Source organism: Paenibacillus sp. YN15 (assembly GCF_003285005.1).
Lineage (GTDB): Bacteria > Bacillota > Bacilli > Paenibacillales > NBRC-103111 > Paenibacillus_AR.
This window is the reverse complement of sequence record NZ_QMFA01000032.1, coordinates 1-83,000: the sequence shown is the minus strand read 5'-3', so window position 1 is coordinate 83,000 and position 83,000 is coordinate 1. Positions and strand designations below refer to the sequence as shown.

General features: G+C 55.8%; 52 protein-coding genes and 2 other annotated features. Of the genes, 12 read left to right on the top strand and 40 right to left on the bottom strand.

What is annotated here, in order from left to right:
- The first annotated feature begins 128 nt into the window (after positions 1-128).
- The 5 genes from DQG13_RS21815 (at position 129) to DQG13_RS21795 (ending at position 10,007) form a co-directional block, all read left to right on the top strand.
- Positions 129-2,018, top strand: a complete 1,890-nt coding sequence (locus tag DQG13_RS21815; protein WP_258525806.1) for a glycoside hydrolase family 97 protein — start codon at positions 129-131, stop codon at positions 2,016-2,018.
- Positions 2,019-2,139: 121 nt separating this feature from the next.
- Complete coding sequence (locus DQG13_RS21810) at positions 2,140-2,967, top strand: sugar phosphate isomerase/epimerase family protein (RefSeq protein WP_113022141.1); 828 nt, start codon at positions 2,140-2,142, stop codon at positions 2,965-2,967.
- Positions 2,968-2,991: 24 nt separating this feature from the next.
- Positions 2,992-4,056, top strand: coding sequence for an alpha/beta hydrolase (locus DQG13_RS21805; protein WP_181592911.1), 1,065 nt, complete (start codon positions 2,992-2,994; stop codon positions 4,054-4,056).
- A gap of 1,441 nt (positions 4,057-5,497) precedes the next feature.
- Positions 5,498-6,097 carry a golvesin C-terminal-like domain-containing protein gene (locus DQG13_RS30945; protein ID WP_181592910.1) on the top strand — a complete coding sequence of 200 codons (600 nt, stop codon included), beginning with the start codon at positions 5,498-5,500 and terminating at the stop codon, positions 6,095-6,097.
- Between the two features lie 4 nt (positions 6,098-6,101).
- Complete coding sequence (locus tag DQG13_RS21795; protein WP_181592909.1) at positions 6,102-10,007, top strand: cadherin-like beta sandwich domain-containing protein; 3,906 nt, start codon at positions 6,102-6,104, stop codon at positions 10,005-10,007.
- Between the two features lie 957 nt (positions 10,008-10,964).
- Here the strand turns inward: DQG13_RS21795 and DQG13_RS31575 are convergent.
- The 4 genes from DQG13_RS31575 to DQG13_RS21775 form a co-directional block, all read right to left on the bottom strand.
- Entirely contained in the window at positions 10,965-11,912 is a 948-nt protein-coding gene (locus DQG13_RS31575) for an RpnC/YadD family protein (RefSeq protein ID WP_113022133.1), read from the bottom strand.
- A 165-nt stretch (positions 11,913-12,077) separates the two neighbouring features.
- The gene (locus DQG13_RS21785) at positions 12,078-12,884 is read right to left on the bottom strand and encodes a DeoR/GlpR family DNA-binding transcription regulator (RefSeq protein ID WP_113022131.1); all 807 of its coding nucleotides are present in this window, start codon (positions 12,882-12,884) and stop codon (positions 12,078-12,080) included.
- 89 nt (positions 12,885-12,973) lie between these two features.
- The gene (locus DQG13_RS21780) at positions 12,974-13,516 is read right to left on the bottom strand and encodes a D-lyxose/D-mannose family sugar isomerase (RefSeq protein ID WP_113022129.1); all 543 of its coding nucleotides are present in this window, start codon (positions 13,514-13,516) and stop codon (positions 12,974-12,976) included.
- Positions 13,513-14,745 (bottom strand): carbohydrate kinase family protein, encoded by a 1,233-nt coding sequence (locus tag DQG13_RS21775; protein ID WP_258525805.1) that lies wholly within the window; start codon positions 14,743-14,745, stop codon positions 13,513-13,515. The genes DQG13_RS21780 and DQG13_RS21775 overlap by 4 nt, the downstream gene beginning before the upstream one ends.
- Positions 14,746-14,940: 195 nt before the next feature.
- On the opposite strand from DQG13_RS21775, the gene DQG13_RS21770 reads away from it, so the two are divergent.
- Positions 14,941-15,792, top strand: a complete 852-nt coding sequence (locus DQG13_RS21770; protein ID WP_113022127.1) for a class II fructose-bisphosphate aldolase — start codon at positions 14,941-14,943, stop codon at positions 15,790-15,792.
- A gap of 55 nt (positions 15,793-15,847) precedes the next feature.
- Here DQG13_RS21770 and DQG13_RS21765 read toward each other — a convergent pair whose 3' ends face one another.
- The 8 genes from DQG13_RS21765 to DQG13_RS21730 all read right to left on the bottom strand — a co-directional run bounded on the left by DQG13_RS21765 (position 15,848) and on the right by DQG13_RS21730 (position 27,823).
- The gene (locus DQG13_RS21765; protein WP_181592908.1) at positions 15,848-18,106 is read right to left on the bottom strand and encodes a glycoside hydrolase family 2 protein; all 2,259 of its coding nucleotides are present in this window, start codon (positions 18,104-18,106) and stop codon (positions 15,848-15,850) included.
- 13 nt (positions 18,107-18,119) lie between these two features.
- Positions 18,120-19,700, bottom strand: a complete 1,581-nt coding sequence (locus tag DQG13_RS21760) for a glycoside hydrolase family 3 protein (RefSeq protein ID WP_113022123.1) — start codon at positions 19,698-19,700, stop codon at positions 18,120-18,122.
- A gap of 24 nt (positions 19,701-19,724) precedes the next feature.
- Positions 19,725-21,056, bottom strand: coding sequence for an FAD-dependent oxidoreductase (locus DQG13_RS21755; RefSeq protein WP_113022121.1), 1,332 nt, complete (start codon positions 21,054-21,056; stop codon positions 19,725-19,727).
- 19 nt (positions 21,057-21,075) lie between these two features.
- Complete coding sequence (locus tag DQG13_RS21750; protein WP_113022119.1) at positions 21,076-22,617, bottom strand: extracellular solute-binding protein; 1,542 nt, start codon at positions 22,615-22,617, stop codon at positions 21,076-21,078.
- Positions 22,618-22,646: 29 nt separating this feature from the next.
- On the bottom strand, positions 22,647-23,507 hold the full coding sequence (locus DQG13_RS21745) for a carbohydrate ABC transporter permease (protein ID WP_113022117.1): 861 nt from the start codon (positions 23,505-23,507) through the stop codon (positions 22,647-22,649).
- Positions 23,501-24,415: an ABC transporter permease gene (locus tag DQG13_RS21740; protein ID WP_113022115.1), complete on the bottom strand. Its 915-nt coding sequence runs from the start codon at positions 24,413-24,415 to the stop codon at positions 23,501-23,503. The genes DQG13_RS21745 and DQG13_RS21740 overlap by 7 nt, the downstream gene beginning before the upstream one ends.
- Positions 24,416-24,498: 83 nt before the next feature.
- Complete coding sequence (locus tag DQG13_RS21735; RefSeq protein WP_113022113.1) at positions 24,499-26,265, bottom strand: sensor histidine kinase; 1,767 nt, start codon at positions 26,263-26,265, stop codon at positions 24,499-24,501.
- Positions 26,255-27,823: a response regulator gene (locus tag DQG13_RS21730; RefSeq protein ID WP_113022112.1), complete on the bottom strand. Its 1,569-nt coding sequence runs from the start codon at positions 27,821-27,823 to the stop codon at positions 26,255-26,257. The genes DQG13_RS21735 and DQG13_RS21730 overlap by 11 nt, the downstream gene beginning before the upstream one ends.
- A gap of 209 nt (positions 27,824-28,032) precedes the next feature.
- On the opposite strand from DQG13_RS21730, the gene DQG13_RS21725 reads away from it, so the two are divergent.
- The gene (locus DQG13_RS21725; RefSeq protein ID WP_220094432.1) at positions 28,033-31,215 is read left to right on the top strand and encodes a chitobiase/beta-hexosaminidase C-terminal domain-containing protein; all 3,183 of its coding nucleotides are present in this window, start codon (positions 28,033-28,035) and stop codon (positions 31,213-31,215) included.
- A gap of 309 nt (positions 31,216-31,524) precedes the next feature.
- Here the strand turns inward: DQG13_RS21725 and pgmB are convergent, their stop codons facing one another.
- The 6 genes from pgmB to DQG13_RS21695 form a co-directional block, all read right to left on the bottom strand.
- Positions 31,525-34,464, bottom strand: coding sequence for a beta-phosphoglucomutase (pgmB, locus tag DQG13_RS21720; protein ID WP_113022110.1), 2,940 nt, complete (start codon positions 34,462-34,464; stop codon positions 31,525-31,527).
- A gap of 170 nt (positions 34,465-34,634) precedes the next feature.
- A complete protein-coding gene (locus tag DQG13_RS21715) occupies positions 34,635-41,573 on the bottom strand; it encodes a cadherin-like beta sandwich domain-containing protein (RefSeq protein ID WP_113022108.1) in 6,939 nt (2,312 codons plus the stop codon).
- Positions 41,574-41,766: 193 nt separating this feature from the next.
- A complete protein-coding gene (locus DQG13_RS21710) occupies positions 41,767-43,143 on the bottom strand; it encodes a cadherin-like beta sandwich domain-containing protein (protein WP_113022106.1) in 1,377 nt (458 codons plus the stop codon).
- Between the two features lie 18 nt (positions 43,144-43,161).
- Entirely contained in the window at positions 43,162-46,563 is a 3,402-nt protein-coding gene (locus tag DQG13_RS21705; RefSeq protein WP_113022104.1) for a WG repeat-containing protein, read from the bottom strand.
- A 30-nt stretch (positions 46,564-46,593) separates the two neighbouring features.
- Positions 46,594-48,813: a hypothetical protein gene (locus tag DQG13_RS21700; protein ID WP_113022102.1), complete on the bottom strand. Its 2,220-nt coding sequence runs from the start codon at positions 48,811-48,813 to the stop codon at positions 46,594-46,596.
- A 235-nt stretch (positions 48,814-49,048) separates the two neighbouring features.
- A complete protein-coding gene (locus DQG13_RS21695) occupies positions 49,049-50,374 on the bottom strand; it encodes an FAD-dependent oxidoreductase (protein WP_113022101.1) in 1,326 nt (441 codons plus the stop codon).
- Between the two features lie 132 nt (positions 50,375-50,506).
- Here DQG13_RS21695 and DQG13_RS21690 point away from each other — a divergent pair, with 132 nt between their 5' ends.
- Positions 50,507-51,316, top strand: coding sequence for a helix-turn-helix domain-containing protein (locus DQG13_RS21690; RefSeq protein ID WP_113022099.1), 810 nt, complete (start codon positions 50,507-50,509; stop codon positions 51,314-51,316).
- A 310-nt stretch (positions 51,317-51,626) separates the two neighbouring features.
- Here the strand turns inward: DQG13_RS21690 and DQG13_RS21685 are convergent, their stop codons facing one another.
- From DQG13_RS21685 to DQG13_RS21660, 6 genes are all read right to left on the bottom strand, one after another.
- Positions 51,627-52,580, bottom strand: coding sequence for a mannonate dehydratase (locus DQG13_RS21685; protein WP_113022097.1), 954 nt, complete (start codon positions 52,578-52,580; stop codon positions 51,627-51,629).
- A gap of 19 nt (positions 52,581-52,599) precedes the next feature.
- Entirely contained in the window at positions 52,600-53,352 is a 753-nt protein-coding gene (locus tag DQG13_RS21680; protein ID WP_113022095.1) for an SDR family NAD(P)-dependent oxidoreductase, read from the bottom strand.
- A gap of 54 nt (positions 53,353-53,406) precedes the next feature.
- On the bottom strand, positions 53,407-54,303 hold the full coding sequence (locus DQG13_RS21675; protein ID WP_113022093.1) for an RraA family protein: 897 nt from the start codon (positions 54,301-54,303) through the stop codon (positions 53,407-53,409).
- 104 nt (positions 54,304-54,407) lie between these two features.
- Entirely contained in the window at positions 54,408-55,394 is a 987-nt protein-coding gene (locus DQG13_RS21670) for a LacI family DNA-binding transcriptional regulator (protein WP_181592907.1), read from the bottom strand.
- Between the two features lie 171 nt (positions 55,395-55,565).
- Positions 55,566-57,443: an FAD-dependent oxidoreductase gene (locus DQG13_RS21665; RefSeq protein WP_113022089.1), complete on the bottom strand. Its 1,878-nt coding sequence runs from the start codon at positions 57,441-57,443 to the stop codon at positions 55,566-55,568.
- A complete protein-coding gene (locus DQG13_RS21660) occupies positions 57,437-58,153 on the bottom strand; it encodes an immunoglobulin domain-containing protein (RefSeq protein WP_113022087.1) in 717 nt (238 codons plus the stop codon). Before DQG13_RS21660 ends, DQG13_RS21665 begins: the two co-directional genes overlap by 7 nt.
- Before the next feature lie 154 nt (positions 58,154-58,307).
- Here DQG13_RS21660 and DQG13_RS21655 point away from each other — a divergent pair, with 154 nt between their 5' ends.
- Entirely contained in the window at positions 58,308-59,114 is an 807-nt protein-coding gene (locus DQG13_RS21655; RefSeq protein ID WP_113022086.1) for a helix-turn-helix domain-containing protein, read from the top strand.
- 36 nt (positions 59,115-59,150) lie between these two features.
- Here DQG13_RS21655 and DQG13_RS21650 read toward each other — a convergent pair whose 3' ends face one another.
- From DQG13_RS21650 to DQG13_RS21610, 8 genes are all read right to left on the bottom strand, one after another.
- Positions 59,151-61,325: a hypothetical protein gene (locus tag DQG13_RS21650; RefSeq protein ID WP_113022084.1), complete on the bottom strand. Its 2,175-nt coding sequence runs from the start codon at positions 61,323-61,325 to the stop codon at positions 59,151-59,153.
- An 828-nt stretch (positions 61,326-62,153) separates the two neighbouring features.
- Positions 62,154-63,719 (bottom strand): diguanylate cyclase, encoded by a 1,566-nt coding sequence (locus tag DQG13_RS21640; RefSeq protein ID WP_113022080.1) that lies wholly within the window; start codon positions 63,717-63,719, stop codon positions 62,154-62,156.
- Between the two features lie 177 nt (positions 63,720-63,896).
- The gene (gene ilvA, locus DQG13_RS21635; RefSeq protein ID WP_113022078.1) at positions 63,897-65,186 is read right to left on the bottom strand and encodes a threonine ammonia-lyase IlvA; all 1,290 of its coding nucleotides are present in this window, start codon (positions 65,184-65,186) and stop codon (positions 63,897-63,899) included.
- Between the two features lie 144 nt (positions 65,187-65,330).
- Positions 65,331-65,642, bottom strand: a binding site (T-box leader).
- 48 nt (positions 65,643-65,690) lie between these two features.
- Positions 65,691-65,936, bottom strand: a complete 246-nt coding sequence (locus DQG13_RS21630; protein WP_113022076.1) for a YezD family protein — start codon at positions 65,934-65,936, stop codon at positions 65,691-65,693.
- A 59-nt stretch (positions 65,937-65,995) separates the two neighbouring features.
- On the bottom strand, positions 65,996-67,054 hold the full coding sequence (locus DQG13_RS21625) for a sulfate/molybdate ABC transporter ATP-binding protein (RefSeq protein WP_113022074.1): 1,059 nt from the start codon (positions 67,052-67,054) through the stop codon (positions 65,996-65,998).
- Positions 67,055-67,060: 6 nt separating this feature from the next.
- A complete protein-coding gene (gene cysW, locus DQG13_RS21620) occupies positions 67,061-67,942 on the bottom strand; it encodes a sulfate ABC transporter permease subunit CysW (RefSeq protein ID WP_113022072.1) in 882 nt (293 codons plus the stop codon).
- A 54-nt stretch (positions 67,943-67,996) separates the two neighbouring features.
- The gene (cysT, locus tag DQG13_RS21615; RefSeq protein ID WP_113022070.1) at positions 67,997-68,839 is read right to left on the bottom strand and encodes a sulfate ABC transporter permease subunit CysT; all 843 of its coding nucleotides are present in this window, start codon (positions 68,837-68,839) and stop codon (positions 67,997-67,999) included.
- 57 nt (positions 68,840-68,896) lie between these two features.
- Positions 68,897-70,000 (bottom strand): sulfate ABC transporter substrate-binding protein, encoded by a 1,104-nt coding sequence (locus DQG13_RS21610; RefSeq protein ID WP_113022068.1) that lies wholly within the window; start codon positions 69,998-70,000, stop codon positions 68,897-68,899.
- Between the two features lie 501 nt (positions 70,001-70,501).
- Here DQG13_RS21610 and DQG13_RS21605 point away from each other — a divergent pair.
- Positions 70,502-71,500, top strand: coding sequence for a glycoside hydrolase family 130 protein (locus tag DQG13_RS21605; RefSeq protein WP_113022066.1), 999 nt, complete (start codon positions 70,502-70,504; stop codon positions 71,498-71,500).
- Between the two features lie 222 nt (positions 71,501-71,722).
- Here DQG13_RS21605 and DQG13_RS21600 read toward each other — a convergent pair whose 3' ends face one another.
- The 3 genes from DQG13_RS21600 to DQG13_RS21590 all read right to left on the bottom strand — a co-directional run bounded on the left by DQG13_RS21600 (position 71,723) and on the right by DQG13_RS21590 (position 74,322).
- Entirely contained in the window at positions 71,723-72,217 is a 495-nt protein-coding gene (locus tag DQG13_RS21600; protein WP_113022064.1) for a hypothetical protein, read from the bottom strand.
- Between the two features lie 101 nt (positions 72,218-72,318).
- The gene (locus DQG13_RS21595; RefSeq protein WP_113022062.1) at positions 72,319-73,563 is read right to left on the bottom strand and encodes an ABC transporter permease; all 1,245 of its coding nucleotides are present in this window, start codon (positions 73,561-73,563) and stop codon (positions 72,319-72,321) included.
- Positions 73,564-73,623: 60 nt separating this feature from the next.
- Positions 73,624-74,322: an ABC transporter ATP-binding protein gene (locus tag DQG13_RS21590; RefSeq protein ID WP_113022060.1), complete on the bottom strand. Its 699-nt coding sequence runs from the start codon at positions 74,320-74,322 to the stop codon at positions 73,624-73,626.
- Between the two features lie 211 nt (positions 74,323-74,533).
- Here DQG13_RS21590 and DQG13_RS21585 point away from each other — a divergent pair, with 211 nt between their 5' ends.
- A complete protein-coding gene (locus DQG13_RS21585) occupies positions 74,534-74,731 on the top strand; it encodes a DUF4177 domain-containing protein (RefSeq protein ID WP_113022145.1) in 198 nt (65 codons plus the stop codon).
- A 178-nt stretch (positions 74,732-74,909) separates the two neighbouring features.
- Positions 74,910-75,707, top strand: coding sequence for a GNAT family N-acetyltransferase (locus DQG13_RS21580; RefSeq protein WP_113022058.1), 798 nt, complete (start codon positions 74,910-74,912; stop codon positions 75,705-75,707).
- A gap of 21 nt (positions 75,708-75,728) precedes the next feature.
- Here the strand turns inward: DQG13_RS21580 and DQG13_RS21575 are convergent, their stop codons facing one another.
- The 5 genes from DQG13_RS21575 to DQG13_RS21555 form a co-directional block, all read right to left on the bottom strand.
- Positions 75,729-76,835 carry a thioredoxin family protein gene (locus tag DQG13_RS21575; protein WP_181592906.1) on the bottom strand — a complete coding sequence of 369 codons (1,107 nt, stop codon included), beginning with the start codon at positions 76,833-76,835 and terminating at the stop codon, positions 75,729-75,731.
- Positions 76,836-77,032: 197 nt separating this feature from the next.
- Positions 77,033-78,031, bottom strand: a complete 999-nt coding sequence (locus DQG13_RS21570; protein WP_113022054.1) for an inorganic phosphate transporter — start codon at positions 78,029-78,031, stop codon at positions 77,033-77,035.
- Between the two features lie 284 nt (positions 78,032-78,315).
- Positions 78,316-79,182 carry a DegV family protein gene (locus DQG13_RS21565; protein WP_113022051.1) on the bottom strand — a complete coding sequence of 289 codons (867 nt, stop codon included), beginning with the start codon at positions 79,180-79,182 and terminating at the stop codon, positions 78,316-78,318.
- 184 nt (positions 79,183-79,366) lie between these two features.
- Positions 79,367-80,203, bottom strand: a complete 837-nt coding sequence (locus DQG13_RS21560; protein ID WP_113022049.1) for a ligand-binding sensor domain-containing protein — start codon at positions 80,201-80,203, stop codon at positions 79,367-79,369.
- A gap of 64 nt (positions 80,204-80,267) precedes the next feature.
- The gene (locus DQG13_RS21555) at positions 80,268-81,815 is read right to left on the bottom strand and encodes a 2-isopropylmalate synthase (protein WP_113022046.1); all 1,548 of its coding nucleotides are present in this window, start codon (positions 81,813-81,815) and stop codon (positions 80,268-80,270) included.
- A gap of 426 nt (positions 81,816-82,241) precedes the next feature.
- Positions 82,242-82,557 (bottom strand) — a binding site (T-box leader).
- Positions 82,558-83,000 lie beyond the last annotated feature (443 nt).

The window sequence follows — 83,000 nt, the reverse complement described above, 5'->3', positions numbered from 1 at the left end:
CTTTTCTGGGTTTTTACCCGAAAAAGACCATAACGCAACAGAGTGGTTTAATGGGGAACGAATTTACAAGACGTTGTACTAGGAGTTATCGTCACCACATTTTTCGACTGGAGGACATTATTGTGGACATGCAACAGATATTTTCCCCTGACAGGCATATTATTCTTACGTTTATTCTGGAAGGGGGCAGCCTGTTCTATCAGGTGGAGGCCTCCGGCTTGCCTGTGATCGGACGTTCGCCGCTGGGGCTGGAAACGGATAGGGCCGACTTCACTCAGGGCCTTGCTCCCAAGGAAACCGTTCAGAAAATCATCGATGAGGAATTCATCATCCCCGCCTTCAAAAAACCTGTCTGCCGCACCCATGCCAACCGCCTCCTCTGGACGCTGGAAAAAAGCGGCTTCCTGCTCCAGGCGGAGGCCTGGGTCAGCAATGACGGCGCGGCTGTCCGGCTGTCTCTGCCGGATGGCGGGGGGCGCGCGGAGAGCGCGCCGGCAATCGTGCGCCGGGAAGCAACCGGCTTCCGCGTTCCCCCGGACGCGGTGAATCTGTACGCCCAGAAGCTGCTGTTCTCCTACGAGGACTTCTACCATCCGGTGCCTCTCGAGGAGCTTCACCAGAATGGCTGGGGCTTCCCGCTGCTGGCCCAGCTTGGCGGCGGTGTCTGGGCCCTCTATGCGGAGGCGGGAGCCTATGGAAGCGGCTACGGCGGCTCCCATCTGGCCTCCGCCCGGGAGGACCCGGCCCTCCTGATGCTGCAGCGGGCTCCCGACCAGCTTGCCCCCACGGTTATGGAGCTTCCCTTCGCCACACCGTGGCGGACGGCGCTCATCGGCAGTCTGGAGGAGATCGTCAACTCCAACCTGCTGGAGAGTCTGAGCCCTCCTTCCATTGTGGAGGATGCCTCCTTCATTAAGCCCGGCCGCAGTCTCTGGAGCTGGATGTGCGACAAGGACGCCCACAAGGACCCGGCGAGAATGCGGGAATATATCGATGCAGCCGCCGCCATGGGCTATGAATATTCTCTGATTGACGGAGGCTGGTCCGGCAATATCGACATTCCCGCCATGGTGGAATACGGCCGGCCCAAGGGAGTGGGCATCTGGATTTGGGTTCACAGTCAGGATCTGCGCGATCCCGGGGCGGCAGCGGAGAAGCTGCGGCTGTGGGCCTCCTGGGGGGTGGCGGGACTGAAGGTGGACTTCTTCGAATCGGACTCCCAGGAGCGGATGGCCCAATACCGGATGCTGGCGGAGCTGGCGGCGGAATGCAGGCTGATGCTGAATTTCCACGGCTGCACCAAACCAAGCGGCGCCAGCCGGACCTGGCCCCATGTGCTGACCTACGAGGGTGTGATGGGCAGCGAATTTTATTTGGACTACAGCCGCTTCAATCCCGCCGGGCCGGATGCGGCGCATAACTGCACCCTTCCCTTTACCCGGAACGCTCTTGGGCCCATGGATTATACGCCTGTGGTTTATGATTCCCGCCCAACCGGCACCACCGACGCCCATCAAACGGCGCTTGCCGTCATCTTCACCAGCTATGTCCTTCATCTGGCGGAGAAGGCCTCCGTTCTGCTGGACCACCCGTGCCGCCCGTTCCTGGAGCATGTGCCGGCAGTGTGGGAGGAGACCCGCCTTCTGGAAGGAGCGCCCGCCTCCTATGTCACCATGGCCCGGCGGAGGGGCGCAAGCTGGTTTGTAGGCGGCATCTGCGCCCGCCGTCCGCGGAACGCCCGGCTCCGTCTGGATTTTCTGGCGGAAGGGGAATATGAGGCCGTGCTGTACAGCGACGATCTGTCGGATATGCAGGTATTCGACGCGGCGCTGGGGGCCCTACCGCCGCCGGATGAGGCCGTGATCCGGTTCCTGGACGGCAGGCGCGTCCGCCCTTCCCTGCACGAGCATAATATGCGCCTGTTGAAGGTATCCGCCTTCAAGGTGCGGGCCGGGGAGGAAATCAACGTTCCTATGGCTGCCAACGGCGGTTTTGCCCTGGAGCTGTCTCCGATTTAAGCCTGTTTTCCGCTGGCGGGTAAAGAGTTGACCATTCAGGTCAAGAGATAAGCATTGTCCCGGCAACGGCGCATTGGTAAGCTTATTTTGAAATATGGATTCCACAGACAGGAGTGTCGTTATGTTTACTCTTTCCGCTTTTGCCGATGAAATCGCCGATGATCCGGTCCTCCAGTTGAACCGGCTCCAGCAGGAGCATATCCGCTGGTTAGAGCTGCGCAGCATGTGGGGAGTGAATGTGCTGCAATTGGACCGTGAGCAGCTTGCGGAAGCCAAGAGGCTGCTGGACGCCGCAGGCGCGGGCGTTTCCTCCATCGGCTCGCCCATCGGCAAAATCCAGATTTCCGATCCCTTCGAGCCCCATTTGCAGATGGTCGAAACGGCCATAGCCGCCGCCCGGTTTTTCGGCGCCCCGTACATCCGCATTTTCTCCTTCTATACGCCCAAGGGAGAGAATCCCGATCTGTACCGGGAGCAGGTTCTGGAGCGGATGAAGGCCATATGCGCCATAGCCGAGGAAGCGAAGATTACGCTGCTGCATGAAAATGAAACCCATATTTATGGCGACACGCCGGAGCGCTGCCGGGACATTCTGGAGTCCTGCGCCTCTCCTTATCTGCGCTGCGCCTTCGATCCGGCCAACTTTATCCGGTGCGGCGCGCGTCCCATGACCGATGCGTATCCGCTGCTGGCGGAATATACGGATTATATTCATGTGAAGGATGCGCTGTTGGACACGGGCAAGGTGGTTCCCGCAGGCACAGGGGACGGACAGGTGCCGGAGCTGCTGGAGGCGCTACGGTCGCGGAGCTTCCAGGGCTTCCTCTCCCTGGAGCCCCATCTGCGGTGGACGCCGGACTACAAGGACAAGGACCCGGCAGAGGCCTTCTCCGTGGCCGCTGCGGCTCTCAAGGGGCTGCTGGACGGCATGGGAGCTTCATACCAATAGGGCTTGCTTAGGAGGAGAATGCAGATGGCGGTGATTGAACCGGGAGAAGCTGGGCGGGACCCTGGCTTCCATTGGATGGACGCTCTGAACAACGGCAAACGGCCGGCTGGGGCCGGGGGAGCCCGGTGGCCCGATGCGGTGGAGCATATGGCGGATGTGGTCTATGCGGAACGCGGCGGCCAACCGCTCCTGCTGGACCTGGTGCGGCCGCTGGACCGCGGCCGGGGCAGGCTGCCGGTTGTCCTCTATATCCACGGGGGAGGCTGGAGCTCCGGCAGCCGCAAATCCGTTCCCGACGCCTTCTGGCTCTTCCCCGGCTTTATCCGGATCAGCATCGATTACCGGCTCACCGGCGCTGCGCCATTTCCCGCCCAGCTGGAGGACTGCCAGGCCGCCATCCGCTGGGTGCGGGCCCATGCGGAGGAGCTGGGCGCAGACCCGGAGCGGATCGGCGTGTGGGGAAGCTCCGCGGGCGGCCACCTGGCCTGCCTGCTGGGCTTGGCGGGAGATTGCCCGCCTCGGGAGGGGGAGCCTTATCCCCTCCATTCCCACCGGGTTCAGGCGGTGGTCTCCTGCTCCGGCCCAACCAATCTCCCGGAGCTGCGGGAATGGCGGCAGAGCGTAACGAAGCTGATGGCCGGCAGGCTGGACAGATGGATCGGGCAGATGATGCAAAAAAGCCCGTTCCTTACGAAGCGGCTCATTGGCTTGATCTTGAACAAGCTGCGGGAAAGACTCGTGAAGGGATTGTCCGCCGACTCGCTGGAGGCTCTTGTCGGCTGCCATCCCGACCAAAACGGGGAAGCCTGGAGGCAGGCCAGCCCCTTGCACCGGTTGGGCCAATGGAGGGGTGGTTCCGCCGCCGAAAAGACCGGTTTGCCCTCCTTCCTTCTTATGCACGGCACCACCGATCCGCTTGTGCCGATCTATCAGTCTATCAGCTTCTATGAAGCGCTGAAATCCTCCAGCGCAGATGCGGTGTTCATCCCCTTGTCCGGATATGGACACAGCACCTATTGGGATCATGCCGGACGGTTTCGGAAGGAGAGTGTGGCCCATATCCTCCGCTTTTTGCAGAATGCGCTATAATCAATGCCGTTCGGTCAGCATCCCTCATGAGAAAAACCTGACGAAAGATCACCGTCAGGTTTTTTTGCGTTGTGGCGGGCCGCGTGTGCTGACCGAATCTGCTCCCCAGCCATCCCCGCACCGGATAACGGCCTGCCCTTCCGTCTCCCCCTGCACCCGGAAGAGAAGAGCGTAGCGGAACTGTGCGACTCTTACAAGCGGCATTTTGCCGCTTTTTCCCGCCTGTGCGGAACTAAGAAGCCCTTATTCCCCGCCCCCGCCTGATTTCCCGCCCATTTTCGCCAAATCAGGGATGCAACGGTTTCTTGGTTCCGTTAATTCTCCAAACTCCCGTTTTCACCCCTATAAGAGTCGCTGAGTTCCGCAACAGCAGTCTACCGGCCTGTCTCCAACACCCCAGGGCGCTGCCCAGAGCCGCTTCCTCCTCTGGCCACTCCCACGCAAACCATTCCGATGTATCTGGATTTTCCGGAAGCGCCGTGGCTCCGGCAACGAATAGTCCGGGCAGCAGCAGCTGAACCATTAAAAAGAGCAACCCTATCCGCTTTTCCTCAAACCCTTTTTTTCACCCACGATCCCTCATTTCATTGTCAACGCCTTATCCTGCGGCACAGGGCAATTGCATTAGAACGGTTCTTCTGCGGTACTGACCGCAAAGCCATGGGGGATTTATACGAAAATGTCGCGCCGGCGCTCCCCATTTTCATGACTGGCGATGGCCGCCAGGCTTGGGGGATTCTAACGGAAGTGAGAGCTCTTATTTGCTCCCAAACAGGGAAATCGAATTTCTAACGGAAGCAGGAGACGTTATTTGGGCCGGATCGAGCTTCTGACAGGCTACTCAGCTTAAATAACGGTTCTGGCCGCCGTTAGGATTCTGCACGCGGCGTATTTGCGAAAATAACGGCTTTCACCGCCGTTAGACTTCCATGACATGACGGGCTCTGGCTGTATCAAAAACAAAACAAACGTTTTGTCTCCTGTAACAGGACATGCCTCCTGGGTTGACCTGAGGCTGTGAAATCACTGCAACACTGCACTGACGGGTGGACATTACAAATTAGCCCGTTTTATTGGCGCAAATAATGGAAGCGCTCGGCTATGCTTTCAACTAAGCATACAGCGATTCTAACGCGGTTGCCCTGTTCTGTGGCACCGTCCCACTTTCACCGCCCCCTTTATTCATAATTTTGTAATCCCTTTCATTTATTGCATTGCGGAACTTTGACCATAAAGATATCTATACCCGCCTTAAAATATCTACTATGAATAAAACCGCTTGAGCCCGGCTGTATAAATCTGCCCGCACAGTGAACCGCAGGAAATCTCTTGACCCCTTCCAGTAGAAAATGAAAGGTTTGCATAGATATTTTTATGTTCAATCACCAGAGCAAACTGTATGATGTAACCGCTACCATTTAAAAGCAAAAGGAGGCTATTTATGTACAAACCTGGTTTTCGCTGGCTTCTATCCTTCCTTATTCTGACGCTGCTGGCCGTCTGTGTCCCGACTATTCCCGCCTTCGCCGCTTCGGCGGATAACCCGGATTATACCCTTCTGCCCGGGGATCGGGTCATTGACAACACCGATACCGCCCAGGTACAAAGAACGGGAACCTGGTCCACCAGCACCAGCGCCGGCTGCTACGGAGCCAATGCCCTCTACACCGCTCCCTCCGACAGCAAGGACAGAGCGGTAACTTACACCCCCTCCGCTCTGGCTGCCGGCTACTATGACGTATACATATCCTACACGTCCGCCAACAACCGGGCCAGCAATGTGCCGGTAGATATTTACCACGACGGAGAGCTTTCCACCGTTCTCGTGGACCAAAAGGTCAACGGCTATCAATGGATATCCGTGGGAACCTATTATTTTTCCGCCGATGGAACCGATTTTGTGCGGATCAGGAATGCGGGCACCCCTACCTCCGGAGACGGGTATGTCATTGCCGATGCCGTCCGTTTCTCGGCCAATGCCACTGTCAGTCAGCCAACCCACCGCCTCCAATCCCCAATACGGAATATTGAGCGGCGATAAGGTAATGGACAATTCCGACTCCTCGGGGGTTTCCCGGGTGGGCTTCTGGTCCACCAGCACAGCAGCGGGCCGGTACGGAGCCAACTCCTTGTACACCGCCCCCGGCGACAGCAAGGACCGGTACGTGGAATACAAGCCCCAAGGGCTTGCGGCAGGGAATTATAATGTATATATTTCCTATGTTTCCGGCACCAACCGGGCTGGCAATGTGCCGGTGGAGATCAGCCACAATGACGAGAGCCAGACGGTGCTTGTGGACCAGAAGGTCAACGGGTTCCGCTGGTTCCGGGTTTGCACCTATTATTTTACGGGCGACGGAAATGAGACGGTGCGCATCAAAAATGAAGGGACACCCTCCAGCGGCAACGGATATGTTATCGCCGACGCCGTCCGTTTTTCGCCCAACAGCGTGGTTCCGGTTCCGCCGCCCAAACCCGACTTGAAGCTCGGCAGCCTTACTGTCAACACAGGAGCGCTGGGGCCGGTGTTCGATCCGGGTACGGCGGCTTATACCCTGAACGTGCCCAACTCCGTCAGCAGTCTGAATCTGACGGCGGTCACGGCAAGCTCCGCCAGCGAGGTAAGCCTGACCATTAACGGAAGCCCGGCCACCTCGGGCACTCCCAAAACCATTGCTTTGACAGCAGGCCCGAATACGGTGACCATCGTCGTGACGGCGCTGAACCAGCCCGCCTCCAAAACGTATACGGTAACCATCAACCGCGCTTCCGCCGCCAGCGGGGATGCCACCCTTGCCAGCCTGACGCTGGGCAAAGGCAGCCTGTCTCCCGTTTTTCATCCGGATACCGCCAGCTATACCGTTGGGGCCGGGTATAGCATGTCTTCTGTCGCCATCACCCCCATTGCCAATTCCGCCAGCCACCAGAGCATCACCGTCAACGGCGCCGCGGTCATCTCCGGCTCCGCCAAAGTAGTCAGCCTGTCCCCAGGCGTCAACACAGTGACAATTGTGGTCAAAGCGGAGAATAACGCTACGAAGACCTACACCCTGACCATTACCCGGGCCGCTGCGGCAAGCAATGACTCGGCCCTGGGCAGACTGTCGCTAAGCGAAGGAGATCTGTCCTTTCAGCCTGGAATCACCAGCTATCAGGTGAAGGTGAGCAGCATTGCTGCCACCCTGCTTGTCACTCCGGAAGCCCGTTCTCCCTTCTATTCGTCCATGAAGGTGAATGGTACGGCAGTAGCCGCCGGAGCCGGCAGAGAGATTGCCCTTGCTGTCGGCGCCAATACGGTGACGATAGAAGCAACCGCGGAGAACGGCACCTCCAAAACCATCTATACCCTTCAGGTGGAGCGCGCTGCATCAGCCGGGGAAACGGTGGGCCATTCCGGCATTATCCGCGAGTCTATCGCCGCCCGGATCAGCCAGGCAGTAATGCTGTTCGCCGGGAACAGCCAGGGGTATGCCAACAATGTGCGCCGGGCCATTGACATGAACAACGAGGCTGTCAAGCCGTTTTTCCAGGGAAGCCTGATTTATGTTCCGCTGAAATATACGGCGGAGGGTCTGGGCGCCGTGTCCACAGCGGCCGATCCCGTCACCATGACGGTAACCCAGGGCAGCAAGGTGATTATTTTCACGGCAGGAAGCTCCCAGGTCAAGGTTAATGGGCAAAATGTTTCCATTCCCGCTCCCGTCATCGCCCGGTCCGGCCAGCTGTTCGTCTCCGCGGAGACGGTCACCCAGTTGTCCGGAAAACAGGCCTTCCAGCATAACAGCGGCCTTGTGGTTTTCAGCGATACCGCGAATCTGTTCCAGCTGCCTGCGGATCAGGAGCTGGTGCAATACATTGTTGACGGCTTCCGCTACCAATGGGGCAATGTGAAAATCTATCCCGGCGGCTTTGTCACCGGCATGGTGATCCATCCCACAGAGCCGGAGCTGAAATATGTGCGGACGGATGTGGGCGGCGCGTACCGCTGGAATCCCGTCAGCCAGGAATGGGTTCCACTGATGGAGAGCTTTGGACTGAATGAGCTGAATCTCCTGGGCATCGACGGCATTGCCGTATCCCGCACCAATCCGGACATTGTCTATGTGGCGGCGGGCATGTACGGCAACAAACCCTCGGAGCCCCATGATGTGCTGAAATCCACGGACCGGGGCCAGACTTGGCAGCGCACCAACCTGAACAAGCGCTTCTACGGCAACAGCACCGGCAGCGCAGGAGACCAGCGGCTGGACGGGGAGCGGATTCAGGTGGACCCGTACAATGCCGATACCGTCTACGTGGGCACACGGTATGACGGGCTGTGGCGCTCTCTCAACGGCGGAGCCAGCTGGCAGCAGGTAACGGCGATTCCCCTGGGCACAGCGCCTGCAGGCGTTACCAATGTGGAATTTGACTACAGCGCAGGCGCTGTGAACGGCAAAGCGAAGGTCATCTACATCGGTGTAGAGGGCAGCGGCGTGTACAAAAGCACCGACGGAGGAGCCACATGGAGCTCCACCATGCCCTCCCTGACAACAGGGCCGGTTTATCCCCGGCGCATGGCGGTTGCCGGTGACGGCAATCTGTACGTCACCTCCATTACCGGATTGAACCGGAACAATCTCAGTGTCGCCACTGCGCCGACCAATGGCGTCTTCAAGTATAACGGCTCCGCCTGGACCAATGTCACACCTTCAGCCGGCGCAGGCAAGCCCTTCGGCCCCATAGCGGTTATGCCGGGCGCTCCCGGCACTCTCGTCGCCGTGGAAGGCTACTATGAGATTTCCAAGGTCTACCTGTCCACCAATGGCGGGCAATCCTGGACATACAAGGGAGATTCCTACGGGGCCAGCTCCCAGTTCCTGTTTGATCCCCATCACCCGGAAGAGCTGTACGATCTGCATGGTGCGGGCATTCACAAAACCCTGAACATTACCAGCCAAGCCATCAGCTGGATCGCGGCGGGAGACGGCATTGAGGAGCTGTGCGCTCTCAAGATGCTGTCGCTGCCGAACGGCAGGCTGATCATGGGCACTCTGGACAGAGGAGGCTTCTCTACCACGGATATTTCCGTGCCCGCGGTGCGTTTGTCCGGCCCCACCACCAGCGAGAATACAGCCCTTGATTTCTCTGAGGCGGACCCCAACTATGTGTTCCGTCTGGCCAGCAGCCAGCTGGGGGAAACGCCCCGGGCCGCTTACTCCACCGATGGAGGCCAATCGTGGACGGAGGTCACCTATCCCTACGGCTTCGGAGGCAGCGTGGCGGTTTCCTCCAAAAAGCAGGCCAACGGCCTGCCTCTGGTGGTGATCTGGACCAACGGGCATACCCCCAAGCTGTCCCGGGACTTCGGCCAAACCTGGGAGGATACGGTGTTCTATGGAGTTCCCGCTCCCGTCTATACCGGCAATATCTACAATTCCCGGCGCTACGGCCTGGAGGCGGATAGAGCAGCGGGAGATACCTTCTACCTGTATGACACAGCGGCCGGCGGATTCTATATCAGCAAGGACGGCAAGAATTGGACCCGGCAAACCACGGTCCAGTTGCCCGCCAGCGGCTCATCCGATATTGCCGGGGTGCGGGCGGCCCCTGGTATGGCGGGGGAGGTCTGGGCCAGTGCCAACAAAGGCGGCCTGTTCCGTTCTTCGGATTCCGGACGCAACTTTACCAAGATCGCCGCTGTCCAGGAAGCGCTGCTTTTCTCCTTCGGGAAGAATGCTCCAGGCAGCAGCGTCCCTTCCGTCTATGTATACGGAAGAATCAACAACCAGGACGGCATCTTCCGCTCCGATGACCTGGGCGCCACCTGGACCCGCATCAGCCATGACGCCTACCAGATCGGGAATGATCCCAAATCGCTGGCAGGCGACCGAAGCCAATACGGCGTTGTGTACGTGGGCACCGGCGGCAGAGGCATTTATTACGGCCGCTTCCTGCCGGATAATCCTTAAGCCGCTCCCGGGTTGAAAAAAAGCGGAGAATGGAGGCCCAATGCCTTCGTTCTCCGCTTTTTCACGTAACTACTCAGCTATCTATTTGACAACAAGAGTCACCGAGTTCCGTAGTGGAAGGGGGAAACCTCCCCATTACCGCTTTGCCTCCTCGAGAGTGACTAAGTTCAGCAGCAGAAGAGCTTAAACGGAAATGAGAAGACCTATAACGTTGCCAGGTCTCCATTTCGTCCTATTTCCGCTGTTTATTCCTGTTTATTCCCGTTTATACCACAGTTAGAGCTGCTGGAGTTCCGTATAGACTGCGCGTGATCCATATTCTACCAATTTCATCATGCACAAGTGCAGTTATTTTTAGCCGCGAGCCCTCTTTTTCGCTCTCTTCATGCAAAAGTGCACTTATTTTCGCTTGAAACCGCCCCAAAAGCTGAAATCCGCGTGATTTAACTGTACTTTTGCATTATGACCCTCCGTTTCAGCGGCTGACCCATGAAATAATTGCACTTTTGCATGATGGACATACCATATGCTTCCATACACCCATCCATCTATTCCTGGCACTGAACTTTCGTGAAGACGAGCAACGGACTCAAGATGCTGACATAACTGCTCAGGGCATTCTGAAGGAAAGCCAGGATCGTAGGCATCAGCTAACGGGGAGTTGTTAGCATCCAAAAGGATACTCGTTTCCGCAACAGCTGAGTAGTTACTGTTTCACTCCATGCCCACCCTCGGCCGCTGCCGCGGTTAGGGCCTGTCTTCAAACCCGCTTGAGGGCATCTTTCGCCGCCTTTTCGCCCCTTGCTTCGTTACTTTCGCTTGACGTACCCCCGGTACGCCTTCGCAAAAGTGCCTTGCCTGGAACGAAAATTCGGCCAAATCTGCTCCCCTCGGAGTTTGGAGACAGCCCCTAGAAAAAGAAAAACCATCAGGAATTCCTGACGGCCTGAATAACTGCTATGCTTTGTCTCCAGTTTTTTCCTCAGCAGCTTCGGCCTCCAGCACTTTCAGCTCTTCCTCTGTCAAGCCCGTCGCCTTCCGAATAAACTCCAGAGGCATTCCCATAGCATGAAGACTTCTGGCTGTCTCCAGCTTCCCCTCTAGCTTGCCTTCCAATTTGCCTTCCAGCTTACCCTCCAGCTTACCCTCCAGCTTGCCCTCCAGCTTGCCTTCATCCCGAAGACGCCTGTCAATCTGAAACTTGGCCAGCACCTTCATAATCGCCTGCTCCTCGTCCGGCTTCAGCATCCTCGACATATCCATCACCTCCATCAATTGCTTCATATTCGTCTCCGCTATCATATCCAGCAGCATCTCATAACGGCTGTCCTTCCAATTGCGCCCGTACTCCTCCAGCAGGTAGCCGATTTCCTTCTTCACATTCGACCTTCGCGTCAACAGCCGGATGAAGCGGTTCTCTTCATGGCTTAGCTCCTCCACCACCACCCATTGGGTAGCGATATCACTACCTGCAAGCACATACACTCCCGGGTGGCGCTTCTCCAGCCGCAACCCATGCGTATCCTCCAGATGCCTGGCCAGCTTGACGGGAAACACACTGCACACACAACTGACAGTAATCTCCTCTATGGGCAAGGAATCCACTTCCCGACCCAGTATCTTGTACAGATACGCATACGCTTTTACTTTATAATAATCATCAATGCTGAAATAATCCTCCGGCGACTTATACTCTACAATATTATGCCCCCGAAACAACTCCGCGATATTCTTCATAATGGGAATATTCCGCTTCTTCCGGATGACCAGGACATCGATCTCCAGCGGCTTGCCGGTTAGCTGATATTCCTCCTGAATATCCAATGCGTCCTCATACTCCCTAAGCTCCAGACGCAACGCACTGGCAAATACGGGATGCCACTGCATCCGATCCTGCTTCTCCATCTCCCGCTCCCCTTTGGCTTAATTATAGCATGACGGAACAAAAGGGAACAAGATTCCCGCGGATCTCCAGTCAATTGATCTGTATGCCGGAGCGGTGATCGTGCAGGTGTATCCCCAACTTAACCGATACTGCACCCCCCGTTTGCTCCCTCGCTTGCACGGCTCTCAATCGGTCACGCTCCCACCATTCACATCACCGCTATGGGCGCTTGCAGAGCGGGCTACCAGTATATCCACCCGGGCCGCCCGGCAGGAAGCCGCCGCTTCCTCATCGGGCTCCTTGTCCACGACGATCCGGTGCACATCGGAGAGCGTAGCGAAGGAGAACAGGGCAGGCTGCCCGAACTTGCTGTGATCCAGCAAAACATTCACCTCGGAGCCGCAGCGGATAGCCTGCTTCTTGATCTCCGTTTCGTCCATGTTGCTGTTGCTGAAGCCGTGGCGCGAAGACATCCCGCTGGCTCCGAGAAATACCCTGGTGAAAGCCATCTTCCTCAAGTTGTCCAGCGCCACAGGCCCTACGGCGGAGCCGGTGGTCTCCACCAGACGGCCGCCGATGAGGATGGTGGGAACCTGCTTGCCCAAAAGCTCCAGCGCTACATTCAGGGCATTGGTCACCACCGTGACAGCGGAGCCGCCCGGGATGGCCTTGGCCAATTGGAGGTTGGTGGAGCCCCCGTCGATAAACACGGAGTCCCCTGGCCGGAGGAGCGCGGCAGCCGCTCTGCCAATCTGCATTTTCTCCTCCAGCATTAACGTATTCCGCTGATTCAGAGTCGTCTCCTTCATGACGGCAATGGCGCCGCCGAAGGTGCGGCGGGCCAGGCCCAACTGCTCCAGCTTCTCCAAATCCCGGCGAACGGTCATCTCCGTAACTTGAAATTTCTCCTTAAGGTCAGTTACCCTGACCTCATCCTGATGAAGAAGAATCTCCAGCACTTGCTCCTGGCGACTGTTCAATTCCATGGTCATGTCTTATCTCTGCTCCTATCCTAACTGAAGTGGCCGATTTCCTGTCATCAGAGGAATTCGACGGACAAGGACACTACTCCTTCCCCCAGTCAGCCAGCCGCCTTCGGCACCCGAACGATCCGGGGATCGCTGAAGATATCCGCCTCATCCCGGCTGGTGCTGGAAAATTCCGAAACAACCGCACCCTCCGGGCCGCTTTGGAACCAGTGAAGTGTGTTCGGCGGGATCGTAAACTGCTCGCCGGGATGCAGCTCAATTTCATGGAAAACCGTATAATACGCTTCGCTCCCCATCGGCACAACCGCCTGAATAGAGGGCGTCCGTTCTCCCTCTACATACAAATGAACAAGTCCGTAGCGGCAGCGGAAGGTTTCCATCTTGCCCGTACGGCCCTCCACCGAGGGATGACGGTGCTCCGGACAGGTTTGTCCCGGCAGAAGCACCAATTCCTTGGCGCAATACAAATCCGTATTAATATAAGTAATGAGTCCCAGCCCTTGCCGCTCAAAATCCTCCAATCCCAAATCGGCAACTTCGATGCACTGCCGCTCCTCGGCCGTCAGCACAATTCCTGCCTGTTCAAAATAACCGGCAATGCGTTCCTGCCAGCGGACCACTTCATTTTGCTTCATATAATGGGCTCCTCCCCTTCCTGATGGGTCCTCTTCATATCTCTGCCGCTATGATAGAGTCTGTCACTTTCCCTGTAGTTCCATCCGGTGAGCGTCCCCAGCGTTGGAAGCTGCATCCAGCCTGCCCCAGCCTCAAGACGGCGCTCCACCGCGCTCCAAGGGGGAATCCCCGAAACAGCGTCGGCCTGCTCCACATTGCAAGCCCCCACTGCCACTGCGCGAAGCAGCGCCGCCTCCGGCGGAAGCCCCTCCAGCAGACTGCCGAGAAAGCCGGCAATGGTGCAATCTCCCGCACCTGTGGTTCCTTGCACCTTCACTTGAAAGCAAGGCGCAAGCAGTTCTCTGCCCAGCCAGTTCTCCAGTCCGGCAGGAGCCGCGCCTCCCATCCCGACAAGCCGCTCCCGCTTTTCTGCCGTTCGCAGGTAAATGCCCTTATCTCCCAGCTTCAGACCGGCTATAGCCACACCCATTTCCAGCAATTCCCCGCTCAGATCCGCAAGCAGCTCTCCATCCGCGTGAGGCAGCAGATTATCCCCAACCTTCTCCCTCATCCGGTAAAAGGTTTCCCGCCGCAGCAGAAACAGGAGCTCCTCCAAGCTGGGCAGGAAAATATCCACATGGGGCAATACCCGGGCGAAAATTTCCCGCCAGTCCTGCCGCGCGGCTTCCGAGGCAGGGTCCGGCTCCGCCAGATCGAGAGATACGGTAATGCCCCGGGACTTGACACGGCGAAGCAGGCGCTCCAGACCTTCCCCCCCATTCCGGTACAGTCCGCTCATAAGCGTGGGATAGCCCAGATGGAAAAGCCGCAGCCCGTTTAACGCTTCTTCCGGAATATCTTCTTCTCCAAAAGAAGCATTGGTCCCTTCGTAATGCCAAAAACAGCGGTCCTGACCGGGAGGACTCACGACGATGGTGTAGGAGGTATGCTCCCCTGAAGCCACGATCATGCCGGCAGCCAATCCTTCTCCATATTCTCCTAGAATATCCAGAATGGTCCGTCCAATCCGATCATCCCCCACCTTCCCCAGCAGCCGCGGTCCGAACCCCAGCCGCTGGAGCGCCAATCCCGTGTTGGAAACTGTGCCGCCGGTGGAGAAAACAGCCGGCTCCAAGGCCAACAGCTTCCCCGGAATAATCCGGGCATCCCCGGGAAAAGCGGGAAGAATATCCAGACAGATATGGCCCGCTACGGCAATTTCCGGCATTTGTGAATGGTAATGCTTCATTATTGCACCTCACAAAAAAGATTCTGGAAAAAGAGCATTGACGATCAACCGAAACGTTGGTATGTTTGATATGAAATGTTTGAATACAACATATATAATATCTTTTCAAACATTATTTTGCAATCTTTTTCCCTTTCGGCTTAGCGCCATATTTGGCGAAGGACCGCAAGGAGAAACGCAGGAGGCGCTTCAATTATGGCATTGGCAACCTTAAAAGAACTGATGGCCGACGCTCTCCGGGGCAAATACGCCGTGGGGATGTTCAACACGCTTAATCTCGAAATGGTCAGGGGCGTTCTGAGCGCCGCCGAAGAGCTTCGCTCTCCGGTCATTATCGCAGTGGCAGAGGTGCATACTCCGTACAGTCCGTTGTCCGAGATTGGTCCGGTCCTTGTGCAGGCCGCAAAGCGCGCCAAGGTCCCCGTCGCCGTTCATCTGGATCACGGCCTAACGCCGGAGGCCATACGAACCGCTCTTCATATAGGCTTCAGCTCTGTCATGTACGACGGCTCTACCCTGGATTATGAAGCCAACATTGCCAATACCCGCGAGGTCGTTGCTTTGGCTCGCGGCACGGGAGCCTCCGTTGAGGCGGAGCTGGGCCATGTGGGTGGGGGAGAAGGGGGCGCAGAGGAAGAAGGCGGCCACGAGGCGTTCTATACAGAGGTGGAGCAGGCTGCCGATTTTGTCGCCCGTACAGGCTGCGATGCGCTGGCCGTGGCCATCGGTACGGTTCACGGGGTCTACCGCTCGGAGCCGAAGCTGGACTTGCAGCGGCTGGAGGATATCCGCCATAAGATTCAACTGCCCATTGTCCTCCACGGCGGATCGGGCCTCAGCGACAGCGATTTTCTGAATTGCATCCAGCGGGGCGTGGGGAAGATCAATATCTGCACGGACATGTTCATCAGCATCATGCAATCCATTAAATCCATCACCGATACCGGCTCCTTCCAGTACACGGAAGTCATCTCCGCCACAGAGAATGCCGTGAAGGAAACCGTGATGGAGAAGATGAAGCTGTTCCGCAGCGCCGGACGCGCCTGACAGCAGAAAACCGCCGAATGCCCTCAGGGGTTCGGCGGTTTTCGTATTTTCCGGGCTATGACGGGCTGCCGGTCTCCTGATTCAGCAGTTGTCCCAGTTTATTCGGCTCCTCCGCTGCGGTTCCCCGATGCAAAAGCGTGTACTCTGAATTACAAGCCGGAAGGTTCTGTACAGTGAGTTCAAGCTTCATCAGCTGTTTGGGTCCTGGCGGAAGCAGAAAGCGCGCCGTTGGCCCTCTCCGGTTTTTTTGAGGCGGGAGTTCTCCAAATTCCCACATCAACAACAAATGCCGTTCCCCGCTGATCAGGAGAGAGACCTCCATTCGGCCGCCTGGTACAGCCTGAAAGCTGTCATTCAGCATCCACAGCTCTCCCTCCAGCCATTCCCCCTCCAGCCATGCAAACTTCGGAACCCGTGCACTTGCCAAAACGGGACGGCAGGCTGCCTGAATCGCGTAATAGGCGGGCTTGGGTATGGCAGGCCAAGAAACGATGCTGTTGTTGGCTGCTGCGGGCCACGGCTCATTGTAGCACCAATTGAGCGCCATGGAGCATTTGGGCTTCTGCCGTCGGGCCTCCTCATATATGGACTTGTAGCCTGCGGATTGGAGCAATTGTCCACGCTCCACCAACTCCTCCAGGGCCTGGCTTTGGCCAAAATAATATTCCAATTGATCAGCCATCAGCCACATGTTTTCATTTCCGGCCCGCAAGCCATGATGGCTCTCCCAGGAGGTTCCAAGCCGTGGAGGGAACCACTCCTCCGGAGGCATGAAGCTCTTCAACACCTCCACCGGGGCCGGAGCGGGAATGCCGAATTCCGTATACGCGGTATTCTCCGCTCTGATCATCCCCTGAAAGACGTCTTCGCCTGTCTCCTCATACACGAACATGTAATGTCCGTGTCCCATGCCTTCCAGCGGCGATGTCATCATGAATGGGGTATCCGGATCAAGCTCCAGACAATTTCTGTTCAGCAGCCGCAACGGCAGGGACTGCTCGGTCATCTGCGACCAGGCGTTGAACAATTCATTGCCGCCGCACCACAGCACAAGGGAAGGATGCCGCCGTCCCCTGCGGATAATGGATGCGGATTCCTGATTCAGCACCTTCAGGTAAGCGGGCGAGTCCGGGTACAGGTTGCAAGCCAGCGGGAATTCCTGCCATACCATCAGGCCAAGTTCGTCGCAATGGGCAAAGAACGATTCTTTATTGACAATGCCTCCGCCCCAAACCCGAAGGATGTTCATATTCGCCTCTTTGGCCATCCCCAGCAGAAGGCGGTAATGGTCCGCATTTATTCTGCCCGGAAAAATATCGGGAGGCACCCAATTGGTCCCTTTGCAGAAGATTCTTCTTCCGTTGATCTCCATTGTGACGGGCGGCAGACTACGGCTCTTGGGAAAGGTGGACGGTTCCTTCCATGCACCCTCATGCATAACCAGCCGGACTCTGCGGAAGCCAATCCGCTGGACGCAGCAATCCGAAGCTTCATTGTTGGATTTTGGGAAAAAGCGGGCCTCGGACAGATAGAGGGGCTGCGGGCCTTGGTCATGCGGCCACCACAGCCGAGGGTGCTCCAGCTTGCCGGTTAAAGTTACAGTTTCCTCGGTGATTTCGCAGGAGGAATGATGCACCGGATAGCCCGCTGGGTCCAGGATAATCCATTCCAGCCTGCCCATGCCTACCGCGGCGTTTCCCAAAACCGCTTCCAGCCGCACCTCCACACTTTCCAGCATCGCATCCAATGTGTACAAAGTCTCGCAGGCTTCAAAGCCCATCCGGGGGGCAACCTCCAGATAGGTGTCATCCCAGATGCCCAGGGGAATGAGACGCGGATGCCAGTCCCAGCCATAGCCGACGGCGGGCTTGCAGGAATGATCTGCTTGAGACCTGCTCCTGGGAGCGCCTTCCCTCTTCGGTGCCGGATCAATCACGATTTCCAGAACGGACCCTTGCCGGCAAGCATCTGTGATATCCAACCTCACCGGAGTAAACATACCCTCCTGTCTCAGCAGCAGAACCCCATCCAAAATAAGGCTGAAGTGATAGTCGATTCCTTTGGACACAAACAATAGCCGCTGCTCCTTGGTCACAGCCGGAAAGTCAAGCACGGTCCGGTAGGTCCAGTATTTATCTTCCATCCATTCGAATTGGCGCCAGTTCTCTCCATAATAGGGATCGGGCCAGCCTTCCGCACGGCTCCAATCCAGTTGCACCGCTCCCGGCACTGCAGCCTCCACCATGCGGCTGGGTTTTTCCTCCGCGGCATTGCTCCAGCCAACCTGCCAGCTAATTGAATATGACTCTTTCATGACAGCACTCCTCTTAATCATGGGCGCGCAAAATGCGCCCGATGGGCAAATCTCCGGCAATCTTGGCAACCAACAATTCGGCGGAGCATTCAATATCGCCGTATGTGTTGATAATGGTGTCGATGGATGCCTCATATTCCTTGTGCACAAACGGATGAAAGTGGGCGACGAAAATAATCTTCGTTCCCAGCTTCGTCCAGCCGCCCATCATGTTGCGGGCCACCTCGTCATGCAGCCGCACCACATTCAATCCATAGCTCAATTGACTGCCGATGGAGCAGAGGATCAGATCGTATTTGCCCTCGACTGCCGCCTCGAACAGTCGGTCCGGGCCGGGATCAATCCATTGATCCACATGGTCGCTGCGCTTGCGCAGCTCGGAGTGCAGCCGCTCGAACAGTTCCCCGTATTGCCCATGGCCGTTCATGATTACGGTGTGCAGGATGCGGGTATTCCTCCCGATGGCCGCCGGAATGATTCCTTCCCGGTCGCGAACCACCGTCATGCAGGCATCGGCGACGCGGCGGGCGATCTTCCGGCTGTGGACGCGATCCATCGCCGGCACGACGGCTGGCAATCCGGACAGGAGGCCCATCTGCTCCTTCAGCGCCAGAACACGGGCCGCCCGGTCCCTCAGTGCAGCAAGCGTCAGCTTTCCGGAGGAAAGCCGCGCTTCCATCTCGCGGTAGAAGCGCTCGTCGATCCGCGGGAACAAGAGCACATCACATCCGTTCTCCAGGGTGGCGGCGCAGGCGTCGTAATAATTCATAAATCCTACCGCTCCGCCCATTTCGACGGCGTCGGAAACAATCAACCCCTCAAAGCCCAGCTCACCGCGCAGCAAATCCAGCAACAAACGCCTGGACAAGGTAGCCGGCGGGTACAGTCCCCGTTCGTCCGGATCATCAAAAGCGGGCAGTGCGATATGGCCCGGCATAACAGCCATTGCCCCTTCATCGATCATATAGCGGTAAATGCTGCCCGGGCCGGCAAACCATTCCGCCCGGCCAAGAGGGTTGACCGGCGTGGTCAGATGCTGGTCCCAGGAGGTAAAGCCGTCGCCCGGAAAATGCTTGATGGTCGCCATCATGCCGTTTTCCTGCAGCCCGTGCATATAGGCCGCGGCCATTCTGCCGGCATATTCCGGTGTATGGCCGGGACTGCGGGAGGAAACAACAGGGCCGTCCTGATCCTTGGCCAGATCGGTGACAGGCGCGAAGGTCCAGTTGTATCCCAGTTCACCCGCCTCAAGGGCCGCTATCCGGCCAACCTCGTATATAAGATCGGGGTCCCCCGTCTGGCTAACGCCCATAAAATGGGGAAAGCGGGCCGCGCCGAGAATCATGTCCCCCGGGCCGCTCTCCAGATCGCTGACGATAAGCGGCGGCACCTTGCAGGCGGCTTTAAACTTGGCAATCTGCGGCTCCAGCTTGTCCCGCTCCTGGGGATGAAAGAACATGGCGCCAAATTCCCGGATGCCCTCTTCTCCTACCCTTCCAAAGTTCGGACAGCACACTTGATTCAGCAATTTGCGAAAGTCCCAGCTTTCCACCGTTGTGCGGATTTGCCCGGTTATGACAATACGGTATTTCACCTTCTTCACTCCTCCGTAAACCGGTTATAATGGCTGCGAGGCAGGAAGCAGGGTTGACTTTCCCGGCACCAGAGCCCCGTGCTGCTCCAAAAGCGCAGACAGCTCATCCGAATTCAGCTTGCGCACGGAAACATCCCGTTTGGCGGCAAGCGCCGCAGCCGCCCCGGCCGCCTGCCCGGTAGCCATGCATGACGCCTGCACCCGGAAGGCGGAGCTTGCTTCCTGGTCGCCGGAGATGCAACGACCGGCCGCCAGCACATGGTCGTGGCCCTTGGGGATCAACGCGCCCAAAGGAATCGTCGGGAATACATCCCAGGACAGCGGACGGATATCCGTCGTGTTGCTGTCATGCTGGTGAACGTCAATGGGATAGAAGCTGTAGCAAACCGCGTCCTCCCACACATGACCGTCCGTATACTCCTTGCAGGTGACCCGCTTCTCCCCAACAATGCGGAAGGTTTCCCGGATGCCGCACTCGTTGGCAATGAAAGCCACCTTCAGGTTTTCGCAGCCCGGCACTTTGCGGAGGAATTGATAGATGCGCATGATCGCCTGCCGCCCCTTGATCTCTGCCGCAGAACGGGAGAAGGAGCTGGAACCGTCTATATCCGTTACATGCATATAATTTCCGCCGCCGGCCTCAAGCTCCCTGAGGAAGGGAACCTGAGCGGGGCAGTGATCGGTGATCAGCACATTTCCCTTGGCGGACTCTGCGCGGTACAGCTCTGCAAGCGCATTGCGGTCCACATCGGCAAACCGGTAGCCGTCGATAGCGTACATCAGGGTGCCGGGCTGCAGGTTACCGCTGCGCTCGCGCTCGCAGCCCAGCAGCCCGGCCACATTGGCGTCGCCGGTGGCATCAATGACCTTCTTGGCGCGAATCAGGCTGAGGCCGGTCTTGCCGGCTACCACCAAGTGCACTTGACCGTTTTCGAAATACGCTGCCGCCGGCATCTCGTGAAATCTTAACGCCACACCGGCTGCAAGACAAAATTCATCAAGCACCGTGCTGTAAACAAACTTGTTCACCAGAATTTGATGCTCCCAGTGCCGGTGCTCCCGATAGGGAACGGAAAAGTCCGGGAGAACAGCTCCGTTCCGGCGCGCGACCTCCTCGATGATCTGCCAGCCGATTCCCCTGATGATTTGCTTGCCCCAGGCATGGAACAAGCCCGGGAAATTGACGGCAGCCACGACCATGGTCCCTCCGAGAATGCCGTTCTTCTCGATCAATGCGGTTTTTGCGCCGCATCTTCCCGCTTGAATCGCCGCAATGGAACCGGAGGTGCCGCCTCCGACGACAACCACATCGTATTCCTCCGCCAGCGGCAGGCCATGCCAGCTTGCTGCTTCCATTTTTAAAGCCTCCCTTCCGTTATTTCAGAATCCCAAGATCCTTCACCGCTTTGGTGGTTTCATCAATATATTTGTCAAGCCCGTACGTGTTCCGCAGAGTCTTGATAAACGCATCCAGCTCGGACAAGGGCCGTCTTCCGTAGATGAACTTCACGAGCTCCTCTTCCTCATACTTGAGCTTATCCGCAGGGTTGACGCCTGAAGGAACGGTAGCGAAATTGCCATAAACACTGATGACCGGAAGCTCGTTGGTAAAATTGAAGTAGGGCGCAAGGTCGGGGAACTTGGTATTCAGGTAATCCAGTTCCACACGGCCTGTAGTTTGATGAATGCTGGCATGCCCCATTTCCGTCTGATTCTCCGGAACCAGAACAATTTTCCCGTTTTCCATCTTGTAGTTGCGCCCTTCAATACCGTAATTCACAAGAAGCTGCCCTTCACCACCGGATACATAGTCCAAATATTCCAGAACTTTCTTTACTTTTTCCGGCTGCTTCTCCAGTGATTTCGGGATGACCCAGCGCGCGTTGGCGGCGCCTTCATCATAGTAATCCGCAAATTTCTGTCCGTTGGGACCAATCATGGCATCCAGCTGGGTCCAGACCTGATTGGGGTTGATGGCGTTCATTTTTTCAACCATATCGCCCCTTTTGATATGCGCCCAGTGGGCATAGATGATGCCCGCCTTGCCTGTAAAGGCCTTTTCCTGATGCATGAGACTGTTATTGGTCAGGAATTCCGGGTCAATGAGATTTTCCGAGAGCATTCCATTGATGTAGGCAATGGCTTCCCTGGTTTCCGGCAGTTCTGTGGAATAGACCACCTTATTGTCGCGGATCATCATCTGTCCGGGCTCTGCCACGCCGAAGGCGGCGAAGACGGGGCTTAAGGTACCCTTGAAGCCATTGCCGGTAATGCCTATGGTATCCTTTTTGCCGTTGCCATCGGGGTCCTGCTCCACGAAGGCTTTCGCCACCGCTTTAAGCTCATCCAATGTCTTCGGAGCCTTCAGACCCAGCTTGTCAAGCCAATCCTGTCTGACCCAGAAGGTGGTTTGCACGGGAATCAGCGGACGGTAGGGGATAGCATACTGCTTGCCGTCTACAACTCCCTTCAGCATATGCATCTTCGTAAAGCCGTTCTCTTCTGTAAAATTCTTCGTGTCGCTCAAGTACGGAGCCAGGTCCAACAGCAGTCCTTGCTGCACAAACTGGTACATCTGCTCCTTGGTGACGGAGAACACATCGGGAGGGGTTCCTCCGGCAATCTGCACAGTCAGCTGCTGCTCGTATTCGGTGGGCGCCGTCTTGTAATTCAGCTTCATGTTGAGAGCTTCATTCAGCCGCGGCAGAATAATGTCCTGATCGGGAGCCGGAAGCCCTTGCCCGGACCGGAATAAATTGACGGTGATCGGCTCCTTGGAAGCGGCGGAGGGGCTGGCCTGACCGGTTCCGCCCGAAGGAGAAGGGGACTCCCCCGAGGATTTTGCCCCTGAGCAGGCGCTGAAGAGCATGGTGAAGGAAAGAGACACTGCGAGCATTCCCGTGAGCTTTGGTTTCATTTTTCATTCCCCCGATAGATGATTTTATGTTAGCCTTTTACCGATCCCAGCATGGCGCCCTGGGTGAAATACTTCTGGATAAAAGGGTAAACAATAAGGATAGGCAAGGTGGAGAGGATGACGGCGGCCATCTGCAGCGACTGGGTAGGCAAAACCTGTTCCACATCAAGCTCCGGCAGCTCCGTTTGCTTCAGGATTCCCCGGAGTGTAACCTGAAGCGGATGCAGGCTGCTGTCGGAGACATAGATAATGGCATTGAAAAATTCGTTCCAGTGGCCCACAGCGTAGAACAATCCCACTGTAGCCATAATCGGCATGGACAAGGGCAGCACAATTTGCCACAATATTCTGATTTCACTGGCTCCGTCAATTTTGGCGGCCTCATCCAGGCTTTCCGGCAGGTTCTCGAAAAAAGTTTTCATAATCAGCAGGTAGAAGGTGGCGACGCTTCCCGGGATAATCATGGCCCAGACGGAGTTGAGCAAGCCCGTACCCTTGACTACCAGATAAGTGGGAATCATGCCTCCGCCGAATAGCATTGTGAACAGGATCAGCAGCAACAGCAGGCTGCGGAACGGCAGATTTTTTTTGCTTAGCGGATAGGCCATCAAAGAGGTCAGAAGGAGATTGACGGCGGTTCCAACCACAGTCAGGAAAACGGTTACTTCATAAGCGCGGGGGATTTTGTGATCCCTCAAAAAAGCGCCGTAGGCTTCAAAATTGACGCTGCGGGGAATGATGGCGAAGCCGCCGTTCTTCAGCACCTCCGAATAGGGAGTCAAGGATACTGCGACCACATACAGGAGCGGAAAAACTACGCTGAGGGCGACTATACAGAGAAGTGTGTACACACTTGCGATATACGCCTTTTCTTTTTTGCCGATTACCATATTCCTCCACCCCATCTCTGCGCAATCTTGTTGGCTGTCAGCACCAGAAGCAATCCGAAGAAGGACTTGAACAAGCCGATGGCGGAAGCCAGACTGAAATTAAACTGCTCCAGACCCGTGCGGAATACATATGTGTCCAGGATATCAGCTACCGAATACACCTGCACGTTGTACATGATATAAATCTGGTCGAAGCCGGCCTCCAGAATGTGGCCGAGCTTGAGAATGAACAGCAGAATGATCACATTGCTGATTCCGGGAAGGGTAACATGCCAGATATTCCGTAGCCGTCCGGCGCCGTCCACCCTGGCAGCTTCGTACAAGGTCGGGTCGATTCCCGCAATCGCCGCCAAATAAATGATGGCGTTCCAACCGAATTCTTTCCAGATTTCCGAACCCACCAAAATACTTCGGAACCATCTGGTGGAGGTGAGAAACGGTATGTTGTTTCCGCCCAGATTCCGGATCAGGTCATTGACCAGACCTGTTGACTCGGACAGGAAGATGATGAGAATGCCATAAATGATGACCCATGAAAGAAAATGGGGCAAATACGTAATGGTCTGCACAATTCGTTTAAAGTACTTATTGCGTACTTCATTCAGCAGAATGGCAAAAATAATGCCGGGTGCGATTCCCCAGGCCATCTTGTATACGGAGATCAAAAGGGTATTCCTGAGAATGGTTGCAAAATAGGGCGAATCATAAAAGTACTTGAAGTGCTTATACCACGGATCCGCCCATGAACTGCCGAATATGCCCTTGCCCAGATTAAAATCCTTGAACGCGATAATGGTGCCGTACATGGGCGCGTATTTGTATATGGCGTAATACGCAATTCCGGGCAGCAGCATCAAGTACAAGTAGCGGTAATTCCACATGAGCCGCAATGTCTTCGATTTCGTCATCTTGTATACCTCCTATGGCACAAGAATACCCTGTTCACGGACTTTCATGAACAGGGTAGTGATATGGAGTTTACAAGGGATCCTTATGTTGCCGGGGGAAAAAGAGGCTGGCGCACAATGACGCGAAGCCCTGCGCTGCCGCTTCGCTCAAAGCTCAGGCTGCCGTCCGGGCCGAAGTGCGCCTTCAGCCGCCTGCTTACGTTGAGCAGGCCGATCCGGCCGCCTTTTTCTGCTTTGGGGTCCCAATGGAGACGGTTCAGCTCATCCAGCTCCGCTTCCGTGCAGCCGGGGCCATTGTCCTCCACCACGCAGACGAGCTCGTTTCGCTCCTCATACATGGAGATCATAATTTTGCCTGTTCCCGGCGGCAGCTTCTTCATTCCGTGCTTGACGCAGTTCTCCACAATCGGTTGCAGAGTCAGCTTCATATACGGGTTGTTCCACACCCTCGGATGAATATTGTACATGATCTGAAAGCCGCTGTTGCTGCGCAGCAATTCAATCTTCAGATAACATTTCACATGCTCAATTTCCCTTTCCACTGTGGTTAATTCTTCCCCCTCGTTAAGGCTGAAGCGCAGCAGATCGGCAAGCAGAGCGGTCATCTCGGCGATGGAGGATTCTCCGGCCAGCTCGGCTTTCCAGGTAATGGAGCTTAAGGTGTTGTACAGAAAATGCGGATTGATTTGATGCATCAGCATCTGGATCTCCAGCCTCCGCTTTTCCTGTTCTGTTGTTCTGGTGGTTTCAAGCAGATCACTCATGCTCTGGATCATTCTGTTATAGCCGAATGCCAGTTGGCCGATCTCATCCTTTCTTGACGAATATCCCGTACACCGCTCAAGAATGCCCAAGTCCAGCTTTTTCATATGGCCAACCACCACTTGAACCGGCGCCGTAAAGCTGTTGGATACGGCAGCCAGCAGAATGGAGATCAAGACGAGGCTGATGAGGATGATATACCAGGTGAATTGTTTCAGGTGCTGGATGGGGCCGTTCACATCAGAAACGGGGATAGTGGAAACCAGCTTCCAGCCGTAGCTGCCGATTGACAGTGAGGCTACATAAAGCTCCCGGCCGTTTTTCTCCACAACCCTGAATGCCTGATTCCGGGCGGCAGGCTCCTCCTTCAGCCAGGAGCCTTCCATTTCGGCGCCGGCGGATGCTGTCAGCATATCTTCGTTTTGGCTGTCATAGATGGTGATCCGATGGTTGGGATAGCGGTCCAGGAGCAGCAGCTGCTCTTGGATCTCTTTGGCCGGCACGCGGAAGGTCATGACTCCGATGTTCTCGAACTGGCGCGGAAGCTGCAGGGCCCGTATGGGCCGGATGTAATAAAAGCTGGAGGCCGGCCCCATAAAGCTGTTGCTGTGTTCATGTATCCAGAAGCCGTTTCCCTCCATCTCCAACGCGTGCTTGAACCAGTCGGTGCTCTTCACCGGAGAGTTGGCCCGCAGGCTGTTGTATTCCAGGTATGGGGCAGCGGCAATGGGGTATACGCTTAAATAATATGGACTTCCCAGTTCATGATGGAGTGTCGCAATGCTGTTGATATACTCAAATTCAATCATATTTCCTTGCCTGACATTTTCCAGGAGCGTCTGCAGCTTGGACGAGGAATATACCGCCACGGATTGGCTTTCCACCCGCCTGAAGGATTCTTCAATGCGGGTCTTGTTATACTCCAGATTATCGGACAGAAAAGCGGCTGTCATTTTTTCAATTTGCTCGCTTGATTTGGCATAGGTCAGATATCCGACCAGCAGCAATGGAATATACACGGTCAGAATGAGGGTGAAAAACAGCTTTTTGAATAGGGTAAGCCGGACAACGGCGGCGTTATTTTTCATGGCGGCTGCGGTACTCCTTCGGAGTCATGCCTGTCCTGGCTTTGAAAACCTGGCCAAAATGCTGCAGATCGCTGTATCCGGCCTGCTCGGCAATCTCATAAATCTTCAGATTGGATTCATCAAGCAGACGCTTGGCCTCCTCCATCCGGATCTCGGTCAGTTGTTGGGAAAAGGTGATTTTCGTCTCCCGTTTGAACAACTGGCTAAGCCAGACGGGATGCACCGACAGCTCCGACGCCAGACCCTGGAGAGTAATCGCTTCGGAATAGCGGCTGCGCATAATCGCCAATGCTTTTTCGATGATGGGATTCATGGGGATGGTGACGATATGGCCGGAGAGATTCGTAAAGTACTGAATCAAGTAATCCCGGATCTGTTCGTAGCTGCCGCACTGCTCCAGGTCAACCCATAGCTGGATGGAGATGGGCTTGGGCTTGACCAGCATCCTGTCCGCCATCACGGCATGCACCTGGACGACCCATTCCAGACAGCCCTGGACAAAGGCCTGCCGGTTGGCCGTTTCCCCCGTCAGGGTCAGTTCATGCACCTTCGCGGCAACCGCCCGATGGATTTTGTCCCTGTCCCCCAGATATACAAACTCCGCCATTCGCCCGAAATCGATCTTGTTTCCGTCTCCTTCCGCCATGGCGGCGATGTCCGGGTAACTGAGACAGGACGTCCCCTGTCCCGCCAGGGCCAGCTTCATGGCACGAACTGCCTGTGCATACGCTTCCGCTATGCCCATAAACGAATGGATCCGGCTGCTGATCCCCGCGCACACATCAATGCGCTGGTATTTTTTAACAGAGGTCATAATTGTGCGGGTCAATGCATCCGTGTTCTCTGCAGACGTAAGAATGATCCACTGGTGGTGAATATTCTGGACAATAACGGACGGGGGACCTTGCTGCAGGATTTCTTCCACAACATTGCCGACAGCAAACACCTTCAGCTCTATCTCCCTTTCCGTCAACGCGGCAGAACTGTGCTCCAGGCGGTCTACGGCGATGATGGTGCAGCCGCTGTCCGCAAGCCACTCCATATCGAAAAACTTCAGACGGTGAACCGTGTTCTCGTTAAGGGAAACAGGGTTGGTGCACAGTCCCATAATAAATTTATCTCTCAACAGCCGGGTTCCCAGAAGTGAGCGGGAATCCTGTTTATTCTGCAGCTTGGTCTCCTTTTCCTTATCCACCATGTCCATGACGCTTTGCACCTTCCGGATAAATTCCTCCCGGACAAAGGGCTTGAGCATGTAATCGACGGCTCCAAGCTTGATGCTGCGCTGGGCATAGGCAAAATCATTGTATCCGCTAACAACAATCACCTTCGGCTGGTAGTTTTCATCCATGATTTGCTCCAGCAGATCCAATCCGCTCATCTGCGGAAGCACGATATCGGTAACGATAATCTCGGGGTGATGCTCCGCAATAAGCTCTGCCGCTGCCTCTGCATCCCCGATGGCGAAGATTCGGCCGACTCGGCCGCCGAGAGACTGCACCGCGCTGTGCATGCCATTCAGGACAGCCAATTCGTCTTCAATGATCAGAATATCCATTCTCCCATTCCTCCATCCTAATCCGCTGTCGTTTTATTGTAAATCAATTTTGTCATCCGCGTCCAGATGGCGGGCATGACGGATAACATAACAATCCCATGTAAAATCCATATCGCTGCCCTGTTACATTCAGGTGCGGTACATATTATTCTTGATTATGCAAGCGGTTTCTTCTTGAAGGCAATCCATAAGGCGAAAGGGGAAATGAGATGACAGGGAAAAGCTTGAAAAAGAATGGCTATAGGAACAGCTCTGGGCTTCTGGCGCTGCTGCTGGCTCTCCAGGTGCTTGTGCTGCCGGCGCCGACGGCCAGGGCCGCCATTGGCGGCTACACAGTCGCCATCAATTCTTCCGAAATTGTCCAGGAGAATTTTTTGGGTGTCGGAGTTAACCTGATTCCGGTCAGTTTCATGGAAGGCACGTCCCAATTTGGCTATAGTGAAGCGCATTGGGAGATGGACCGCAAGCGGATCGCCATGATGCAGCCGAAGATTGCCCGGGTATGGTTCCAACTGGACTGGATGGAGCAGCAGAAGGGTGTCTACGACTGGAACAGCAGTAAGATGCAAAGCTTCTACAAATATTTGGATACCTTGCAGGCAGCGGGAACAGAGGTTGAATTTAATTTCGGCTGGAAAGTCGGGGCCGATACGCAAAGCTGGTTCAGCTTCAGCGAGGTGTCGGACAAGCGGATCAGCGCCCCCCGGGATCTGGATGCTTTTGCGGATGCGGCTTCCGCCGTATTGGATCAATTGATCAATGTCAAAGGGTACGCTAATATCAAATATCTGACGTTTTACAATGAGCCCAACGGCAACTGGGACTTTGAAGCGCCCGGCGACCAGAATGCGTATTATGCGCAAATGGTACGCAAGATCTCTGATCAATTGACGGCAGACAATCTCCGGGACCAGGTGGAAATCTGGGGGCCGGAGGAATCGGGGAGTCCGGCATGGACGCAGTATATGCACGACCATGCGGCCGATTATTTCGACGCCTACACCTTCCATGTGTACGGCCAGTCCTATGACGGATTAACCGCCTCCATTGCAGACCGGATGAATGTTACAGACGGCAAGCCCGTGATTATGACAGAGTTTGGCTTTGCCGAGGACAAATCCAAATGGGAGGCCGGTTTGGCCGGATCTGTAATCAAGGCTGCCAACCATGGCATCAAAGGCGCGCTGATCTGGCAGTTGAACGGTGTATGGCTGCCTGATCCCTATGTGGGATCGGATACCAATGGCAATTATACCATGTGGGATTCCCTGGTGCTGGGAACAAAACCGTACAAGCGCTATTATGAGGCCAGCCTGCTGACCCGGTACATCCCCGCCAACAGTACAGTCGTGACCTCGAATACAGATTCGGAAGATCTCCGCTCCGCCGTGTTCAAAACTGCCGACGGAGAGTATACCATTCTTCTGGAGGCGAAGGCAGGGACAGATAAGGAGGTAACCTTCGATTTTGGAGGGGAGCCGCCAGTTGGCAAAACGTTCTACAAGCATGTCTATCAGGCGGATGTGCAGTTGGAAGGAAACGCGGTTATTCCTTCGGCAAGCGGGTCTTTCAGCACCGGTGCAGGGTCCTCCTTCACCGATTCGGATATCGATGCGGAGCATAATGTGATTGTATATACGACCTTGCCGCCCCAGACCCAGGTGGAGGTGACCCCTCTGGAGCCAGTAGTGACAGCCGGTCAAGCGCAGCAGTTGGCTGCCTCTGTCATTGACAATACAGGGGGTGTCACATGGAGTGTGATCGGCAGCGGCAACGGGGCTGTTACTGCAGAGGGCCTTTATACCGCCCCGGCTGTTGATGAAGAGAAGCTGGTAGCCGTCAAGGCGTCCAGCGTTCAAGACCCCGACAGCTATGGCATTGCTTTGATCCGGGTACAGCCTGCGCCTGCAGCCGGCAGGGCGGATATACCGCAGTTCAGTCTGGAATACGGAAAGTACGCATTTACTGAGGCGTTAACCATCACAACCGCCACGGAAGGCGCGGAAATCCGCTATACAACGGATGGCAGTGCACCAACTTTGTCCTCTACTCTTTACACAGGACCTATCTTTTTAACAACAGGCACCAAGAAGATAACAGCGGCCGCTTTCAAGGGGGGGCTAGAGCCCTCCGCCAACGTATTCCGGTTGTACAAAATCGGCAATGTCAGCGCCGGACCGGACGGTTATGACTTCCTTGCTTATGACGGCGCAGAGGAGCTTTCTTTTACGGGGACGGCAAGTATTGCTTATGGAGCGGACGGATTATTTTTTTATAAAACACTTACAGGCCCCGTAAGCACGGCAGGGTTGTTCGAGGACCCGAATCCGGCTTCCGATGACAAGCGTTACTACATCAGTACGCTTATCCAGGATGAAGAGCCGGCGGTTACCATTTACAATGCCGGGTTTGAGATGCCCGTCACTTCGGCTTATTTGACCGGACCGATCACTAACGGCTGGGCATTTGATTACCGCTCCGGAGTGCAGAAGAATGGAAGCGCCTTTGCCGCAGCTGTTGCTCCGCAAGGGACGCAAACCGCTTTTATGATCAGCCGCAGCGGAATTACCGGCGAGCTGATCCAGGACATCAACTTCCGTGAAGGTGAGTACGAGCTATCCTTCCGAATGGCGTCACGGCCTTCATACGGCGACATCCTGCCCTTCCAGGTGTATTTCGATGACCAGCTCCTGGGCACATACCAACCGAACCCATCCGGCAGCTTTGCTCTCGTGACAACAGAAGGGTTCACCGCAAGCGCCGGGTACCATACTCTCCGATTCTCCGGAATTGAAACACCGCAGGAGAGCACTGTCTTCATCGACGATGTCCGCATCAGACCGAAGGGCTCCCCTCCGCTGCCGGAAAACCCGCAGCCTAATCCGTTGCCGGAAGAACCGGAGCTTGGGCCGCCCCTGGAGGAATTGAGCAACGAAGGGTTCGAAGCGCCCGTTCTGGCCGCCCACAGAAAGGGGCCCTTCACAGAATCGTGGTACTTTAACGGGTATGCAGGAGTTCATCCTAATGGAAGCGCCTTCCAGCCACCGCCCGCCCCCGAAGGCAACCAGACTGCGTTTCTGCAAAGTGTCAGCGGCGGTCAAGGGTTGATCAGGCAGCATTTAGAATTTAAGGAAGGAACATACAACCTAACTTTCCAAGCGGCCAAACGAAGCACTTCAGGCGGTCGTGACCATTCCTTCAAGGTTTTTGTTGACGATACTCAGATTGGATCATTTACAACTGCATCCACCGCTTTCCAGCCATTCGTCACAGAAAGCTTCACGGTCTCGGCAGGAGCCCATACCATCCGCTTTGTCGGAGCCGCAGCCACACAGGAAGCTACCTCCTTCATCGACGATGTGAACCTGAACCGGCTGGATGCCTCCGAGTGAACTGCTGGTGGTCTTGACGAGTCCGCCGCGAACGGCAGACGCTCAGGCCTCTTCTCTTCCGGACTATAAGCAAAGGCAACAGGATTCCCGGAAATTCAAAAGCCCCTTCCTTGCCGGAAGGGGCTTGCCGGGCTTTGATCCGGGACACATACTCACTGTACGCTTGGCTCCGTACCCGCTCTGTTGCATCCTTGCGGAGAGCGACAAACGGGAAACCTGCAGCCAGTTCGTCATCGTATCCTGCGTAATGCAAATTCTGGAAGGCTCCGGGGGATTGCCGGGACAACCGGTAAAATCGAAATCCTCCCTTTATCTCTCGGCAGCGGCGGTTTCGCCCTCAGCCAGCTCATAGAGCCGGTCGTAGAGCCGAAGGGAAAGGGCAGGCCCTTCCAGCAGCCGGAGCTTAGCGCCATCCGAATCCACGTCCACCAACAGCAAACGTCCCTGCCAGCGGAGCTTGAAGCGGTAGGCCGTCCACCCCTTGGGCAATACCGGCGCAAATTTAAGCCCTGCCGATTCATCCCGCATGCCCGCGAACCCGTTCACCACGCCCATCCACACGGCGCCGCTGCAGGCAAGATGAATGCCGCCGGCCACATTGCGGCGCAAATCCTTGAGATCCAGATACAAGGAATTGTAGAAGTAATCCTCCGCCTCCTGATGGTACCCGATTTCCGACGCCACAATGCTGTGTATGGCCGGCGACAGGGAGGAGCCGTGGGTGGTTTTCGGCTCATAGAAATCATAGTTGGCCTTCTTGACCCCGGTGTCGAACCACTCGCCCAGCACAAACATCAGCAGCACCACATCCGCTTGTTTGGTCAATTGCAGCCGCCAATTGTTCAGCGGATGATTCTTGCCGTGGATGCTCACATTCCGGGGAATTTTGGCCATATCCACCGGGTCCTTGTACAGGTAGCTGTCATCCTGCTCATGGATGCCCAGCTCCACGTTGAAATTAATGAACATCCGGGCGGCGGCGTTCCGCCAAAGCTGCAGCTCCTCATCCGTCAACGCGATGCGCTCCGCAAGGGAGGCCCATTCCTTCCGATGCTCCGCACGCAGGCGCTCTGCCAGGGACAGGGCATACTCCAGATGCGCCTTCACCATGGCGTTGGTATAGGTGTTATTATTGACGGCGCAGCCGTATTCATCCGGACCGCAAACCATGTTAATGCAGAATTGGTTGCCCCTCGCCGGAATGAACTTGCCCCTATGGGCCAGATACCGGGCAGTCTCGAACACCGTCTCCGCGCCCCCGCCGAGTATGAACTCCCGATCCCCGGTAGCCCGGTCATACTGCCGGATGGCATGGGCAATATCCGCATTGATGTGATATTGGGCCGTAGCACAGCCCCAGTCTCCATTGGGCTCCTCGCCGGAAATGGTCATCCACGGGAACAAGGCGCCCATGCCGTCCATTTCCTCGGCCCGCTTCCGGGCCCCATCCAGAATATGCACGCGGTACTGGAGCAGCGGGCGGACCAGAGCCGGGTCAGTGTACAGGAAGAACGGAACCATATACATCTCCGTATCCCAGAAAATATGGCCGCCATAGTTGTTGCCCGTTAACCCGGTAGCCGATATGGAGCGGATTCCGTCATCCGCATGATTTTGCCGAAGCTGGAAGAGATTGAACCGCAGCGCCTGCTGGGCTCCTGGATCGCCGTCGATTTCGATATCTGCCGTTTCCCAGAAGCGGCTCCAGAAGGCTGCCTGCTCCCGGACGAGTGCGTCGAAGCCATCCTCCATGGCCCGCTTCACCTCCTCCACAGCCAATTGGGTCACAAGCCCGCCGTCCGCCTCCAGAGAGGTATAGAAGCCGGCCAGCTTGGTGAGAACCGCAGACTCTCCCTGGGCAAGACGGCAGACTGTCCTCCAGCGGTAGGTTTGGAAATCGGCGCTTTCTGCACCGGTTCCGTCTTCCCCTGAAACGGCAAGCTGATGCCCCAGCGCCGCCCCCACCTGAAAACCGGTTGTGTCCGTCACATAATGGAATGCGGGAAGCTCCTTATGCCGCTGACACTCCGTCAGCTGCACCGGCCGTTCACCGAACTGCCGGTTGTAGACATGATGGTTCAGCAGAGACTCGATCTCCACCTCGCCGCCGCCCCGGACCAGCGTCACCTCCAGCCGGACCGCCGCCAGATGCTTCCGCACCATACTGACCACCCGCTCCGTCCGGATGCGCACCTGCTTGCCCGACGGACTCTCCCACAAGGTATTCCGCTCCAGAATCCCCCGCTTCATATCCAGCGTCCGGGTGTACTCCAGCAGATTTCCCGTGAGCATGTCAAAAACCTCGCCGTCCACTGCAATCGAAAACGGCATCCAGTCGAACAAATTCAGCATGGCATGCCAGCCCTTGGGAAAACCCTTGCGCCATATCAGATGATGATGGTCCTCATACCCGTAGATGCCGTTAATGTACATGCCCTGGGTGCTGTACGGAGCCATCTGCCGCTCCTCCAAAGTTCCTCTTACCCCCATATACCCGTTGCTCAGGGCAAACAGGGTATCCCAATTGGAACGTTTGGACAGAGTAATCTCCGTCTCGGTTATTTGCCAGGGATGGACAGGCAAGGGCCGTTTCCGGCCGGATACCAAAAGCTCATCCAGATCAATTTCCTCATAGGAGGAAATGCGCTCGAAGGCCGCGGGCAGCGGATTCTCAAATTCCACGCCGATATTGCGCATTCCTGCCGCAATGGCCGCCTGGATGCCGGAGGCTGCATCCTCGAAGACCAGGCATTGCACCGGGTAGACTCCCAGCCGTTTGGCTGCGGTAAGGAAGATTTCCGGATCGGGCTTCGTCTTCTCAATATCCTGTCCGCTGACAACCAAATCAAAATATCCCGTTAATCCTAATCGCTCCAAAATATAGACCGCATTTTTGCTGGAGGAGCAAATGGCGGTACAGGCTCCCCACTGGCGAATCCCTTCAATAAGCGGCAAAACCCCGGGAATAATCGCCTCCTCCGAAATATGCCCGAGCAAGTCCAGATAAACGCCGTTTTTCTCCTCCGCCCATTGCTGCTTTTGCACAGACGACGCCGTTATCTGATTTTCCGCGAGAATAATGTCCAGTGATTCCATTCTGGACACGCCCCGCAGCCGGCTGTTGATCTCCTCGCTGAACCTCCAGCCTTGTTTATCGCATAATACTTTCCATGCTTCATAGTGATATTTGTCCGTTCTGACCACCACGCCGTCAAGATCAAACAAAACGGCCTTAATCTGGTTTTTCATCCTGCTCCACCCTGCCTTCGGCTATATTTCTACATCCCTCTACCATTTATAGCAAATTGCCATAGGCAGATGAATAAACAAATCAACGATGACTTACGCAATTCTACTGACTTTGGCAAGCAACTGCGCCCCCGCGACTTGATAGTCGCAGGGGCGCAGCACGCCTTCGCTTACTTATTGTAAATCCGGTACAGCATTGCAGCCGCTTCGGCTCTTGACGCCGTATCCAGGGGATGGAGCTTGCCGTCGCTGCCTTGGATCACATTCCCGCGCACCATCGCCGCAATCTCATTGGCCGCATAGGAGGCAACCTCCGCAGCATCCTCGAAGTCCGCCAAATCCGCGGCAGTCCCTGCGTCCTCCAATTTGTCCGCCAGCTTCATGGCTCTGGCCGCCAGCGTCATCATCTCCTGCCGCGTGATCGAAGCCCCGGGAGCAAACCGGTCATTGCCGATGCCGGTGCTGATGCCCAGCGCCTTGGCAATACCTACCGCTTCGTAATAATAGGCGCCCTTGTCTACATCGGCGAAATTTCCTTTTACCTCGGCCTGCAGACCCAATGTGTGAATCAGCAGCAGAAGATAATCTGCACGGGTAATCTCCGCTTGCGGCGTAAAGGTCGTCTCTGTGGTCCCGTTGACAATGCCCTTGGAGGCCAGAACCTGGACTTCCCGCTGGGCCCACGAGTAGCCGCTCATGTCCGCGAAGGATTTTTCTACGAAAGACACCACATAGGAATCCCCTGCAAGACTTCCCGTTTCAAAGATTACCGTTCCTGTTGCCGCGTCATAGCGTCCGCTGGGTACCGGCGACAGCTTGCCCACGGCATCCTTCTTCAGGATCACCAGGTGCTCCGCCTTGGCTTTTTCCGCAGCTGCAGGCGTGTAGGGAATGGACACCTTCACTGCCGCTCCCAAGGGCTGCTTCACAGAAGCGCCGTTGGCCTGCAAATCCAGGGTCACTGCCGGCCGGCCCGCCTGCTCGCCCTTCCGGACAGCCAGCGCAAGCTCTTGGGCTGACGATAAACCGGCCAACGGACCGGCAGGCAGTTCTACCGTTGCGTATTCGGTTTTCACCGTCAGCTTATCCTTGGCGTCAAGCCCATCAAGGGCCTTGACCGGCAGCCCCACTTCATAAGAAGCGGCTCCCGCAGCAGGGTCAATAACCACCTCTACCCGTTGGACTCCCTTGGCATCCGGCTTGGCTTGCTCCAGCGCTTTCTTCAAAAGACTCTCTTCCAGCTTGGCCTTGGCTGTTCCCGTCTTCGCGTCCGTCTCAGGCTTCAGTTGGATGATGCCGTCCTTCAAGGTTCCCTGCGACGCCGGAGATGACGGGGCTGAAGATGAGGGAGACGGGACATAATCCGGCTCCGGTTCCGGCTCAGAAGCCCCTTGCCGCGTCACCGTCAGAGTGTAGGTTTTCACCGTCACACCGTCCTCTGCCGTCACGACAATGGGGATGGTGTTCTCGCCTACCACCAGATTTACTTGAACAGGTTCGCCGGACAGCACTGCCTGCCCGTTCACCGTCAGGCTCTTGTACACGCCGGAGGCTGCTGTAGCCTTTACATCCAGCGTTGCTGTGCCGTTGCCCACAGTCACGCTATACTCTGTCACTGCCGGATCGAAGCTAATAGTGCCTGCACTTAAGGAAATGGCGCTTAAAGTCGCGTCGTTGCTCAGCTCCGGTTCAGACTCACCGCCCGATGTCAGCTCCAGGCGGCCGAAGCCTTGCGGATTCCTGTAATTGTCCATGGTGCCGTTCCAGGCAATAATGGAGTCCCGGTTGCCGTTGATATTATTGCCGTCATTGTCGATATTGTCCACATCGAAGCCGATGATTTTCCCCAGTTCTGCCGTAGTATTCAGATTGGCCCAGGGAATCATAATTTCCATGGTATAGCCTTCATCCGTTTTTTGCCGGGCAAACTGGATACCCTCTCTGCTTTTGTTGCCGCCTACCATGACAATATCCCAGTCGATGCCGAACATCAGCTGCTTGTCAGAGGTGGCATAGGTATTGTCCCTGTTGTCCGTGGGGCTGACATAGACCTCCAGGCAATCTCCCTGATACACGGTGCTGGGGTGATTCACCAGTTGCTTGTCTTTGACTCTAAAGCCTACATACAGATTGGTTTCATCCCACATGGTTCCGAAGAAGGTAATGTTATTGGGTGTGTTCAGCAGTGGCTTACCCATGATATGAGAAATATCCCAATCTTCCTCGGACAGTGCTCCGTCAACTATGACAGTGTTTCCTGTATGGGCAGACTGAATCTTGGGAATAACCTGCTCATCCGGAAGCTCGTAAGTAATGGCTATATCCAGCGGAACAGCCGTGTTGCCCGCCTCATCCACCGCTTCCACAAGATAGTTATTGAGACCCGGCTGCAGGAACAACAGACGCTCAAAGGTCAAGTCCTCATTCTGCCAAGCTGCATCACCGCTCACAGTAACTGTCGCTTCCTTGCTGACAGAGCCCCGGAGCAGGTAATAGGCCCGATCCGTTGTAACCGTCTGGGCTGCTACCTGTATGGCCGGAGCCGCACTGTCCAGAACGATGGTAAATGCAGCCGGCTCCGCCGACTGGCCGAGAACATTGGCGGCAGTAACCTCCACCAGTTGGGCTACACCCTCCTGCAGCGCAATCTCCTTGCTGAAGGTCAGATTCTGGTCAACCGCCGCTTCTTGTCCGTTTACCCTGACAACCGCCGGAGTATTGATCCGGCCTGTCACCGTGTAGGAAGCCTGATTGGTGCGGGAAGGCGTCTTTTCCAGGGTAATGCCCACATAGGCGGGATCATACCGCACGGACAGCACCACGGGAACAGATTCATTGCCTGCGCTGTCCGTGGCTTTTATGCTGATGGTATTCAGGCCTTCCACAAGCTGCACCGACTTGCTGAAGGAGCCCTTGGCAATGCCGGAATAAGCAGTTCCGTTGATATACAGCGTCGCATCCTCGCTGAGGGTGCCGGACACTGCATACTGGGCGTCGCGCACGGCATAATCCGCATCCTTCACGGAAGAGGAGCCGATCTGCTCAACGGTTACCTTGGGAGGAATATCGTCGGTTGCCAACAACTGGCCATAATAAATGCCCCGTCCTCCTGTGCCTACATAAACCTTGCCATACACCTTGCGGTCGCCTACCATGGACTTGGGATCATCGGCAATCTGGTAAGCGTCATGGTTGATCCGCGTCCAGGTGGCGCCCATGTCATCGGAGCGGAATATGCCGGTAATGTTGTTAATGCGGCCATACACATATGCCGAAGGGTTGGTTTGGCCGGGTTTATTTTTACCGAAGGAGAACAGTCTTGCTTCCTGAACATTCTCCAGCTTGGTGAAGTTTTTGCCGTAATCAATGGAACGGTAGAGCCCGCCTTTATTGGCGCTGGCCCATACCTCTCCTGCCACATAAGGAGCAGCCCGGACTCCGGCAATAACCGAAGCTTCATTCGTGGGCAGGGTAGCCGCAGATTCTATTCTCCAATTTTTTCCGTTGGTACTGGTGTAGAATTTTCCATTTACAGTGTCGTACAGATAGAAGGTGTCTCCGGTTACACGGTCCGCTTCAAGGCCATACCGCCGGGAGGTAAAGTGAGTTCCCGTATAGATGGGTGCCGCTACTCCCTCAAAGACCGTATCCTCCCACGTCAGGCCAAAATCCCGGGACAGCTTAGGAGTGTGCCCGTTGGTCCAGATCACCACCAGAGGCAGGCCATTGGCTTGCTTCGTTGCCGAAACAGCCACACTTCCGCCGATTCCGTAAGGGAATGGTGTCGAACGCTCAATCCAGGTTTTTCCCCCATCGATGGAGTATGCCGCCCTGGCCGTCGTTCCGGCAGAGCTGCTCATCAGACGGAATACATAATTGGGATCGCCTTCGGAAAAATCAAATGCCGTATTCTCACTGGCTTCCGGAGTGAGCCGCACCGCCGGAACGGTAATATCCGTCGAAGTAAAGCCGCCACGGTCCAGAGTGCCCATAATCAGGGTGCCGTCCGGCAAGGACAGCATCTTGGTGGCGCACAGCTCTTCAATGCCGTCTCCTGCGGCAGCCCAGGCAATGGCTTGGCTGTCAATATTCAGAGTCTTATGAATGCCTGCTCCGTGCAGATCGTACAGCTCCTCCGGATGATGGGGATCAAATAGGAACTGGGAGCTTGCGCCATAGGAGTTGCCTCTAAGCACCCAGGTTAGTCCTGCGTCCGTTGACACATATACCTTGGAGGAACGGTAATAGCCTTCCACAGCCACCACCAGATCGGGATTGGCGGGATTGACGGCAATAGGGCCGAAGGGCTGATTCTTGCTGGCCGCCGGCGTTATATTGGTCCATGCGCCATCCTTGTACTTGAACACGCCGTTGGTGGGCGCAGTGGTAACACTAAGATCGTTGCGGTTCAATCCGGTAATGGAAGAGACGTACATGGTTCCGTCGGAGGATACGGCCATTCTTCTGGGATACTTGGGCCCCGCTTCCAGATCGGGCACAATAGGCTGCCATGACCCGCCTCCATCCCCGCTTTTGTACACGCCGCTGCCCTCTACACCGATGTAGATCACCTTCGCCCGTCCGTCAACTGCCCCTGCGCTGTAGTCAAATTCCACGTTGGTGACACCTGCAGGCGCTGTGCCCAGGGGAATCGCCGTTATCTGCTGCCAATTCTCCCCGCCGTCGAGGGAACGCCACAGCCCGTCATACCGTGTGCCCACATAGACGATATCGGCATTGTACGGGTCCACCTGAATCCGCTCCCCGTCCAGCCGCTGGTCCCCTGCGCTGCCGGTGCTGTTGCCGTAAAAGCGCTTGTTCAGGTTGGTGCGCTGCCAGGTCTGGCCCCGGTCCGTGGATTTCAGCACATCATGGGGGTCATTGGGTTTATTGCCGTACATGCCTGCCGCCACATAAACAATATCGGGTTCGGTGCGGGATACGGCAATGCCGTCAATGCCCATAAGATTCAATTCATTCAATCCGAAGCTTTCCATCAGCGGAACCCATTCCTGGCTGTCGGGATTCCAGCGGTACGCACCGCCTACATCCGTCCGCGCATATTTCAGCTCCGGCTCCGTGGGATGGATGACCATGCCGGTGACAAAGCCGCCGGGATAGATTTTCACATTGCCCCATTCATATGCAAAGCCATTTACAATCTCATCCACCAGCGCAGCATCCGCCGGCAGGGTGAACAGATCCGGGGTTCCGCTGAAGATGGTTAATCCCCTGGCGTCCTGGAACAGGGACTTCTGGAATACATCCGCTATTGTTTCTGCGGAGGCAAACAGCTGCCCCTCTCTGCTTAACACGGGAGCAGGTATCGCTCTGGGTTGACCGTTTGCTGTGATCTGTGCGCTGCCCTCGGTAAAGACAAAGGTCGTTCCTCCATAAACAGCCTCAAGGACTCCTCCTCCCTGTGTCCGGGATACCTGCGCTCCCAAACCCTGCGCCGTATAGGGAAGGGGGACATAGGTCAAGCTTCCTTGCTTGAAGGGCCTGATCTCCCTGTTATTCATATCAATCGCCGTGCGGATATTATCGGTATATGCCTCGTTATGGCCAACATACAGCATAACCGCTTGATTAATCCGGGAAGCGACAAGAGAGTTGACGATACCGGCATTGCCTACAATCTCTCCCGAGGTTGCCGGCTTTGTCACCCGAAGGGTGTAGGTTTTTTTCGTCAGTGTGTCCTCCGCCGTCACCCCAATGGTGATCAGGTTTTCTCCCTGAGCCAGAGCTACGGAGGACATGCTGCCGGAAGCCTTGGGCACCCCGTTGACCAGAAGGCTTGCATAAGAGGAGGAACGCGCCACAGGAGTTACCTCTAGTGCGTTTGTCATGCTGCTGACAGACACATCGTAATCCGTTACCTCAGGTGAAAAGGAGATGGTGCCTGCGTTGATCCAGAGGGCGCTTAACGCCGCATCGCTGCTGGCGGAAGCGGCCCGGGTCACGTGCAGGGTATAGGTAGTGGTGGAATCATTTTCCGCCGTCACCACAATGGGAATATCATTTACTCCCACCGCCAGGGGAACGGTATAGACACTGCCGGACACCGTGCTTGTGCCCGCCACCGTCAAATTTTTGTAAACAGATGAACTGACTGTCGGTGTAATATCGATTGCCTGCACAATATTGCCGACATTAACATTATACTCCGTCACATTGGCCTGAAAGACCGGGTCAAGGGTGCCCGGATTGACGGCAAGCGACAATAGCTTGCTGTTGCTGCTGACCTCCTCCGTCCGGGTCACCACAAGGGAATAGGTTCTGGTGTAAGACGGATCGGCCAAGGATGCGACCGTAACGGCAAGCTCGTTTTCTCCGGGATTCAGGGTCACAGGATAAGCCTGCCCCGATTGCACCGGAGCTCCGTTCAGCGACAAGGACACGCTGCCCGGATCGGCGGCCACCGGCGTGATGCTCACCTGATCGACACTGGAGCCTACGGTTCCCGTATAGCTCAGCACCGACGGTTGGAATACCGGCGTCAGCGGGCCGGAGGACAGCTGAAGATCGCTCAATTTCACATTCGGGGGAACAGGAATGCTGTCGTTCCGGGAAAAACGGATGGCATCCGCAATAGTATAGCCTGCTGCGGTCTCCTTCCGGATTCGGACATATTCCGTCCCATCCCCTGTAAAATAAAAGCTGCCTACCTTAAACCAGTTTTCGTTTCCATTTACTTGTTGATTAACAATTACAGTATGAGTTTCGTCATTATGAAAGATATCTACAGGCACGTTACTCGACCATGATGTTGACCGCTTATAGGACATGTACACATCATAGCCCCCCGGAGCCAATGCCTTGGTTCCTTTGGGCGTATACTGGACATAGATGCCGTCGGGACGACTGGCCGGAGCGTATAAGGAACTGCTGCCATATGCTCTATTGGCTTCACTGATGGAGTCCCAAGTTCCACTTCTGGTCACATAAGCAGCGCCTGCGTTGTCATCAATCACAATATCTCCCGGCAGCACCTGCGCATCCAAGTCAGTGTCATACTGACCGGCATAGGCAATTCCGGCTAGGGAAACATTGGTTATTGTCCCCACAAACAGCATTATCGCCATTAACCTGCATAGCCAAATTTTCATGTCATGAATCTCCCCCTTTGTCAAATATGCTTGTCAGCGTTTTCATTATAGTTCATCGCTTGTTTTTTGAAGATAAAGATATCTATACCGACATTAAAAATTCTAATGAACTTGCGGGCCCAAACCCCTTCACCGCTGTAGCAACCATTTCACCGCAAGGAAGCCGGAGGCAATTGCCCCCGGCTTCCGTACTTTATTCTTCGATCAGACCGGCTACAAACTGGATGTCATCATCGTCGATTATGCCATCCCCGTTAAAATCGGCCTTTTTCACATAATCCCAGTTGGAATCTGTGGCGGTTGTCCCGTAATGGAATGCCGTGAATCCCAAATCGGCGATGGTGAAATGCCCGTCGGGACGGTCGCCCGGCCCCGTGACATCCCCCTTTTTAATTTCACGGATGACATTGACCGTATAGGTCTTCTTGGTGGTTCCATCCTGAGCCGTTACCACAATGGGAATCACATTCAGGTCAAAACCCAGACTGACAATGACCGGTTGTCCGGAGACCGCTTCCGCACCTCCCACAGTCAGACTGTTATATTCCTGGGAATGGGCAGTGGCTGTAATGGCAATGCTGTGGTCAGCCAGCTCGGCATATACATTATAGGTCACTGTATCCTTGTCAAAGGCGGGAGCCAGCTCTCCGATGCTTACCGTCAATGCGCTGAGATCGGCATCCTTCTCAAAATCCCTTTTTACCAGGATGGAGTAGGTCTTATCCTTGCTTTGATCCCCATACACCGCGGAAACCACCACTGGAACTGTCGTAGTCCCCCGCCCAAGACCTGTCAGCAGAAACGGAGCGCCCGACACGGCAGGAGTGCCGTTAATCCTCAGACTGGCATATACAGCATCGTTTACAGTTGCGGTTACTGACACACTGTCGGCCTGACCAATCGGAAGCTCATAAGCAATCTTGCCGCGGTTAAATTCGGGGCTGAGCGCCCCTGTGTCCACCATAAGGCCGGATAAGGTAGCGTCCAGATTGGCCGGCGGCGGATCGGTTACTGCAGAGTTGGGAGAAAACAGCACGGCATCCGCAACCACGTAATCATTGCTCGTTGTGCCGGTTCCTTCGTTACCGATCCGAACATACTCCGTTTCATCCCCGCTGAAGTAATAGGTTCCAATAAATTTCCAGGAGCCTGCATCTGTCCGCATATTGGCAATCCGGATGTCATAATCCTTGCTGGCATGAATTTCCACAGGAATGACATTGGAAAGATTGTAAACGCCTCTGCTGGCTACCGATACATTGTAGTACCCCGGGGCTAATTTTTTCGCACCCGACGGCTTGAATTCCACATATTGATTCTTTGTCTTGGAAGGGGCAATGCTGTAATACTTGGCACTTCCCGTATATCCCGGCGGGCTATAGGCGTTGGTGCCGTTCCCGGTTGACCAATCCGGCCCAAAGACCGTCACATAAGCCGACTCTATATTGTCAATTACGATATCCTCCGGGGCAATGTCATATGCCGCTTCGGCCAACCTCGGCCAGGCTATGCCGGAGAACAACGCCGCAAACAATGCCACCGCCAATATCTTGCTTATCCATTGCTTCATCAATGCGCTTGACCTCCTTTACATTTGGCCGCTCTTGTCCATCAACCGATAGAAGACAGCCGCCGCTTCCGCTCTGCTTGCAGCATTCAGCGGAGCGAAGCTATTGCCCTGCTGCCCGTTCATAATCCCCAGGCTTTGGGTGGCTTTCACCGCGTCCTGGGCCCAGTCCGCAATTTGGCCTTGATCGGCATAGGCTGTGCCTGCGGCGGTTGAATGAATGCCGTAGGACTTCAGTATCCGTACAGCAATTACCGCCATTTCCTGGCGGGAAATGGAGTCGTTGGGCCGTATTCCGGTTCCGTCCCCTTGCAGAATTCCGGCTTGCACCGCCGCCGCAATTTCACCGGCATACCATGCTCCCTTGGCCACATCCGGGAAGGAAGCGGAACTGCCAGCGGCAGGAAGCTGCAGCATGCGTACAGCCATTGCCGCGAATTCGGCCCGGGTAACGGTTCCCGATGGTCCAAAGCTGCTTTCGCCGATACCGTCCACCACATGTCTGGCAGCCATTACTTCCACGTAATCCTTGGCCCAGTGGCCGCTAGCCACATCCGCAAAGGATTTGTTATAGATGAATGCGGCATAAACAGTATCCGATGCGGCAGAGGTCTGAACCACAAGCCGGTTCTCGCGAACAACTCCACCCAGATATTCCCATACGCCAGACTTGGCGTTCCAAGCATACATGCCGGCTTTCCGAAGATCCTGGCCACCGTCTGCCTTCAAATCCAACTCAATCCGGGCCGGCGCCTGCAGATTCAGATTTTTGCTCCCATCCGTAATGGCTACGGAGACAGCCTCCGTCAACGGCACAAGTCCGGGTTGGGAAACAGTTGCTTGCCCGTTGGCCCCGATGGAAATTTTAACCGTGCCTGTCACTCCGTCCAGCTTCAGAGCATTGGCAGGAAGAATAATGGAAGCTGCTCCCGTATTCACCTCTAGGCTTTTTCCCGATTTGGACAATGCGGCAAAAGAGGCTGCAGGTATATCCACAATCCGCGTTTTCTTGGCAATACTGCTAAGGTCAAGGATTACAGTGTCTCCCGCTTTCTTGGCCAGCTCCTCCAGCTTGGCTGCCGGGATGGTCAAAGTAGCGGAGTTGTCCGAAAGCTTCACCGTTCCCAATTCGTGGGAAATCGTATCACTTGAGGAACCGCCGCCACCGCTGCTGACGGGAGTAGAGCCGGAATGCCCGCTGATGGCAATGATCAGGCTGCCGCTCACGCCGGAGCCGTCCGCCGCTGTTGCCACTGCCTTCACTGCGCCGTCCTTCTTGGCGGTGACAAGGCCCTCAGCGCTGATCAACGCCTTGTCCGTTGCCGTACCGTCCTCGTTGTATACCGCCCAGGTAACGGCAGGATTATCCGCATTGGCCGGAAGCACGGCCGCGTTTAATTGCAATGAACCGCCCTTGGCCGTGATGGCTGTTGCCCCACCTGCTCCCGTTACAACAATCCCTTCCGCCGGAATAGCGTTCCAGACTGTATCCGCCGTCCACTCATTTCCCTTCTCATCTGCAAGCATGGCTGAGACGGAAGCCGCATAGGCTCCGGCGGGAATGGCCTGTTTGGCTTTAAAGTGGAACTTCAGCACATCCACATCACTCTGCAATTGGGTGGAACCCAGCACAGCCAATGTATACCGGACCACGCCCGGGCTAACCCCCGCTGTCTTGGCGATTACCGTATGGCCGGACAATACATCTGGAGCCCCTTGCAGCTCCAGCAGCGCCTCGTCATAGGCCAAAACAACCTTCTGGGCCGACACGTTTTTGGCCATCCGCAGCCCGTAGGCAAGCTCCACATCCGAGCCTGCCTCAGCCTGCAAATCTCCCTTCAGCACGGCCGTCCCTTCAACGGGACGCTTCAGCAGCGGATTTTCGATAAAGCCCAGCTTGCCGTCCTTGGTCACTGCCGCCGCCAAACCCTCGGAGAAGGCTTGCAGATAGAAGGAATTGCCGTCATAGGGGCTCTCATCCTTAATATTGGCACGTTTGGGCAGAACCAACTCACCGGTGCGAGTAATATAGGAGCGGGTAACCTTGTCCGTCACCTTATTATGGGATGCCACTGTTCCCAGCCCCTCGGAGAAGCCCTCCGCGTCATAAAACGGCTGGCTGCCAATCACCACATTACCGCTGGTATTGATGAAGGAATGGTTTCCTTCATAACCGGAATCGCCATGAGCTACGGACAAGCCATTGTGGAACCCGTAGATCAGTCCCCATTTGCCGAAGGGAATCTGGTAATTGCCGTTCTTGTCAATGACGCCGTACTGGTCACGGTTGAATACAATGGCGCGGCCATCCTCAAAATCAAACAGGTAGTCCAGATTGAGGGGAAGGGCCACCTGGCCTGTTTTGTCGATATAGTTATATTGGCCCTTGGAGCCGGTTCTGGCCAGCCCTTCGGAGAAGGATGATGCCCAGGGATACTGGAAGGGAATCACCGTATTGCCCAAAGGATCAATATAGCCGTAGAGACCATCCTCCCTGACCGGAGCCAGTCCTTCCTTGAAGCTGTAGGCATAATCGTATTGTATGGGGACTACGATGATGCCTGCTTCGTTGGCGAAGCCATACTTGCCGTCCAGCTTGAGCCAGACTCTTCCTTCGGAATAGCTGCCGCCGTCATCATAAGCAAGGGGAATGACAACCGTCCCCTGCTTGTTGATATAGCCTGCCTTGCCGCTCTTTTCCACCTTGGCCAAGCCCTCCGAGAAGTCATAGGCCATATCATATTGGAAAGGAACTGCAACCTTACCGGAGCGGTCGATATATCCGTACCTGCCATTCTGGCTGACTGCGGCAAGACCGCCGGAGAACCGGGTATTGGGCCCAAGCCCGTCATAAATCGGTTCAATATGCCACTCCCACTGGTCGGGAATATATGTCGACACATCAAATTTAGCGCCGGCGGTATAGATTTTGCGGACCATATTGACTGCTTGCTGCACAGTAAGGCTGTGCTGCGGGCTGATCCTGTAAGAACCGGGAATACCGGCAATCCCATAATGGTACAGATAGTTCACGGCAGGCCGGGCTTCCCCGGAAAGCTGCCAGTTGTCATCAAATGTCGTCTCGGTATACAAGCCCACATCCGCCTTGGGAAATGCAGCATCTATGGTTTGAACCAGTACAACAGCCGCTTCCTGCAGCGTAACGGGGTCCTGGAGAGTCCCTCCCTGCCAGCCCCAGGCAGGAACACCAAGCTTGACATTCAAGAGACTCACCAGATCGGCAAACTCTCCTCTGGTTATTTTATCCCCGGGGGCCTTGCCCAAGAGACTTCCGGGAATCAGCTGCTCATAGGCAGCCTGCCCGATTGCCCCTTCCCCAACCGGGGCCGCCGAAACCGATGCCAATGGCGCAGCCAGCAACAAGAATGCCAAACCTGCAGCGATTAATGGTTTTATCTTCATGCCCGCATTGCTCCCTCCCTCACTTGTAGATTACTTTGTGATTTCATAGTGCACAGCCTTATACTCCTTGCCGATGCTGAAGCTGGAATAGCCTTCCGCCGTTTTGGCTACCGGAACCTGTGCTTTGCGTTGCCCGGAGGAGTCCAGTGCGTACACGGTGATAGCATCCGCCGTTTTGATAACCAGGTCAGCAGTTATGGGCTCGATCAGCATAGGGCCTGTGCCGGGATTGACGATTTCCATGCCATCGTCAGTCAGAACCATGCCGGTATTTCTGGCCTTGGACACCGCCGTGAGCAAAATCCGGTCCGTATCCGCAAGGGTTTCCTTGGTCACCGAGTTCAGCGAAATGGTGGCAGACGGATTTTTCAGGGAAATATCGGCAAAGGAGAGAGGAATGGTTTTGCCGCCAATAAAGCCCGTGGCAATATTGGTATAGGCCGTATCCACCCGGAATACGCCCATTCTCTTGTTCCAGTCAATATCCTTGCCGGGATCGTTGCGCTTGTACTTCTGGAATGCCTCCTCCAGAGCCTCGGGCGTCATGTTCTCATTCTCATCCAGGTTTTCTTTGCCAGCCATGCCGACCTTGGTATACATCCAGGCATTTTCGAAGCCGAGCAGATAGGCGCTGGTGTAGATTTTTGGGTCCAGCACATCGTTCTTATCGTAAATAGTATAGAACTGGCCCTCCGCTTCCCGGATATCGCCGCGCAGGAAGGTCATGCCTGCGGCAGGCTGGATGGTGCTTTGATCCGCGCTGGAATAGCTGATAAAGAACCGGTTGATGCCCATGGTCTTGTCAATGGCCGGCTCGGAGAAGATGTCGAACTGGATGGGATTCCAATTCTGGAAGCTGGCTACCGCCGACTGCATCAGAATGCCCTCTGCCGAATAAGGCCCGGGAGAACAAACCTGCCACTCGCCGATGACGTAAGGCTGGTCAAAGCCCCGCAGCCACGGCGTGCTTCTGTAAAGCTCTCCGCCGCCGACAATGGAGCCGCTGGTCCAAGAGGTGAGCTTGCCGCCTTTGCCCCAGGTGTTGGGACTGGGGTGGGATTTGTAGGAATGGGTATCGGTGTAGTCCATGATCTGGGTGTTCATGTGTACCGTGGTGCCTCTTTTGTTGGTGGGGCCGCCCATGGAGGTACTGGTAATCAGGGCTTTCACTCCCAATTCATCCTTCAGATAATGGCGGAAATCATCAAAAAAGGCATAAATAGTATCGTATGTGAAGTTAAAAATATCCTGCTTGCGGGCCCCGCTGTAATTCAAGGTTGTATACAGCGCAGGCAAGGCCTGGGAGCCGTCACCCACAATATTGACATTGCCGGCTGCCGGGTCCTCACCTGATTCCAGGCCAACCTTGCCCGGCTCCTGCCAGGCTGCCTCCAGCTCTGCCCGGGTGACATACTTCTGCTTCAGCCAATTGTTGAACAACTGGGTATACATCTGCTTGTAGTAGGCGTTGGACATGTCGCCGCCCGGTATCTGCAGCAGCGAATTTTCATTGTTGATGTCTATGAACACCAGCGCCGGATCATCCTTCAGCGCCACCGGCTGTCCTTCCCCGTCCAGGATATATGGATTCGGCGTCGACAACAGTTGCTGCGCATATTCCTTCTGCAGCTCAATAAGCTGGGGATCATAGATATTGTGGGGCTTCCAGCCCAAAGATAAGCCGTCATATCCATTCAGATTGTCTGCCGGCATGGGCGGCCGCATGACCAAAAGATCCACATAAAAATAAATGCCCTTCTCCTTCAGCTTGGCCATCAGATAAAACATCTTGTCCAACTGGTTCGGGTCCAGCTTTCTCGTGGTGGTGACCGCCCCCTTGGCAAAAATATTATCCGCCCGGTTAATATCCAGATGATGGAACCGCACCAGATTAAAGCCGCTGCGGGCAATGCGGTCGGCCAGCATGTCCGATTCCGCATGCGTCAAAAAATTGGCCTGCATGACCACATTGGTTCCCCAGAAGCGCACCTTTTCCCCGGTATTTTCAAAAATTAAATTTTCTCCGTCAGCCTTTACAAACCCATGCTCACCCGCTTCTTCGTCCAAAAGGAAAGACGCGTCAATAGCCGTCCCCATCGCCCTGGCGTCATCCGGGTACTCCCAAACAAACCAGTCTGACGTGTCCGGGTTGCCCACGGTATAGACGGTCCCTGCGGGGTCCGCGAAGGCCGACGCCCCGGGGGAAATCAATGCCGCCGCAAGTATTGCTGCCAATGCCCATTTTTTCATTCTGCCTCTTCCCTCCACAGCTTCAGGATTTCAACTCCCCAATTCAATTGCTGACTGTCACCGGTACATTCTGCCGGCCTCTGCAACACAATCGCCCCTCTCTGCGATAGATACCGCTTACATTATAGAATTCTCAGGGAAGCCCGTACATAAAGATATCTACACCCACCTTAAATTTTCACGGATGTTTGGACGGGCTCCCCTTTTTGGCATCCTTTCATGAAACAGTTTTTATCTAAAGTGGATTTCGTTCCATTTGCCCCAGGAAGCTTCTACACCTGTCCCACGGCAATTCATGAGGGTCCAGTCCCGCCTGGGCCGACAAAGCTGCAGCTACTCCCGCACTTTGTCCCATAATCACAGCATTTCCCGTAACCCTGTAGCTGGCATGTGATAAAAAGTCTCCACTGATGCAGCGGCCTGCCATTAACAGCCCATCCACGTCCTTTGCAAGCAGTGCCCTGAATGGAATGTCGTAGGGCTGTGTAGCAACCCCCTTATGGGAAAGTCCCGCTTCCTGATCGTTTTGCTTTTTGGAGAAGGAATGCACATCCACATTGAAGGTTACACGAACGACCGCATCTTCATGCCGCGCTCCTTTCTGCAGGTCATCCAAGGTTACCGTATACCTGCCATGGATGCGCCGTCCTTCCCTGATGCCGATATGCTCTGCAGAGGCGACCAGTTGAATGCCCGCCCAATCCCCGCCTAACCCAGCTAAGGCTTTTACGATCCGGTTCACTTCCGCCCTTCCCCGAATCGTTGCCTGCGTTATCTGCATGGCATCCATTGGTGAAACCCCATATTCATGATTGACCATGATCGCAAGCAGCCTGCCCTTCACCTGAAACAGGGTTGGTCTTCCGTAAGACGGCTCCACTCCGGCACGCCTGATTTCCGCCAGGAGCCCTTGCCATGCCCGGATACGCTTGGGATGGTCACAGTCTCCTCCCCAAAAAGAAATGTAGGCTTTTAAAGCCTCCGGATCATTCACCTGAACAAGAGACATGAACGTCATGGGCTGTGTTTCCTGTGGCGAGTGGTAGCCATAATCAAACCCGCATCCTGAAAGAAACCCCAAATCGCCATCGCCTGTGGCATCAATAAAGACCTTGCCCAGCCACACCTGCCTGCCCGACTTGGACTCCGTAACAACCCCCTTCAAACGGCGTTTCCCTTCTTTAACAGCGGCGACAACCCGTGTGTGCAGTTGAATATCAACACCGGCTGCCGCGCACAATTCTTCAAGCAGCAGCTTCATTTCTTCTACATCATAGGAATACCGGTCCTGGTTATTCCCGATTTTGGCGCCTCGCTTTGCCAGCTCTGCCGTAAGCTCTCTCGTAAAGCCGTCCTTGTCAAATTCAAACAGCCACGTAAGCATTCCCGCTGTCCATACACCGCCAAGGCAGCCTGCCACCTCCAATAACAGTGTTCTTGCCCCTGCCCTTGCAGCAGTAATTGCCGCCGACACACCCGCGGGCCCTCCGCCTGCGACAACAACATCATAGCTGCCGCACACCGGCACCTTCAGATTTTCATTCATCCAATCTTTGACCATCGTTTACCTCCGTCCCCCAATGGGGATCATAGTATTTATAATATATTTCAACAGTACTATGGTGAATTTGCTTTTCCAATGTAGTATTTTATAGTAAAGTTTATAGTAAATTTCATTACGGAGTTGATTCTTGTGAAAATTCAGCACTTATGGAATCTGGTCCCCGTTCTCCATCTCCATGCCTATTTCCGCAAGAAAAACCAGTTCTTTTTGGATGAGGACATTTATTCCGATTGGGCGATTTTCATTCCTGAGGAAGGCGTATTCCGTTATGAAATGAATGATGCTGCAGACACCGTATCTCCCGGTGAAATGATTATATGCCCGCCAGACACTACCTTGAAAAGAAAAACAGTTGTCCCGTTGACGTTTCATTTTATACGATGCCATTGGCTGCCTTCAAATTTAAGCCATAATGATCTGCGCAACAAAATCCCTACAGGTAAAATAAACATTTCCAATCATAAACGTATGCTCTCCACACTGACGTCGTTGCGCAAAGCATCAAGCTATCCGGAGCCGTTTCAATCGGAGCTGAAAAACCATTTGCTTCGGGATATATGGTTCTTGTATTGCACAGAAATCGACTCGTCTATCAGCCGCACAAATGCTGCAGCAGAGGACCCTCTCCTGGAGGAGGCGCTGGAGTATATTCACCTGAACGCCTTCAACAAGCTGAACGTAAAGGAATTGTCCCGTAAGCTGGGTCTCACCCATGCGCAATTCATAAGAAGATTCAAGGCGGAATTGGGTAAAACCCCTGTGGAATATATCACCTTCCTCCGGTTGGAAAAGGCGAAGGAATTATTAGTGGATACCACTTCCACTCTAGCCCAAGTCGCAAGCCGGTGCGGGTACAGCAATGAATACTATTTCAGCAATGTGTTCAAGCACCATGTGGGCATGCCGCCTTCCCGATACAGACTGCTTTACCGCATATAAGGATGGGATACATTCGGGAAACCAAATTTCTGCAAAAGCAAAACACAAAAAAAGCTGGACGGAAAACATGACGTTTTTCCGCCCAGTCTTTTATTTTTGCAAACTCATACGCCGCCATTTCCGTTTTGTTGACCATCGGAGTTTTCAAGTTCGAACTGTACGGTTTTCGCCAGCCCTCAAGCGGCTATTGTTGCTCCGATAATCACCAGGTCATATTGGATCGGATTGCTTCCTGCCTCTCGTGTTATATGCTGTCTTGCTGCCAAGGTCACTCGGTATGCCCATCAATCCGCTCCAGATTGCCGGAGGCTTATACCTGCACGCCGTCCAGCAAGCCCTTGAGATAACCTATGGCAAACAGCCGGCCAAGGGCGGCATAGCCCGGATTGGCATTATCCTCGCCGGCCATGGTGGGCACATGATCTACCCGGACGGGCACAGAACAGCCCAACTCCCGGTACAGCCGGATCATACGCGCCATATCTGTGGGACCGTTATCGTGGAAGGTTTCCCGAAAATCGGTTTTGTCTCCGGCGATATCCCGGAAGTGCACGAAGAACAGCTTCCTCTCCGCCGCAAAAACGGAAATGACCTGCTCCAGATCCTCCCCCATTGCTCTGAAGGTACCCTGGCAGAGGGTTACTCCCAATTGCGGGCTCTCCACCAGATGCACAGCCTTGTGCATAGACTGGAGGCTGGTTAAAATCCGCGATACCCGGCCCAGGGGAGAAACCGGGGGATCGTCAGGGTGGAGCGCCAGCCGGATGTTGAACTGCTCGGCTGCAGGAATGACTGCCTTTAGGAAATAATAAAGATTACCCCATAGAGTCTCCTCGGAAATAACTTGAGCGGTCTCAGCCGGAACGTCCTTCAAACGAAAGCCCGTTACCAGAGCGCCTCCCCGCTCCTGAAGCTGCTTGGAGGAACGGTACCATCCAATATGGGCCATGAAATTCAGGCAAATGGTGCGGATGCCCAGCCGATCCATGATAGGGAACATCCGGATCACCTGATGAATGCAGGCGTCCCGCTGTTCATCTCCCGTTTTAATATGTTCATGAAGATGATTGGGCATGGGCTCCAGCACCAGTGGAGTCAGCCCATGGTCCACATAACGCTGGTATATTTCTTGCCAGTGCGCTTCATTGGTGCAATCAAAATCCTTGTCCTCGGGCAGGCGAATGACAGCATACTCCACCCCCATCTGCCGGGCATAGGCCCATTGCAGATCAGGATCGCTTCGCAAATAATCCGTAATGATCATGGCATGTTTCTCCCCCTTCTCACAGACTCATACCGCCATCGACAAACCAGTTCTGACCGGTAACATAGCGCCCGCTCTCTCCGCACAGCAGCTTTACAAGAGCGGCGCAATCCCCCGGCTCCCCCATGAAGCCGGCGGGAATTTTTCTTAAGGCAGCTTCATAATAATCTGGATCGCTGAGGGCTTCGACGTTCCGGTCCGTCAGAATAACGCCGGGTGCGACAGAGTTGACCGTAACCCCTTTGGGAGCGAACTGCGAGGCCAAGGAAAGGGCCATATGGCGAAGCGCCGCCTTGGAGCAGGAATAGGCCAACATGTCGGGATGGGGCTTTGCTTCCTGCACGCTGCCGATGGTGATGATCCGCCCCCAGCCTTTCTCCAGCATTCCAGGAGCATAGGCCTGAAGCAGCTGCAGCGCCGAGCGGAAATTGCAGTTGAACTGCCGCTCCAGCTCCTCTGTGGTAATGCGCTCCCATGACCGGCGCACCTGAATAGAGGCATTCAGGATCAGAATATCCGCCGCCGGAACCCGCTTCAGCATCTCCTCCGCGCAATCAGACCGGGAAAGATCGGATTTAATTAACGTACATACCCGGCCCATAGCTTCAATGGCCGACTTGACGCTCTCCGCCTCCAAATCCCGGTCGAAGTAATTCACCGCCACATCAGCCCCATCCTCGGCCAGAGCCAAAGCGATAGCCCTGCCAATTCCCCTGCTGCCTCCTGTGACCAGAGCTGTTCTTCCAGTCAGTTCATTCCTTAATGCTGTCATTTGGCCTTCTCTCCTTCGTTTATTGCAATCCGTCGACGCCTAGTCCGCGAATTCCTACAGAGCAGTCTGAGTGTCATTCGGATCACCGGTTCTGGCCAGTTCATATTCACAAGACCAGTCCAAATCGCGGAATGATTGGCCCCGCTCATCTTCCCGGATAAAGGCAGTGAGCATATCCAGCATTTCCTCCGTCCATGTATTGCGGTCAATCTGTGCGGTAGTGAAACGGTTGGCAGTCAGCATCTCAAAGCCAAAGATGTCCTTGATATGCGACTTGGCCGCTCCTTCTACCACCTCCTGAACCAGATGGCTGGGGATAAAGAGCACTCCTCCTCCTGCGCCAAATACCACATCGCCCGGCAAACATACCGCCTTGCCGATGCGCACAGGCGTATTGAAGCCCAGCATGACAAACTCCCGGATGGGAGTGGGGTCTATGCCGCGGTAATAAACCTGGGTGTCGATTTTCTCCATCTGCTCCACGTCCCGGACACCGCCCCATATTACCGCTCCTCCCGTTTTTGTCCGGGCTTTAATTGCCGTGGCCAGGTTTCCCCCGATGAAGGTTCCCTTATATATTTTGTCGTACATATCCGCAACCACAACGTCGCCCTCGATCAGCGTATCGATAACCCATTGGTTGTAATTTCCCTTGCGTCCTTCCGCCATTCCCGCTGCAAAGAACGTCTCGTGCAGGTCAGGCCGCGTCGGCGCAAAAACGCTGGTCACCGCTCGGCCAATCAGCTTCTTGCCGGTGTGAAGCGTCTTTAATTCTCCTTCAAATTGATTTTCGTACCCTTTCACGAAAATCGGCTTCCACACCTCTTCCAGGGTCATATTCTCCAGAGCCTTTAAATATTTATCCTCCACCCGGGGTCTGCCGTCCGGGAACCGCTCGCCCTTCCATTGGGGCGTAATCGCAATAATTTCTTCCTTCACATTAAATCTCATGTTCATCTCTCCTCATCAATTAGTAGAAACGTTTCTCCGATGGGTAAAAAAAATGCTAATGATATTCATTAGGGCGTGTCTGATAACTCCAAAATGATGGTTCATTAGCATGTTTGCCTGATTTCCAAGGCGCAGGGGGGCATGATCAGCTTCGGCTCCGCGGCTCCAGTCAGCTGCTCCAGCAAGGTCTCAACCGCCAGCTCCCCCATCCGTTCGGCCGGAATGCGCACCGTACTGAGCGGCGGAAACAAATAGGAGGAGTAAGCCTCCGTATTGGCAGCAATAACAGCCAGTTCACGGGGGACGTCAATTCCCAGCTTGTGGGCAGCCTGCAAAACGGAGTGGGCAGTATCCGATTTGTTGGTGACAACAGCCTTCAACCCATGCAGACAGTCCGGCAATTCCTTCACATCATGGCAGCGTACCGGCAATCGGCTGTTGCTCATGGCATCCTGATAGCCCTGCAGCCTTCTTTCCAATTCTGTATAATGAAGCTCCAGAGGCGCAACGTAAGCAATGTCCTTATGGCCCTTGCCAATGAGATAGCTGGTGGCCAGATAGGTAGAGCCGCAATAGTCCACATTGATGTAGCTGACCCCATCTTCATGTGTACTTCCGTTCAGGACAACAAAGGGAACCTTGGCCTCCTTCATCTGCCGGATATGAAAGGCTTCATCAATCAACCCCAGGGATTCATATGGTGCGATAAACACAATACCGTCAATGCTGCCGTCCTGGCAATATTGCAGATAGCTTACATCATCCTGCTTGCTCTCCCGGTGGCAGAACAGTATCCGGTAGTTGGCAGCGGAGGACTTGCGGGTAATTCCCTTCATCATATCCGTGAATACCAGCACGTCCAGTTCCCAGTACGAGACCACCCCGATCACCATGGAGTGCTTCCGCCTCATTCCGCTGGCCGCTCTGTTGGGCACATACTGAAGCCGCTTCGCCGCTTCCATCACCCGGTCCCTGGTGGCGGGACTGATGGATTTCTCCGTGGAGGAGTTCAGCACATACGATACTACAGAAATGCTGACCTTCGCTTCTCTCGCCACATCCTTGATGGTGGCCTTCTTTCCTTGGGGCATCCTCATCCCTCCCCCGTCTGCAAGGATATAGAAACGTTTCTATGCTCAATTTAGCACCGGATTCAAATTTTGTCAATGAACTTGCAAAGACCCCTTCCGCTGAAGGAAGGGGCCTGCAGAACATCGTTTAAAGTTTGGCGAAACTTCCGCGTAAACGGGTCTTCCGTATCCTTATTGCACAGCCGCCGGTTGTCCCGCCTCGCAAAAGCGGAATACCTGACTCTTAATGTTCTCCACCGTTTCATACTCGAAGGTCAGCTTCGGCAGCGTAGTGACGTTCAGCAGGTGGCGGTCATCCTTGAAGGCCTGAAGGAGCATCTCCTTGATGCCGTCTGCAAGATCGGGATGAGCCTTAGCCAGCCGTATCAGCGCCACCGCCGCGTGGGAAATAATCTGGTAATACAGCTCATTGAAGTTTTTGCTGGTGTTCAGCTTGTAGCTGGGCTCCTTAATCTCGTGGTACAGCGGCTTTTGGTATTCGGCTTCGTCACACAGGATATCCCGAAGCAGCGGCAGGCTGTCCCTGTCTCCCAGCTTGCCCAGCACATATATGGCAATGACGCTGCGGAACTGGTTGGTGCGGCGGCAATCCTTGTAATAGAAGGCGTCCCGCTCCCGGACAATTTCCCGCAGCACGGGGGCTGCTGCCGCTTCCCCGATCAGCCCCAGGCTGATGGCGGAGGCAAACCGCAGCATCCGATCCTCCGATGCGATCCATGCCTTCAACTGCGGGACAATAGCCTCACCCAGCAGCTTGCAGGAGTAGATGGCGATTCCCGGCTTATCGGTGGCCAGCTCCGCCTTGATAGCCTCCGGGTCCGTCATCCAGTGGATTTCCTCGCGGCGGAAGGAATCATCGAACCAGATGCCCTTGTTATGCTTCTCCGTCAGACAACCGGTAGCCTCCAGAATTCCCTTGATCCGGTTATAAGGAACCTGATCCGGCGTTACCCCGTCTGCCGCCGCCAAGGCCGCCGCGACACCTGCGCTTTCGCCGCATTTCTGCATATCCCGCTGCATCCGCAGGAGACTGGCCACATCATGGTCCATGCCCACATGGCGTCCTGCAACCAGCAGATTCCGGAAGCCCTTGGGCGTCATGGAGCGCAGGGTTACAGGAACCGTAAAGCAGGCGGTGCTGAGATTGGCCGCTACATACAGGTCCTGCAGCGCATCCGTTTCCAGGGCATGGTCCTTCCCATGCTTGTCAAAATCGCAGTAGCCGTAGAATAACGTTTCTTCCTCCTGCATGCCTGCGATAACCTCATCAATGGTAATATTCTTCTCGGCGTCGATGATGCGGCCCTCCCGGATGCCGATGAAGGGGGCGAAGAACATTACCCGCTTCTTCTCGTCGCTGAACTCCTCCAGCAATTGGCTGGCATGGGCCTGAAGAATCCCCTGGGACAGCTCGAAGGGATCATATTGGTTCACATACCCGCTGTCGTGATTGGTCCTGGTGATGCTGCCGTTCTCGTGCAGCCACACCTTGACACTGGTGAAGGGTCTGGTTTTGCCGTCGGATTCCCGTCCGGTTTGGGTGGCGCAGCCCGCCAGCGTGACCACAGAGGAATCGGCGGTGGCGTCAATCAGCACCTTGCAGCCGACATTCCATTGTTTGCCGTCCGACAGCAGGGATACGCCCTTAATGGTGTTCCCCTCCATAAAGACGCCGGTGACTGTAGTTTCCAGAGACAACCGGCCGCCGCTTTCAGCAATCCGGTTCTCCATAATGTACTTCTTCGCTTCCACCCGGTCCAGGAAATGCTCCCTTCCCATCGCCTGGGCCTCCGTGTCAATGTCCACATGGAGCCCGCCGTCCAGGCCGTAATAATAACCGGATACATACCCCATGGTGCCCATGCCGCCAATGCCGGGCAGCCGGTCTACTCCCAGCGTGTTCGCCCCCTGGGCGGCAGCCGCGATAACGGCGAGAGCGCCTGCTGTGCCGACTCCGGCTACCAGCACATCCACCTGCTCCGCAAATTCAACCTGATCCACCGGGCTTTCCATTAAAGCGCCATTTACGATTCTTTTGTAGGTCAGCATGCCAGTAAGCTCCTTCCCAGTTGAATTCCCGCATTCTGGCTTTCGGCGGGCCCTGCATATGCGGCGGAAATCAGGAAGCGGCGGCCGTCGTCTGCCTTGATCTCTCCCTGAACCGGAGTATGCTCAAATGCAAAGGCAATGGCGGCGATTTTCCATTCCGCCAGAGCCGACGGCCGCGAAAGCCAGGATTCTACCAATCGATGCCGCGCTGCGGCGACAGTTTCCGACCGCGGGCAGGCCAGCTTCAGAATAGCCGTGCTGTAGGCTTGGTTGTGGGGTTCCGGAATCAGGGTAATACCCTCCCACTCTACAGTGGGCACAGGCTTCCCCTGCTGCTGGATAATAAGTGCGTTTAGGGTTTTCCCCTGCAGTTGAATCTCCGGCGAATCTGTTGTGGTGTCCACCACCTGCGACGCTTCCACAGTCTGAAACCCTGCGGTATTATACAGCTCCAGCGCATAACCGCCCTCCGGGCTGCGCGTGATCCCGACCACTTCCGTTCCCAGGAGCACATCCGCTTCCAGCTCCCTGAACTCCTTATGGAAAAGCGCTCCCTGGGCATACACCTCCGGCTGCTGGAAGGCGTTTACAAACTCATACGCCACCATTTCCGTTTTGTTGACGATCAGGGTCTTCAGATTGGATTGCACCGTTTTGGCCAATCCCAGAGCCGCTGCCGTCGCTCCGATTATTACCAGATCAACCTTCATCCTGCTTCCTCCTTTTCATGCCGGGAAATATTTTAGCATCTACTTTTTTGCGGCTTGTGACATTGCCGTTATGGCTTTATCATATAGATAAATCCGTATTTGATCTTCTACTCTTTTGACGGAAATCTCTACTTTTTTGCAGGAGGGAAAGGACATGGAGCAGGAAGAGAGCATCAAGATCTACACCAAGTCGTTCAGCAATCAGACCATCTCCTCCAAGCCACACGTCTCCCACCGGTTCAAAGCCGTCTGGATCAGAAAGGGCAGGGGCTTCTGGAATATTGCCGGGGATGTATGCGCCGTCAAACCGGACGATCTTGTGCTGCTGAACAATGAGGAAGAACGGATCATTGAACAGATTACCTCTGCCGAAAGTCTGGAATTCTTCATTATGGAGTTTGAGCCGCGGCTTCTTTTTGATTCCGGGCTGCTGCCCCTGTTCACGGAGCCGGTCAACGGCTACGCTCACCGGATTATCCCGGCCGACAGCACGATGCTGCATATTCTGGGGAGGATCAGGGAGGAGCATCACAACCCGGACGGCTTCAGCCAACTGATTCTGGTTTCCTGCGTGATGCAGCTCTTGGCCTGGTCCGCCCGGCGAACCAGCCTTGTTCCAGGCGGCGGGCCGCGGGTGAACCCCCTGATGAAGCAGGTGCTGGCTTATATTGACCGGCATTACACCCGGCGGATCACCCTGGAGGAGTTGGCCGGCATCGCCCATATGAGCAGCACCGCCTTTTCCCGGTATTTTACCCGGTACAACGGCATCGGTCCTGCCCAATACATCAAGCGCAAGCGGATCGCCCAGGCTATCCGTTTGTTGGAGGAAACGGACCGGACCATACTGGATATTGCCATGGATTGCGGCTTCCAGAACATCTCCAATTTCTACAAGGCCTTTCACAGCCTGACCCGCCAGGCTCCCGGAGATTACCGCAATGACCGGGGGGATTCATGATCCCCCCGGCCCAGTCCGCCACCTATGTTTGACCCATTAATTTTTTACAATTTCAAAATAAATCCTGCCGTATTCGCCCCGGATCTGGAATTGCTTGTAGCCCTCCGCTGTGGTTGTGACGGTAACCGCCCCTTGCCGCTGGCCGGAGGTGTTGAGACCGTACACCTGGATATTGGCGGTGGTCTTCAGCGTAATGGTGCCGCTGACTCCTTCATACAGCACAGGGCTCTTGCCTGGGGCCACAATCTCGTTGTTGTTCAGCATAAACCCGGTATTCCGCGCTCTGGCCACGGCAGTCAGCAGAATCCTGTTGGTATTTTGCAGCGTGTCCCGGGTCAGGGAATTCAGGCTGATGACCGCGAATGGATTGGTATATTGGATGATGGAAAAGCCAAAATCTTTGGGTTGGTTAGGCTCCATCCCCGCCACGGCATTGGTGTAGGGGGTATTGATCAGGAAGGAGTTGGGCTGCCACTTCAGCTGGTTGCTCAGCACCGTTTCGCCGCTGGTCACCTTGCTCTGCAGCTTGTTTAAAGCAGTTGTGCTGCTGAGGGCCGCATTGTAGTCGGCAAATCCGGAAAACATGATTCCGACCTTTCCGTAACGGTAGATGTTGGAGCTGGGGAAGCCCTTGGCGGGATTCAGGACATCCTGCTTGGAGTACGAATAATAATAGGAATCCATGGCTTCCTGGACATCGCCGCGGTGAAACAGAATAGCAGCCGCTGGCTGGATAGCGGTATGGGCAGGATCAACAAAGGTGCCAAAGGCGCTTTTGATATAGGGATTTGCGGTGGGCATGGCCTCTGCGGTCATCTGGAATTGGATGGGATTCCAGTTCTGGAAGCTGGCCATAGCGGCCATCATCAGATCCCCCTCCGCCCGGAAATCATTGGTCAGGCACTCCTGCCATTCTCCCAGTATGTAGGGCTGGTTGAATACCCGCTTGTAAGCGGCTTGCTGGAAGAAATTATTTCCTTTGGTGATGATGGAATCATTGTCTGCCTTCGAGCCTTGCGTGAAATATTTGCTGGGATGGGACATGTATACATGCCGGTCGGTGAAATCCATCAATTCCTTGTTCAGATACATACTGGCTGGCGCTGTACTGGGGTAGCCTCCCATAGAGGACCCGGTAATAAGCGCCTTTACCTTCAGGTCAACCTTCAGGAAATCCCTCATCTCGATGTAGTGGCTGCGCACCGTGTGGAAGAAAAATTCATAGCTGTCGTTTTTCCGTTGGGTGCTGTAATTCAAATTATCATACAGATCGGGTATTCTGACCGTACCGTCCCCGATGATATTCACAGAGTTATTCGCCATGTTTTCCCCAGCCTGAATCCCTACCTTGCCGCTCTCCGTCCAGGCCGTTTTCAATGCGGCTTCTGTGCTGTACTTGGTCCTCAACCATTGACTGAATTTGGTTTTCAACTGATTGATGTAATAGGAGTCCGTGATCCGTCCGGCATCAATCGTAAACAGGGAATTTTCATTCTGGATGTCGATAAACACCAAGGCCTTGTCCTCGGCCAGGGTTGTATTGGTGTATATGCTTTTTGTTGTCAAAAGCTGGCGGGCATAGTCTTTTTGCAGTTGGAGAAGAGTCGGATCAAAAAGGGCATGGGCCTTCCAGCCGTTGGACACATCCCCCGGTTGAGGAACCTCGCCCGCCAACGCCGGCCGCATGGTCAGCAGGTCCACATAATAATAGATGCCCTTGTCCTTCAGAAGCTTCATCAGATAAAACAGCTTTTGCAGCTGATCCCCATTCAGCGCAGTTGTCTGCGAAGGGTTCGCGGTGGCGGAGAATATATTCGGGGCAGGCGTGTAGTCCATCTGATGAAACCGGACGATGTTAAAGCCGGACCGGGCAATCCGGTCAGCCAGCCGCTTGGCGTCCGCCTGGCTTAGGAAGCTGGCGCTCATGGCAATATTGACCCCCCAGAATCTGGCGCGGGTGCCGTCCTCGAAGACGATATTCTCTCCCACCGCCCGGGCGTAGCCGTGTTTGCCCGCCGGGGCATCCAACAGGAAGGACGCATCGATGGGGCTTCCCAGGGCCAGCGCATCGTTAGGCAGCTCCCATACATGCCAGGATGAGGTGTCGGGATTCTCCGGAATGTCCGCCGCTGCGGCCGGCACACCGGTGAGCAGCAGTTGGATCGCCAGGATCATAAGGGTTAGCCGTTTTGTCCATAACCGTTTGTTCATTCATCATTCACTCCTTGTTTATTTTTTATTGCCGTGCTGCCGGCAGTGGACCGGCCCTGCCACCTTCCTTCCCAGCCATCCGTAATGTCAGCGCTTTCAGTATAGGGGATTGCTTTATTTTGACCATAAAGAAATCTACTGGGGCCTTAAAAATTCTACTAGAAATCACCAATTGCAGCCCAAGACAGACAAATAATCTCCAAAAGTGACGAGATGGTTCGCGAAAGTGAGTGCGGGTATTTATAGAGGAGCCTCTTCATGGAAAATGCAGATAAGCGTAATTCACGTAAAAAACCCGGAGACTGTCCGTCCCCGGGTTGCACTTTGCAAAGTTATGGAGCTATGGTTGATGCCGATGTGCCGGTTGGGCCAAAACCGGTTGACCGCGGCGAGGGACGGAACTCAGAGACCCTTATCCACCGAAATTCCGCTGATGGCGGCTATTACGGAAATGAGCGGCGCTTATGAGGCTTGGCAGAACGCTGGAGCACCTTAAAGCGTAATTTTACCTTATTAAGGGCTTCTCATTTCCGTTATTCCGCTCCATCCGCTGAAATCCGGGGTATAAGGGCCTTATAGTTCCGTAACGGTGGCGCGGAGGTTTGCTGCAAAGTCTGTCCGATCAGCTTTTCATAAACCTGTTCTATCCATCGAGCCCGCCCTCCAGCATCTACTAACCAGCCTCTCCAGCCATCGATCCTCCCCAAGCAGCTTCCACCCATCAATTCCGCTCAACCGGCTTCTCCCATCAAACCCCACTCGACCAGTCTGCTGCCAACCAGCTTCCCCCCATCAAACCCCACCCAACCAGCTTCTGCCGGTCAAACCCTACCCGATCAAATCCTCCGGTGCCTCCTCAGCCTCAGCCTGCCCCTTCTCCCATACCACCGCCCGGTTCCGGCCTCCGTGTTTGGCCATATACAGCGCCTGGTCCGCCCGCTGCAGCAGCTCCTCCCGGATGAAGCCCGGCTCCTCCTTGGGAGTATGTACGGCAATGCCGATGGAGAGGGTCACACAGCCGGAGACGCTTGAACCGGCATGGAGCAGGGCCAGCCCGCTCACCGCTTCCCGGATGGCTTCGGCAATCTCCAGCGCCTTCAGGCCGTCGGCCTCCGGCAGCACAACGGCAAACTCCTCGCCGCCGTAACGGCAGGCGATGCCTCCCGCCAAAGCGGCCTGCACCTCCAGCCGCATGGCAATCCGCTTGAGGCACTGGTCCCCGGCCAGATGCCCGTATGTATCATTGTATGCCTTGAAATAATCGATATCCAGCAGGAGAACCGCCAACGGGGCGCCGCAATCCAGCGCCTTTTCCCAGAACTTGCAGTAATACAGATCCATTCCCCTGCGGTTGTAGATGCCGGTAAGGCCGTCGGACACCGACAGCCGCTCCAGCTTCTGGTTGGCCTCCAAGAGAGCCCGCTCGGATTCCTTGCGCAAGGAAATGTCCCGGGCCACCGCCAGACAGACCAGCTGCCCCGACAGCCGCAGCATCCGTCCGGAAATTTCTACCTGCATCCAACTGCCGTCCTTGCACTTGAGATTCCACTCAAACATCCGCTGCTCCCCCTTCAGGAGGCAGCGGCTTTCCGTATCCTGCTCCAGGGCCAAATAAGCCGGATCATACATGTCCTTGGGCGAAAGCGCCAGCAGCTCGTCCCGCTCATAACCCAGCGTCTCGGCGGCGGCTGTATTCGCGTCCAGAATCCGCCGCGGCTGCCCATCCTCCACCGTAAACAGATAGACCAGATCATGGGCGCTGTAAAACAGCTGCCGGTACTTTTCCCCATTATACTGGGCTTCGGCGTACAGCTCGTTAATCCGGGCCAGTTGGCTGTTCAGCAGGTAGCACAATCCGATAACGGGAAGGGACACGACCATATAATACATCATCGATCGGACCAGCAGTCCATTCGAGGGAAGAACATAGCCATAAGTGGCAAAAATAATCAAATAATTGACAGCATAGCCTATCATCCAGGTGGCCAGGCGGCACACGGGAAGACGCCGCACCAGGAGGATGCTGGCCAGGGCAGTGGCCAAGACGCTGATGACGCCGACGACTGAGGCCAGATAAATTCCGCCTTGGGCCAGACGGGCAACCGCGATAAAGGCGGAGGCGATCAGGGCGGCCGTCGGTCCTCCCAGCAATGCCGCCATCAGAATATCGATATTGCGCAGATCCAGCCGTATACCCCCCTCCAGCAAAACCGAAGAAACCACCAGAAGGACTCCGGCGGCTCCAAACAGAATTCCGGTGGTCAGGCTGGAAACCCGCTTCCCGGAAGCGGTGCGCCGACCGTCTCCCTCACGCTGGGCCCGCTGGATTAAGAGAAAATGCCCGAACAAACAAAGGAGCAAAATGGATGCGTTGGAGATAAAAGGCTGGATCATGGAGCACACCCCTTCGGCTCGTGCGTAATATACATTACAGTTCGCTCGAAAGAACTCCTATCCCTTCTTTTTAACCATATCCAAATTAGAATTAAACAGAATTTTAACTAATTCTGAAACTTTTTTTGCATCCTTTGTCCTATTTGCCAGTCCTTCTCCTTCTGCCGGAGCGAACGGTCAAATCAACAGATTGAACAGCACCGGATTCTGATTCAACTCGATGTAGGAAATTCCTTTTTTGTCCATCCGCTCCATCAGCGGCGCATAGTCCTCCCGGCGTTTCAGCTCAATGCCCACCAACGCGGGACCGTTGTCCTTGTTATGCTTTTTGGTATATTCAAACCGGACAATATCGTCGTCAGGCCCCAGCACCTCGTCCAGAAATTCCCGGAGAGCCCCGGCCCGCTGGGGAAAGTTGACGGTAAAGTAATGCTTCAGCCCCTCATGGATCAGGGAGCGCTCCTTGATCTCCTGCATCCGGTCAATATCATTGTTGCCCCCGCTGACAATGCACACCACCCGCTTGCCCCGGATTTCCTCCTTCATGCTGTCCAGCGCGGCGATGGACAAGGCCCCGGCGGGTTCGGCCACAATGGCATTGTGGTTGTACAGCTCCAGAATGGTGGTGCACACCTTGCCCTCCGGCACCAGCACAATGCCGTCCAGAAGCTGGCGGCAGATATCATATGTCAGCTGGCCCACCCGTTTGACCGCCGCCCCGTCCACAAACTTGTCGATCTGCTCCAGCGTCACCACCTGGTTTTGGGCAAAAGCCTCGGTCATGGAAGCCGCCCCTTCCGGCTCCACCCCGATGAGCCGGGTAGCCGGGCTCACCGTCTTGACGTAGGCGCCCACCCCCGCGGACAGCCCGCCGCCGCCGATGGTCACGAACAGATAATCCACCTGGCCCTTGGCATCCTCCAGAATCTCCATGCCCACCGTGCCGTTGCCGGCAATAATGCCCGGATCATCAAACGGGTGGATAAACACCATCCCCTCGGACCGGCAGGCATTCATGGCTTCCGCAAAAGCATCGTCGAAGGTGTCTCCCGTCAGAATCACCTCCACGGAATCGCCGCCGAACATGCGCACCTGGCTCACCTTCTGCCCCGGCGTGGTGCTGGGCATATAGATTTTGCCGCGGATACCCAAAGCATTGCAGGAATAGGCAACGCCCTGGGCATGGTTGCCTGCGCTGGCGCAGACAATCCCCTTCTCCCGTTCCTCCCCGGAGAGGCTGCGGATTTTGTGGTAGGCGCCGCGGATCTTGAAGGAGCGGACCACCTGGAGGTCCTCCCGCTTCAGGAAAACCTCGCAATCGTATTTCTGCGACAGGTACGAATCGCGCAGCAGGGGAGTTCTGCGGATCACTTCCTTCAGCGTATGATGCGCCATGATGATTTCGCCCATTCCCACAGTTTGGGTTTGGCCGATGCCGGAATTGGAGCCGGGATTAACATTTGCCATAGTGCTGTGCCTCCATTCTATTTGAACACAAAACCATCCCCCAAAAGTGACGAGATGCTTTGAAGCGAAATCCGGGTACTTTTGGGGGAGCCCCCGAATGAAAATGCGCCGTACACAACATTTTCGCACAAAAAAATCCCGCCCCTAAGGGACGAGACTGGATCTCGCGTTACCACCCTTGTTCCGCTGCCCGGTTGTTCTGACGGCTGGAAGACAAATCCTGTCTCCGCCGCCGGTTCCCCAAGGAAACGGCCACTCCATCCGCGCACGCTTGTGATGCGGGGCCCGTATAACGGCAGGCGGCCGGCACAAGTCTACTTCCGCCCGCTTAAGGCAGGTTCAACCGGCTTCTCGGAGATGATATTCAGCGGGGACTTCACGCGCTGGCTCGCAGCAATCGCCAGCTCTCTGGAGCGGAAGCATAAGCCGCCTACTCGTTCTCTTCAACGAATTTCAAATTCCACTATCCTGTTGAATCAGTTATACAATCTTATGGCCCCGTTGTCAATCATGCCTATGCGGGCCCTGGGCTTTCCGCTGCTGCCAGCGGGGCTGCTGCGGGACAGGCGCGGAAGCCGACGCTCCTCCGGAGGAGCCGGATTCCCCTTCGAACCGCTTGCGTTCCGTCCGTTCGATCTGGACGATGCGGCCTCCATGGATAATAATTTGCACATGGCCAAACTCCAGTCCGTTCAGGCTTTGCCTGATCCGTTCCAGCCAATCCTCATTGATTTCCAGCGGAGAACCCATTTCTCCTACCTCCCTACAGCCTTCTGCAATGCTCGCCCCGCACGGTTGGGCAAAACAGCTTACAGCCCCAGCACCGCGTGCTCCGCCTTCAGCGCATTTTCCACAATGGCGGGCGACGGCCCTTCGTATACATAGAGCCGGTGAATCATCACCCAGATGGCGTCTCCCGTATAAAGCACCGGCTTCTCCAGCGGACGGTACACCGTCAGCCGATGACCGCCCAGCTGCACCTCCAGCTGCCAGCGGCTGCCGCAGAACAGGGTATCCACAATCCTCCCCTCATCCGCCGCCAGAGGCTGGCTCAGCTCATTGCGCCGGCCGGCTTCAATAAACTCCGGGCGGACAATGGCCTTGCCGTAACCCTCGTAATCGGCGAAGCCCTTCAGCTCCCCCGGATTGTCCAGCACCCGGGACTCGCCTACAAAGTGGGCCACAAAAGGAGTATCCGGCTGGCTGTAGATGGACAGCGGGGCTCCCTTCTGCTCCAGCAGGCCGCCTTGGATGATCATGATCTCATCGGCCACCTCCATGGCCTCCTCCTGGTCATGGGTCACGAACACGGTGGTAATTCCCACCCGCCGGATGGTTTCCTTCAGCCAGGCGCGCAGCTCCTTGCGGACCTTGGCGTCGATGGCGGCGAAGGGTTCATCCAGGAGCAGCAGCTCCGGCTCCGGAGCCAATGCCCGGGCGAAGGCCACCCGCTGCCGCTGGCCGCCGGACAGTTGGTTGGGATACCGCTTCTCCAGACCGGCCAGCCCGGTCAGCTCCAGAAGCTCCCGTACCCGGCGGTCCACATCCGCTTTTTTCCACTTTTTCACGTTGAGCCCAAAAGCAATATTCTCGTAGACATTCATATGCCGGAACAGGGCATAGTTCTGGAACACAAAGCCGATATGACGCTCCTGGGGCGGCAGATGGTTGATAATCTGTCCATTGAACCAGATCTCCCCCGAATCCGGCTGCTCCAGTCCCGCGAGCATACGGAGAATGGTGGTTTTTCCGCCGCCGGAGGGGCCCAGCAGGCCGATCAGCTTGCCCTTCTCGATGCTGAAGCTGACGTCATTTGAGGCCACGAAGCTGCCGAAGGTCTTGCGCAATTGCCGGACTTCAATATGCATAAGCGGTCACTCCCTTTCCTTGGCCAAACCCTGATGATGCTTCCATTCGACCAGCGCTTTGACAATCAGCGTGACCACGGCCAGAAGCACCAGCAGCGAGGCTACCGCAAACGAGGCGGAAAATTTGTAGTCGTTGTAAAGAATTTCAACCTGCAGCGGAAGGGTGTTGGTCTCTCCGCGGATATGTCCCGATACCACGGATACGGCGCCGAACTCGCCCATGGCCCGGGCGTTGCACAGGATGATGCCGTATAGGAGACCCCATTTGATATTCGGCAGGGTGACCTTGGTGAAAATCCGCCAGCCCTTGGCGCCCAGGGTAGCCGCCGCTTCCTCCTCCTGGGACCCTTGGGCCTGCATGAGGGGAATCAATTCCCGGGCCACAAAGGGAAAGGTGACGAAGCTGGTGGCAAGTATGATGCCGGGCAAAGCGAACACAATCTTGATGTCGTTATCCTGCAGCCAGGGCCCGAACCAGCCGTGGGCGCCGAACAGGAGAATGAAGACCAGACCGGCGATAACCGGCGAGATGGCAAAAGGCAAATCGATGAGCGTGATAAGAAAGTTTTTTCCCTTGAAGCGGAACTTGGTAATGGCCCAGGCTGCCGCCACGCCGAACACCGTGTTAAGAGGCACCGTAATCAGGGCCGTCAGCAGGGTAAGCCGTACCGCCGCCAACGCATCCTTATCCCGGAGAGCAGCGAAGTAAACCTCGGCCCCTTTCCGGAAGGCCTGCATAAAAACAGTGACCAGGGGCAAAAGCAGCACCAGCACCAGGAACAAGAGTGCAATGGCAATAAGGACGATACGGACAGCCAAGGGTTCGGTGGTGGACCCGTTTTTGGCGGGGGCCGCCGATGTGTTCAGTCTTCCCGCTACTCCTGCCATGGGGACCGCCTCCTCTCTGCCAGGGACCCACCGATTGTGAAGGAAAACCGCCGATTATGCGTCATGGGCCGACATCCTCCTTCTGGTGCGCCACTGGAGATAGTTGATGACGAGGATCATCAGGAAGGAGAACAGCAGGAGCACCACGGCAATGGCCGTCGCCCCGGTATAGTCGAACTGCTCCAGCTTCATCATAATGAGCAGCGGGGCAATTTCTGTCTTCATGGGCATGTTGCCGGAGATAAAGACCACAGAGCCGTATTCCCCAATCCCCCGGGAGAAGGCCAGGGCGAAGCCGGTCAGAAGGGCCGGCAGCACCTCCGGCAGAATCACCCGGAAGAAGGTTTTCAGCCGGTATGCCCCGAGAGAGGCGGCCGCCTCCTCGATTTCCTTGTCCAGCTCCTCCAGCACCGGCTGCACCGTGCGCACCACGAAGGGCAAGCCGATGAAGATCAGGGCAATGGTGATGCCCATAGGCGAATAGGCGGATTTGATCCCGATTTTGGCGAACAGACTGCCCATCCAGCCGTTCTCGCTGTAGATGGTGGTCAGAGCGATGCCGGCCACCGCTGTCGGCAGGGCAAAGGGCAGATCCACCATGGAGTCGATGATTTTTTTGCCGGGAAATTTGTAACGAACCAACACCCAGGCTACCAGGAACCCAAACACGGCGTTGACAAGAGCAGCAGATAAAGAGGTGGTAATGCTGATCCGGTAAGAAGCCAGGACACGGTCATCGGTGACCGTCTCCCAGAACTTCCCCAGCCCCATGGACACGGACTTCAGAAACAAGGCAGATAAGGGGAACAACACGATGACGCTCAAATAGAAAATCGTGTATCCCATGGATAGGCCAAAGCCCGGCAGCAAATGCCGCCTTTTAGTCAAACTGCTCATACCAACACTCCCGTTTTAGCCGGCTCGACCGGTATAAAATCGTTTTGATTCCACGCGTTACTTGGAAGGCTTGTAGATTTGGTCAAATATGCCGTTGTCGGCAAAATGAGTTTTCTGGGCTTCGGTCCAGCCGCCAAAATCCTTGTCGATGGTCACCAGCTTGATGGTCGGGAATTTATCCGCGTACTTCTTCGCCACCGATTCGAGACGCGGACGGTAGAAGTTCTGGGCGGCAATCTCCTGGCCCGCTTCCGTGTACAAGTATTCCAGATAAGCCTTGGCCACCTCGGCGGTGCCCCGCTTCTCGGCCACTTTGTCCACGATGGCTACCGGAGGCTCAGCCAGAATGCTGATGGACGGGTTGACGATTTCAAATTTGCCCTCGAATTCCTTCAGGGACAGATAGGCTTCATTCTCCCAGGCGATCAGGACATCGCCGATGCCCTTCTCTACGAAGGTGGTAGTGGACCCGCGGGCGCCGGAGTCAAGCACAGGCACATTTTTGAAAAGCTTGGTGACAAACTCCTTGGCGGCGGCTTCATCACCGTTGTTTTTCTCTCTGGCGTAAGCCCAGGCGGCCAGGTAGTTCCAGCGGGCGCCGCCGGAGGTTTTCGGGTTGGGGGTAATGACGCTGATCCCGGGCTTCACCAGATCGTCCCAATCCTTGATGCCCTTGGGGTTGCCCTTCTTCACCAGGAATACGATGGTGGAGGTGTAGGGCGAGCTGTTGTCCTTCAGCTCCGATTGCCAGCCTGCCTTAATCTGGCCGGATTCCACGATGGAGTCGATGTCAAAGGCCAAGGCCAGGGTAACCACATCCGCCTCCAGACCGTCTACCACCTTGCGGGCCTGGGAGCCGGAGCCGCCGTGGGATTGCTTCACGGTCACCGTCTGGCCGGTTTTTTGCTTCCAGTAGTCGGCAAAGGATTTATTGTAGGCTTCATAAAGCTCGCGGGTGGGATCATAGGAAACATTGGTCAGCTCCACCGCCTTGGGCGCCGGAGCCTTGCTGGCTTCCGGAGAGGCTGCTGCGCCTGCGGACGCTGTCGCTGCCGTGCTGGCCGCCCCTGCAGAGGCCTCCTCTTCCTTCCCACCGCAGCCGGACAGCACCCCAACCAATGCCAGCGATACAGCCGTTGCCACTAAAAATTGCTTTTTCATATATGTCTCTCTCCCTTCTTGAAGTCCAATTCATTTGTGTTGCGGTACGTCTATGTACCGGGATTATTCGCGTCTTTTGCTGCAGGATCGCCGGTGGTCCGGTAGATCATAATTAATCCTATAAATTTACTATGATTAATAATGTGCTCATTTTAGCACCCCGCCTTCCATTTCGTCAATGGTTTGGGCGAAGTTTTATTTTATTTTTTGGAAGTGTCCATAAGAAAATCTTATGATTCAGCCAATAGCTGCCGGGCAGTAACGATGCTATTTTATTCCAAAGCTTAGGCAGATGTTCCTTCTTTAGCTCCCGCTTTTTTGAACACCCTTAAAGGGCTGGGCCAAGTTTTCCGGCGCCACCTTAAATTCCGGGATAAAAAAATGAAAATTCGACGGTCGGACGACGGGACTTCCCCTTTATAATTAAAACGTTTCCAGATGTCACGGAGTGTCCGGTTTTCTATCGAATCCTAATCCTATCTGCCAGGAGGTTTACCGCATATGTCTCTGCCCTTGATCGGCGAACTGAAATCCAGCAATGTTATTGTCCGGCACCCCGCCAATCCCATCCTTGCCCCGGCGGATGTGCCCTATTCCCCGGCTCTGGTTTTTAATGCCGGCGTAGCCAAATTCCAAGGCAAATACGTCATGGTATTCCGCAATGATTACGGCGACCCCGTTAACAAAACTCTGCTGCCGGGCAGCACCACCAATCTGGGCCTGGCCTACAGCGACGACGGCATCAAGTGGGACGTGCAGCCGGGCCCCTGCTTCGGCCTGAATGACGAGGAGATTGTGCGCACCTATGATCCCCGGCTGACGGTGATCGACGGCCGCGTTTATATGTGCTTTGCCGTGGATACCAAACACGGCGTCCGCGGTGGCATTGCCGTAACCGACGACTTCGAGCACTTCGAAGTCCTGTCCATGACCGCGCCGGATAACCGCAACATGGTGCTGTTCCCCGAGAAGGTTGGGGGACGTTATGTGCGGCTGGAGCGGCCTTTCCCGGTGTACAGCCGGGGCGGGCAGGACCGCTTCGACATGTGGATCTCCGACTCCCCGGACCTGAAATATTGGGGCAACACCGAGCTGCTGCTGGCGGTGGAGCAGGTTCCCTTCGCCAATGACAAGCTGGGCCCGGCGGCGCCCCCCATCAAGACGGACAAGGGTTGGCTGACCTTGTTCCATGCGGTGGACCGGGACCCCTCCCGCGGCAAAAACGGCTGGGAGGCCACCTGGAAGAAGCGCTACACCGCCGGGATCATGCTGCTGGATCTGGAGAACCCGTACAAGGTTATCGGCATGAGCCGGGAGCCGCTGCTGGCGCCGGAAGCTGTCTACGAGAAGGACGAAGGCTTCCGCACCAATGTGATTTTCCCCGGCGGCATGATCCTGGAGGACAGCGGCGAGGTCAAAATCTATTACGGCGCGGCGGATACGGTGGAGTGTTTGGCCACTGCCCATGTGGATGACCTGCTCGCCCTTTGTTTGAAGTAGGCGGGAGCGCTCGCCAGCGTATGGGGCCCCTTAGTGGAAATGTTTTTCCGCTAAGGGGCCCTTTTTGCAGGCGCGCAGGCGGATAGCGGCACCGTTTTGCCGCTAACGGCAGGATAAGGCCGGATAATCCCGGCCTCCTCCTCCTGCTGCCCGCCCCCGCGTCTGCAACCTGAAAAAAGCCTCCGGCCCAAAACAGCTGGCCGAAGGCTTTTTTGCATCCTGCTACAAATGGACCCCTGCGTTAAACTGGTCCAGGTCATCTCCCGACGGGTCGAACAACCCCGGCCCCGGGTCCCGGAACTGCTCGGCGGCATTCTCCGCCACCAAGGCTTCCTCCTCGGCCAGGGAATCCTCCCGCCGCTTGTACCGGGGCAGACTGGCCGCCCCCGCCTCGCCCGCCAGATACGCCTCCGGCAGGTCCTCCGTCACAGTGTGGGCCGGAATGGAGATGCCCTCCTCCGAGCCAAGGCCATACGCATTGGTATATACCTCCTGCTCCGGCCGCTCTGCCGTCTCCAGCAGAATACCGCCATGAGCCTGGGCGATTTCCAGCGCCGCCACCAGGTCTCCCTGGCGGATGGTCAGGGCCAGCACCGGCTTGTGCTCGGGATGGCGGTGCTCCAGCATTTGGCCGGTGAAGCCCAGCTCCTGAAGAGTGTCCAACGCCAGCAGCGCCGCTTTTTTATCCGCAAACTGAAAATAGATGGGAGCCAGCATCGCAAGTTCCCCTTTCTTCGCCTTATGCAGTCTTGGTCACCCTCCTAGCTTGCCCCTGGAACGTCCATTTCTTGCACAGCGTGGAAAGAGGGACCGTACCCTCACAGCCCGTTCATGCCAAACATCCGGGAGGCCATCCAGCCGAAGGCAAAACCTAGGGGCAGCATCACCACCGACGACAGCAGGCCACCGTTCAGCAGCCCGCATACAAAGCCCAACCAGGCGCAGACCGGAGCCGTCAGCCCGGCCCCCGCCTTCCAGAAGGCCTCCATACGAACCGTGTCCTTCCACGGAAAAAGCCGCACATATTCCTCCGTCGCCGCTTCCCGGGCAAAGGACTTGGCCATCCAGGCGAACAGCGCGCCCGTAGCCAGCCCCACAATAAGCCGGATGGTGCCGTTGGGGCAAACCGCCACCGCCGTCGTGGCGGCCAAGAGCAGCATCCCCGCCAGCTTCAGCTTGGACCCGTTGCGCAGGATGCCCTTGATCAGGGACTCCGCCAGCACATTCTCCTGGGTGCGCTCCTTAAACAGCTTGCGGGAGGCCGGAAACAGAAACGGCCGCTTCTTCTTGGAGCGGGTCTTCCTCGGCGCACGGTATCCCGCGGCGCTCATCAGCATCCCCGCCAGCTTCATCCGCTCCTCCCGCTCCCGCTGGGCATCCTTGTAGAAGGTGCCCCTGGCCCGAATCCGGGCGGGCACCAGCCAGAACAGAGGCGCTGCCAGACACAAAGCGATCAGCGCCGCATACAGATGGCTAACCGCCGTCCAATGGGTGAGGTAGCCAAACACAGCGGCCAGCACAGGAGTGGCGACAATTCGGATAGCCACGCTTCTCCAGCCGGAGGCAACAAGCTCCAGATGCTGCTTGCCCAGCATCAGATAGATTTTGACCAGATAGGTCAGGAGAAAAAGGAACGCCGCCTCCAGCGGCCCTACCTCATAGCCATTGTGCAGCAGCGGGTACAACAAGAGCCCCATCCCTGCCAGCACCAGTGCGCTTACGGTCAGGGAAAAAGCCGTCCCTGTACCCACCAGCTTGCGGAACCAGGAGGTCCGCTGAACCAGAAACAGCTGGTCCGCCTCCTCCACATAATACCGGATGGTGCCGGTGATGGCCGCCACGAACAAATAAGCCCGAAAAACCGTATATGGCACAGCCTCCAGCCAAACGGGGGTCGCCCCCCACCACAAGATATATTGGTAAATCAGCACCGCCGTCGCAGGCAGCACAATGTACAGGGCCACCACCCAGTCCACCGCCATTTTCCAGGCCCGGTACTGGAAGGCGGCATTGCTTTTAATCCGCTGCCAAGCCACCTTTTGGGGCGTCAGCATATTGCTCATCTTGCGCAGCCTCCTTTTTGCATATGCTTACGATATCGGCTTTGCCTTACGGCAAATCCCTTAGGTGAGCGCATGAAAGCAATCGAACAGGGAGGCGCCGGGCAGACCGCATTTGTCGCGGATGTCCTGCAGCTCGCCCGAAGCAATCAGCTTGCCTTCATTCACCAGCAGAAATGAACTGCAAATCCGCTCCGCCGTATCCAGCACGTGAGTAGACATCAGGACGCCTGCGCCGCGCTTGCGCTCCGAATCCAGCATCTCGAGAAATTCCCTGATGGCCCGCGGGTCCAGCCCGATGAAGGGCTCGTCCACAATATACAGCTCAGGCTCATGGATAAACCCGATAATCAGCATCAGCTTTTGCTGCATGCCTTTGGAGAAGCCCGTGGGCAGATCATGCTTGGCCCCCGTCAGCCGGAAACGCTCCAGAAGCTCATTGGCTCTCTCCTCGAAGGTAGCGTCATCCAGTCCGAAGGCCGACGCCGCCAGCCGCAGATGCTCCCACAGCGTCAGCTCATCGTACAGCACCGGATGCTCGGGAATGTATGCGTAATTGGGAGAGCCTCCCGGAAACTCCACCTTGCCCTTCACATCCTTCAGAAGCCCCAGCACCGCCTTGATGGTGGTGCTTTTGCCTGCGCCGTTGGGGCCGATCAGTCCCACCAGTTCCCCTTCCCCCACCGTAAATGCAATATCCGAAATCACGCGGCTTCTGCCCTCATAGCCCGCTTCCTCAATTTGAACCCTCAATTTGCCCATCGGCAGCCAACCCATCCCTTCAATACGGTAAAATCAACAGTCTCATTATAGCAGGCTTTTGGGCGCCGGGCACATCCGGCCGGAAAAGACCGGACCTCCAGGCTCCGAGCCGGAATTTTTCCGGGCCTTTGCCAGTTCCGCTGAAACCGCCGCGGCTCCGCTCCCGTATAAACCCATATTCGTCAACACAACCGGGAAGGGGATTATCCAGATGGAAACATGGGAATACAAGACGCTAAAGGTGGAAACAAAAGGCTTTTTCGGCGGAAAGGTTGATCTCCCCGAGCTTGAGGAAGAGCTTAATGGGCTGGGCCGCCTCGGATGGGAATTGGTCAACACCTTCGATACCAGCATGGGTCAGGGCACCTCCAGAGAGGTAGTCTGCATTTTTAAGCGGAGACGGGCATAACATACCCACCGTTGCATTTTCGCAAAAAAGAACCCGGCTCCCACAAAGGTCCGGGTTCTTTGCTATCCGGGCAATTTCGCTTTAACCAAACTCCCCCTTTTCCGCCCCTTCCGCACGCCGGTAAGATGAGTACAGGCATAATGCGGTCGGATTTTTACAAATACGGAGGTTTTTCCAAATGGGAGTCAGAAGGCTGACGGCGGCAGATCACGCCGGGGTGCTTGAGTTGTTCGGGAAAGAGGCGGACCATTACCGTTTTCTTCTGGATGATTTAAAGTGGAACGGATATGCGGGAGAGCAGTTTATGGTGTTCGGGGAATTCGCGTCAGGGCGGCTGGTTTCTTTACTGCTGAACAACTTCAGCAATCTGACCTACTATTGTCCGGTTGAGCGGGACCCCGAAGGGTACCGGCAGATCCTGGGACAGCTGTCCTTTGCCAAAGTTTCCGGTCCTGACAGGCTGGTCCAACAGATATGCCGGGACTTCAACACGTCCAAAAGCACCCTTTCCCACCTGGGAATGGTGAAGCAGGTTTTGCCTCCCGCCCAACCGGACGGACGGTTTGCCGCAGAAATCATCTCCGCCAAGGAGGAGCTCCGGGAGCATTACCGGCTCCTCCTGTCGGCGGAGGAATACAGCGGCCTATCCGGGGACGAAGAGGGATATGTGAGCCGCGAGTGGAACAGGCTCGTGTCCTCCCCGGACAGGATCATGTACCTGCGCCTGGAGGGGCGGATGGTTGCGGCCGCCTCCACCTTTCATGAACGGGAGCAAAGCGCCCTGATCACGGGGGTGGTCACCCACCCGGACTTCCGGAACAAGGGCTGCGCCGCGGAGGTGCTGGCGGAGCTGTTCGGCCAACTGCTGCGGGAGGGGAAATATCCCTATTTGTTCTACACCAATCCGGCGGCCAGGAGCGTATACCTCCGCGCAGGGATGGAGGAAATTTGCCCTTGGCGGGTAACCTTTCTGTAGACAGTCCGCTCCGTACCTATCTTACTTGGCCTTTTCCATAAACGCCTTGATCTTGGACTCGTCGATATCGTAGCCCAGGTCGGAGGCGGCATTCTCCACTGCCCAATCGTATACGCCGATGGTGGCCTGCTGCTTGCCGTCCTTGATGTAGACCAGGGTCGGCACCCACTTGATCTCGGTAAGCCCGTATTTGCCGGAGGCTGCCATTTTGGCATAGGCCTTGTTGTTGCTTTCAATGAAGGTATCGATCCGCTCCACCTTGATGCCCGTCTGGCTGGTCAGCTTGTCCAGCACCGGCATCACCTTATGGCAGTGGGGACAGCTGTTGCCCCATACCAGCAGCACAAAGGTATCCTTATTCTCCAGCTTCTTCTCAATCGTGGGGCCGTCGCTGGAATCCTGGAAGTTGCTGATCCAGGCCTTCTCCTTCAAATAAAAGCGGAGATTCTCGGCATTGGCCAGGGTTTCCGCGGGAATCGGCTTTTGCCCGAAATAATAGGAGGTCCGGTGGTTGCCTTCGTAAATCACCTTCATCACAGGCAGCTTCTCCGGCGCCGCATCCCCGTCAACGGAGCTGTACACCGGCACCTTCAGGCGCGGGTCCTTTTGGAGGTCCAGGAGCTTCTTCAGATCGGCCTCCGACAGCTCCTGCTTGCCGGCAATATCCTTCACCAGCCCGTCCAATTCCTTCTCCTGCTCGGCATTCAGCTTGCCGTTTTTGACCAGATTCAGCGCCTTGCGGTAATTGAGCATCACATTGTTCTGCTGGTCCTTGCTGTTGGCGTTGCCAACCAGCTTCAGCTTGGACAATCCCGCCTCCAGGCTCCGCACTTCCTTATAGCTGTCCACCAGCTTCTGATTGTCCTTCTCATACTTGTCCAGCTTGCTTTTGTCTTTGGTCGTATCAATAGTCACCAGGTCGAACTTTTCCGTCTTGGACAGCTCCGTAAGAGCGCCGAGCAGGCTTTGGGACTGGGCGGAGTCGTCGTAATAGAGGACCACGCCGTTCTGTATCGTTTCCAGCTCCGTATTGGCGCCCCGCGACTCCCCGTTTTCCCCCTTGCCCCCGCATCCGGCAGCCAGCGCCCCCAGCAGAAGCAAAGCAAGCAAGCTTTTGGCCAATTTCAATTTCCCGCACCTCGTTTCATATGTTAAAAAATAGGATATATGAATGATACCCCAAACTATGCCGGTCTGGCTAGCGGCGTTTTTCCGGTTCATCCGGATAGCGGGTGCGGGTTGGCGAAAAGCCAAAAAAGACCGGATTGCTCCGGCCGCACAAGGACGATGCTATAAACGCCAACCGCCCGGGAGTCTCCCCTTCTTTAGAACCAGCCAAAAATAAGCTGGTACACTACATAGGCAATGGCAATAGAAATCGGAATGGTGATCACCCAGGTCATGACCATCTTGCCGACTACACCCCAGTTGATGGATTTATAGCGGATGGCCGAGCCGGTGCCGATGATGGACGAGGTAATGACGTGAGTGGTGGACAAAGGCAAACCCAGTGCGGTGCCCGACTGGAGAATGACCGTGGAGGTCAGGTCGGAGGCAAAGCCGTTCATCGGCTCGATCTTGATGATCTTGCGGCTGACAGTTTCGATGATCTTCCAGCCGCCGATGGAGGTGCCCAGCGCCATGGAGGTGGCGGCAGCCAGCTTGACCCATATCGGGACGGACATATCCGAGTGGAAATTCCCCGCTACCAGGGCAAACACGATAATGCCCATCGCCTTCTGGGCGTCATTGGCGCCGTGGGAGAAGGATTGCAAGCCGGCGGACACGATCTGCAGCAGCCGGAAATTCCGGTTGACCTTGCCCGGGCTGCGGTTGCCCAGCAGCTTGACCAGGTAGCGGATCAGCACCAGCATGAGGAAACCCAGGCCGAAGGCCAGAAAGGGCGACAGGATCAGACCCAGCACAATCTTCTGGAAGCCTCCCCAGTGAAGAGCATCCATGCCCGCACCGGCGATAACCGCACCGGCCAACGAACCGATCAGCGTATGGGAAGAGGATGACGGGATACCGAAGTACCAGGTAATCAGATTCCAGGCAATGGCCGAGATCAGCGTGGCCGTAATAATCTCCATGCCATTGCTTATGTGGAACGGGTCGGCAATGCTGCCGCCTACATTTTTGGCGACACCGTCAAACAGAATCGCACCGACAAAATTGAGGACCGCCGCCATCAAAATGGCTACTCGCGGAGAAAGGGCTTTGGTGGACACAGCAGTGGCGATAGCGTTGGCCGTATCATGAAAACCGTTGATGAAGTCGAACAACAAGGCCAAGGCAACAATAATAATAATGAATGTCACAATAATCCCCCTGAACGTTTCCTTAAAATCTAACAGAAGCCGTCACATGCTCCATTTGCCATCATATCATAATTTGCTCTCCTTGTATTAAGATTTTGTAAACAAAACGACAACTTTCACCCTAAACTTTCAGCCAATATTAACAAAATGTTTATTTTTTCACCATAATATTTGTAGTATATCTAACCCTTGGAAATTCCATCCGCGGTCCTTCAAAGAACGTAAAAAAACCCTACCGCCCAGCTTGCCGGGCGCATAGGGTTCTTCAGACGGGTATATGTACAATCTCAGGTAGCCGGATTCAGCCGGTTCAGGAAAAAAAGAGCCAGCGTCCCCGGTCCGGAATGGGCGCCAACCGCCCCGCCGATCTGGGAAATGATGAAATCCTTGCAGCCGAAGCGCTCGCGGATCATCTCCCGCAGGCTATGGGCGGCCTCGATATCATCCCCGTGGGAAATGCCGATCACCTGCTGGTCCTGGCTCACTCCCCGCTCCGTCATAATCGCCACCATCCGGTCCAGCACCTTGCGCCGGCCGCGCAGCTTCTCAATGGGGATCAGCTTGCCGTCCTCCACATGAAGCACCGGCTTGATGTTCAGAAGCCCGCCGATAAAAGCGGCAGTTTTGCTGACCCGGCCTCCCCGGTACAGATACTCCAGATTGTCCACTGTGAAAATATGCTCCATATGGAGAGCATGGAAGCGGACCGCCTCAAGAATCTCCTCCTGGCTTTTGCCTTGTGCAGCCAGCTCCGCCGCCTTCAGCACCACCAGGCCGAAGCCCATGGATGCGCACTTGGTGTCGATCACCTCAAGCCTTGCGTCGGGATAATCCTCCAGGATTTCATTCTTTGCCAGCACTGCGGACTGGTAGGTCCCTGACAATGCGGAGGAAAATGCCACATAAATGCATGAATCGCCGTTCTCTGCATGACGCTGGAACACTTCCCGGAAGATTTGAAGTGGAACCTGGGCCGTTTTGTAAACCTTGCCCTCCCGCATGCCCTGGAACATTTCTTTGGGATTCATGGTCTCCCCGTCCCGGAATTCCTGATTATCCAGATAAACCATCAACGGGAGCGTTTCTATTCCATGCTGTGCCACCAGTTCCTTGGGAAGATCGGCAGCGCTGTCGGTTATAATTTTGACGGTCATTCAATCCATTCTCCTTCCTCGTCATGCGCGTTCGTCCCCTCAATTGTACACTAAACCCGCGCATAAGCGAAATAGCCTTTCATAAATCCTGGAACCGTTCTCTTTAAGACTGCCGCCACGCCAAAAAAAACCGGGCAAGCCCGGTTTTCCGGTTTATGCTTCAGTTAGAGGGAGCGCATCCGGATCAGGCTTCGCCGGACATATTGCCCCGGCGCCTGGGCAGAATCCGCAGCCCTTCAAAATAGGTGGACAGATAGAGGTTATCCTTGTCAAAGGCCACATCTGTCACCGGAAATCCGGTAATGGCCGAGCAAAGGTGGAACTGGTTCTTCCAGTACAATACCTGGTACAGCCCACGGCTGGTACAGGCATAAATCCGTCCCTCGCAGGATTCCAGCGAAAAAATCCGGATTCCCTTGTAGTGGTGGGTGTTGAAGCGGCCCCGCTTATCCCCGGCAATCAGATTCCCCAATCCGTCGGCCCCCAGCAGATAGCCGTGGAGCACACATAGGCTGGACACGGAGCTGTTCAATTTGAAGTCCTCGGAGGACTGGTTGTAGCGGTCAAACAGGGAAATGCCGGACGAACGGGCCATAAAGATCATCTGCGGCGTCATAAACAGATCGAATACCGGTTCTTCGGAGTAGCCGGTCCGCACCCAGTTATCGTTGAACTGGTACCACAAGCCGTTGCCTGCGGCTACATAGAGGACTCCGCCCTTGCTTCTGAGCCGGTAGCAGGGCACCGTAATCTTGGTGGAACGCCAGCCGTCCTCCCGCAGCTGAAACAGCCCCTGCTCGGTGCAGGCGAAGATATAGCCGTCCTCCGCTTCCAGCCGGTTGACGGTGACGCCCGCCGGAAGCTTATGGGGAAGCCGGGCCCAGGCAGCTGCGCTGTCGATGCGGAAGATGCCTTCATTCACCGCGGAGGCGTACAGCCTCCCGTCTTCGGCTGCGGCAACGGAGGTGAGCAGCAGTCCGTGCTGATTTTGCTCATGGAGGAGCGAGTGATTGGTAAGCATCCTGCATCTTTCCTTTTCACGAGGGATTCATTTCCTCCATGTTAATTGATAATGATTATCATTGTCAACAAATCTTTTCTGACAATTTCTCTTCCCGGGCCGACACCGCCTGGTTCAGCGCCGACAAATATCCTTCAGCCACCGCCGCCAGAATATCCGTATGAATGCCGCTGCCCCGGTATGTCCGGTCATCCTCGGTGCGGACCGTAATCTGCGCCTCCCCTTGGGCAGTCTCCGAAGCGGACAGGGAGTGAATCTCCATATCCGTCAGCTCCAGCGGAAAATCCACCGCCTGCCTCAAGCAGGCCACAATGGCCTCCACCGGTCCGTCCCCTGCGGCGGCAAAGGTGGTTTCTTCACCGGAACGGTTGTTGCGGAGGGTGACGGAGGCCACCTTGGCTTTGCGGTGGTTGGACACCACTTGAAAATCCATCATGGAGAAAGGTCCGGCGGCACCGCCGGGAGTTTTGTCGAGAATCCGCAGCAGATGCGCGTCGGAAATCACCTTATAGGCGTCCGCCTCCTGCTTGAACTGCTCGGCAAACCGGGCCAGCTCCTCCCCCTCCATGATCACCCCGTAGCGCTCCAGACGGTGCTTCAGGGCGTGGCGCCCGGAATGTTTGCCCAGCACGATCATGTCCCGGGGAATGCCCATTTTCTCCGGGTCCATAATTTCGTAGGTGCTCCGGTTCTTCAGGAGGCCGTCCTGGTGAATCCCCGCCTCATGCTGGAAGGCGTTGCGCCCGACGATAGGCTTGTTGTAGGCGATGGGCAGGTTCATAATCCGGCTGACCATCCGGGAGGTTTCATAAATTTGCGAAAGGTCGACGCCGGTGGAGAGGCCGCTCTCCCTGCCCCGGGTAGCAATCGCCATAACCAGCTCCTCCAGAGAGCAGTTGCCTGCCCGTTCGCCGATGCCGTTGACGCTGACCTCCACATGGGTGGCTCCCGCCGCAATGGCCGCCAGGCTGTTGGCTACGGCAAGGCCAAGATCATTGTGGCAATGGGCGCTGTACTCCACCCTGTCGCCGCCCCGGACATTGGCCCGCACCCGCCGGAACAGGTTGCCGTACTCCTCGGGCAGGGCGTAGCCTACTGTATCGGGAATGTTCAGAATGGTGGCCCCTTCGGCAATAACCCCCTCCAGCATCTCATAGAGGAATTCATCCCCGGAGCGTGTGGCATCCATGGGGGAAAATTCGATTACGTCCACAAATTGCTTGGCGTACGCCACCATATCGCGGGCAATCTGCAGCACCTGCTCCCGGCTTTTTTTCAGTTGGAAATCCATGTGGATCTGGGAGGAGGAAATAAACAGGTGCAGCCTGCGTCTGTTGGCATCCTGGGTGGCGCGGACAGCTGCGTCAATGTCGCCTTTGACCGCCCGGGCAAAGCCGCAAATTTCGGGGCGGGCAAGGATTCGCGAAATCTCCTGGACGGCGCGGAAATCACCGGGGCTGCTGGCGGGAAAGCCCGGCTCAATGGTATCGATGCCCAGTCTCTCCAACTGGCGGGCCAGCAGGATCTTCTCCTCCGGAAACAGGCTGGCTCCCGGCGATTGCTCACCGTCGCGTAAGGTGGTGTCGAAAATGCGGATTCTGCGGTTTTCCATAGTGGGTCATCCTCCTCAAAAATGTTGGTTTCTCTGCGCGCCGCAACGCCAAAAGGCCTGCCGGTCTCCTTCATGTCTGAAAGAGACGGCAGGCCATGTTCTCCTGTCGCGGTACCACTCTTTTTGGTCCGGTGTTGGTCCGGACCCGCTTGGTCGCAGCGGAGGAACCGCTGCGTGCCCGGTAACGGGGGCAAGGCCGTCCGCATGTACTTGTGTTCCATGCGGCCGTTCACGGGCGAGGAAGGAGCTTGAACGCCGCCGCGTTGCACCATTTCCGCGGCTCTCTGTAAGGCGTCGGGGGCTCCCGCTCCCGGTCTCAACGTTTGCTGGGTATTCAGTTAGACTGGAATCTTCGTGGGACTGGAGAATTGGAGGGGGAGCGGCGGGTGCAAAGCGCCAAAAAGCCTGCCGCCCTTCCCCCTCCGGGGAAGAGACGACAGGCTTGCAACCGTCGCGGTACCACTCTTCTTGATTTGACCCTGCCGCCATCCGCACGCAATCAGCGAGGCGCCGGGCAAATCCGCTCTGTGCGGCATTATGGCTCTGCTGCCATAATCCCGCCATCCCGTTACGGGGATGAACCGTCGGCATATACTGGCTTCCCGGCGTTGATGCTGCCGGCTGAAGGCTTCCATGCCGCCGCTCCCGGATGAGCTTCCAGGCGGTCACCCGCCGCGTTGCACCTTGCCGCGGCTCTCTGAGGGTGTGAACGACCCGTACTGTTTCCGTTCTTAGCGTGTATTGTTATGAGAATTTTCTCATAACTTTAGCATAGTTGCCGGAGGGTGTCAACCCTGTCAACCCTGCCTGCTTCCCCCTGATGCCCGCCTGATGCCTTTTCGCCCATTATCCCTTTGGCTCAGGCGGCAGCATCCGAATCGGCTCCCGAAGCTGCATCGTCCTGCCCTTTCTGCCAAACTGCTTTGCTGCCCCGCCCCTCCATTCCGCTCCTTTCTGCGCCTTTCTGCTCCTTTTCGTCCATTATCCCCTTTGCTCAGGTTACAGGAGAACCGCGCGCCCTTACCTTGCTGCACTAGCCGACAGTCTTCCCCTCACAGAGGCCCGCGCAGCAGAAATAGCGGAAAACAATTTCCCTCTTCAGCCTGTACAGATTGGGAGATAGTTATAATGAACGAAACCGACATCCAGTTTGCTTCAACGTAGGTTAATTTGGAAATAATGGGA

What these genes read in the sequence shown, in the direction of transcription:
- cysT (WP_113022070.1), bottom strand. Translation starts at nt 68,839, where the DNA reads ATGAGCAGTTTGACTAAAAGGCGGCATTTGCTGCCGGGCTTTGGCCTA.
- DQG13_RS21695 (WP_113022101.1), bottom strand. Translation starts at nt 50,374, where the DNA reads ATGGTCAAAGATTGGATGAATGAAAATCTGAAGGTGCCGGTGTGCGGC.
- DQG13_RS21650 (WP_113022084.1), bottom strand. Translation starts at nt 61,325, where the DNA reads ATGAACAAACGGTTATGGACAAAACGGCTAACCCTTATGATCCTGGCG.
- cysW (WP_113022072.1), bottom strand. Translation starts at nt 67,942, where the DNA reads ATGGCAGGAGTAGCGGGAAGACTGAACACATCGGCGGCCCCCGCCAAA.
- DQG13_RS21675 (WP_113022093.1), bottom strand. Translation starts at nt 54,303, where the DNA reads ATGAGATTTAATGTGAAGGAAGAAATTATTGCGATTACGCCCCAATGG.
- DQG13_RS21585 (WP_113022145.1), top strand. Translation starts at nt 74,534, where the DNA reads ATGGAAACATGGGAATACAAGACGCTAAAGGTGGAAACAAAAGGCTTT.
- DQG13_RS21610 (WP_113022068.1), bottom strand. Translation starts at nt 70,000, where the DNA reads ATGAAAAAGCAATTTTTAGTGGCAACGGCTGTATCGCTGGCATTGGTT.
- DQG13_RS21680 (WP_113022095.1), bottom strand. Translation starts at nt 53,352, where the DNA reads ATGACAGCATTAAGGAATGAACTGACTGGAAGAACAGCTCTGGTCACA.
- DQG13_RS21710 (WP_113022106.1), bottom strand. Translation starts at nt 43,143, where the DNA reads ATGAAGCAATGGATAAGCAAGATATTGGCGGTGGCATTGTTTGCGGCG.
- DQG13_RS21770 (WP_113022127.1), top strand. Translation starts at nt 14,941, where the DNA reads ATGGCATTGGCAACCTTAAAAGAACTGATGGCCGACGCTCTCCGGGGC.
- DQG13_RS21810 (WP_113022141.1), top strand. Translation starts at nt 2,140, where the DNA reads ATGTTTACTCTTTCCGCTTTTGCCGATGAAATCGCCGATGATCCGGTC.
- DQG13_RS21805 (WP_181592911.1), top strand. Translation starts at nt 2,992, where the DNA reads ATGGCGGTGATTGAACCGGGAGAAGCTGGGCGGGACCCTGGCTTCCAT.
- DQG13_RS21795 (WP_181592909.1), top strand. Translation starts at nt 6,102, where the DNA reads ATGGACAATTCCGACTCCTCGGGGGTTTCCCGGGTGGGCTTCTGGTCC.
- DQG13_RS30945 (WP_181592910.1), top strand. Translation starts at nt 5,498, where the DNA reads ATGTACAAACCTGGTTTTCGCTGGCTTCTATCCTTCCTTATTCTGACG.
- DQG13_RS21565 (WP_113022051.1), bottom strand. Translation starts at nt 79,182, where the DNA reads ATGACCGTCAAAATTATAACCGACAGCGCTGCCGATCTTCCCAAGGAA.
- DQG13_RS21630 (WP_113022076.1), bottom strand. Translation starts at nt 65,936, where the DNA reads ATGGGTTCTCCGCTGGAAATCAATGAGGATTGGCTGGAACGGATCAGG.
- DQG13_RS21705 (WP_113022104.1), bottom strand. Translation starts at nt 46,563, where the DNA reads ATGAAGATAAAACCATTAATCGCTGCAGGTTTGGCATTCTTGTTGCTG.
- DQG13_RS21555 (WP_113022046.1), bottom strand. Translation starts at nt 81,815, where the DNA reads ATGGAAAACCGCAGAATCCGCATTTTCGACACCACCTTACGCGACGGT.
- DQG13_RS21755 (WP_113022121.1), bottom strand. Translation starts at nt 21,056, where the DNA reads ATGGAAGCAGCAAGCTGGCATGGCCTGCCGCTGGCGGAGGAATACGAT.
- DQG13_RS21560 (WP_113022049.1), bottom strand. Translation starts at nt 80,203, where the DNA reads ATGCTTACCAATCACTCGCTCCTCCATGAGCAAAATCAGCACGGACTG.
- DQG13_RS31575 (WP_113022133.1), bottom strand. Translation starts at nt 11,912, where the DNA reads ATGGAGAAGCAGGATCGGATGCAGTGGCATCCCGTATTTGCCAGTGCG.
- DQG13_RS21670 (WP_181592907.1), bottom strand. Translation starts at nt 55,394, where the DNA reads ATGCCCCAAGGAAAGAAGGCCACCATCAAGGATGTGGCGAGAGAAGCG.
- DQG13_RS21745 (WP_113022117.1), bottom strand. Translation starts at nt 23,507, where the DNA reads ATGGTAATCGGCAAAAAAGAAAAGGCGTATATCGCAAGTGTGTACACA.
- DQG13_RS21735 (WP_113022113.1), bottom strand. Translation starts at nt 26,265, where the DNA reads ATGAAAAATAACGCCGCCGTTGTCCGGCTTACCCTATTCAAAAAGCTG.
- DQG13_RS21700 (WP_113022102.1), bottom strand. Translation starts at nt 48,813, where the DNA reads ATGAAAAAATGGGCATTGGCAGCAATACTTGCGGCGGCATTGATTTCC.
- pgmB (WP_113022110.1), bottom strand. Translation starts at nt 34,464, where the DNA reads ATGAAAAACCAGATTAAGGCCGTTTTGTTTGATCTTGACGGCGTGGTG.
- DQG13_RS21815 (WP_258525806.1), top strand. Translation starts at nt 129, where the DNA reads ATGCAACAGATATTTTCCCCTGACAGGCATATTATTCTTACGTTTATT.
- DQG13_RS21785 (WP_113022131.1), bottom strand. Translation starts at nt 12,884, where the DNA reads ATGACCATGGAATTGAACAGTCGCCAGGAGCAAGTGCTGGAGATTCTT.
- DQG13_RS21740 (WP_113022115.1), bottom strand. Translation starts at nt 24,415, where the DNA reads ATGACGAAATCGAAGACATTGCGGCTCATGTGGAATTACCGCTACTTG.
- DQG13_RS21640 (WP_113022080.1), bottom strand. Translation starts at nt 63,719, where the DNA reads ATGATCCAGCCTTTTATCTCCAACGCATCCATTTTGCTCCTTTGTTTG.
- DQG13_RS21730 (WP_113022112.1), bottom strand. Translation starts at nt 27,823, where the DNA reads ATGGATATTCTGATCATTGAAGACGAATTGGCTGTCCTGAATGGCATG.
- DQG13_RS21725 (WP_220094432.1), top strand. Translation starts at nt 28,033, where the DNA reads ATGACAGGGAAAAGCTTGAAAAAGAATGGCTATAGGAACAGCTCTGGG.
- DQG13_RS21775 (WP_258525805.1), bottom strand. Translation starts at nt 14,745, where the DNA reads ATGAAGCATTACCATTCACAAATGCCGGAAATTGCCGTAGCGGGCCAT.
- DQG13_RS21685 (WP_113022097.1), bottom strand. Translation starts at nt 52,580, where the DNA reads ATGATCATTACGGATTATTTGCGAAGCGATCCTGATCTGCAATGGGCC.
- DQG13_RS21600 (WP_113022064.1), bottom strand. Translation starts at nt 72,217, where the DNA reads ATGCTGGCTCCCATCTATTTTCAGTTTGCGGATAAAAAAGCGGCGCTG.
- DQG13_RS21660 (WP_113022087.1), bottom strand. Translation starts at nt 58,153, where the DNA reads ATGAAGGTTGATCTGGTAATAATCGGAGCGACGGCAGCGGCTCTGGGA.
- DQG13_RS21715 (WP_113022108.1), bottom strand. Translation starts at nt 41,573, where the DNA reads ATGAAAATTTGGCTATGCAGGTTAATGGCGATAATGCTGTTTGTGGGG.
- DQG13_RS21590 (WP_113022060.1), bottom strand. Translation starts at nt 74,322, where the DNA reads ATGGGCAAATTGAGGGTTCAAATTGAGGAAGCGGGCTATGAGGGCAGA.
- DQG13_RS21665 (WP_113022089.1), bottom strand. Translation starts at nt 57,443, where the DNA reads ATGCTGACCTACAAAAGAATCGTAAATGGCGCTTTAATGGAAAGCCCG.
- ilvA (WP_113022078.1), bottom strand. Translation starts at nt 65,186, where the DNA reads ATGGCAAATGTTAATCCCGGCTCCAATTCCGGCATCGGCCAAACCCAA.
- DQG13_RS21780 (WP_113022129.1), bottom strand. Translation starts at nt 13,516, where the DNA reads ATGAAGCAAAATGAAGTGGTCCGCTGGCAGGAACGCATTGCCGGTTAT.
- DQG13_RS21580 (WP_113022058.1), top strand. Translation starts at nt 74,910, where the DNA reads ATGGGAGTCAGAAGGCTGACGGCGGCAGATCACGCCGGGGTGCTTGAG.
- DQG13_RS21625 (WP_113022074.1), bottom strand. Translation starts at nt 67,054, where the DNA reads ATGCATATTGAAGTCCGGCAATTGCGCAAGACCTTCGGCAGCTTCGTG.
- DQG13_RS21595 (WP_113022062.1), bottom strand. Translation starts at nt 73,563, where the DNA reads ATGAGCAATATGCTGACGCCCCAAAAGGTGGCTTGGCAGCGGATTAAA.
- DQG13_RS21605 (WP_113022066.1), top strand. Translation starts at nt 70,502, where the DNA reads ATGTCTCTGCCCTTGATCGGCGAACTGAAATCCAGCAATGTTATTGTC.
- DQG13_RS21765 (WP_181592908.1), bottom strand. Translation starts at nt 18,106, where the DNA reads ATGAAAGAGTCATATTCAATTAGCTGGCAGGTTGGCTGGAGCAATGCC.
- DQG13_RS21750 (WP_113022119.1), bottom strand. Translation starts at nt 22,617, where the DNA reads ATGAAACCAAAGCTCACGGGAATGCTCGCAGTGTCTCTTTCCTTCACC.
- DQG13_RS21655 (WP_113022086.1), top strand. Translation starts at nt 58,308, where the DNA reads ATGGAGCAGGAAGAGAGCATCAAGATCTACACCAAGTCGTTCAGCAAT.